The organism is Streptomyces sp. NPDC102467 (assembly GCF_044765445.1).
GTDB lineage: Bacteria > Actinomycetota > Actinomycetes > Streptomycetales > Streptomycetaceae > Streptomyces.
This window is the reverse complement of sequence record NZ_JBIWKA010000005.1, coordinates 164,692-278,294: the sequence shown is the minus strand read 5'-3', so window position 1 is coordinate 278,294 and position 113,603 is coordinate 164,692. Positions and strand designations below refer to the sequence as shown.

At 71.3% G+C, this 113,603-nt stretch carries 98 protein-coding genes (2 of these 98 only partly in view); 43 read left to right on the top strand and 55 right to left on the bottom strand.

Annotated features, from left to right (window positions below; all coding sequences use genetic code 11):
• Positions 1 to 134 carry the 5' portion of a uracil-DNA glycosylase gene (locus ACIREE_RS12315; protein WP_404150118.1) on the bottom strand. 544 nt of this gene lie to the left of the window's left edge, so only the first 134 of its 678 coding nucleotides appear in the window; it begins with the start codon at positions 132 to 134; its stop codon lies off the left edge, out of view.
• A gap of 140 nt (positions 135 to 274) precedes the next feature.
• Here ACIREE_RS12315 and ACIREE_RS12310 point away from each other — a divergent pair, with 140 nt between their 5' ends.
• Positions 275 to 1,279, top strand: a complete 1,005-nt coding sequence (locus ACIREE_RS12310; protein WP_404150115.1) for an N-acetylglucosamine kinase — start codon at positions 275 to 277, stop codon at positions 1,277 to 1,279.
• A gap of 128 nt (positions 1,280 to 1,407) precedes the next feature.
• Complete coding sequence (locus ACIREE_RS12305) at positions 1,408 to 2,343, top strand: sirohydrochlorin chelatase (protein WP_404150113.1); 936 nt, start codon at positions 1,408 to 1,410, stop codon at positions 2,341 to 2,343.
• A gap of 137 nt (positions 2,344 to 2,480) precedes the next feature.
• Here ACIREE_RS12305 and ACIREE_RS12300 read toward each other — a convergent pair whose 3' ends face one another.
• The 3 genes from ACIREE_RS12300 to ACIREE_RS12290 form a co-directional block, all read right to left on the bottom strand.
• Positions 2,481 to 3,533: a lactonase family protein gene (locus ACIREE_RS12300; protein WP_404150111.1), complete on the bottom strand. Its 1,053-nt coding sequence runs from the start codon at positions 3,531 to 3,533 to the stop codon at positions 2,481 to 2,483.
• 39 nt (positions 3,534 to 3,572) lie between these two features.
• A complete protein-coding gene (locus tag ACIREE_RS12295; protein WP_404150108.1) occupies positions 3,573 to 4,850 on the bottom strand; it encodes a nitric oxide synthase oxygenase in 1,278 nt (425 codons plus the stop codon).
• A gap of 253 nt (positions 4,851 to 5,103) precedes the next feature.
• Positions 5,104 to 6,603 carry an FUSC family protein gene (locus tag ACIREE_RS12290; RefSeq protein ID WP_404150105.1) on the bottom strand — a complete coding sequence of 500 codons (1,500 nt, stop codon included), beginning with the start codon at positions 6,601 to 6,603 and terminating at the stop codon, positions 5,104 to 5,106.
• Positions 6,604 to 6,913: 310 nt separating this feature from the next.
• Between ACIREE_RS12290 and ACIREE_RS12285 the strand changes: the two genes are divergently transcribed.
• The gene (locus tag ACIREE_RS12285; protein WP_404150102.1) at positions 6,914 to 7,711 is read left to right on the top strand and encodes a YhjD/YihY/BrkB family envelope integrity protein; all 798 of its coding nucleotides are present in this window, start codon (positions 6,914 to 6,916) and stop codon (positions 7,709 to 7,711) included.
• Here ACIREE_RS12285 and ACIREE_RS12280 read toward each other — a convergent pair.
• Positions 7,703 to 9,106, bottom strand: coding sequence for a DUF2252 domain-containing protein (locus ACIREE_RS12280; protein ID WP_404150099.1), 1,404 nt, complete (start codon positions 9,104 to 9,106; stop codon positions 7,703 to 7,705). The genes ACIREE_RS12285 and ACIREE_RS12280 overlap by 9 nt on opposite strands.
• Positions 9,107 to 9,299: 193 nt before the next feature.
• Between ACIREE_RS12280 and ACIREE_RS12275 the strand changes: the two genes are divergently transcribed.
• On the top strand, positions 9,300 to 10,604 hold the full coding sequence (locus ACIREE_RS12275) for a diacylglycerol/lipid kinase family protein (RefSeq protein WP_404150096.1): 1,305 nt from the start codon (positions 9,300 to 9,302) through the stop codon (positions 10,602 to 10,604).
• Between the two features lie 37 nt (positions 10,605 to 10,641).
• Here ACIREE_RS12275 and ACIREE_RS12270 read toward each other — a convergent pair whose 3' ends face one another.
• The gene (locus ACIREE_RS12270) at positions 10,642 to 11,103 is read right to left on the bottom strand and encodes a hypothetical protein (RefSeq protein ID WP_404150093.1); all 462 of its coding nucleotides are present in this window, start codon (positions 11,101 to 11,103) and stop codon (positions 10,642 to 10,644) included.
• A gap of 177 nt (positions 11,104 to 11,280) precedes the next feature.
• On the opposite strand from ACIREE_RS12270, the gene ACIREE_RS12265 reads away from it, so the two are divergent.
• A complete protein-coding gene (locus ACIREE_RS12265) occupies positions 11,281 to 11,550 on the top strand; it encodes a hypothetical protein (protein ID WP_404150091.1) in 270 nt (89 codons plus the stop codon).
• Between the two features lie 143 nt (positions 11,551 to 11,693).
• Entirely contained in the window at positions 11,694 to 12,170 is a 477-nt protein-coding gene (locus tag ACIREE_RS12260; RefSeq protein WP_404150088.1) for a response regulator transcription factor, read from the top strand.
• Between the two features lie 45 nt (positions 12,171 to 12,215).
• Here ACIREE_RS12260 and ACIREE_RS12255 read toward each other — a convergent pair whose 3' ends face one another.
• From ACIREE_RS12255 to ACIREE_RS12245, 3 genes are all read right to left on the bottom strand, one after another.
• A complete protein-coding gene (locus tag ACIREE_RS12255) occupies positions 12,216 to 14,495 on the bottom strand; it encodes a LuxR C-terminal-related transcriptional regulator (protein ID WP_404150086.1) in 2,280 nt (759 codons plus the stop codon).
• A 164-nt stretch (positions 14,496 to 14,659) separates the two neighbouring features.
• Positions 14,660 to 15,145 (bottom strand): DUF1269 domain-containing protein, encoded by a 486-nt coding sequence (locus tag ACIREE_RS12250; RefSeq protein ID WP_404150083.1) that lies wholly within the window; start codon positions 15,143 to 15,145, stop codon positions 14,660 to 14,662.
• Positions 15,145 to 15,699 (bottom strand): DUF1269 domain-containing protein, encoded by a 555-nt coding sequence (locus tag ACIREE_RS12245; RefSeq protein ID WP_404150081.1) that lies wholly within the window; start codon positions 15,697 to 15,699, stop codon positions 15,145 to 15,147. Before ACIREE_RS12245 ends, ACIREE_RS12250 begins: the two co-directional genes overlap by 1 nt.
• 134 nt (positions 15,700 to 15,833) lie before the next feature.
• Between ACIREE_RS12245 and ACIREE_RS12240 the strand changes: the two genes are divergently transcribed.
• From ACIREE_RS12240 to ACIREE_RS12230, 3 genes are read left to right on the top strand one after another with little or no spacing between them, the layout of a single operon-like run.
• The gene (locus ACIREE_RS12240) at positions 15,834 to 17,267 is read left to right on the top strand and encodes a hypothetical protein (protein WP_404150078.1); all 1,434 of its coding nucleotides are present in this window, start codon (positions 15,834 to 15,836) and stop codon (positions 17,265 to 17,267) included.
• A gap of 20 nt (positions 17,268 to 17,287) precedes the next feature.
• Entirely contained in the window at positions 17,288 to 19,987 is a 2,700-nt protein-coding gene (locus tag ACIREE_RS12235; protein ID WP_404150075.1) for an MGH1-like glycoside hydrolase domain-containing protein, read from the top strand.
• Positions 19,984 to 21,480, top strand: a complete 1,497-nt coding sequence (locus tag ACIREE_RS12230; RefSeq protein ID WP_404150072.1) for an alpha-amylase — start codon at positions 19,984 to 19,986, stop codon at positions 21,478 to 21,480. The genes ACIREE_RS12235 and ACIREE_RS12230 overlap by 4 nt, the downstream gene beginning before the upstream one ends.
• On the opposite strand, the gene ACIREE_RS12225 is transcribed toward ACIREE_RS12230, so the two are convergent.
• Positions 21,477 to 23,171, bottom strand: coding sequence for a SulP family inorganic anion transporter (locus ACIREE_RS12225; RefSeq protein WP_404150069.1), 1,695 nt, complete (start codon positions 23,169 to 23,171; stop codon positions 21,477 to 21,479). The genes ACIREE_RS12230 and ACIREE_RS12225 overlap by 4 nt on opposite strands.
• A gap of 12 nt (positions 23,172 to 23,183) precedes the next feature.
• Positions 23,184 to 23,603, bottom strand: a complete 420-nt coding sequence (locus ACIREE_RS12220) for a hypothetical protein (protein WP_404150067.1) — start codon at positions 23,601 to 23,603, stop codon at positions 23,184 to 23,186.
• 136 nt (positions 23,604 to 23,739) lie between these two features.
• On the opposite strand from ACIREE_RS12220, the gene ACIREE_RS12215 reads away from it, so the two are divergent.
• On the top strand, positions 23,740 to 25,185 hold the full coding sequence (locus ACIREE_RS12215; protein ID WP_404150064.1) for an MFS transporter: 1,446 nt from the start codon (positions 23,740 to 23,742) through the stop codon (positions 25,183 to 25,185).
• Positions 25,186 to 25,192: 7 nt separating this feature from the next.
• Here the strand turns inward: ACIREE_RS12215 and ACIREE_RS12210 are convergent, their stop codons facing one another.
• The 5 genes from ACIREE_RS12210 to ACIREE_RS12190 all read right to left on the bottom strand — a co-directional run bounded on the left by ACIREE_RS12210 (position 25,193) and on the right by ACIREE_RS12190 (position 30,890).
• On the bottom strand, positions 25,193 to 25,636 hold the full coding sequence (locus ACIREE_RS12210; protein ID WP_404150061.1) for an RDD family protein: 444 nt from the start codon (positions 25,634 to 25,636) through the stop codon (positions 25,193 to 25,195).
• Positions 25,633 to 26,118, bottom strand: coding sequence for a hypothetical protein (locus tag ACIREE_RS12205; RefSeq protein ID WP_404150058.1), 486 nt, complete (start codon positions 26,116 to 26,118; stop codon positions 25,633 to 25,635). The genes ACIREE_RS12210 and ACIREE_RS12205 overlap by 4 nt, the downstream gene beginning before the upstream one ends.
• 63 nt (positions 26,119 to 26,181) lie before the next feature.
• The gene (locus tag ACIREE_RS12200) at positions 26,182 to 26,964 is read right to left on the bottom strand and encodes a DUF3152 domain-containing protein (protein WP_404150055.1); all 783 of its coding nucleotides are present in this window, start codon (positions 26,962 to 26,964) and stop codon (positions 26,182 to 26,184) included.
• Positions 26,965 to 27,040: 76 nt separating this feature from the next.
• Positions 27,041 to 28,642: an amino acid ABC transporter substrate-binding protein gene (locus tag ACIREE_RS12195; protein ID WP_404150052.1), complete on the bottom strand. Its 1,602-nt coding sequence runs from the start codon at positions 28,640 to 28,642 to the stop codon at positions 27,041 to 27,043.
• 37 nt (positions 28,643 to 28,679) lie between these two features.
• Positions 28,680 to 30,890: a hypothetical protein gene (locus tag ACIREE_RS12190; RefSeq protein ID WP_404150049.1), complete on the bottom strand. Its 2,211-nt coding sequence runs from the start codon at positions 30,888 to 30,890 to the stop codon at positions 28,680 to 28,682.
• Positions 30,891 to 31,039: 149 nt separating this feature from the next.
• Here ACIREE_RS12190 and ACIREE_RS12185 point away from each other — a divergent pair, with 149 nt between their 5' ends.
• A complete protein-coding gene (locus ACIREE_RS12185; RefSeq protein WP_404150046.1) occupies positions 31,040 to 31,978 on the top strand; it encodes a DMT family transporter in 939 nt (312 codons plus the stop codon).
• A gap of 10 nt (positions 31,979 to 31,988) precedes the next feature.
• Here the strand turns inward: ACIREE_RS12185 and ACIREE_RS12180 are convergent, their stop codons facing one another.
• Positions 31,989 to 32,855, bottom strand: a complete 867-nt coding sequence (locus ACIREE_RS12180) for an NAD(P)H-binding protein (protein WP_404150043.1) — start codon at positions 32,853 to 32,855, stop codon at positions 31,989 to 31,991.
• Between the two features lie 111 nt (positions 32,856 to 32,966).
• Between ACIREE_RS12180 and ACIREE_RS12175 the strand changes: the two genes are divergently transcribed.
• Complete coding sequence (locus tag ACIREE_RS12175) at positions 32,967 to 33,662, top strand: TetR/AcrR family transcriptional regulator (RefSeq protein WP_404150040.1); 696 nt, start codon at positions 32,967 to 32,969, stop codon at positions 33,660 to 33,662.
• A 48-nt stretch (positions 33,663 to 33,710) separates the two neighbouring features.
• Here the strand turns inward: ACIREE_RS12175 and ACIREE_RS12170 are convergent, their stop codons facing one another.
• From ACIREE_RS12170 to pulA, 4 genes are all read right to left on the bottom strand, one after another.
• Entirely contained in the window at positions 33,711 to 34,292 is a 582-nt protein-coding gene (locus tag ACIREE_RS12170; protein ID WP_404150037.1) for a hydrolase, read from the bottom strand.
• Positions 34,293 to 34,338: 46 nt separating this feature from the next.
• Positions 34,339 to 35,649, bottom strand: a complete 1,311-nt coding sequence (locus ACIREE_RS12165; RefSeq protein ID WP_404150487.1) for an MFS transporter — start codon at positions 35,647 to 35,649, stop codon at positions 34,339 to 34,341.
• 74 nt (positions 35,650 to 35,723) lie between these two features.
• The gene (locus ACIREE_RS12160; RefSeq protein WP_404150034.1) at positions 35,724 to 36,200 is read right to left on the bottom strand and encodes a MarR family transcriptional regulator; all 477 of its coding nucleotides are present in this window, start codon (positions 36,198 to 36,200) and stop codon (positions 35,724 to 35,726) included.
• Between the two features lie 134 nt (positions 36,201 to 36,334).
• Positions 36,335 to 41,647: a pullulanase-type alpha-1,6-glucosidase gene (gene pulA, locus ACIREE_RS12155; RefSeq protein WP_404150031.1), complete on the bottom strand. Its 5,313-nt coding sequence runs from the start codon at positions 41,645 to 41,647 to the stop codon at positions 36,335 to 36,337.
• 256 nt (positions 41,648 to 41,903) lie between these two features.
• Between pulA and ACIREE_RS12150 the strand changes: the two genes are divergently transcribed.
• Positions 41,904 to 43,976, top strand: a complete 2,073-nt coding sequence (locus ACIREE_RS12150) for a carbohydrate-binding module family 20 domain-containing protein (protein WP_404150028.1) — start codon at positions 41,904 to 41,906, stop codon at positions 43,974 to 43,976.
• Positions 43,977 to 44,055: 79 nt separating this feature from the next.
• Here the strand turns inward: ACIREE_RS12150 and ACIREE_RS12145 are convergent, their stop codons facing one another.
• The 4 genes from ACIREE_RS12145 to ACIREE_RS12130 form a co-directional block, all read right to left on the bottom strand.
• Positions 44,056 to 45,717 carry a glycoside hydrolase family 13 protein gene (locus ACIREE_RS12145; RefSeq protein ID WP_404150026.1) on the bottom strand — a complete coding sequence of 554 codons (1,662 nt, stop codon included), beginning with the start codon at positions 45,715 to 45,717 and terminating at the stop codon, positions 44,056 to 44,058.
• A gap of 52 nt (positions 45,718 to 45,769) precedes the next feature.
• On the bottom strand, positions 45,770 to 46,690 hold the full coding sequence (locus tag ACIREE_RS12140) for a sugar ABC transporter permease (protein WP_404150024.1): 921 nt from the start codon (positions 46,688 to 46,690) through the stop codon (positions 45,770 to 45,772).
• 19 nt (positions 46,691 to 46,709) lie between these two features.
• Entirely contained in the window at positions 46,710 to 47,702 is a 993-nt protein-coding gene (locus ACIREE_RS12135; RefSeq protein ID WP_404150021.1) for a carbohydrate ABC transporter permease, read from the bottom strand.
• A gap of 98 nt (positions 47,703 to 47,800) precedes the next feature.
• Positions 47,801 to 49,075, bottom strand: a complete 1,275-nt coding sequence (locus ACIREE_RS12130) for an extracellular solute-binding protein (RefSeq protein WP_404150018.1) — start codon at positions 49,073 to 49,075, stop codon at positions 47,801 to 47,803.
• 389 nt (positions 49,076 to 49,464) lie between these two features.
• On the opposite strand from ACIREE_RS12130, the gene ACIREE_RS12125 reads away from it, so the two are divergent.
• The gene (locus ACIREE_RS12125; protein WP_404150485.1) at positions 49,465 to 50,508 is read left to right on the top strand and encodes a LacI family DNA-binding transcriptional regulator; all 1,044 of its coding nucleotides are present in this window, start codon (positions 49,465 to 49,467) and stop codon (positions 50,506 to 50,508) included.
• Here the strand turns inward: ACIREE_RS12125 and sph are convergent.
• Complete coding sequence (gene sph, locus ACIREE_RS12120) at positions 50,505 to 51,488, bottom strand: sphingomyelin phosphodiesterase (RefSeq protein ID WP_404150015.1); 984 nt, start codon at positions 51,486 to 51,488, stop codon at positions 50,505 to 50,507. The genes ACIREE_RS12125 and sph overlap by 4 nt on opposite strands.
• A gap of 254 nt (positions 51,489 to 51,742) precedes the next feature.
• Here sph and ACIREE_RS12115 point away from each other — a divergent pair, with 254 nt between their 5' ends.
• From ACIREE_RS12115 to ACIREE_RS12105, 3 genes are all read left to right on the top strand, one after another.
• On the top strand, positions 51,743 to 52,228 hold the full coding sequence (locus ACIREE_RS12115) for an Lrp/AsnC family transcriptional regulator (RefSeq protein WP_404150012.1): 486 nt from the start codon (positions 51,743 to 51,745) through the stop codon (positions 52,226 to 52,228).
• A 43-nt stretch (positions 52,229 to 52,271) separates the two neighbouring features.
• On the top strand, positions 52,272 to 52,991 hold the full coding sequence (locus ACIREE_RS12110) for an HAD family hydrolase (protein ID WP_404150009.1): 720 nt from the start codon (positions 52,272 to 52,274) through the stop codon (positions 52,989 to 52,991).
• Between the two features lie 119 nt (positions 52,992 to 53,110).
• The gene (locus ACIREE_RS12105; RefSeq protein WP_404150006.1) at positions 53,111 to 54,115 is read left to right on the top strand and encodes a Ppx/GppA family phosphatase; all 1,005 of its coding nucleotides are present in this window, start codon (positions 53,111 to 53,113) and stop codon (positions 54,113 to 54,115) included.
• Positions 54,116 to 54,125: 10 nt separating this feature from the next.
• On the opposite strand, the gene ACIREE_RS12100 is transcribed toward ACIREE_RS12105, so the two are convergent.
• The 3 genes from ACIREE_RS12100 to ACIREE_RS12090 form a co-directional block, all read right to left on the bottom strand.
• Positions 54,126 to 55,199: an LLM class flavin-dependent oxidoreductase gene (locus ACIREE_RS12100; RefSeq protein ID WP_404150003.1), complete on the bottom strand. Its 1,074-nt coding sequence runs from the start codon at positions 55,197 to 55,199 to the stop codon at positions 54,126 to 54,128.
• Entirely contained in the window at positions 55,199 to 55,717 is a 519-nt protein-coding gene (locus ACIREE_RS12095) for an SRPBCC family protein (RefSeq protein ID WP_404150484.1), read from the bottom strand. Before ACIREE_RS12095 ends, ACIREE_RS12100 begins: the two co-directional genes overlap by 1 nt.
• Positions 55,718 to 55,833: 116 nt before the next feature.
• Positions 55,834 to 56,334, bottom strand: a complete 501-nt coding sequence (locus tag ACIREE_RS12090) for a winged helix-turn-helix transcriptional regulator (protein ID WP_404150000.1) — start codon at positions 56,332 to 56,334, stop codon at positions 55,834 to 55,836.
• Between the two features lie 169 nt (positions 56,335 to 56,503).
• On the opposite strand from ACIREE_RS12090, the gene ACIREE_RS12085 reads away from it, so the two are divergent.
• Both ACIREE_RS12085 and ACIREE_RS12080 read left to right on the top strand, forming a co-directional pair.
• Positions 56,504 to 57,361, top strand: coding sequence for an AAA family ATPase (locus tag ACIREE_RS12085; RefSeq protein ID WP_404150482.1), 858 nt, complete (start codon positions 56,504 to 56,506; stop codon positions 57,359 to 57,361).
• A complete protein-coding gene (locus tag ACIREE_RS12080; protein WP_404149997.1) occupies positions 57,358 to 58,710 on the top strand; it encodes a VWA domain-containing protein in 1,353 nt (450 codons plus the stop codon). Before ACIREE_RS12085 ends, ACIREE_RS12080 begins: the two co-directional genes overlap by 4 nt.
• On the opposite strand, the gene ACIREE_RS12075 is transcribed toward ACIREE_RS12080, so the two are convergent.
• Entirely contained in the window at positions 58,707 to 59,972 is a 1,266-nt protein-coding gene (locus ACIREE_RS12075) for an amidohydrolase (protein ID WP_404149994.1), read from the bottom strand. The two genes, ACIREE_RS12080 and ACIREE_RS12075, sit on opposite strands and share 4 nt — an antisense overlap.
• A gap of 265 nt (positions 59,973 to 60,237) precedes the next feature.
• Between ACIREE_RS12075 and ACIREE_RS12070 the strand changes: the two genes are divergently transcribed.
• Entirely contained in the window at positions 60,238 to 60,726 is a 489-nt protein-coding gene (locus ACIREE_RS12070) for a two-component system response regulator (protein ID WP_404149991.1), read from the top strand.
• Positions 60,727 to 60,754: 28 nt separating this feature from the next.
• On the opposite strand, the gene ACIREE_RS12065 is transcribed toward ACIREE_RS12070, so the two are convergent.
• Positions 60,755 to 61,822 (bottom strand): chitinase, encoded by a 1,068-nt coding sequence (locus tag ACIREE_RS12065; RefSeq protein WP_404149988.1) that lies wholly within the window; start codon positions 61,820 to 61,822, stop codon positions 60,755 to 60,757.
• A gap of 274 nt (positions 61,823 to 62,096) precedes the next feature.
• Between ACIREE_RS12065 and ACIREE_RS12060 the strand changes: the two genes are divergently transcribed.
• From ACIREE_RS12060 to ACIREE_RS12045, 4 genes are all read left to right on the top strand, one after another.
• On the top strand, positions 62,097 to 63,428 hold the full coding sequence (locus tag ACIREE_RS12060) for a uracil-xanthine permease family protein (protein WP_404149985.1): 1,332 nt from the start codon (positions 62,097 to 62,099) through the stop codon (positions 63,426 to 63,428).
• Positions 63,425 to 64,750, top strand: coding sequence for an amidohydrolase family protein (locus ACIREE_RS12055; RefSeq protein ID WP_404149982.1), 1,326 nt, complete (start codon positions 63,425 to 63,427; stop codon positions 64,748 to 64,750). Before ACIREE_RS12060 ends, ACIREE_RS12055 begins: the two co-directional genes overlap by 4 nt.
• Before the next feature lie 229 nt (positions 64,751 to 64,979).
• Positions 64,980 to 65,966, top strand: coding sequence for an isopenicillin N synthase family dioxygenase (locus tag ACIREE_RS12050; RefSeq protein WP_404149980.1), 987 nt, complete (start codon positions 64,980 to 64,982; stop codon positions 65,964 to 65,966).
• Positions 65,967 to 65,992: 26 nt separating this feature from the next.
• A complete protein-coding gene (locus ACIREE_RS12045) occupies positions 65,993 to 67,318 on the top strand; it encodes a nucleobase:cation symporter-2 family protein (protein ID WP_404149977.1) in 1,326 nt (441 codons plus the stop codon).
• A 280-nt stretch (positions 67,319 to 67,598) separates the two neighbouring features.
• On the opposite strand, the gene ACIREE_RS12040 is transcribed toward ACIREE_RS12045, so the two are convergent.
• The 4 genes from ACIREE_RS12040 to ACIREE_RS12025 are packed head-to-tail and all read right to left on the bottom strand — an operon-like array spanning position 67,599 to position 72,403.
• Positions 67,599 to 68,726, bottom strand: coding sequence for an XdhC family protein (locus ACIREE_RS12040; protein WP_404149974.1), 1,128 nt, complete (start codon positions 68,724 to 68,726; stop codon positions 67,599 to 67,601).
• The gene (locus tag ACIREE_RS12035) at positions 68,719 to 70,863 is read right to left on the bottom strand and encodes a xanthine dehydrogenase family protein molybdopterin-binding subunit (RefSeq protein WP_404149971.1); all 2,145 of its coding nucleotides are present in this window, start codon (positions 70,861 to 70,863) and stop codon (positions 68,719 to 68,721) included. Before ACIREE_RS12035 ends, ACIREE_RS12040 begins: the two co-directional genes overlap by 8 nt.
• Entirely contained in the window at positions 70,860 to 71,852 is a 993-nt protein-coding gene (locus ACIREE_RS12030) for an FAD binding domain-containing protein (RefSeq protein ID WP_404149968.1), read from the bottom strand. The genes ACIREE_RS12035 and ACIREE_RS12030 overlap by 4 nt, the downstream gene beginning before the upstream one ends.
• A complete protein-coding gene (locus tag ACIREE_RS12025) occupies positions 71,849 to 72,403 on the bottom strand; it encodes a (2Fe-2S)-binding protein (protein WP_404149965.1) in 555 nt (184 codons plus the stop codon). The genes ACIREE_RS12030 and ACIREE_RS12025 overlap by 4 nt, the downstream gene beginning before the upstream one ends.
• Positions 72,404 to 72,609: 206 nt before the next feature.
• On the opposite strand from ACIREE_RS12025, the gene ACIREE_RS12020 reads away from it, so the two are divergent.
• Positions 72,610 to 73,203 carry a TetR/AcrR family transcriptional regulator gene (locus ACIREE_RS12020; protein WP_404149962.1) on the top strand — a complete coding sequence of 198 codons (594 nt, stop codon included), beginning with the start codon at positions 72,610 to 72,612 and terminating at the stop codon, positions 73,201 to 73,203.
• A gap of 11 nt (positions 73,204 to 73,214) precedes the next feature.
• Here the strand turns inward: ACIREE_RS12020 and ACIREE_RS12015 are convergent, their stop codons facing one another.
• The gene (locus ACIREE_RS12015) at positions 73,215 to 74,000 is read right to left on the bottom strand and encodes a LysR family substrate-binding domain-containing protein (protein WP_404149959.1); all 786 of its coding nucleotides are present in this window, start codon (positions 73,998 to 74,000) and stop codon (positions 73,215 to 73,217) included.
• 68 nt (positions 74,001 to 74,068) lie between these two features.
• Here ACIREE_RS12015 and ACIREE_RS12010 point away from each other — a divergent pair, with 68 nt between their 5' ends.
• On the top strand, positions 74,069 to 74,476 hold the full coding sequence (locus ACIREE_RS12010; RefSeq protein WP_404149956.1) for a DUF5997 family protein: 408 nt from the start codon (positions 74,069 to 74,071) through the stop codon (positions 74,474 to 74,476).
• Here the strand turns inward: ACIREE_RS12010 and ACIREE_RS12005 are convergent.
• Positions 74,473 to 75,708, bottom strand: coding sequence for an MFS transporter (locus ACIREE_RS12005; protein WP_404149953.1), 1,236 nt, complete (start codon positions 75,706 to 75,708; stop codon positions 74,473 to 74,475). The two genes, ACIREE_RS12010 and ACIREE_RS12005, sit on opposite strands and share 4 nt — an antisense overlap.
• Positions 75,705 to 76,274 (bottom strand): helix-turn-helix domain-containing protein, encoded by a 570-nt coding sequence (locus ACIREE_RS12000; RefSeq protein ID WP_404149950.1) that lies wholly within the window; start codon positions 76,272 to 76,274, stop codon positions 75,705 to 75,707. The genes ACIREE_RS12005 and ACIREE_RS12000 overlap by 4 nt, the downstream gene beginning before the upstream one ends.
• Between ACIREE_RS12000 and ACIREE_RS11995 the strand changes: the two genes are divergently transcribed.
• A complete protein-coding gene (locus tag ACIREE_RS11995) occupies positions 76,273 to 76,803 on the top strand; it encodes a GNAT family N-acetyltransferase (protein ID WP_404149947.1) in 531 nt (176 codons plus the stop codon). The genes ACIREE_RS12000 and ACIREE_RS11995 overlap by 2 nt on opposite strands.
• Positions 76,804 to 76,858: 55 nt before the next feature.
• Here ACIREE_RS11995 and ACIREE_RS11990 read toward each other — a convergent pair whose 3' ends face one another.
• The gene (locus ACIREE_RS11990; protein WP_404149944.1) at positions 76,859 to 77,146 is read right to left on the bottom strand and encodes an ANTAR domain-containing protein; all 288 of its coding nucleotides are present in this window, start codon (positions 77,144 to 77,146) and stop codon (positions 76,859 to 76,861) included.
• Positions 77,147 to 77,374: 228 nt separating this feature from the next.
• Between ACIREE_RS11990 and ACIREE_RS11985 the strand changes: the two genes are divergently transcribed.
• Both ACIREE_RS11985 and ACIREE_RS11980 read left to right on the top strand, forming a co-directional pair.
• Entirely contained in the window at positions 77,375 to 78,334 is a 960-nt protein-coding gene (locus tag ACIREE_RS11985) for a helix-turn-helix transcriptional regulator (RefSeq protein WP_404149941.1), read from the top strand.
• Between the two features lie 52 nt (positions 78,335 to 78,386).
• Positions 78,387 to 78,800, top strand: coding sequence for an ANTAR domain-containing protein (locus tag ACIREE_RS11980; RefSeq protein WP_404149938.1), 414 nt, complete (start codon positions 78,387 to 78,389; stop codon positions 78,798 to 78,800).
• Positions 78,801 to 78,812: 12 nt separating this feature from the next.
• Here ACIREE_RS11980 and ACIREE_RS11975 read toward each other — a convergent pair whose 3' ends face one another.
• The 6 genes from ACIREE_RS11975 to ACIREE_RS11950 form a co-directional block, all read right to left on the bottom strand.
• Positions 78,813 to 80,027 carry an MFS transporter gene (locus tag ACIREE_RS11975; RefSeq protein ID WP_404150480.1) on the bottom strand — a complete coding sequence of 405 codons (1,215 nt, stop codon included), beginning with the start codon at positions 80,025 to 80,027 and terminating at the stop codon, positions 78,813 to 78,815.
• Positions 80,028 to 80,118: 91 nt separating this feature from the next.
• Complete coding sequence (locus tag ACIREE_RS11970; protein WP_404149935.1) at positions 80,119 to 80,643, bottom strand: GNAT family N-acetyltransferase; 525 nt, start codon at positions 80,641 to 80,643, stop codon at positions 80,119 to 80,121.
• A complete protein-coding gene (locus ACIREE_RS11965; protein ID WP_404149932.1) occupies positions 80,640 to 81,812 on the bottom strand; it encodes a type III PLP-dependent enzyme in 1,173 nt (390 codons plus the stop codon). The genes ACIREE_RS11970 and ACIREE_RS11965 overlap by 4 nt, the downstream gene beginning before the upstream one ends.
• Positions 81,809 to 83,131, bottom strand: a complete 1,323-nt coding sequence (locus ACIREE_RS11960) for a DUF6271 family protein (RefSeq protein WP_404149929.1) — start codon at positions 83,129 to 83,131, stop codon at positions 81,809 to 81,811. The genes ACIREE_RS11965 and ACIREE_RS11960 overlap by 4 nt, the downstream gene beginning before the upstream one ends.
• Complete coding sequence (locus ACIREE_RS11955; RefSeq protein WP_404149926.1) at positions 83,113 to 84,195, bottom strand: phytanoyl-CoA dioxygenase family protein; 1,083 nt, start codon at positions 84,193 to 84,195, stop codon at positions 83,113 to 83,115. The genes ACIREE_RS11960 and ACIREE_RS11955 overlap by 19 nt, the downstream gene beginning before the upstream one ends.
• Positions 84,196 to 85,128: 933 nt before the next feature.
• Positions 85,129 to 85,551 carry a YjbQ family protein gene (locus tag ACIREE_RS11950; RefSeq protein ID WP_404149923.1) on the bottom strand — a complete coding sequence of 141 codons (423 nt, stop codon included), beginning with the start codon at positions 85,549 to 85,551 and terminating at the stop codon, positions 85,129 to 85,131.
• Positions 85,552 to 85,695: 144 nt separating this feature from the next.
• Here ACIREE_RS11950 and ACIREE_RS11945 point away from each other — a divergent pair, with 144 nt between their 5' ends.
• From ACIREE_RS11945 to ACIREE_RS11920, 6 genes are all read left to right on the top strand, one after another.
• A complete protein-coding gene (locus tag ACIREE_RS11945) occupies positions 85,696 to 85,779 on the top strand; it encodes a putative leader peptide (protein ID WP_404150478.1) in 84 nt (27 codons plus the stop codon).
• 114 nt (positions 85,780 to 85,893) lie between these two features.
• On the top strand, positions 85,894 to 86,772 hold the full coding sequence (locus ACIREE_RS11940) for an ABC transporter permease (protein ID WP_404149920.1): 879 nt from the start codon (positions 85,894 to 85,896) through the stop codon (positions 86,770 to 86,772).
• Positions 86,745 to 87,626 (top strand): ABC transporter ATP-binding protein, encoded by an 882-nt coding sequence (locus tag ACIREE_RS11935; protein ID WP_404149917.1) that lies wholly within the window; start codon positions 86,745 to 86,747, stop codon positions 87,624 to 87,626. Before ACIREE_RS11940 ends, ACIREE_RS11935 begins: the two co-directional genes overlap by 28 nt.
• 62 nt (positions 87,627 to 87,688) lie before the next feature.
• Positions 87,689 to 88,747 (top strand): ABC transporter substrate-binding protein, encoded by a 1,059-nt coding sequence (locus ACIREE_RS11930; RefSeq protein WP_404149914.1) that lies wholly within the window; start codon positions 87,689 to 87,691, stop codon positions 88,745 to 88,747.
• Positions 88,748 to 88,751: 4 nt separating this feature from the next.
• The gene (locus ACIREE_RS11925; protein ID WP_404149912.1) at positions 88,752 to 89,915 is read left to right on the top strand and encodes an LLM class flavin-dependent oxidoreductase; all 1,164 of its coding nucleotides are present in this window, start codon (positions 88,752 to 88,754) and stop codon (positions 89,913 to 89,915) included.
• Positions 89,916 to 89,967: 52 nt separating this feature from the next.
• Positions 89,968 to 91,098 (top strand): NAD(P)-binding domain-containing protein, encoded by a 1,131-nt coding sequence (locus ACIREE_RS11920; protein ID WP_404149910.1) that lies wholly within the window; start codon positions 89,968 to 89,970, stop codon positions 91,096 to 91,098.
• 63 nt (positions 91,099 to 91,161) lie between these two features.
• Here the strand turns inward: ACIREE_RS11920 and mltG are convergent, their stop codons facing one another.
• Together mltG and ACIREE_RS11910 are read right to left on the bottom strand one after the other, a co-directional pair.
• Positions 91,162 to 91,998, bottom strand: coding sequence for an endolytic transglycosylase MltG (mltG, locus tag ACIREE_RS11915; RefSeq protein ID WP_404149907.1), 837 nt, complete (start codon positions 91,996 to 91,998; stop codon positions 91,162 to 91,164).
• A 134-nt stretch (positions 91,999 to 92,132) separates the two neighbouring features.
• Entirely contained in the window at positions 92,133 to 93,944 is a 1,812-nt protein-coding gene (locus tag ACIREE_RS11910; protein ID WP_404149904.1) for an ABC transporter ATP-binding protein, read from the bottom strand.
• A gap of 114 nt (positions 93,945 to 94,058) precedes the next feature.
• On the opposite strand from ACIREE_RS11910, the gene ACIREE_RS11905 reads away from it, so the two are divergent.
• The 3 genes from ACIREE_RS11905 to ACIREE_RS11895 all read left to right on the top strand — a co-directional run bounded on the left by ACIREE_RS11905 (position 94,059) and on the right by ACIREE_RS11895 (position 98,787).
• Positions 94,059 to 94,526, top strand: a complete 468-nt coding sequence (locus ACIREE_RS11905) for a MarR family winged helix-turn-helix transcriptional regulator (protein WP_404149901.1) — start codon at positions 94,059 to 94,061, stop codon at positions 94,524 to 94,526.
• Between the two features lie 82 nt (positions 94,527 to 94,608).
• Positions 94,609 to 97,533, top strand: a complete 2,925-nt coding sequence (locus tag ACIREE_RS11900; RefSeq protein ID WP_404149898.1) for an FAD-binding and (Fe-S)-binding domain-containing protein — start codon at positions 94,609 to 94,611, stop codon at positions 97,531 to 97,533.
• 105 nt (positions 97,534 to 97,638) lie between these two features.
• A complete protein-coding gene (locus tag ACIREE_RS11895; protein ID WP_404149896.1) occupies positions 97,639 to 98,787 on the top strand; it encodes an ArnT family glycosyltransferase in 1,149 nt (382 codons plus the stop codon).
• Positions 98,788 to 98,800: 13 nt separating this feature from the next.
• Here ACIREE_RS11895 and ACIREE_RS11890 read toward each other — a convergent pair whose 3' ends face one another.
• Complete coding sequence (locus tag ACIREE_RS11890; protein WP_404149893.1) at positions 98,801 to 99,532, bottom strand: L,D-transpeptidase family protein; 732 nt, start codon at positions 99,530 to 99,532, stop codon at positions 98,801 to 98,803.
• A 351-nt stretch (positions 99,533 to 99,883) separates the two neighbouring features.
• Here ACIREE_RS11890 and ACIREE_RS11885 point away from each other — a divergent pair, with 351 nt between their 5' ends.
• Together ACIREE_RS11885 and ACIREE_RS11880 are read left to right on the top strand one after the other, a co-directional pair.
• Entirely contained in the window at positions 99,884 to 101,770 is a 1,887-nt protein-coding gene (locus ACIREE_RS11885) for an ABC transporter transmembrane domain-containing protein (protein WP_404149890.1), read from the top strand.
• Complete coding sequence (locus ACIREE_RS11880) at positions 101,767 to 103,566, top strand: ABC transporter ATP-binding protein (RefSeq protein WP_404149887.1); 1,800 nt, start codon at positions 101,767 to 101,769, stop codon at positions 103,564 to 103,566. Before ACIREE_RS11885 ends, ACIREE_RS11880 begins: the two co-directional genes overlap by 4 nt.
• A 29-nt stretch (positions 103,567 to 103,595) precedes the next feature.
• Here the strand turns inward: ACIREE_RS11880 and ACIREE_RS11875 are convergent, their stop codons facing one another.
• Positions 103,596 to 104,390 carry a metal-dependent hydrolase gene (locus ACIREE_RS11875; RefSeq protein WP_404149884.1) on the bottom strand — a complete coding sequence of 265 codons (795 nt, stop codon included), beginning with the start codon at positions 104,388 to 104,390 and terminating at the stop codon, positions 103,596 to 103,598.
• Between the two features lie 157 nt (positions 104,391 to 104,547).
• On the opposite strand from ACIREE_RS11875, the gene ACIREE_RS11870 reads away from it, so the two are divergent.
• Complete coding sequence (locus tag ACIREE_RS11870) at positions 104,548 to 107,061, top strand: DUF3516 domain-containing protein (RefSeq protein WP_404149881.1); 2,514 nt, start codon at positions 104,548 to 104,550, stop codon at positions 107,059 to 107,061.
• A gap of 85 nt (positions 107,062 to 107,146) precedes the next feature.
• On the top strand, positions 107,147 to 108,019 hold the full coding sequence (locus ACIREE_RS11865; protein WP_404149878.1) for an acyl-CoA thioesterase: 873 nt from the start codon (positions 107,147 to 107,149) through the stop codon (positions 108,017 to 108,019).
• A 61-nt stretch (positions 108,020 to 108,080) separates the two neighbouring features.
• Here the strand turns inward: ACIREE_RS11865 and ACIREE_RS11860 are convergent, their stop codons facing one another.
• The gene (locus tag ACIREE_RS11860) at positions 108,081 to 108,953 is read right to left on the bottom strand and encodes a DUF6397 family protein (RefSeq protein WP_404149875.1); all 873 of its coding nucleotides are present in this window, start codon (positions 108,951 to 108,953) and stop codon (positions 108,081 to 108,083) included.
• A gap of 155 nt (positions 108,954 to 109,108) precedes the next feature.
• Positions 109,109 to 109,522 carry a roadblock/LC7 domain-containing protein gene (locus ACIREE_RS11855; RefSeq protein ID WP_404149872.1) on the bottom strand — a complete coding sequence of 138 codons (414 nt, stop codon included), beginning with the start codon at positions 109,520 to 109,522 and terminating at the stop codon, positions 109,109 to 109,111.
• Positions 109,523 to 109,641: 119 nt separating this feature from the next.
• On the opposite strand from ACIREE_RS11855, the gene ACIREE_RS11850 reads away from it, so the two are divergent.
• Entirely contained in the window at positions 109,642 to 110,070 is a 429-nt protein-coding gene (locus ACIREE_RS11850) for a PPOX class F420-dependent oxidoreductase (protein ID WP_404149869.1), read from the top strand.
• 12 nt (positions 110,071 to 110,082) lie between these two features.
• Here the strand turns inward: ACIREE_RS11850 and ACIREE_RS11845 are convergent, their stop codons facing one another.
• The 4 genes in view from ACIREE_RS11845 to ACIREE_RS11830 are tightly spaced (at most 17 nt apart) and all read right to left on the bottom strand, a layout consistent with a single transcriptional unit that may run on beyond the window.
• Positions 110,083 to 110,691, bottom strand: a complete 609-nt coding sequence (locus ACIREE_RS11845; protein WP_404149866.1) for a GTP-binding protein — start codon at positions 110,689 to 110,691, stop codon at positions 110,083 to 110,085.
• Complete coding sequence (locus ACIREE_RS11840) at positions 110,672 to 111,148, bottom strand: DUF742 domain-containing protein (RefSeq protein ID WP_404149863.1); 477 nt, start codon at positions 111,146 to 111,148, stop codon at positions 110,672 to 110,674. Before ACIREE_RS11840 ends, ACIREE_RS11845 begins: the two co-directional genes overlap by 20 nt.
• 17 nt (positions 111,149 to 111,165) lie before the next feature.
• Positions 111,166 to 111,603, bottom strand: a complete 438-nt coding sequence (locus tag ACIREE_RS11835; protein WP_404149860.1) for a roadblock/LC7 domain-containing protein — start codon at positions 111,601 to 111,603, stop codon at positions 111,166 to 111,168.
• Positions 111,600 to 113,603: the 3' portion of a nitrate- and nitrite sensing domain-containing protein gene (locus tag ACIREE_RS11830; RefSeq protein WP_404149857.1), read on the bottom strand. It continues 510 nt past the right edge of the window; the window shows 2,004 of its 2,514 coding nt (coding positions 511-2,514); its start codon lies off the right edge, out of view; its stop codon occupies positions 111,600 to 111,602. The genes ACIREE_RS11835 and ACIREE_RS11830 overlap by 4 nt, the downstream gene beginning before the upstream one ends.

The following is a 113,603-nucleotide window of genomic DNA, read 5'->3' as shown; positions in this document are numbered from 1 at the left end:
GCGGGGAGGTAGGTACGGCCCGCGGCGATCTCGGACCGCAGGAAATCCCCCATGGTCGCGATGCGTTCGGCCACCGGCTCCAGGGCCTTCGCCCAGCCCGGTTCGACAAGTTCGTTCAAAGGTCGTGCTGCCACGACGCGTCACTCTACTGCCCCACGGCGACGCCGTTCCCGATGGGGAAGCCCCCTGTACGCGAGGGGGTGGGGCGGCGCTAGTGTTCCTCCCCACACGTCGGACAAGCGCGACGGGGAACAGACGCGAAGTGGGAGGCCGGGTGCGTCCAGCGAACGAGTCACCGGCTGCCACGACGGCACCGGACGCGGCGCGTTGGGTACTCGGCGTCGACTCGGGCGGCTCCGGCCTGCGGGTCGCGCTCGCCCCCGCCGATGCCCAGGACCGGGCCACGACCGCGTCGTCCCGCGAGCCGGTACGCACCTCGGCGACAGGCATCGACCCGGCCCATCTGCTGGCACAACTCCTGCCCATGGCACGGGAGTTGATGGCCGGCGTCGGTGATCCGGAACTGGCCGCGGTCACCGTCGGCGCCGCCGGAATGGCGACGCTCGGTGACGGACTGCGCGCCGAGCTGCCCGCCGCGCTCAAGCGTGAACTGGGCGTCGGGCGGCTCGCGTTGGCCGGGGACGCCGTGACCGCGTACGCGGGCGCGCTCGGCCAGCGGCCCGGCGCGGTCGTCGCCGCGGGCACCGGCCTGATCGCCCTCGGCACCGACCTCGACACCTGGCACCGGGCCGACGGCTGGGGGCATCTGCTCGGCGACAGCGGCGGCGGCGCCTGGATCGGCCGGGCCGGGCTCGACGCGGCGATGCGGGCGTTCGACGGGCGGCGCGGCGCCAGCCCGGCGCTGCTCGCGCTGGCCGAGAAGCGGTTCGGTCCTGCGGGCGAGCTGCCCGGCAGGATCTATCCGCGCACCGACCGGCCCGCCGTGCTGGCCTCGTTCGCACCCGACGTGGCCGGCTGCGCCGAGGAGGGCGACCCGGTCGCCGCCGGGATCCTGCGCGACAGCGCGCGGCACATCGCGGAGTCGGCGACGGCGGTCTGCCCGGCGGGCGGCGGCGAGGTCGCCCTCACCGGCGGCCTGTTCCACATGGGCGAACCCCTGCTCGGCCCGCTCCGCACGGAGCTCGCGGAGCACCTCCCGGACGCCACCGTGGTCGCCGCCGCCGGCGACCCCCTGCACGGGTCCCTGGTGATCGCCGGCGCCCTCGCGGCGGACGCGCTGCGGCTGCCGAGGGAGGGGCGCCTGCTGTACGTCCCGTAGTTCCTGCACACCCCCGCGGACCAGGACACTTGAAGCATCCGTAACTGAACGGACAATCACGGACGGATACCGCTCAGCTGCCCCCTGACCGAACAACGGGGCCGGGCGAGCCAGTAACATGCGGCGCCATGAGCTCCCCCACTGGGCCCGCTTCCGGCCTGCCTGTACGAATGCCGCGACCGCGACAGCCCGGACGTCACCGCCGCCCGGAACCCGTGGCCGCCCCCGAGGGCGCACCGGCCCTCGCGCTGGCCGTGCCCGGCACGCCCAGTGCCGCGACCCGCATGCTCGCCGACGAGGTCGTGAGCATCGCCAGGTCCGAGCTGCCCGGTCTGGACGCACGGGTCGGCTTCGTCGACGGGGAGACCACCGACTTCCCGGTGTCCGCCGAGTTCCCCTCCCTCGCGTCCGTGCTCGCGCACGCGGCGAAGGAGCGCACGGCCCGCTTCGAGCAGGCCGTCGCCGCCGGTGCCGAGGCCGCCGCGCCCGAGGGCCCGGTCGCCGTCGTCGTGCCGCTGCTCGCGGGCCCGGACAACGCACTGCTGCGCCAGATCCGCCAGGCCATCGCCGACAGCCGGGTCGCCGCCGAGCTGACCGACGTGCTCGGCCCGCACCCGCTGCTTGCGGAGGGCCTGCACGTACGGCTCTCGGAGGCCGGTCTGGCCCGCGCCGACCGGGCCCGTCTGTTCACCGTGGCGACGGCCGCGGACGGCATCATCCTCGCCTCGGTGGGCGGCGAGGAGGCGGTGCAGGCCGCCGGGATCACCGGGATGCTGCTCGCCGCACGGCTCGCCGTGCCGGTGATCGCCGCGGCGCTCGACGTGGAGGGCTCGATCGCCGCGACCGCGGAGCAGCTGCGCGGTTCCGGTTCCCAGCAGCTGGCGCTCGCGCCGTACCTCATCGGTCCTGAGCTGGACCCGAGCGTGCTGGAGGCTGCCGCCAAGGATGCGGGGTGTGCTGCCGCGGAGCCGCTGGGGGCGTATCCGGCGATGGGGAAGTTGGCGCTGGCCAAGTACACGGCTGCGTTGGGGATCACGCCTCAGCCGGTTGCCTCTGGCAGTTGAGCCGTGTTTCAGCGGGCCCGGGACTCTGTGTCCCGGGCCCGCTGTTGTTTGTCCTCAATCGCCGGACGGGCTTGAGAACGCCGGACGGGCTTGAGAACGCCGGACGGGCTTGAGCACGCCGGACGGGCTTGAAGGAGTCAGTCGAAGACGATGCAGGAAGGGGACTGGATTCGGACCGAGCCTGCTCGCGTCGGGGTGCCTGTCTCGGGGTCCAGGGTGAACCAGGTCACGTCGCCCGAGCGTTCGTTCGCCGCGTAGAGGTGGCGGGCCGAGGGGTGCAGGGCCAGGTCGCGGGGCCAGTGGCCGCCGCAGGGGGTCGTCGAGCGGAGCGTGGGGTGCTCGCCCGTGGCGTCCAGGGTGAGGACGGAGATGACGTCCTCGCCGCGGGTCGCCGTCCAGAGGAAGCGGCCGTCGGGGGAGACGACGATCTCTGAGGGGTAGGCGTCGCCGCGCGGGGCGTCGGCCAGGACCGAGACCTCCGTCAGCGGCTTGAGGATGCCCAGCGTGGCGTCCCACCGGCAGACCGTGAGGGTGGGCGTGAGTTCGTTGAGGATGTACGCGTGGTCGCCGGACGGGTGGAAGACCAGGTGGCGGGGGCCCGAGCCGGGGCGCAGGGCCGTCTCGTGGTGCACGGCGAACCGGCCGTCGGTGCGGGTGCAGACGCGGACCGAGTCCGTGCCGAGGTCGACGCTGACCGCCCAGTGACCGCTCGGGTCCGCCACGACCTGATGGGCGTGCGGGGTCTGCTGGCGTTGCGGGTGCGGGCCCGAGCCGGTGTGCCGCAGCACGTCGCGGCCGGCCGCGTCGGGCGTGCCGTCGGCGCGCAGCGGGAGCGCGGTGACGCTGCCGGAGCCGTAGTTGGCGGTGAGTACGTGCCGGCCCCAGACGGACAGATGTGTGGGGCCGTCGCCGCCGACCGGAACGGGCCGGCCGGCCGGGGTCACCGGTGTGCTGTCCGTGCGGAACGCGGCGACCGCCCCGTCCGCCGTCTCGCTGACCGCGAGCAGCAGGCCGCCCGCGACCGCCAGGTACGAGGGGTCGGGAGTTACGTCCGTGGCGGCGAGGAGGGTCAGCGAGCCGTCCGACGCGTCGACCGCGGCGGTGGCGATGCCGGGGCCGCCCGCCGCGGTGAACGATCCGATGTAGGCCCGCCCTGGCTGACTGCCGGTCACGGCTTCCCCTTTCGGCATGGCGGGCCCTGTGCCCGTGCGCCGACGGTAGCAGCGGGTCTAGACCAGGTCGTGCCGGTGGGTCGGGCGCCGCGCCGCGGTCCACTCCTCGCCGCGGGCCCGTGCGTGGGCCTCGGGATGGTGGACGTAGGACGGGGTGCTCTCGGTGGTGTCGTACAAGCGGTGGAAGACCGGGGTCGCCGAGCCGGAGATCGGCGGCACGATCCACGACCAGTCGGCGCCGACGGTGCGGCCTCTGGACTCCTCGCGGGCGATGTGGGCGAGGAAGCGCTGCGACTCGGTGTGGTGGTCGGTGACGGTGACGCCCGCCCGGTCGAAGGAGTGCAGGACCGAGCGGTTGAGCTCGACCAGGGCGCGGTCCTTCCACAGGCTGCGGTCGGTGCTCGTGTCGAGGCCCAGGCGGTGGGCGAGGTAGGGCAGGAGGTTGTAGCGGTCGGTGTCGGCGAGGTTGCGGGCGCCTATCTCGGTGCCCATGTACCAGCCGTTGAAGGGGGTCGCGCCGTAGCAGACGCCGCCTATCTCCAGGCACATGTTGGAGATCGCGGGCACGGCGTGCCAGCGCAGGCCGAGCTCGGTGAACCAGGTGAACTCCGGGTGGTGGAGCGGGACTTCGAGGATCGCGTCCGGCGGCAGGGCGAACCAGCGGGGCGGCTCGTGCGGGACCCGCTGCACGATCAGCGGCAATACATCAAAGGGGGTGCCGGCGCCGCCGCGCCAGCCCAGGCGGCGGGCGAGACCGGTCAGGCCCGCGTTGCGCGGATCGCCGACGATGTGGCCGTCGCGCTGGACGTGGCCGGCGTAGCGGATGAGCTGTTCGTTCCAGATCCGGGGGCCGGGGCTGCCGGGCGCGTCCGGGGCGAAGACGGTGATGAGGGGGCGGATACGGCCGTCGGGTGCGGCCTCGCGCAGGTGGTCGGCGCAGGCTTCGGCGATCTCCGCGGCCTCGGTGAGGTGGCGCAGGTCGCGGACGCGCAGGGAGCGCCAGTACAGGCGGCCTATGCAGCGGTTGGCGTTGCGCCAGGCGACGCGGGCGCCGAAGACGAGCTCTCGCGGAGTGTGCGTGTACGTGCCGGTGGCGGCGAGTTCCGCGTCGATCTCCGCGAGCCGGGGGGCCGGGTCGCCGAGCTCCTCCTCGGTGTGGTGGCGCCGGACGAAGTCGGCCGCCGCGCGCGCCATCTCGACGGTCGCCGCACGACCGTGCCGGGGGCGGGCGCCGTCGAGCGGTGCCTGCCTCCGGTCGTGGCGGGGGGCGCCGGGGGCGGCGGAGAGCCAGCCCTCCACGTCCCGTGGTCCGTTCCTGCGCAGGTCGCTTCGCATGACACATCCCAGCGGCTCGACAACGGCGCACGGCTCGCTCCCGCGCGGCCGTGTCTTCGGGTGTCCGGGTCTCCAATGGCGCGGAGTTACCCTCCGGGCGGACTGATCCACCCTGTACGTGCCCCGGGAAAATGCCTCACTCGGGGTCTGGTTGTCCACGCCGATGCGAGACAACCACACGTGGACCCCGGTGGACGGCCGGTCACGGACGTACGGGGAGCGTGGGGAACTGCGGGACAGCGCGCGGGGGTTCCTACGCGCCGAGGCTCGCGCGCTGGGCCCCGCGCAGCGGTACGGCGAGTTCGACGAGGGCCTGCTCCAAGGCGTGCAGGTGGGCCAGGACGGGTTCGGCCTCGACGGTCCCGGGTGCGGTGACGGTGGAGCGGGCGTACGGGGCGGGGGCGGTGAGGGCTTCGACGGCTGTCTCCACGCGCCAGCAGGCGGCGGCGAGCCGGGCGTCGTGCGAGGCCTCCGGGTCGGCGGCGACGGAGGCCAGCCCGCGGACCTCTCGTGCGCAGTCGTCGAGCAGGGCGAGCACGTGGCGGGCCCGGCCCTTGCGCGCCCGCAGCGGGCTGAACGGGTGCACGAGCGGCGCGAGCGAGAGCCGTACGCGGGCGAGCAGGGACTCCAGCTCGGCGACGCGCGGCGCGGGATCGGCGGTGGCGTCCCCGGCGAGCCGGGCGGCGGCCTCGGCGGTACACGCGTGGACGCAGCGCAGGGCGCGTTCGACCCAGGCGTCGGTGACGGAGTGCGTGGTCACCGGGAGGACGAGGAGCACGGCGAGCACGGCGCCCAGCGCTCCGACGGCCGTCTCCCCCACGCGCAGGGCCAGCAGCGCCGGGTCCAGGACGCCGAGAAGCCCGTACAACATGCTCGCCATGACGGTGACGGCGAGCATCATCCAGGTGTAGGAGACGGCGGCGGTGTAGAAGATCCCGAAGACGCTGACCGCGACGACCACGGCGGCCGCGACCGGCTCGTCGTGCAGCGGCACGGCGATCAGGAATCCGAGGACGATCCCGAGCACCGTCCCGAGGAACCGCCGGAAACCGCGCACGAGGGTCTCGCCGCGCGAGGTGGTGTTCACGAACACCCACCAGGTGGCGCCCACGGCCCAGTACCACCGCTGATCGGAGAGCAGCTGACCGACGGCGAGCGCGAAGCCGGCGCCCGCGGTCGCCTGGACGGCCTGGCGGGTCGTGATCCGCGCCAGGCCTCGGCCGACGGCCGGCGGGGGCAGGACCGCGAGCACCGGGATCCGGCGCTCGTAGCACCACGCGCCGAACCGCACCGTGGCCGCCACGGCGAGCGAGAGCAGCACCGCCGTGTAGAGCTCGGCCAGTCCGCCGGGAGTGACGTGCAGGAACTGCGCCGCGAAATACATCATGAAGGCGAACACGCCGAGCGAGTGCCCGCGCGGTCCCCACCGCCGCGCGTACACCCCCGCCCCGACGACGGCGAGGAACGCCAGGTCCCGGGCGAGGGGCAGCTCGTGCAGCGCGGCCGCGAGCGCAAGCACCGGCAGGCCCACGACGGGCAGCAGCGCCGTCGTCACCGCCTGCCCGCGCACCGTCGGGTCGGCCACCGTGAAGAGGGCGAGCAGCGCGGCGAGGCCACCTGTGATGGCCGCGGCCAGCGAGTGGCCGGCCGCCCCGCACACCGCCACGGCCAGGCCGATCCCGAGGACCGCACGGCTCGCGAACCGCAGCCGCGCCCGCCCCGGGTCCGGTGCCACCAATGCCCTCTTCAGCAAGTTGCCCCGCCCCTTTCCGCAACCGAGTCCTGACATGAGTAAGGCGCCGCGGAGATCCCGCAAGGGATCCGCAGCGCCATCGACCCGCATATCTCAGCACTTGAGCGACTGATGGTTCAACAGGCGGAGAAAGTCCTGTGCCATTGGACCAGCGCATGGCGGCGTGAGGCTGCCAGGAGCGGGCCAACGGACCACTCGCGGCCCCGGGCGGTGCACGCGCGCCGGTTCACCCCGGGCGGGCGACGCGCGCCGGGCCGCCGCAGCCGAGGGTGCCTGGCAGGAGCGAGCCCTGCCACGAGAGGACCGCGTCATGCCGATCGCGGGTGCCGCCCGTCCGCTGGCGGGCCGTGTCGTCCAGCAACTCGTCCGCGTCACGATCCTGGACATGGCGACGCGACTCGCGGCGCAGGCGTTCCTGGCCGTGCTGCCGATGCTCATCGCCGTCGCCTCATTCTGTCCGCGTCCCGTCCGCGACGACCTCCTGCACTCGGTGCGCCTCCTGCTCGGCACCCACGGGGCCGCGCTGGCGAGGGTGAGGGAGCTGACCGAGGGCGGCGACACCGCCGCCCACAGTTGGGGCGTGTCGGGTGTGCTGGTGGCGCTGCTCTCCGCCACCGCGTTCACCCGCGCCCTGCAGCGCCTGTGCGAGCGGTCCTGGGAGCTGCCGCGCTCCGGTGTCCTGTACGTGGTGTGGCGGTGGCCCGTCTGGCTGCTCGTGTGGGTCGTGTCCCTGGTCGCGCAGGGCACGCTGCACCGCGCGTTCGGGGCGGGGCCCGTCATCGGGTACCTGCTGCAGCTGACGGTCGCGGTGCTGATGTGGTGGTGGACCCAGCATCTCCTGCTCGCCGGGCGGGTGCCGTGGCTGTCGCTGCTGCCGGGGGCGGTGCTGACCGGCGGGGGCGTGGTCGCGTACTGCGCCGCGTCAGGGCTGTGGCTGCCGCGCACGCTACGGATGAGCACCGAGCGGTACGGAGCTCTCGGCTCGGTGTTCACCCTGTTGACCTGGCTGATCGTGTTCTTCACCATCGTCGTGTTCGGTGTCGCCGTCGGCCGCACGCTCGCCCAGGAAGAGGCACTGCGGCGCAGGCTCGACGACCTGTCACGCTGAGGCCGCGGTCACCCGGCCCGTGCGCACCGCGTCGGCCAGCGCCTTGTGGTCGCGTTCGTTCTGGTCGGCGTAGGCCTCCGCGAAGTACCCGATCGCCCGGTCGAAGGCGTCGGAGCGGCCCAGGTAGGCGGAGATGGCGATCCGGTCGCCGGAGCGGGCGTGGGCGCGGGCCAGCGTCCTGCCGCACAGCCGGGCGAACAGCCGCATCACGTCCGGAGTCATCAGCTCGGCCTGGGGTATCGCCTTCCAGTCCCGCAACTGCCGTACGTAGAAGTCGCGTTCACGACCGTCGAATCCCTGGACCCGCTCCCAGCCGAGGAACATGTCGCTGGTCGCCTGCATCAACCGCTGTCCCGCCACGACCCGTTCACCCTGATTGGCGTGGGTGCTGCGGCCCGCGAACTCGGCGAGGACCGAGGTCCCCGCCTCCTTCGCCTGCAGGATCAGGGGGTCGCGGTCGTCGCGGCCGAGCAGCAGGACGATCCAGCAGCGGGTCCCGACGCTGCCCACCCCGACCACCTTGCGGGCCATGTCGACGACCTTGTACTCCGCGAGCAGCGCCTGCCGGTCGGCGGGGAGCGTGCGGGCGTAGCGCGCGATGAGGTCCCGCAGCTGCTGTTCGAGGTCCTTGCGCTCGACGTCCGGCAGGAAGCTGTCGAGCGGCATGATCAGCGGCGGGTCCGCGACGATCCGCAGCTCGCCGTCGACCACGTGCGTCAGCTTGTCCAGCGCTTGCACCTGGTCGCGGGTACGGGCCTTGTCGAGCGTCCGGGACACGCGGCGCCGGGTGCGCTTGTCGAGCCGCGACGACATCGCGCCGTACAGCTCCTGGGCGTCGATCCGCGAATACCACACGTCGAGGGTCCGCATCTCGGCGAACTGACGCATCGTCTTGCGGTACCCGCGGACCGCCGCGTGCACCACCAGGGCGCGCTCCGCGCGGCGGAAGCCGTTGCCGCGGCCCGCGATGGCGAGGCTGGCCGCGAGGCGTTTGACGTCCCACTCCCATGGTCCGGGGAGCGTCTCGTCGAAGTCGTTGATGTCGAACATCAGGTGCCGCTCCGGGGAGGCGAGCAGCCGGAAGTTCAACAAGTGCGCGTCTCCGCACAGTTGGGTCCGCAGTCCCGAGTCCGGGGTGCCCGCCAGGTCGGCCGCCATCAGGCCGGCCGCGCCCCGGTAGAACCGGAACGGCGACTCGATCATGCGCCCGTAGCGGATCGGCACCAGCTCGGGGAGCCTGCTCATCGACTGCCGCTCGATCACGTCGACCGGGTCGGGGCGGTCCGCAGCGGGGGCGAACTCGGCGTGGTCGGACCGCGGGACACGGGAGCGGGCGGCCCTCCCCCGGTCCGCCCGCTCCCGCGCGGTGAGGTGTCGGTGCGTGGTCTCGGTCATGACGCACTCCCTTCAGGAGTGAGCACTGTGGGCCGCGGCAGTCGCGTCCGCGTCACCCGGCCGGTGTGAGGGCCCGTGCCCCCTCCCGGCCGGATCGGCGCATGTCGTCCGGTGCGGGTGATCGCACGGCGCCCGAAGAGCTCGCCTGCCAGGGGTGAGGCCGGGCGCCCGGCGGCGCCGCAGACTGCCGCTCATGGAACCGACGATGCGTGGACAGCGGTGGCTGGCTCGTGCGTCCCTGGTCGCCGCGGCGGCCGCGGTCGTGGTGCTGGGAGTGTTCGCGGGGCTGCGTACGTTCGCCCTGCTGGCGGTGGGGATCGGCGGTCTGGTGGTCACGGTGGCGGCGGTGTGGTGGGTCCTCAGCAGGCGGGGGGTGCTGAGGTTCCTCGCGCTGGCCCTCGCGGTGGCCGCACCGGTGTGGGTCCTGGTGGCGTACGTCCGGGCCGGTCTGCTGTGGGTGGCCCTCGTCTCCGCCGCGCTGTGCCTCGTCGCCGCCGGAGCCGGCCGGGCCGCTCTCGCGCCGGGATCGGCCGCGGCCGCGCTACCGGAGCGAGCGGCGCCGCGCTTCCGGCACCCCGCCCTGATCATGAATCCGCGGTCCGGCGGGGGCAAGGTCCGCCGCTTCGAACTGCGCGAGCAGGCACTCGAGTTGGGCGCCGAGGTGGTGCTCCTGGAGTGGCGGGAGGAGACCGACGTGGCGGCGCTGGCCCGCAAATGCGCAGCCGAGGGGGCCGACCTGCTCGGCGTCGCGGGAGGGGACGGCACGCAGGCCCTGGTCGCCGAGGTCGCCGCCGCGCTCGATCTGCCCTTCCTGGTGATTCCGGCGGGCACCCGCAACCACTTCGCCCTCGACCTGGGTCTGGACCGCGACGATCCGGCCAGGGCGCTGGACGCGCTGCGCGACGGCGTGGAGCTGCGGGTGGATCTGGGCAGGGCAGGCGGGCGGCCCTTCGTCAACAACGTCTCGTTCGGGGCGTACGCCGAGGTGGTGCAGAGCCCGGCCTACCGGGACGGCAAGACGCGTACCACGCTCAATCTGCTGCCCGATCTCCTTCTGCGGCAGGAGGGCGCGCGGCTGACCGCGCGGGCCGGGGAGCATGAATTCGCCGACCCGCAGGCGCTGTTGGTGAGCAACAACCCCTACAGCGCGAACGATCTCGCCGGGCTCGGCCGTCGTACCCGCCTCGACGGCGGGGTCCTCGGCTGTGTCGGGGTCCGGGTCACCAGCGCCGCCCACGCGGCGGGCCTGCTGCGGGGCGTCCGGTCGGCCGGGCTGACCAGGGCGACGGCGACCTCCGTGGTCGTCGACGCCGACCAGGAGTGGATCCCGGTGGGCGTCGACGGCGAGGCGATGCGGCTGAGCGTTCCCGTGCGCTGCGAGGTGCGGCCGGGGGCGCTGCGGGTGATCGTGCCCCGGCGGCGCCCGGGTGCGTACCGCGAACGCGCGCGGCTGGACTGGCGCCACATCGGACGGCTCGGCCTGACCTTCGGCCGCTGAGAGGCCGCGGCCCGGATGCCGGGCCGCGTCGTCCGCGTTACATCGGCGCCCCGTAGACCTTGTGGGCCTCGCGGTGCCCGTACATGACCAGCGACCAGATCACCAGGACGTCCAGGCCGATGATGATGGCCGACCAGAACGGGAAGTACGGCGTGAAGAAGAAGTTCTCCAGCGCGCTGAATCCCATGACCACGATCGCGACGGCGCGAGCCCACGTGCGGCCGCTGAACAGGTTGAAGGCCGCCGCGAGGATCACGATGCCGGTGATCATCTGGACCCAGCCGCGCACGTTGGGGTCGAAGTCGAACGGGTAGTCGTTCTGCGACTGGTAGAAGTTGTCGCTGAGGATGCCGGAAAGGCCCGCGATCGCGTGGAACGAGCCGCTGATCGCCATCACGCACACGGCGAAGACCACTCCGCCGACGGCAAGCACACTCACATGCGGCTGCGGTTCGGGCGCGCCGGAGCGCGGCGGGCCCGCCGAGGTCTGCTCACTCATGTCGAACCTCCTCATCAGGGGAGCCGAAGCGTCTCCCCCGGCCCGCTCGCCCGGTTCACCCGCAGCGGATGAGCCCGGGGCCGCGTCCTCACCGTCACCCGCACCAGGTGATGTGGCTGTACGGGCCGCCGCGAGAAGGTCGCGGGTGGACCGGGCTGTCGCACAGGAGGTGACGCCATGGGCGGGGCACAGGCGGGCGCGAGTTCCGGACCGGCCGGGGCAACACCCGGCTCCGACTTCGAGATCCGGGTCCGGGGCAGGATCGGCGAGGCCTTCAGGTCGGGGTTCAGCGAGCTGACGATCGTGCTGCATCCCGCGGAGACCGTGCTGCTGGGAGCGGGGCTCGATCAGGCGGCCCTGTACGGGATCCTCGACCGCATCCAGGCGGTCGGCCTGGAACTCCTGGAGGTACGGAGGCTGCCCGGCCCGCGCGACGCCAGAGGGTGAGACGTCGGGCGTGTACGAGACGGAACACCGCATGAACGAGAGATAAAGCCTTCCTCGAAACAGGGCCGACAAGCCTCTTCCGCTGCCTCCGCCTCCCCCAGCACCGTAGGGGGAGATGCCCTGCACATGGGGAGGTGAGGGGCATGCACACAAGGGTGCTGCGCGCGGAGTCCGACGGCTCCGCGCGGGGGCCCGGGCGGGTGTCCGTCCTGCATGGACGGCTGCGCTCGCTGAGCCATGAGCCCCTGGGGATGAACGAGGCGGTGACGACCTGTCTGGTGTGGGTCGCCGACGTCCTGGTGGAGATCGCGGAGGACGTGACCGATCCGCGCAGCGCGGTCGAGCTGATGCAGGAGGCCTCGGCCGTCCTCGCCTCGGTGCGCGGTCCGCTGCCGGGCACCCCGGACGCGCCACCGCCGCCGCCCACCGAGCCGTTGACGGCCCGTCAGCTCGCGGTGCTGCGGGAGTTGCGGCACGAGGTGTCGCTGCGGCAGATCGCGGAGGGGATGTACGTGTCGTACAACACGGTCAAGAGCCACACGCGTGCCGTCTACCGGAAACTGGGCGCGCGGTCACGGGCCGAGGCCGTGGGCCGGGCCCGGGAACTGGGTCTCATATAGCGGGTCGGGCTCGTGCGGGCAGTCAGGCATCCAGGCGGCGGGCGGTCACAGGAGCTGCAGTTCGCGGGCGCGCCTGACCGCGGCCGAGCGCCGGGACACGGCGAGCTTGCGGTAGACGCTCTTGAGGTGGGTCTTCACGGTGTTGACCGAGAGATACAGCTCCTTGGCGATCTCCTCGGTGGTCATCATCTGCGCGAGCCGGTCCAATACGTCGTGTTCCCGCGCGCTGAGCCGCTCGGCGGGGTTCTGCGGCACCTCCGCGTGCTGCTCCGGCTCGACGACTGCGAGGCCGGGCCGCACGGACGCGAGCAGCGCGGCGCACGCGGGCCCCACGAGGCGCAGCACAGGCCCGGGGAGCCGGGCGGCGGTCACGACGGCGCCGATCGGCTCGGTCGCCGGGCCGCCGCGCTCCACCACGGTCGTCAGCCGGGCCACCAGCGCGCCGACCTCGGCGAGGAACGCGTCGGGCAGGGCGCTCAACGCCGCCTCGGCGCGCGCGAGTTCGTGCCGGGCCCGGCCGGGGGCGCCGCGGGCCAGCTCGACCCAGGCGCGCACGAGGTGCAGGGTGGCGCGCGTCGGCTCGGTCGTGGTCCAGGCGGGCAGCGGCGGCTGGGCGGCCAGGGTGGTGAGTTCGTCGGCGGCCCGGAAGCGGCCGCGCAACGCCTCCAGGAGCGCGAGTTCGACCAGGCAGTCGCGGCGCAGGGTGCCGTTCCCTGCGGTGCCGGCCGCCTTGAGTCCGCCGGTGAGGGAGGTCTCGGCCGCCTTGAGGCTGCCGGCCCTGAGTTCGCCGCTGCCGCGGATGGTCAGGGTGAGGGCGGAGATCTCCGGGCACCGCAGCAGCGCGGCGCCCGGCAGAAGCGGCCGGACGGATTCGGCGTCGGCCGCGGCGGCCTCGGCCTCGCTCCGGCCGCGCGAACGCAGCCACTCCATGCGGATCACCGCGTGGGCAAGGCGGCACCGCGCGCCCCGGTCGTCGTCCTCCGGTGGCAGCGCGTCGAGCAGCAGGGCGGCCCGTTCCAGGTCCCGGGCGCAGGCCCGGTCGTCGTGGCGGGCCCGCGCGACGGCCGCCGCGAGCAGCACGGATTCGGGCACGTCCGCGCAGAGGCCTTCGGGGAGTTGCCGGGTCAGTTCGACGGGGAGCCGGGCCGTGGTCAGGCCGAGCACCTGGCCGATCGCCAGGTGGTGCACGATCAGCCGGGCGGCCCGGTCCCAGTCACCCGCGGCCAGCAGGTGCCGTACGGCGTCGGCGAGCAGCCCGTGTGCGCCGAGCCAGCCGGCCGCGCGCCGGTGCAGGGGCGCCACAAGTCCGGGCGTCTCGTGGCGCAGGCACATCCGCAGCACGTCGGCGAACATCTGGTGGCAGCGGTACCAGCCCTGGCCGACTGGCTGCAGGAACGAGTTCTCCCTGACGAGCGCCGCGAAGTGCCGACCCGCGTCGGCGCCGGAGAGCTCGGCGGCCAGTTCGGCGTTGACCCGCTCCAGCACGCTCGTCGCGAGCAGCAGGCGGCGCATGCCGGCCGGCTGCAGGTCGAGCACCTCCTCGACGAGGTAGCTGGCGATCGCCTCGTCGTCGCCCGCGAAGTGCGCCACGAACCGGTCGGGGTCGGTGCGCTTCTCCATGGACATCGCGGCGAGCCGCAGTCCCGCGGCCCAGCCGTCCGTGCGGCGGCGCAGCGCGCTCACGGTCTGTTTCGTCACGTCGATGCCGTGCTGGGCGAGCAGCTCCGCCGTCTCCCGGTCGTCGAACGCCAGGTCTGCGGTGCGCAGTTCGGTGACGTCGCTGGTGAGCCGGCCGCGGTGCAGGTGCAGCGGCGGGTCGCGGCGCGCGAGCACCACCAGGCGCAGCAGGCCCGAGGTGTGGCGCAGGAGGCTGGTGACGCCTTCCGCGATCGGCGAGTTGGGGGCCGGCTGGAAGCCGTCAAGGACCAGCACCACCGGTTCGCCGTGCGCGTTCAGCCGGGTGGCGAGGGCCGCCACCAGAAGGGGCCCCTCCCCCGCGGTGGCGGACTCGGGGAGGTCGACGCCGGCCAGGCGCAGCGCGCCGGTCACCCGGGGCCAGAAGACGCCGGGCTGTTCGGCCGGGCCGTCGCAGGAGACCCAGGCGAGCGGTCCTGGTGGGCGGGCGGTGTGGGCCCACTCCAGGGCGAGCGTCGTCTTGCCTGCGCCGACGGGCCCGACGACGACGGTCAGCGGGCCGAGGACGCCCCTGGCCAGCCGGTCGGTGAGGCGGGGCCGGGGCACGAGCCAGGCGGGCAGCGCCGCGACGGTACAGGCGGCCGTGGTCTCCGGCCCGATGTCCCGTGCGTGCTGTGACCACGCGTCCATGGGTGGCACCTCGCTCTCGGGGCGCAGTGGCGCGGCACAGGCCAGTGTGGGCCCCGGCGGGCGGGAGGGAGCGCCCGGCGTCCGTCATCTCATCCGGGTGAAGTTCCGGCGTACGAGGGCGCGTTGCGGGGCGCCCGGTGCCGGGGCGCCCCGCGGTCCTCAGGTCACGTGCGCTGCAGGGCGGCGATCAGCTCCTCCTCCCGGTCCTTGGTGAGGGACGTGCGCAGCACGGTGGGGTGGAAGGGGCGCACGGCCTCGCGGACGCGGTCCGGGGTGGAGCGCCGGACGAGGGCGAAGACGGCGGCGTGACCCGGTTCGAGGGTGGCGGCGATCTCCTTCACGAAGCCGTCGTGGATACCGATGTCGGAGAGCTTCCCGGCCAGGGCGCCGGTGGCGGCTCCCACCGCCGCACCGAAGACCGGCATCAGGAAGAGCAGCCCGAACAGGGAGCCCCACAGGGCGCCGCCGGTCGCGCCGGCCGCCGTGGTGTTGTACGACTGCCGGACATGGATCTTGCCGTCCATGGCACGCCAGGTGAGAGCGGCGTCCTCCAGGTCGAGCAGTTCCTGCCGGGACAGGTCCTTGGCGAGGCGAAGGACCGCCTCCGCCTTGTCCTTGTCCGCGAATCCGAGCACGACGAGATCGGCCATCAGGACCTCCTGCGGTGGTTGCGGGTCTTCGGGTCCGGCCGTGCTTCGGGCGCGACCGGTTCGCCCAGGCGTTCCGCCGCGGAGAGGATCTCGGCGGCGACGGGTTCGAGTGCCTCCAGGGTGAGGAAGCCCTCCGCGACGGGGACACCGCCGACGTCGCGGATGGCCGCGCGCAGGTACTTCGCCCACACGTGCTCCAGCAGGACGAACGCCGCGGCGCTCCCCGGGTCCATGGAGTCGGCCATCTCACGGATCTCGACCAGGGAGAGCCCGAAGGCATTTCCCTCGGCCAGGCTCGGATACTCCTCCTGGGCCGCCCGGAGCCGGTCGCCGGAGACGCCGAGCAGGGCGGCGACCGTCTCGCCCATCCCTTCCGCCTGGAAGTCGAGGGAGAACAGCTCCCCGCTGAACTCCTTACGGACGAAGAGCATGTCGAGAACGCGGATCTGCCCGTTCGCCTCGAGAATTCCCATCTCCTCGACGATCCGCCCCTCCAGCTTGGCGTCCGGGCCGAACTCGACCACGAGGAGTTGTACCGGTCCGATCCCTGCCATGGTTCCTCCTTCGACGGGCCTGCTCCCGCACGGGCCCCAGAGAAGCGGGTATACGGGCCACGCCGCGTCACCCGCCGGAGGTGAGCAAGGCGCCGGGCGGCGCGGGGACGCTGGCCGTCGGAGGTACGACGCCCATGAGCCAGGAACCGATAACGAAGCGGAACGACGCCGCACCGGCCACCGACCCGGCCGACGAGTCCGAACTGGTGCGCCTGCGCGCCGAGGTCGAGGAGCTGCGCGACCGGGCCGGTACGGAGCGGCGCCGCCGGGCCCGGCTCCTCGCGGTCCGCCGCGCCGTCGCGGCGGTGCTGATCGCGCTCGTCGCCGTGGTCTCGGTCTCGTCGGTCGTGGGGGTGTGGGGTGCGCGGACCACGCTCAATACCGATCGCTGGGTCGCCACGGTGGGCCCGCTGCCGGAGGACCCCGATGTGAACGCCGCCGTGTCCACGTATCTGACGACCCAGATCTTCGACCAACTGAACGTCAGGCAGCGGCTGTCCGAGTCACTGCCGCCGCGCGCGACCTTCCTGGCGGCGCCGGTCACCGGGGCCGTCCACGACTATCTGCAGAAGGCGGTCTCGAAGCTCATCGCGACGGACCGGTTCGAGGATCTGTGGCGCGCGACGAACCGGTTCGCGCACCGGCAGATCGTCGCGGTGCTGGACGACAGCAACGCGAGCGTGCGGGTCCGCGGCGACACGGTCACCCTGAACCTGCTGCCGATGGTCAACAACGTACTGAACTCCGTCGAGCGGGACCTGCCCACGCTGTTCGGCAAGAAGCTCGATCTGCCGACGCTGACGTCCGGCGAGGTGCCGCCCGATCTGCGTCAGCGGATCGAGAAGGCGCTCGGGGTGTCGCTGCCGGCGGACTTCGCGCAGATCCGGCTGTACAACCGGCACGACCTGGGTCAACTGCAGCGTGCCATGGTGGTGTTGAAGCACGCCGTGGTGGGCCTGGTGATCGCTGTGCCGGTGTTGCTGGGGCTCGCCCTGTGGGCCTCGCCGAACCGTCGGCGGACCCTGTTGCAGCTCGGACTGTGGCTGGTCGTGACGGTCACCGTGCTGTCGAGCGTGCTGCGGGCGGTGCGGGACCAGTTGGTCGGGCAGGTGCCGTCCGGCGTCTACCGCGACGGCGTGTCGGCCGCGCTGTACACGGTCTTCACGACCCTGCGCGACCGGGGCGGCCAGTTGCTGTGGCTCGGCGTCGCCCTCGCGGTGGTGGCGTATCTGGCCGGGCCCGGACGGCTCCCGGTGTGGCTGCGCCGGCGCACGGCGCAGGGTGCCGGAGCCACGGGCCGCTTCCTGTCGCGGGCCGGCGACCGGGCGGCACACAACACCTCGGTGCGGCCGTGGATCGCGCGGCACGCCGATGTGCTGCGGGTTTGCGGCGTCGTCGTCGCGGCGTTGATCGCCCTGGCTCTGTCGTCGTGGACCGGGCTGCTGGTGGTCGCTGTGGTGCTGGCCGCGTACGAGCTCGCGGTCACGCTGCTCGCACGGGCGGAAGGCTCACCCCCGGCAGGTGAGGACGTTCCGGGGACGCCCGCCAAGACTGGCGCATCCAGCTGACCGAGGGCAGGAGAGAGCGCATGAAGACCCAGACGGACGCCGGCCGGGTCGGTCCGGTCGGCGACGCCGGCGGACGGGCGCGCCTGTGGGGCCCGTACCTGAGCGAAAGGCAATGGGGCACGGTCCGCGAGGACTACAGCTCCGGGGGTGACGCGTGGTCGTACTTCCCGCACGATCACGCCCGTTCGCGCGCGTACCGCTGGGGCGAGGACGGGCTCGGCGGCCTCTGTGACGACCAGCAGCGCCTGTGCCTGGCCGTCACCCTGTGGAACGGGGCCGACCCGATCCTCAAGGAGCGTGCCTTCGGTCTGACCAACGGTGAGGGCAACCACGGCGAGGACGTCAAGGAGTACTACTTCTACCTCGACAGCACCCCGAGCCACTCCTACCTGCGGTACCTGTACAAGTATCCGCAGGCCGCGTACCCGTACAACGATCTGGTGGAGGTCAACCGGAACCGTACGCGGCAGGAGTTCGAGTACGAGCTGCTCGACACCGGGGTGTTCGACGAGAACCGGTACTTCGACGTGACGGTGGAGTACGCCAAGGCCGCGCACGACGAGATCCTGATGCGGATCACCGTCGACAACCGTGGCCCGGAAGAGGCGACGCTGCACGTGCTGCCGACGCTGTGGTTCCGCAACACCTGGTCCTGGGGCGACCATCCGGACCGGGACGCCCGGCCGCGGCTGCGGGCGGTCGACAGTCCGCGCTCGACCGTCACCGTCCGGGCCGACCACCCGGAACTCGGCAGCTACGATCTGCGCTGCGCGGGCGGGGTGCCGCTGCTGTTCACCGAGAACGAGACCCACCACGAGCGGCTGTTCCACACGCCCAGCGCGTCCCCGTACGTCAAGGACGGCATCGGCCGCTACGTCGTCGACGGCGAGGAGACCGCGGTCAATCCGGCGCAGGAGGGCACCAAGGCGGCCGCGCACCACACGCTCACCGTGCCCGCCGGCGGGTCCGAGACGGTGCGGCTGCGGCTGGGTCCGGCCGGCGCCCAGCTGTCCCTGTCCCGCGGGTTCGACTCGGTGTTCAAGGACCGGATCGCCGAAGCGGACACGTTCTACCGGGAGTTGACGCCCAAGGGGGCGAGCGAGGACGAGGCGCGCGTGATGCGGCAGGCCCTCGCCGGGATGCTGTGGTCCAAGCAGTACTACGCGTTCGACCTGGAGACGTGGCTGGCCGAGCACGAGATGACGCCGTGGAGCCCCCCGCGCGACGGGGTGCGCAACCACGAGTGGTTCCACATGATCAGCGGCGACATCGTGTCGATGCCCGACAAGTGGGAGTACCCCTGGTTCGCCGCCTGGGACCTGGCGTTCCACGCCGTGGCCCTCTCGGTCGTCGACATCGACTTCGCCAAGTCGCAGCTCGAACTCCTGCTGCGCGACCGCTTCCTGCACCCCAACGGGCAGATTCCCGCCTACGAGTGGAACTTCGGCGACGTGAATCCGCCGGTGCACGCCTGGGCCGCGTACTTCGTGTACACGGTGGAGCGGGCCACGACCGGCCGGTCCGACCACGCCTTCCTGGAGCGCACCTTCCAGAAGCTGCTCACGAACTTCACGTGGTGGGTCAACCGCAAGGATCCCGACGGCCGCAACGTCTTCGAGGGCGGCTTCCTCGGCCTCGACAACATCGGCGTCTTCGACCGCAGCGCCGCCCTGCCCACCGGCGGCACCCTGGAGCAGGCGGACGGCACCGCCTGGATGGCGCTGTACTGCCAGTCGATGCTGCAGATCGCGCTGGAACTCGTCGAGCACAACCCCTCGTACGAGGACCTGGTCGTGAAGTTCGTCGAGCACTACCTGTGGATCGCCGCCTCGATGGACCGGATCGGGAATCTCGGGGACGAACTCTGGGACGAGGAGGACGGGTTCTTCTACGACGTGCTGCGGCTGCCCGACGGGCGGGCGGACCGGCTGAAGGTCCGTTCCATGGTGGGGCTGCTGCCGCTGTGCGCGTCGACCGTCTTCCAGCCGGAGCAACTGGAGCGGCTGTCCGGTCTCGGGGAACGGTTGCAGCAGTTCGCCGAACGTCATCCCTCGCTGTCCGTGACGCTGTCCTCGGTGACGGCCGGCACGGCGGGCGGGCCGCGGCTGCTCTCCGTCATGGACGAGAAGAAGCTGGTGCGGGTACTCGCCCGTCTCCTGTCGGAGGAGGAGTTCCTGAGCCCGTACGGGGTCAGGGCGCTCTCCCGCCAGCACGCCGAGCACCCGTACACGTTCTGGGTGCACGGTGAGGAGTACAAGGTCTCCTATCTGCCCGCCGAGTCGGACACGGGCATGTTCGGCGGCAACTCCAACTGGCGCGGACCGGTGTGGCTGCCGATGAACACCCTCGTCGTGCGGGCGCTGCTCAATCTGTACGGCTTCTACGGCGACGACCTCACCGTCGAGTGCCCGACCGGCTCGGGGGTCCGCAAGAACCTGTACGAGGTCGCCGAGGACATCAGCGCCCGGCTCACCCGCATCTTCCTGCGCGGCCCGGACGGCGGGCGGCCCGTGTACGGCGGGCAGGCCCCGTTCCGCGACGATCCGCACTGGCGCGACCTCGTCTCCTTCTACGAGTACTTCCACGGCGACAACGGCGCCGGCATCGGCGCCTCGCACCAGACCGGGTGGACAGGGCTCGTCGCCGCCCTGATGAAGATCTTCGGCACGCTCGGTCCTGAGGACTTCCGCCCCGGGCACACGAGGAGGCAGAGCCGATGACCCAGTTGCCCGCACAGCCCGTCGTCCACGAGGTCAACACCCGTGTCTGGCTGCGGGAGACCACGCAGCGCACCGGCCGGATCACCGGGCTCGGGGATGTGCCGAAGGATGTCTGGGACGAGATCACCCCGGCCGGGACCGACGCCGTCTGGCTCATGGGCGTCTGGGAGCGCAGCCCGCGCGGGCGGTCCATCGCCCTGGGCAACCCGGCCCTGCGCACGGCCTTCGCCGAGGCCCTCCCGGATGTCCGCGAGGAGGACATCGCCGGGTCGCCGTACTGCATCCGCCGCTACGAGGTCGACGCGGCGCTCGGCGGCGCCGCGGGGCTGGCCGCCGCGCGGGCCGAACTCGACCGGCGGGGCGTCGGACTGCTGCTCGACTACGTGCCCAACCACGTGGCCCCGGACAGCCCCTGGGTGGGCGAGCACCCCGAGTACTTCGTGCAGGGCACCGCCGAGGACGCGGTGCGCGACCCCGCGGCGTTCCTCGACACGGGGCGGGCCGTCCTCGCGCGGGGCCGCGATCCGTTCTTCGCGCCCTGGCCGGACGTGGTGCAGCTGAACGCCTTCAGCCCCGCGCTGCGGCAGGCGACCGGTGAGGTGCTCGGCCACATCGGCCTGATCTGCGACGGCGTCCGCTGCGACATGGCGATGCTGCTCATGAACGCCGTGTTCGCGCGGACCTGGGGCGAGCGCGTGGGCGCCCCGCCCCGGGAGGACTTCTGGCCCGAGGTGCTGACCGCCGTCCGGCGCCGCCACCCCGGGATGATCTTCGCGGCGGAGGCGTACTGGGACCTCGAATGGGCCCTCCAGGAGCAGGGGTTCGACTTCTGTTACGACAAGCGCCTCTACGACCGGCTGCTGCACGAGAGCGCCGACTCCGTCCGAGGGCATCTGCGGGCCGGCGAGGACTATCAGCGGCGTCTCGTCCGGTTCCTGGAGAACCACGACGAGCCCCGGGCCGCGCGGACGCTCGCCCCGGACAAGGAGCGGGCCGCGGCCGTGCTGATCGCGACGCTGCCCGGCGCCACGCTGTGGCACGAGGGCCAGTTCACCGGGCGCCGGGTCCATCTGCCGGTCTTCCTCGACCGGCGTCCCGACGAGCCCGCGGACGCGGCGCTGCGCGCGTTCTATGAACGGCTGCTGTCGGGTGTGCACCGCAGCGGTATGCGCACGGGCCGCTGGCAGCTGCTCGACTGCGTCGGCTGGCCCGACAACGACTCGGGCCGGGACCTGATCGCCTCCTGCTGGACCGGGTCCGCGGGCCGGTTCCTGACCGTGGTGAACCTCTCCGGACACCGCGCCCAGGCCAGGATCCCGCTTCCGTGGAGTGAACTGGGCCAGGATTCCTGGGAGTTGACCGAGCTGCTCGACAACGACCGGTACGGCCGGTCCGGCGCGGAGCTCCTGGGGAGCGGTCTCTACGTCGACCTGCCGCCATGGGGTACGCATCTGCTGTCCGTCGTGGGCAACGGGACGGCCGCGGCCGGCTAACTCCCGTTCCATCGAGCGCCGTTGCGTGACCGGAAGGCCGCGACGGCGCTCTCCACTGTCGGGAAGAAGCGCTCGGGGTCGAAGGTGCGGTTCAGCCCGTAGCGCTCGATCTTGCGCCGCACCGGGTCCTTGAGTTCGGCGAAGACGAGGCGGATGCCCCTGCTCTGCAGGCTCTCGTCCAGTTCCTCCAGGATGTCGGCCGCGGTGGTGTCGACATCCGTCACCGGCTCGGCCGCGAGCAGCACCCACCGGGGCGGCGGGGTGGTGTGCGTGGTCCGCAGCACCTCGTCGCGGAACGTCTTGGCGTTGGCGAAGAACAGGGGCGCGTCGAAGCGCAGGATCACCAGGCCGGGCAGCCGCTCGGCGGCCGGGTGCGAGCGCACGTCGTGATAGCCCTCCAGGCCGGGTACGCGGCCGAGCACCGTGCTGTACGGCCACCACGCGCGCCGGAAGACGTTCAGGATGGACAGCCCCACCGCGACCGCGATACCGGGCAGCACACCGAGCAGCGCCACACCGAGGAACGCCGCGATGCACAGACAGAACTCGGTCTTGCGCTGCCGCCACAGCCGGGCCGTACCCCGCCCGTCGGCCAGCGAGAGCGACGCGGTGATGACCACGGCGGCCAGGGCGGGCTGCGGCAGGTCGCGGAAGAGGCCGGGCAGCAGGACGAGCATGAGGAGGATCAGCGCCGCGCCGACCAATCCCGTCAACTGGGTTCTGGCACCGGCCCGCTCGGCCACAGCGGTGCGCGATCCGCTGGTGCTCACCGGGAATCCCTGGAAGAGGCCGGCGGCGAGGTTCGCGGTGCCGATCGCGATCATCTCTTCGTCACCGCGGACCTCCTGGCCGGTGCGGGCCGCGAAGGCCGACGCGTTGGAGATGGTGTCGGCGAGCGAGACCAGGGCGATGCCGAGGGCCCCGACGCTCAGCGGGCCCAGGTCGCGCCACCCGATGTCAGGAACGGTGAAGGGCGGCAGCCCCTCGGGCAGGGTGCCGACCAGCCGTACGCCGTGCTCGCCGAGGCCGAGGGTGACGGACGCGCCGATGGCCAGGACCACCATGACGAGTACGGCCGGCACCTTCGGCAGCAGCCGCTGCAGGAGCAGGATCAGCGCGATGCAGCAGCACCCCACGGTGACGGCGGCCGGTACCGCCTTGCCGTCGGCCAGTCCCCGGACGAAGGCGGCCAGTTCGCGGATCAGCCCGTCGGCGTCGGTGGAGAAGCCGAACAGCTTCGGCAACTGGCTGACCAGGATGGTCAGGGCCAGGCCGTTCATATAGCCGATCATGGTCGGCTTGGAGATCAGGTCGGCGACGAAGCCGAGCCGCGCCACCCCCGCCAGGAGCGTGATCGCCCCGACCATCAGGGCCAGCGCCGACGCCAGGGCGACGGCGCGGGCGCTGTCCCCGCCGGCGGCGATCAGCGGCAGGATCGTCGCGGCGATCATCGGACCGAGCGAGGAGTCGGGGCCGAGCACCAGAATGCGCGAGGGGCCCGCGACGGCGTAGCCGAGCAGGCAGAGCACGGAGGTGTAGAGCCCGGTGATCGCGGGCAGCCCGGCGAGTTCGGCGTAGGCCATGCCCTGGGGCACCAGGAGCGTGGTCAGGACGACGCCCGCGACGACGTCCTTGACCAGCCACTCCCGGCGATAGGACCGCAGGGTCGTCAGACCGGGCGGCTGCTTCATGGGCCGCCTCGGTCAGTAGAGGGTGTCCCGCTGCACCGCGCACAGGCCCCAGATGACGAATCCGCTCAGGGCGATCAGGGTCAGGGACCACAGGGGGTAGTACGGGATCGACAGGAAGTTGGCGATGATCAACAGGCTGGCGATGACCACGCCGAGGACCCGGGCCCATTTCTGGGCGACGAAGAGGCCGAAGCTGACGACCACCGCGACCACACCGAAGATCAGGTGGACCCAGCCCCAGGTCGTCAGATCGAACTTGAACACGTAGTTGGGCGTGTTCAGGAAGACGTCGTCGTTCAGTACGGCCATCAGGCCGCGGCAGAAGGCCATGGATCCGGCGATGAACAGCATCACCGCGGCGAAGATCGTCAGCCCGCCGGCCGCTGCCTGCGCGGCGCCGGAGCGCTGGTGCGAAGTGGTCGAGGTGGCCATGACAGGACCCCTTGCTGGATGAGGGTGCCGAGTGCACCGCTGTGCAGCCGAGTGTCGGGCCCGGGAAGCAGCCGGTCGTCACCCACCGGGGGTGACGCCCGGGGGTGAGCACGCCGCAAAGCTGTCGCTCCCGCCCATGGCGGGACCCGGACCGGAAAGCGAGGCGATGACCGTGCCGCCCACCCCCGAGGGAACAGACGTCCGGCAGCGGCACGGCTCCGCGGCGCGCAGAGTTCTCGTACCGCTCGCCCTGGCCCAGTTCATCTGCAGCTTCGCCGGGTCGAACATGAACGTGATGATCAAGGACATCAGCGACGACCTCGACACCACCGTGCAGGGCGTGCAGATCGCGATCACCGTCTTCCTGCTGGTGATGGCGGCACTGATGATCCCGGGCGGCATCCTCGCCGACCGCTACGGGCGCAAACGCTGTCTCGTGCTCGGTCTCGCGGTGTACGGGGTGGGGGCCCTGCTCAGCGCTGCCGCGCCCGGTCTCGGGATCCTCATCCTGGGCAACTCGATCCTCGAGGGAGTCGGCACCGCCCTGCTCATCCCGCCCGTGTACATCCTGACCACGCTCCTGTTCACCGAAGTGACCACCCGGGCCCGGGCCTTCGGGGCGATCATGGCCATGGGCGGCATCGGTGCCGCGGCCGGACCGCTGATCGGCGGCCTCATCACCTCGGCCATCAGCTGGCGGGCGGCCTTTGTCTTCCAGGCCCTGGTCATCGCCGTGATCATTCTGCTGAGCCGGCACATCGACGATCCGCTCCCGCCGGACCCCGGCCACGACTTCGACACCGTCGGCGCGATCCTGTCGGCCACCGGTCTGATCCTCCTCGTCATGGGCATCCTCGCCGTCGACGACAACGGCTGGCTGGCGGGCGGCCTGCTGCTGGCCGGTGCCCTGCTCCAGTGGGGCTTCTTCCTCTGGGTGCACGCCAAAGAACGCCGCGGGGCCCGGCCCCTGCTGTCGACCGCGCTGTTCCACAACCGCACCGCCAACCTCGGCATGATCACCCAGAACCTGCAGTGGCTCATGCTCATGGGGGTGTCGTTCGTGGTCGCCGCCTACCTGCAGGTCGTACGCGGGTACAGCGCCATCGAGACCGGCCTGATCTTCACCGCGTCCACGGTGGGCCTGCTCATCAGCTCGCTCGCTGCCGCACGGCTCGCCAAGCGGCGCTCCCAACGCGCCCTCATCGTGACCGGTTTCGCCCTGACGGTCATCGGCATCGGTGTACTCCTCGCCCTGTCCGCCAACGGTTCGCCGAGCACCTGGCTCTCCACCCCCGGTCTGTTCCTCATCGGCCTGGGCTGCGGGGTGATGCTGACGCCGTCGGTCAACGTGGTCCAGTCGAGCTTCACCGAGGACATGCAGGGCGAGATCTCGGGCCTGTCGCGCAGTGTGTCCAACCTCGGTTCCTCGATGGGCACCGCGATCGCGGGCACGATCCTCGTCGCCGACCCGGCCGTGGGACCGTACGCCGCCGCACTGGTGGTGATGGGCGTCATCGGGCTCGGCGGTCTCGGCGCCGCCACGCTGCTGCCGCGGACGCCGCCGCCCGCCCGGCGCGGGTGAGAGGCCTTCACCGCCGGTCGTACGTCACGGCTCCGGCGACGACCAGGTCCTGGAGCGAGGCACGGCGCCTGCTGAGCGGGACCCAGCACAGGCCCAGCGGGAACGTCACGCACAGGGCCGCGCGCAGCAGGGCGCGGGGCAGTCGCAACAGGCGGCCCGCGCGGTCGGTGACACGCAGCCCCATGAGCCGGCCGGCGGGCGTGTAGCCGAGCGCGGTCCAGCAGCCGCCGAGGTAGAGGACGGCGCCGGCCCAGGTGACCGCGCCGGAGAGGGCGCCGGGGAAGTCGGGCATCCGGAACGGGGGGCCGGTGACGAGCAACACCGCGCAGCCGACGCCCAGATGGATCACGAGTCCGGCCAAGGCCAGGGTCAGCGCGTCGAGGACGGCCGCGACAGCGCGCGAGACGAGGCCGGCCGGCTCAGGCCCTTCGCTGTCGTCGGACTCCGTCACCGGGCGTGCCGGGTGGGTGGCTCGGTAGCGGTGTCCGGGGGCGGCCCGGTCCGGCCGAGCAGCCGGTCGGCGAGCCGGTTGACGCTCCGGTCCCCGCGCTGCCCGAGGAGCCGTATCGCGTCGACGGTCTCCACGGTCATGCCGCCGCCGGTGTCGCGGACGATCCGGCCGAGGTCGATCTCACGCAGCACGTCGCGGGTGAGTCCGACCAGGTCGATCCGGGCGATCACGGCGTCGACGTCGACCCGCTCGGCGATCCGGTTCACGTTCACGCGGTCCTGCGCGACGCGGGCGGCGATCCGCTCCACGTCGACGCGGTCGGCGATCCGGTTCACGTCGACGCGGGAGACGACAGCGTCCAGGTCGATGCGGTCGAGTACGGCCGCGACCACCGGGCGGAGCAGGGCGCCCGTCACGTCCGCCAGGGTGTCCAGCGCATGTCGCGCACACCGCGCGAAGAGACCCGTACTTGCGTCGGCCATGGCCCGAGCCAAGCAGACTCCCACGGCCCGGGGCATCCTCCGTGGCGGGTGAGCCGCACGCCGTCAGGCGACGTGCGGTCCGCCCAGATAGGTGCCGGCCCGGTCGTAGGGCCAGGCGTTCGCGGTGCAGCCGTGCAGGCCCTTGATCTGCTGCATCATCGCGGGGGCGGGCCGGCCGCGCCCCGGGCACGTCTCGTGTCCGTGGCCGATGCGGTGGCCCACCTCGTGGTTGATGATCAGGGCCCGGTACTCCGCTATCGGCCCGTCGAACTCGGGTGAACCGCCCACCCAGCGCCGCAGGTTGACGACCACCGTGCGGCCGATGCTGCAGTTCACCTCGCCGCCGGTGTCCAGGCCCGCGGAGCCGCAGAGGCAGTCCACGGTGTGCGGAGTGGCGATCTTGACGATGAAGTCACGTGGTCCCGAGCCGACCAGCTGGAAGGAGTCGACGCCGTCGCGGCTCCAGCCGCGCGGGTCGCCCAGGATGTCCGCTATCTCGCGCGCGGCGGTGTCCGCCTGCAGGCCGATGCCGTCCTCCACCTGGACCTTGTAGCGCCGCAGCCGCTGCCCCTTCCCGGCCTCGGAGCCGACGCCGTGCGCGGTGGTGAAGGTGCCGGGGCCCACCACGGGCAGCACGCCGGGCGCGGCGCCCAACGCGGTGCGGCCCGGCCCCTCCCCTGCCCGGACGCAGCGCGTGATGGCGACTTCCTTGGTGTGCTGCCAGTACGCGTACGCGGCGCTGCCCGCGACGAGTACGGCGGCGATCACCGCACTCGCCAGCAGCAGCTGTGTCAGGCGTCTTCGAGCTCTCCCGGCTCCGCGCGCGGCATGACGTCTTCGGTTCACCCTGGCCCCCCCTGGATCGTGAACCCCTAGATCCTGCCACTTGGTTCGGACCAGTCCCCTGCCGCCCCCGGGAAGATCACTTGTTGCCGCTGGGCACCACGCAATTGTCGGGCTGCGGGTGTCCCTTGGGCCAGCCGATGCCGACGACGTCGACCTTGCGGGTCTGCGGGTCGAGTTCGACGACGGCGACGGGTTTGTCGTAGGCGTTGCCCGCGTTGGTGAGGCAGATCCAGCCGCTGGTTCCGGCGACGCGGTGGCGGGACTCCAGACGGGGCCATTCGGCCGTGATCCGCCGCAGGGGCGGCACGACGCCATCGGTCTGCGAGTTGGCGAGGAAGACGGCCGCGGCGATGGTCATCACTCCGTCGTGGACCAACATGGTGCGGGAGTCGTCGAGTTGGACCGGGCCGATCCTGTCGCGGCTGCGGTCGGCCAGCCGGCTCAGGATCGCCAGCTCGTTCTGCGGCTCCGTGAGGTATCCGGGGCGGGACGCCGCACCGGGGTGTTTCTTGTCCCAGTCGCGCAACGCCAGGTTCCAGACCTCGGGGTGGCCGGGAGCGGTGTACTCGACCGTCACGGTGGGTTCCGTCGCTCCGCTGCCGCCGCGCAGGGTCTCCCAGTCGGCGTCCTTCATATAGCGGTTGAGGGTGGCGGAGCCGGAGCCGCTGATGATCGTGTACTTCTTGCCGTGGCAGGGTGTCGCGGCCAGTTTCAGGGCGAACAGGCGCAGGTGGACGGGGCGGCCGGCGAAGTACACGTAGCGCGCTTCCGAGTCGCATATGTTGAGGCTGATCGCGGCGAAGTCGTTGCCGCTGTCGCCGAGTTCGGTGATCCCGGGTGAGGTGAAGGGCTGGTCCTGCGGGCCGGGCGGGCCGCCTTCCTTGTGGCTGAACGCCCGGGCGAGGGACGCGTTGTAGATGTCACCCGGCCGGGTGTCCTTGACCAGGACGGTCTCCGCGTCCTTGAGGCCGTTGTGGAAGTTGGCCAGCGCCGCGACCTGGTCGCTGTTGGTGGAGATGATGCGGGCCAGGCCGGGGTAGGGCCGCTTGTCCTGGCCGGGTTCGGGGTTCGCCGGGTCGTCACCGCTGATGCGACTGGCGAGGACCGGGATGCCCAGGTCCTTCGTCAGGTGGGTGACGGCGGCCTTGGTCTCCTTGAGGCTCAGGTTGAAGCCGGTGACGGCCCGCAGGTTGTCCCGCTTGTCGTGTGCCATGACCTCCAACTGGTCGACCACCTTGGCCTGTTGCCCGTAATCGGCGCCGGGGTTGGCGAGCACCAGGCGGAGCAGGGGCGTCTGTTCGGAGCGGTTGGCACGGTACTGGGCCAGATAGGCGCCCTGGATCTCACTGCGCAACTGCTTGCGCTCGGCGTCGAGGCCGGGGTGCAGGGGCAGCACCATGGCGACGGTCACGTGCGGCTTGTCGCCGACGAACTTCTCGTTCTCCTCGGCTATCGCCCGGGCCACCTTGGTGATCTCGGGGGTGCCGAAGTCGTAGCCGGAGCCATTGACGCCGACGCATTCATCGCCGCTCTTCTCGACTCCCTGGGCGCAGCTCTCCGGCCCCTCGGGTTCGGGCCAGAACAGGACGGCGGCGGCGATCACCACGAGGGCCCCGCACACCGTCAGGATCCGTCTCAGCAGCGTCGCCCACATGGTGATGTACAGCCTGTCCCACACCTTCGCCCACCCCTCCTCGAAACGCCTTGCCGGTCGATCAGCCGAATCCGATGTGCCGGGTGCACGTACAGCGCTTGAGCGGCTGCTTGGCGTCCGCCCGGTCACCCCATTCGCGGGCGACCCGGGCGAGCTGTTCGGCGCCCTCGGCCGCCTTGTCCGCGTCGGCTCCCTCGGGGCCGCGCCCGGCGACGGCCTCGTCGGCTATGTAGGACAACTCCTCGCTGAGGGCGCTCAGTTCGTCTCTGAGTACGCCGGGCACCGTGTCGGCGAGTGGCCAGGTCCGCTCGCCGCTCAGCCATGCCGCGTGCAGCAGCCGGTCGATCCTGCGGCGCCGGGCGTCGCCACGCACATGGATCTCGCCGTGTGCGCGGGCGAGGCGGTCGTCGGCTCTGCCGAGCAGGGGCGCGTCGGCGATGGCGAGCAGTTCCTCGCACCAGGCGCGCGCGGACCGGGTCAGGAAGACCTCGGAGAGATAGCGCGTGACGTGGTCCACGCCGTCGGAGGCCAGCAGGTGGTGCATGCGGTGGGCGGCGGCGGTGCCGAACCGTCCGTCGGCGTGCTCGTCGCCGAGGTCCCGGTAGTGACCCTGCAGTACGGCGTGGGCGGTGTGCCAGGCGCCGCCGTCCGGCCGCATCCGGTGCAGCCGGAGCATGAGCAGCCGGCGCAGACCGAGGTCGCCGATGAAGTGCCGGGGGCAGGGCGGCCAGCCGCTGTCCTCGAGGAGTTCGGCGGCGCGGTACGCGGTCAGCGGGTTCCCGCGGCCCTCCTGCGCGGCCCGCAGTACGGCCTGGGCGCACTCGGCGTCATGGGCGACCGAGAGGTGGCTGAGCAGGTCGAGCCAGCGCTCCCGATGGGCCGGTGACAGTTCCTCGGGGTGCTGCTTCTCGACGAGTTCCGCCAGCAGCGCCTCGGCCACCGGGCTGTCCCCCGTGCTCTCAGTGCCGGGCAGGCGCGCGTCCAGGATCTCCCAGTCGGTGCACTTCTCCCACTGCTCCAGGGGCAGCGTCGCGGTCGCCCTGCCGAGCCGGGCGACGATCAGCGGCCGCCCGGCGCTGAGCCGGTGGATGCCGGTGCTGATCCGCAGCCGGGCTGCGTTGCCGAGGTCGTCGCGGCCGACGTGCCACCGCTCGCTCGCGGTGCGCTGCTGCTTCCGTGACAGCCGGGGCATCCGCACCAGCAGCACGCCGCGCCACAGCGGTTCGCCGTCGGGGGCCGTGACCGCGGGGCGGCTCCACTGCGGGAGCCCCCCGGTGGAGGGGTCCCACTCCGCAGGGGCCGCCGGATCGCCGCCCGCGTAGTAGAGGAAGCGTCCGCCGTCGTGGCGCCGGGCCGTCGCCATGATGACGAGGCGGTCGTAGCGCTGCCGTTCCCTGTCCTCCAGGACCGGCCTGAGCAACTGGCGGCCCAGTGCCGTGTCGGCGTGGTCGAGCAGCAGCACGGGCCTGCCCGCCCGGGACAGCCGCCCCCGCTTCGAGCTGTACGCGGCCTCGATGTCCTGGCGCAGGGCCTGGAAGAGGAAACCCTCCGCGATCCGGCGGGGCTCGTCGCCCCGCTGGAAGTCGGCGGCCAACTCACGGAGCCCTGAGCGGGGTTGACCACCCGCGCCCGGGTACTGGCCGTAGAACTCGGTGAGGGCCTTCTCACCATCGGTGGAGACGCGGGCCAGCAGTCCGTCGATCAGGGCGTTGACGAACGGTCCGAGTACGGGATTGATGGCCAGGCCGGCGAGGAAGCCGACATAGTTCTTGACCGTGCCGCGCAGCACCCCGCGCCAGAACGATGCCGGGGGCAGCAGTTCGTCGAGCCGGCGCACCGCGTCCACGAGGACGTTCACGGAGCCGCGCCCGTCACTCGCGGCCACGGCGGCGAGACCGGCGTACAGCCGCGGCATCGCGACCGGCCCGCCGTTGCCGTCCCAGTCGCGGTACTGCAGCGCGACCTTGCGCAGCACCTCGGTCAGCTCCGTGCGGGTGTGCGGCCGCTCGTCCGGAGGCACCCGCAACTCGGCCGCGGCGCAGTCGACGTACGCGACGGGGACCCAGGGCTTGAAGTGGCCCTGGACGGAGTGCAGCAGCCGCCCCTTGCCCATGCCGGGGCCGCCCACGAGCAGCACGACGGGCAGATCGGGACCGAACAGCAGGTCCTTGTTGCGTCCGGTCCGTGTCTTCCCGGCCAGCCGGGCGACCAGGCCGTCGTGATCGAGCAACGCGTCGAATCCGAGATCGTCCCCCACAGGCCCCTCAGCCATCTCCTGTCCGATCTTCCGGTGGGCCGTCAGGTTAGCCAAACGACCCTGTTCGCGGGTCCCGATCGCACAGCTTTTCGCAAAAACCTGCAAGCCCGCCACTGCGTCAACTATGGCCCCTCCTCCTCAAGTTCACGCCTACTGTTCACACTGTGCCCCTCTCCTCCCGTGCTCCGCGCCGCGCCCGCGCCGACGATGCCGGGGCCGTGCCGGAGCCCGGTTCCCACCGGATCGCGCTGCTCGCGGCGGTGCTCGTCGCGCTGCTCGCGGGGACGTGGCTGCTGTCCGGGGCCCTGGTCCGGGACACCGCACCGCTGCTGGTGGCGGCCGGGCGGACCGGTGTGTGCTGCGTGGTGCTCGCGGGGTTCGCGGCGGCGCGGGCTCAGGGGCGTGCCCGACTCCGGGCGCCACTGCGGCGACCGGGGATCCTCTCGCTGCTCGCGCTGCTCGGTTTCGCCGCGTACGCCGTCGGAACCCTGCTGGCCATTCCGCGGATCGGCACGTCCCTGACCAATCTCGTCGTCGCTCTGATGCCGTGCGCGTCGCTCGCCGTGGGCGCGCTGCTGTTCCGGCAGCGGGCCTCGCGACGGCAGGTGGCGGGCGCGGCCCTCGCCACGGTGGCGACCGGCGGGTACGCATTGGGGGCCGGCGGAGGCAAGGTCGATCCGGCCGGGCTGTTTCTCGCGCTCGCCGGGATGCTCGCGTTCGCGGCGTACGGCTTCCTCTACCGGCGCCGGTTGGGCGATCTCCCGCCGTCGGCCGCGCTGCCCGCGCTGCTCGGCGCGGCGACGCTGATGCTGCTGCCGTTCGCCGTGGCCACGGACGGGGCGACGGCCGCGCAGTGGGGTGGCATCGTGCTGCTCGGCGGTGTCGTCTACGCGCCCGCGTACCTCGTCCAGCACCGGCTGATCCTGCTGCGCGGGCCGGTGTTCACGGCGGCCGTGCAGCTGGCGGTGCCGTTCACGGTCCGGTTCGGATCATGGGCCCTGGGCACCGACGGGCCGCCGTCCGTGGCCGAACTCGCGCTGTTGCTCTGCGCGTTGGCGGGGATCGGCCTCGTCACGCTGCGGGCGCGTCCCGCCGCCGCGTAGAACCGCGCGGTCACCGAGCCGCGGTGATCGCCGCCTTCAGTACGTCGCGCAGGGGCGTCGGCGCGTGCCCGGTCAGGGACGCGAGCGCGGGGTCGACCGCCGCGAACTCCCCCTGGCGGCTGGCTTCGAACAGGCCGAGCAGCAGATCGGCCTGCTCCGCCGGCACCCCGTGCGCGAGGAGTCCCGCGCGGTACTCCTCATCGGGGACGACGACCCGTTCGACGGGGCGTCCGGCGATGTCCGAGGCGAGCGCCGCGACGTCGGCGAGGTCGAGGGAGTCGGCGCCGGTGAGCGCCGGACTCGGGCCGTCGAAGCGGCCCTCGTCGGCCAGCACCAGCGCGGCCGCCTCCGCCAGGTCGGCGTGGGCCGTCCAGGAGACCGGGCCGTCCTGCGGGGCGACGAGCCGCCCGGTGCGCACGGCGTCGCCGAGCAGCATGACGGCGGACGTCGCGTAGAAGCCGTTGCGCAGGGCCGTGTGGGCGACACCCGCGTCCCGCAGCGCCTGTTCGGTGGCGGCATGGTCGGGCATCGGCGGGAAGGGCGACTTCGGACTTGCGCCCATGTGGCTCGTGTAGAGGACGCGGCGGGCGCCCGCCGCCACGGCCGCGGAGATCGCCGCGCGGTGTCCGGCGACCGCGCTCTCGCCGGTGGAGTCGGCGGAGACGATCAGGACCTGCTCGGCCCCTTCGAAGGCGTGGGCGAGGCTCGCGGGCTCGGCGAAGTCGCCGCGGCGCACGCGTACGCCGCGCTCACTCAGCTGCCGCGCCTTGTCGGGAGTGCGGACGCTGACGCCGATGCGGTCGGCGGGGACCCGGCCGAGCAGCCGCTCGACGGTCTCCCGGCCGAGCTGACCGTTGGCTCCGGTAACGATGATCATGACGCCTCCAGGCGACGAGGGACGGAGAGTGACGCCGATAGCGTCGCTAACACCGCCAACGCTAGCACCGATAAATTATCGACGCTAACAGCACCCTGTTATCGTTGACATATGAGCACCGACGAAGGCGGCCCCCGCGCGCGGATCCTCGCGGCCACGACCAAGCTGCTGTCCGAGGGCGGCCAGGAGGCCGTGTCGACGCGGGCGGTCGGCGCGGCGGCCGGGGTGCAGGCCCCCACGATCTACCGGCTCTTCGGCGACAAACAGGGGCTGCTCGACGCGGCGGCAGCCGAGGGTTTCGCGGCGTATCTCAGCGACAAGACGGAGCTCGAACCGACCGACGACCCCGTCGCGGACCTGCGCGCGGGCTGGGATCTGCACCTCGAGTTCGGGCTCGCCAACCCGGCGCTGTATCTGCTCATGTTCGGCCGTGAGCGGCCCGGCACCACCCCGCCACCGGCCGCCGTGTCGGGTTTCGAGGTGCTCGCCACCCACATCCGCCGGATCGCCGAGGCAGGCCGGCTCCGGGTCACCGAAGAGCGCGCCGCGCAGCTCGTGCATGCCGCGGGCAGCGGGACGACCGTCGCTCTGATCAGCCAGGCAGAGGAGCGGCGCGACACGGAGTTGTCGGTCCTCGCGCGGGAGGCGGTCATCGCGGCGATCACCACCGACACTCCTGCGGCCGAGGCGCCGGGACCGGTCGGCGCGGCGGTCGCGCTGCGCGCGGCCCTGCCGGGGACCTCCGTGCTGAGCGAGGCGGAGCAGGTTCTGCTGCGCGAGTGGCTGGACCGGATCGCCCGGCAGTAGTGAGAGCGCGGACCCGGCCGGGTCCGCGCTCTCACTGTTCGGGGTGTCTCAGTGCCGCTCGGCGAGCACCTTCAGGACGTCGTCCGTCACGCCGGTCTCCCCCAGCCGCGGGAAGATCCGCTCGACGCTGCCGCGGTGGCCCTCGGCGTCCATGTCGGTCATGGCGTCCGTGGCGAGGGTGACGTGGTAGCCGTGCTCGTGGGCGGCGCGGGCGGTGGACTCGACACCGATGCTCGTGGCGACACCGGTCAGGACGACCTGGGTGACGCCGCGGCGGCGCAGCTGGAGGTCGAGGTCGGTGCCGTAGAACGCGGACCAGTTCCGCTTGGTGACGACGATGTCCTCGGGGTGGCCGGCGAGCGCGTCGACGACCTCGTCCCAGCCGGCGGGCCGGGTCGCGGCGCCGCTCGGCGTGTCCGTGCGGCCGGGCGTCGCGTCGGCGCCGTCGGCGGCAAAGGTGACGCGGACCAGGACGACGGGCAGGCCCTGGGCGCGGAAGGCGTCGGCGAGCCGCACCGTGCGCTCTAGGACATCGGCCGTGGAGTACGGCGCTCCGGGTATGCCCATGATGCCGTTCTGCAGGTCGACGACGACGAGCGCGGACGTGGGGTCGAGCGTGGTGACGGACATGAGGAAACACCTTTCCGACGTGCGGTGATAACGGAAGTCGTGAGGTCTACGCGTCCTGGCCGACGCGGCTCAGCGAGCGGTCGGCCAGACAGGCGACCAGGAAGAGCACGGCCACGGCTACCAGCAGCCAGGCCATGTCGTGCAGTCCGGCGCTGGTGGCCCCGGACCGGAAGAAGACGGCGTTCGCCGCTGAGGCGAGCAGCGCACCGAGGTAGGTGAAGGTGCGCAGGAGCCCGGAGGCGGAGCCCATACGGGCCGGGTCGGCCTGGGCGTACAGGGCGCTCTGGTTGGCGAGCCCGTTCAGGCCCTGGGGGATGCCGAAGAGCGCGCCGAGGACGATCAGGAGCCAGATCGGGCTGCCCGAGCCGAGGAGCAACAGGGCGGCGCAGCCCGCGACTTGAACGACGGCCCCGACGACGAGCTTGCCGCGCACCTGCGGGCGGCGTCCGGTGAGCGCGGTGACGACGATGGCCGCCAGGGACATCGGCAGCAGGAGCAGCCCGGCGTGCGGGGCGCTCAGGCCGCGCCCCTCCTGGAGCCACTGGGTGTAGCCGTACAGGAAGGCGTACGAGGTGATGTACGCGAGGAGCTGACGGCCGTAGGTGGCGAGCAGCGGGACGTTGCCGCCGAGGACACGCAGGTCGATGAAGGGTCCGTCGAGGGCCAGCTCCCGGCGCGCGAACCAGACGCCGCTCGCCGCTCCGATCACGGGCAGGTACCAGTGGCCGACGCCCGGGTCGGTCAGAAAGAGCATGAACGCGGTCAGCGACACCGCGAACAGGACCATGCCCGGCACGTCGGTACGGATATCGGAACGGGCGACCGCCGTCTTCGGCAGCCACAGCGCACCGAGGCCCAGACAGACCACCGACAGCGGCACATTGACCCCGAAGATCAGGTGCCAGCCGCCCGCACCGATCAGCAGGCCGCCGAGGGTCGGACCGATGACGGCGATGACCTGTGCGGAGATCGACAGCGCGGCCAGGATGCCGCTGGGACTCTTCAGCCCGGTGCGGTCGGACTCGGCGCGCAGCAACGACATGGACGCCGGGTAGGCGGCGGACGTGCCGAAGCCGAGCAGGACCCGCGACGCCACGAGCACCCACAGGTTCGGGGCCAGCATGCCCAGCAGGCCGCCGACTCCCACCAGCGCGGTTCCCGCGAGGTAGAGGCGGCGCGGGCCGAACGCGTCGACGAGCCGACCGATGACGGGCTGGCCGACGGCGGTGGCCAGATAGAGGCCCGTGACGAGCCAGGCGGTCTGCGCCGGCGGGGCTCCGAAAGCCCGCCCGATGGGGATGAGGGCGACCGCGAGCATCGAGGAGTTGATGGGGTTCAGGACCGAACCCAGCACCATGGGGACGACGAGACGGCGGTCGAATCCGGTCGGGTCGGCCGTGCGCGCGCCGCGGATGCGCTCGGCGAGCCGGATCACGCCTCGGTCACCTCGTCTATCAGCTTCATGGCCGTGATGACGGCCCGCAGTTGCTCCTCGGTGCCGTGCTCCTGCAAGGCCCGCGCGAGCCACTCCTGACGGGCCCGGCGCACGCCCTGGCCGCGCTCGCGCCCCGGCCGGGTGAGCGAGACGAGCTGGCGGCGCCCGTCGTCGGGGTCCTGACGGCGCTCGACGAAGCCGGCCTGCTCGAGCGAGATGACGACCTTGGCCATGGACTGCGGCCGTACGTTCTCGACGACGGCCAGCTCGCTGGCGGTCGCGGCCCCGATCTTGTCGAGCCGGGCGAGCACGGAGGCCTGGGCCGGGGAGAGGTCCGCCTCCCCCTCGTGGCCCGCGAGCCCTTCGATGTTCTCCAGTGACCGCAGCTTGCGGCGCAGACGGGGGAACATCACCCAGATCTCCCCGGCCGCCTGGGCGGCTACCGAAGAGAGCGGTTCTTCGTTCTCGGACATGTTTCCACTGTAGATCGACAGCCTGAGCTGTGCAATCTGGGCTGTGCAACCTGGACTGTCTTTATTGTCGCGCCACGCAGCGCGTGCCCAGGCGCCCCCGCCTCGCACACCGGCGGGGGCACCGTCGCACGGGGTCACTTGTGCTGGAACACCGCCACCGTACGGGCGGGCACCTCGAAGGATCCCGAACTCGCCTTGTAGGTAGCCGCCTTGACGACGTCGTCCGATCCGCCGGACTGCGTCGGGTGCAGCCTGTACGCGGACCCGGCGAGCGCCGTGACCGTCTGGCTCTGTCGCTGCGGGGTCGCGTTGAGCACGATCACGAGGTCACCGAGGCGCATGGTGATGACGCCCGGCGTCTCGTCCTTGCCGGAGAGCGGGAAGGAGAGCTCCTTCTGTACCTGGTCGGCGGTGGCCAGGTGGAAGGCCGGCTCGGCCGTGCGGATCTTCAGGAGGTCCTGGTACGCGGCGGACGTCCCGTTGATGGTGGCGCAGCCGGGTACCGGGACCGACGTCAACAGAGGTTTCGCATAGGGCCACTTGGCCTGGTTGTCGGCGGCGGGCGGCAGGCCCCGGCCGAAGCCGTTGCCCGCCCGGCAGTCCCAGTGGACGGCGTTGAACCAGTCACCGCTGTCGAACGAGTTGCGGTCCAAGGACTTGGACCGCAGCAGATCGGTGCCCGCCTGCGACAGGGCCGGGCCCTGCGAGAGCGCGGCCGTGGCCATCGCGAGGACCTGCATGCGCGAGCGGTCCGCCACGCTCGTCGTCACGGGCAGCTTGTACGTCAACGCGTCGTACAGGGACTCGTTGTCGTGGGCGTCCGCGTAGGCGAGGGCGTCGCCGGGGGCGTCCGCGTATCCGGCGGGCGCGCCGTTGTAGTCGACGCCGGAGCCCTTCACCTTCTTCCCGTCGCTGTCGGTGAACTCGTAGGCCGCGAGGTTGCCCGACAGGCCCACCTTGATGAGGTCCTGGTAGTGCAGCAGGCGCGCCTTCTGTTCGGCCGATGTGCCGTTCGCCGTCGAGGAGTTGGGGTCGGTGTAGAGGCCGGAGGCGAAGCCCTGCACGCCCGGGTCCTCGTCGAAGGGGCTGCCGCCGCGCACGGCGTCGCGCGCCCGGTCGGAGAAGGTGGCGATGCCGGTGCCCGCCATGTTCTTCTGCGTGGCCTGCACGAAGCGGGCGTCGTCGGCGATCTCACCGAAGTTCCACCCCTCCCCGTAGAGGATGATCTTCTCTCCGTCGACCCCGTCCTTCTTGACGGTGAGTGCGTCGAGGGCCTTCCTGACGGCGAGGATGTTGGCCTTGGGGTGGTGCCCCATCAAGTCGAAGCGGAAGCCGTCGACCTTGTACTCCTTGGCCCAGGTGACGATCGAGTCGACGACGAGCTTGCCCATCATGGTGTTCTCGGGCGCGGTGTTGGCGCAGCACGTGGAGTTCGCGACGGAGCCGTCCTCCATGAGCCGCTGGTAGTAGCCCGGCACGATCCGGTCGAGCACGGACGTCTTGTCCTGCCCGGCGGCCGCCGTGTGGTTGTACACGACGTCCATGACGACGCGCAGTCCGTCCTCGTTGAGGGACTTGACCATCTGCCGGAACTCGACAGTGCGCCGGGTGCCGTCCGGGTCGGTGGCGTACGAGCCCTCCGGCACGGTGTAGTGGTACGGGTCGTAGCCCCAGTTGAAGGCGTCCTTGGCGGCCGTCTTCGTCACACACTCCTGCTGTTGGTCGCTGTCGGCGGCGTACGACGTCAAATCGCAATCGGGCGTTGCCTGTTCGGACCTCTTCTCAGGGATGGTGGCGATGTCGAAGGCCGGCAGCAGATGCACGTACGAGGTGCCGGAGGCGGCCAGCTCGCGCAGGTGCTTCGAGCCGTCGCTGTTCTTGTCGGTGAAGGCGCGGTAAGTACCGCGGTCCTTCGCGGGTGTCGTGCTGTCGGCCACCGAGAAGTCACGGATGTGCAGTTCCTGGATCTGCGCGTCCTTCATGGCGGCGGCTTTGGGCTTGGCCAGAGCCGACCAGCCCTCCGGGGCGAGTGCCGCGTCGTCCAGGTCGACGACGAGGCTGCGCTCCGAGTTCGCGGTGAGGGCAACCGAGTACGGGTCGGTCACCTTGTTCGTGACGAGTTTCCGGACGCTCGGCGCCCAGACGGTCACGGCGTAGCGGTACTGCTCGCCGCGCCAGGCCGCCGCGGAACCGGTGACGGACCACACGCCGCTCGCGGCGTCCCGGCGCATCGCCCGTTCCCTGCCGCCCAGTTCGAGGCGTACGTCCCGCGCGGTCGGTGCCCACACGGACAGGGTGACCTTGCCGCCCTTGAACACCGGCCCCAGGGACGCCTGCGCCGCGGCGCCCGCGTACACGTCGTCCAGGGCACCGGGGAGCTGCACGCCGGTGGCCGCGAGCAGGGCCCCGTTCGCCGCGCGCTGCGTCGCGAGCAGCTGCCCGCGGAGCGCCGCACGCACCCGGTCGCGGTCGCGGGGGTCGACGGTGAACGCCGGATAGTCCTTCAAGTGCGGGTACTTGGCCTTCTGCGCGTCGGTCAGCGCACCCGGGTTCAGCCGCAGCCAGTGGCCCTCGCTGCTCAGCGCCCCGTCCTGGACGGTGATGCCGCCTTCGGGGGCGTAGACGAGCTGCTGGCTGGTGGCGGCGGTGGCCGTCACCTTCCAGACGACGGTGTCGGCGTCGATCCACTGCGCCTTCGCCGCGGACAGGTCCAGGTCCGCTCCCGAACCGACGGACGGAAGAAGGTAGTTGGCCTCCCCGGAGGTGAGCCAGACCTCCTTGCCGTACGTGGCGAAGTCGAGGGCACGGTCGGTGGCGATGTCCTTCTCATCGCCCTTGTGCAGGATGTAGTTCAGGGACGTCGCGCCATCGGCGAGCGGCACCTCGAAGATCAGGCCGTAGGCGTCCTTCCCTGTGGGCTGGACCGGCTTGGCCCAGTCGGTGGGGGTCGCGGCGCCCGTCCAGGTGTGCAGCCCCCAGCCGTCGTAGTCGCCGTCGGCGCGGTGGACGTGGACGACGGCCTTCTTCTCGTCCTGCGGCGGGTAGACGCCGTCGGGGCGCGTCGTCGCCTGACCGTCCTTGCCCTGTTCGACCCAGACCTCGCCGGTCTTCGCCAGGTCGACGGTGCGCTGCGGTCCGTCGGCGGCGTCGCCGTTCTCGATGGTGTACGTCAGTGAGCTCGCGCCGTCCGGGACCTTCACCCAGGCGAAGGCTCCATAGGCGTCGCGCCCGCTGAACTTGCCTGTCTGATCACCGGACTTGAGGGCGGAGCCGTCATAGTCGCCGTTCGTGCGCTTGTAATGGACCACGGCGTAGTCGCGGTCGACAGCGGTGGGCTTCTCGGGCGCGGGCGGCTGCCCGGCCGTCGAGTCGGCGAGCGTGCTCGTCGTGCGTCCGGCGCGGTCCACCACAACTGCCTTGTACCGCAGCGGCGTTCCCGCGGACACGGTGTCCGGCAGGTACTGGGTGATCCGGTACGGGGCGTGGTCGACGGAGCCGAGCGTGCGCCACGCCCCGTTCCCGACCTGCGCGGCGAAGACCACGCGGGCGGACGCGCTGTCCCCCGGGTCCGCGGACAGGGTGACCGTGCCGGTCGCCCCCGCGGCCGGGGCCTTCAGCGACAGCGTGGGCTCGGCGGCCGGCGCGGGAAGCTTCTTCTCGGCGCGCAGGACGAGCGACGACAGGGCCGGGACGGTGACCTCGATATGTCCGCCGGACGCCCTGACCGTGCCCGAACCCCCGTACAGGGCACGGTATTTCGTGGAGTCCGCGGCCAGCTGGACGGTCTTTGCCTCGTCGGCGTTGTTGACCGCCACGACGTAGTCGCGGTCGGCGCCGGTGCGCGAAAAGGCGTACACCGAGCCCTTGGCGTACAGCTCACGCTGCGCGCCGTCGGCGAGCGCCGGGTTGTCCTTGCGGAGCTTCGAGAGCGCGGCGATCGCTGTGAACAGCGGATGCGTGGTGTCGTACGCGTCGTCGGCGTGCGTGCGGTCGGTGCCGAGTTCGTCGTCGTCGAGGTAGTCGGCGACCTTCGAGGCGAACATCGTCTGCCGGGCGTCCTTGTCGCCGCCGGGGCCGGTGAAGCCCTGCTCGTCGCCGTAGTAGACGACAGGGTTGCCGCGCGACAGGAACATCACCTCGTTGGCGAGCTTGTCGCGTCGCAGCAGCTCGGCGTCGGAGGCCTTGGGGTTGTCGGCTTTCAGGAAGGAGCCGATGCGGCCCATGTCGTGGTTGCCGAGGAACGTGACCTGCTCGTAGGCGTTGGCCTGGTCGGTGGCGTACTTGTAGTCGTCCGCGAAGACCTTGGCGAGCTTGTCGGCCGACGCGCCCTGCGAGGCGTAGGCGCGGGCCGCGTCCTGGAACGGGAAGTCGAGTGTCGCGTCGAGGCGGCCTCGCGTGACGTACGGGGAGGTGACGTCGGTGTCGGCGGAGTACACCTCGCCGAACATGAAGAAGTCGTCCCGGCCGTGCCGGGCGGCGTACGTGTCGAGGGCTGTGGCCCACTGGGTCCAGAAGGCCAGGTCGACGTGTTTGGTGGTGTCGATGCGGAAGCCGTCGACGGCGAAGTCCCGCACCCACTTCTCGTAGATGTCCTCCATGCCCTTGACGACCTCGGGCCGCTCGGTCCACAGGTCGTCGAGCCCGGAGAAGTCGCCGTACGTGGTCGACTCGCCCTCCCAGGTCGAGTCGCCGCGGTTGTGGTACATGGTCGGGTCGTTGAGCCAGGCCGGAACCATCTCGCCCGTGTTCTCCGGCGTGTACGGGAAGGAGTCCGCGTCGACCTTCGCCATACCCTTGCTGTCATCGAAGGGACGGCCCTCGGTGTCGAGGTACGGATAGGCGCCTTTGAGGCGGTAGTTGTACGTCTTCTCGGTGTAGTCGACGGTGTCGGCGGTGTGGTTCGTGATGACGTCGAAGAAGACCTTCATGCCCTTGCCGTGGGCCTTGGAGATGAGGGTCTTCAGGTCGGCGTTGGTGCCGAAGTGCGGGTCGACCTGGGTGAAGTCGGTGATCCAGTACCCGTGGTAGCCGGCCGAGGCGCTCTCGCCGGTGCCCTGCACCGGCTTGTTCTTGAAGATCGGCGCCAGCCATATCGCGGTGGTGCCGAGATCCTTGATGTAGTCGAGCCGCTTGGCCAGCCCCTTGAGGTCGCCGCCTTGGTAGAAGCCCTTGTCGGTGGGGTCGTAGCCGGTCGCGAGGCGCGAACCGGTCAGACCGCCCTTGTCGTTGGACGCGTCACCGTTCGCGAAGCGGTCGGGAAGGACGAAGTAGTACTGCTCGCGGGTCAGGTCATGGCGCGCGGGCTCGGCGGCCAGCTTCGCGTCGGACGGCGGCGCGGGCGGTGCCGCGGCGCGGGCCGCGAGCGGCTGGGCCAGGGTCAGGAGCAGCGCGGCGGCCGCGGTGCACGCGGCGGCCCGTCTGCGCGGGATGGAACGGCTGCGGCTCAAGGCGGAACTCCTCGCGGAAACAGGGCTCTTGGAGTGCGTGGATCCGGGCGCGAGGTCGTGTCCGGCCTGGGCGGCACCGGTCCGCCGCGTGACGGTATCGCTTGCAGGAACTTTGCTGCAAGAGTTCTGCAATCATCAGCAAGAACTTTCAACCAAGTTATTGACGCGGCCTTCTCGGCTCCCCCACGCTCACGGTGCGCTGCCCGTCCCACAGCCATCGCGGACGGGATGGAATCCCCACATTCAGGAGCCGCACATGCGCCCGTTCCCCACCCGGTCACCCGGGAGAAGCCGCCGCACCGCCACCGCGCTCGCCGTCGGAGCCCTGACGCTCGGCGGCGTCGTCGCCTTGCCCGCACAGAGCGCGACCGCCGCCGACGCGGGCGTCAAGAACGGCGACGTGATCGCCAACCTGTGGTCATGGAACTGGAAGTCGGTCGCCAAGGAGTGCACCGACGTCCTCGACCCGGCCGGCTACGGCGCCGTCCAGGTCGCACCGCCCGAGGAGTCCCTCAAGCAGGCCAACTACTTCTGGTGGGACGTCTACCAGCCCTACTCGTACAGCCTGGACAGCCGGTTCGGCAGTGCGGGTGACTTCAAGTCCATGGTCGACACCTGTCACGCGGCGGGCGTCGAGGTCTACACGGACGCCGTCATCAACCACACGGCCGCGCAGACCGGCACCGGCTACGCGGGCACCACCATCAGCAACAAGTACGACACCCCCGACTACGATCCGGCCGACAGCGACGACTGCACGAAGACCATCTCCAACTGGTCGGACCAGCACGAGGTGCAGCACTGCGAGCTGCTCGGCCTGCCCGACCTGGACACCTCCGAGTCCGGCGTGCGCTCGAAGATCGTGGGCTTCCTGAACAAGCAGATCGACCTCGGCGTCGACGGCTTCCGCGTGGACGCCGCCAAGCACATCGAAACGGCCGACATGAACGCCATCGTGGGCGCGCTGCACACCACGACGGCGGGCGACGCCCCGTACATCACCCAGGAGATCTACCCGGGCAACCCGCCCGCCGTGAGCGACTACTACAACAGCGGCGACGTCCTCGACTTCACGTACGCGGCCGCCATGAAGTCCCAGTTCGGCGGCGGAGACATCGCCAACCTGTCTTCATTCGGCAGTAGTTGGGGCCTGGCGAACGAGGCGAACTCCAACACGTTCGTCACCAACCACGACACCGAGCGCAACGGCTACACGCTCAGCTACAAGGACGGCGCGACGGCGGTGCTCGCCAACGTGTTCCAGCTGGCGCGCGGGTACGGCCGCCCGTCGGTCTACGCGGCCTGGAACTTCGGCCAGAGCGACGAGGCGCCCCCGAACAACGCCGGTTTCGTCACCGACACGAACTGCTCCTCCGGCTGGTCCTGCCTGGACCGGGACACCGCCGTCTCCGGAATGATCGCCTGGCACAACGCGGTCGCGGGCGCCGGCGTCGTGAACTGGCAGTCGCCTGCCTCGAACGTGATCGGCTTCGGCCGGGGCAGCGGCGGCTTCGTCGCCCTGAACAACTCGTCGTCGGCGAACACCCACACGTACACGACGGGCCTCGCGGACGGCACGTACAAGAACGTGATCGACGGCGGCGCCACCTCGGTCACCGTCTCCGGCGGCAAGGCCGCGCTCACCGTCCCGGCGAAGGGTGCGGTCGCGTTCTACGACGGCTCGTACGTCTGCACCGTCAACTGCGGTGGCGACGACGGTGGTTCGGGCGGCGGCTCCACCGTCACCGCCTCCTTCAACGAGTACGCGTCGACGACCCCCGGCAGCGATGTCTACGTCGTCGGCTCGACCACGGCCCTCGGCTCGTGGAACACGGCCAACGCGGTGAAGCTGTCCGCCGGCGGCTACCCGATATGGAAGAAGGACATCGCCGTACCCGCCGCGTCCTCGATCGCGTACAAGTACCTGAAGAAGGACTCCTCCGGGAACGTCACCTGGGAGTCGAACGCCAACCGGACGCTGACGACGGGTACGGCGTCGGCCGAGGTGAACAACAGCTGGAACGTGGCGAACGCCGACGCCACCGACGTCAGGTTCACGGAGAACGCGACGACCGCCACCGGCACGAACGTCTACGTCGTCGGGTCGCTCCCCTCGCTCGGCTCCTGGAACCCGGCCGACGCGATCCCGCTGTCGTCGGCCTCGTACCCCTCCTGGGGGCGGTCGGTCATCGTCCCCAAGGGCACGGCGTTCACGTACAAGTACCTGAAGAAGGACGCGTCGGGGAACGTGACCTGGGAGTCCGGTGCCAACCGGTCCTACACGACGGGGTCGGGCAGCGGCTACACGGCGAGCGACACCTGGAAGTAGCGCCGCGGGCATCACGAAAGGTGTGAAGAAGGGGGCCGGCGCGAACCGGCCCCCTTCTTCATGTGTCACCCCGTATGTGTCACACCGTCTCCCACCACACAGTGGTGTCGGCGGGCAGCTCAATGGCACCGTCCTCGACCGACACCGGTCCGGAGGCCAGCAGCACCCTGCCGGGCGCGGTGAGGCGGACGGCGGCGCCGGTCGTGTTGACCGTGCACGCGAACCCGGGCCGCTCGAAGAAGAGCAGCCCCCCGGGGACGTCGTCGCGCCAGGTCACACTGGAACCGGCGCCGAGCCCCGGCAGCGCGCGGCGCAGCGCGAACGCGGAGCGGTACAGCTCCAGGGTGGAGTCCGCGTCGCCGGTCTGCGCCTCCACGCTGAGGGAGCCCCAGCTGTCGGGCTGCGGGAGCCAGCTGCCGCCGTCACCGAAGCCGTACGAGGAACCGCCCCTGGTCCACGGGATCGGCACCCGGCAGCCGTCGCGGAATCCGTCCTGGCCCTGTGCGCGGAAGAACGACGGGTCCTGGCGCACCTCGTCGGGCAGGTCGGTGACGTCGGGCAGGCCGAGCTCCTCGCCCTGGTAGACGTACGCGGAGCCGGGCAGCGCCAGCATGAGCAGGGTCGCGGCGCGGGCGCGGCGCAGGCCGAGCGCGCGGTCGCCGGGGGTGCGGATCTGGGTGCCGCCCGGCGGGTTGGCGTAGCGGGTGGCGTGCCGGGTCACGTCGTGGTTGGACAGCACCCAGGTGGCGGGCGCGCCGACGGGCCGCATCGCGTCGAGGGTGCTGTCGATGATGGCCCGGAGTTCGGCCGCCTCCCAAGGGGCGGACAGGTACTGGAAGTTGAAGGCCTGGTGCAGCTCGTCGGGGCGCACGTAGTTGGCGGTGCGCTCGACGGTCGGGGTCCACGCCTCGGCGACGAAGACCTTGTCGCCGTCGTACTCGTCGAGGATCGTGCGCCACGAGCGGTAGATCTCGTGGACGCCGTCCTGGTCGAAGAAGGGCATGACGTCGTTGCCGAGCAGCTTCAGCTGCTCGTGCGAGCCGAGATCCGGCAGGCCGTCGGCCTTGACCAGACCGTGAGCGACGTCGATACGGAAACCGTCGACGCCCATGTCGAGCCAGAAGCGCAGAATCGAGCGGAACTCGTCGGCGACGGCCGGGTGCTCCCAGTTGAAGTCGGGCTGCTCGGGCGCGAACAGGTGGAGGTACCACTCGCCGTCCGGCAGCCGCGTCCAGGCAGGGCCGCCGAAGATGGACTCCCAGTCGTTGGGCGGGAGTTCACCGCTCGCGCCCTTGCCGGGGCGGAAGTGGTAGCGGTCGCGCAGCGGCGATCCGGGGCCCTCCGCGACGGCACGCTTGAACCACTCGTGCTGGTCGGAGGAGTGGTTCGGTACGAGGTCGACGATGACGCGCAGGCCGAGCCCGTGCGCGTCGCGGATCACCCCGTCGGCGTCGAGGAGCGTGCCGTACATGGGGTCGACGGCCCGGTAGTCGGCGACGTCGTAGCCGCCGTCGGCCTGCGGGGAGGCGTAGAACGGCGAGAGCCACACCGCGTCGACACCGAGGTCGCGCAGGTAGGGCAGTCGGCGGCGGACGCCCGCGAGGTCGCCGGTGCCGTCGCCGTCGCTGTCGGCGAAGCTGCGCGGGTAGACCTGGTAGATGACCGCGTCGCGCCACCAGTCGGTGGTCTCACGCGTCGTGGTGGCGAACGCCGGGGACTCGTCGGTGGAGTGCTGAGTCATGGTGTCCTTGCTGCGTAAAGGAGCCGGCAACTGATCGATGTTCGAATGGGTTTCAGCCCTTGGTGCCGCCTGCCGTCAGGCCGGTGACCAGGTGCTTCTGGACAAGGTAGAAGAAGGCGGTGACAGGGATGGCGATCAACACCGCGGTGGCGGCCATGAGGTTCCACTGCGCGTCGTGCTCGCTGATGAAGCTCTGCAGGCCGACCGCGAACGTGTACTTCGAGTCGTCGAGCAGGAACGTGGAGGCGAACGCGACCTCGGCGAACGCGGTGATGAACGCGTAGAACGCGGCAACCGCGATGCCGGGTTTGGCCAGCGGCAGGATCAGCCGCCAGAAGGTACCGAACGGCGAGAGCCCGTCGATGCGGCCCGCCTCGTCGATGTCGACCGGCACGGTGTCGAAGTAGCCCTTCATCAGCCAGGTGCAATACGGCACGATCGTCGTGCAGTTGACCAGGATGAGGCCTACGTAGCTGTCGATGAGGCCGAGTTCGGAGAAGATCTCGTACATCGGCACGATCAGGACGGCGATGGGGAACGCCTGGGTGAGCAGCAGCACCCACATCAGCGGGCGGTAGCCGGGAAAGCGCATCCGCGAGACCGCGTAGCCGGTGGTCGCCGCGAACAGCACGCCGATCACGGTGGTGCCGAGCGCGACGACCAGCGTCGACTTCATCCAGTCGAAGAAGCCGGTGTGCTGCAGCACGTACGCGTAGTTGTCGAGCGTCGCCTTGCCCGCGATGCCGCCCGGGTGCAGGTAGTCGTCCTTGTCAGGGCCTGCCGACAGGTAGACCAGCCACACGATGGGGAACAGGGCGATCAGGCTCGCGACGGTGAGGACACCGTGCGACAGGGCGCTCGCCAGCGGCCCGCGCTCGCCGCGCCGACGCACCCGGCGCTCACCCTTCTTGGCGACCGGCGGTGTGGCGCGCTGGGCGGGGACCTTCGAGGCGGAGGCGGTCGTGGTGCTCATGGTGGTGGCTCCTGCGGCGTCAGACGGCGAGCTGCTCATTGCGCCTCAACCAGCGGTAGTAGAAGGACGTGAAGACGGTGAGGATCGACAGGAGCAGCACGCCGTACGCGGCGGACTGGGCGAAGTCGCGCGGCTGCTGCCCGAAGCCCAGGCGGTAGGCCCAGGTCACGAGGATCTGCGCGTCCGGCGCGGTGTTGCCGAACAGCAGGAAGATGATCGCGAACTGGTTGAACGTCCAGATCACGCCGAGCAGGACGACCGTCGAGCTGACCGAGCGCAGGCCGGGCAGGGTGATGTGGCGGAACTGCTGCCAGGCGCTCGCGCCGTCCATCTCCGCGGCCTCGTACAGGGAGCCGTCGATGGACTGCAGGCCGCCGAGCAGCGAGATCATCATGAACGGCACGCCGCACCAGGTGTTGACCAGGACCGCGGCGGCCTTCTGGAAGAACGGGTCCTCCAGCCAGGACGGCTGTGGCAGGTGCAGGGAGCCGAGGAAGGAGTTGATGATCCCGGAGTCGGCGAGCATGATCCGCCACGCGAAGACGGTGACGAACGTGGGCACCGCCCACGGCAGGATCAGCATCAGCCGGTAGAAGGTGCGGCCGCGCATCTTCTGGTTGAGCAGCAGGGCGAGGCCGAGCCCGATGCCGTAGTGCAGGGCGACGCAGAGCGCCGTCCAGACGATGGTCCAGATGAAGTGCGACCAGAAGCGGTCGTAGGAGGCCGGGCCCCACAGGATGTCGGCGTAGTTGTCGAGGCCGACGAACTTGTAGGTGGCGTCGATGTGGTTGACGCCGATGGTCCGGGCGGAGTTCAGGCTGTTCGCGTCGGTGAGCGTCAGGTAGAAGCCCCGCAGCAACGGGTAGCCGACGAGTACGCCGAGGACGACGACGACCGGGGCGATCATCACGTACGCGTACCAGTACTTGCGGTACGAGTCCTTCAGGCGCCGGATCGGTCCTGGGCGCGGCTCACGGCTTTTGGCAGCCGGTCGGTCGACGGCGATGGTCATGGCGGAGCACCTTCTGATCAGGTCGACGCCGGTCCGCGCCCTCCCCTCCGGGGCGCGAACCGGCCGAACTACAAGGCCGAACTATCCGGCCGATGGCGTCACTTGCTGAAGTCGGGCACAAGCTTGGCGAACGAGGTCTCCAGGCCGGTCAGGCCCGCGTCCAGGGACTCCTTGCCGGTGGCGATCTTCGGCAGTTCCTGATCCATCGGCGTCCACAGCGAGCTGTACTCGGGAAGCTCGGGACGCGGCTGGGCGGCGGTCAGCACCTTCTGGTAGCCGGCGATACCCGGGTCGGCGGTGACCTTCGCGGTGTACGCGTCCGCGCGCGTGGGCAGCGTCGAGTTCTTCAGGGCGATCTGTTCCTGCGTCTTCGCCGACGTCATCCACTGCACGAACTTCAGCGACGCGCTCTGGTGCGCCTTGTCGGAGCCCGCGTACACGGACAGGTTGTGGCCGCCCGTCGGGGCGCCCGCCTTGCCGGTGGAGCCGGCCGGAACCGTGGCGATACCGAGGTTCGTCCTGTCCTTGAACGCGGAGCCCTTGTAGAAGTTCGTGATCTCCCACGGGCCCTGGATGGTCGAGGCGGCCTTGCCGTTGACGAACGCGTCCTGGATGTGCGCGTACGCGTCGGCGGTGACATCGGCCTTGTGCAGGCCCTTGCCGTCGAAGAGGCCCTGCCAGGCGGTGAGGCCCTTCTTGGCCTCGGCGGAAGCGATGGTGATCTTCTTGCCGGCGGCGTCGACGGTGTCGGTGCCCTCGCCCATCAGGAACGGCTCGGCGTAGTAGCCGGCCGCGGAGCCCCAGTAGCCGTCGACGCCGGTCTTGTCCTTGACCTTGGCCGCGTCCGCCTTCAGCTCCGCCCAGGTGGTGGGCGCCTTGGTGATGCCCGCCTTCTTGAACAGCGCCTTGTTGTAGACGAAGGCGAGGGTGTCGGTGACCAGCGGGACACCGTAGGTCTTGCCCTCGAACTGGGCCTGCTTGATCAGGCTCGCCTGGAACTTGTCCTGGTCCGCGAGGGCCTCGGTGCCGTCCAGCGGCAGCAGGTAGCTCTTCTTCGCGAACGCGGGGGTCCAGCCGACCTCGGCGCGCAGCACGTCCGGGGCGCCGCTGGCGCCTGCCGCGGTGTCGAACTTGTTCTGCGCCTGGTCGAAGGGCACGTTGACGTACTTGACCTTGATGTCGGGGTTGGCCTTCTCGAAGTCCTTGACCAACGCCTTGTACGTGGGCGCCTCGTTGGTGGCGTTCGACGTGTCCCACCACGTGATGGCGACCGGGCCCGACGCCTTGCCGCCGTCGTCGTCGCTACCGCCACAGGCCGTCGCCGCGAGTGCGAGGGACGCCACCACCGCGGTGGCCGCTATGCCACGCCGCATGAGATCTCCTAGAGGGTGAATGCCCGTGAGTGGTCGAGGAGCGGTCCCGTCCGCTCCTCTGGCCTACTTGCCGACCGCGCCGTCGCCGCCGCCGGGCGACGTGAACGTAACAGCGCAGCAAGCTGGGCGAAAGACCTTGCAGCAAAAAATTGCAGCCATGGTGGCGAGTTATCGCTTCGTGACCCATAAAGGACGGCCGAATGTGGGGAGTTCTGTCCAACTATTAACCGCTTTGCAGGCTTGCAAGGGCCTGCAAGGTCTTGCCACGCAGGGGGGAGGCAGGGATCATCAAGACTCTTGCCATCAGGTGCCATCAGGATGTCCCCCCAAGGAGTGCGATGACGCAGCTGCCCGCACAGGCTGCCCGGCGACCGGCCCAGTCCCCACCCGTGACCGCCCGCCTCGCCGACATCGCGGCACAGGCGGGCGTCAGCGAGGCGACGGTCAGCCGGGTCCTCAACGGCAAGCCGGGCGTCGCGTCAGCCACCCGCCAGTCGGTGCTCGCCGCCCTGGACGTGCTCGGCTATGAACGGCCCGTGCGGCTGCGGCGGCGCAGCGAAGGGCTCGTCGGCCTGATCACCCCGGAGCTGGAGAACCCGATCTTCCCGGCGCTCGCCCAGACCATCGGGCAGGCGCTGACCCGCCAGGGCTACACACCGGTCCTGGCCACCCAGACCCCCGGCGGCTCCACCGAGGACGAGCTCACCGAGATGCTCGTCGACCGGGGCGTCAGCGCCATCATCTACGTCTCCGGGCTGCACGCCGACACCACCGCGGACACCCAGCGCTACGAGCAACTGCGCGCACAGGGCGTGCCGTTCGTGCTCGTCGACGGGTTCTCGCCGAAGGTGCAGGCGCCGTTCATCTCGCCGGACGACCGGGCCGCGATGCAGCTGGCCGTCACGCACCTCGCGTCACTGGGCCACGACCGGATCGGGCTCGCGCTCGGCCCGAAGCGGTTCGTGCCGGTACTGCGGAAGATCGAGGGCTTCGTGCGCTCGATGCAGGAGCGCTTCGGCCTCTCCCCCGACGAGATCGAGCGCGACCTCGTCCAGCACTCCCTCTACACCTTGGAGGGCGGCCAGGCCGCGGCGTCCGATCTGATGGACCGCGGGTGCACGGCGATCGTCTGCGCCAGCGACATGATGGCGCTCGGCGCGATCCGGGCGGCCCGGCAGCGCGGGCTCGAGGTCCCGGACGACGTCTCGGTGGTCGGCTTCGACGACTCCCCGCTGATCGCGTTCACCGATCCGCCGCTGACCACGGTGCGCAAGCCCGTGCAGGCCATGGGTCAGGCGGCGGTCCGCGCGGTCCTGGAGGAGATCGGCGGCACACCCGCGCCGCACACGGAGTTCGTGTTCATGCCCGAACTGGTGGTCCGCGGCTCCACGGCGTCGGGCCCCGGGGTCACCGGCAGGCGCACCGGGATCTAGCCGGCCGAGGCCACCACCGGGTAGTGGTCGGAGAGGTCGGTGTAGGTGTAGTCCGTGCCCCAACTCCGCACGGTCCAGGGCGCGCTGTGCTCCGGGACGACCTCGTTGGTCCACCGGGCGGGCCGTGCGTGGCCCTTCTTGTACAGGACGTGGTCGAGGTCCTCGCGCGGGTCATCGGGGTACCGGTAACGGGCGACGGAGTTCTCCTGCGTGTCGAAGGAGTAGGCGTGCCCCGTACGGGCGTCGGCGGGGGTGAGTCCGGCGTCGGCGAGCATCGAACCGTACTCGGCGCCGTGCGAGTCGACGTTCATGTCCCCGGCCACGAGCACCGGTTCCGCGGCGGGAATGTCCTGGTCGGCGAGGAAGGTGTCGATCGCCCGGAACTGCTTGCCGCGGTCGGCCTGCGCCTCGCCGTCGCCGCAGCCGGAGTCCGTCGACTGCGTGTGCGTGCCGACCACGTGCACCTTCGTACCGCCGACATCCAGGACGGCGTACAGGAAGCCCTTGTTGGACCAGCTGTCCGAGCCGCACGCGTCCGCGTAGATGTACTGCTCCTCGCGCAGAATCGGCCACTTGCTGAGGAGGGTGACACCGCCGTCCTCCGGCGTGACGGCGGAGTACGCGCCGTGGGTGGCGTCCCAGCCGCCCGTACCGCGTCCGACGACGGGCGTCTGGTACGGGTAGGCGGTGGCCGCCGCGCTCTTCAGCGCGTCGGAGGAGGAGTTGTCGAAGGCCTCCTGAAGGACGACGACGTCGTTGCCCTGGAAGAAGGCGGCCCGGGGAATCGCCTTGGCCCGCTGCTCCTGCCCCCAGTTGGGGTAGAGGTTCCGGCTCATCAGGAAGGTGTTGTACGAGAGGACCCGCAGCGCCGGTACCGGCTCGGCGGCGCTCGCGCCCGGCGCCCCGACGGCGACACCGACGAGGGCGAGGGCCGCGGTGAGGGCGGCGCGGGGCAGACGGGACAGCGGGGCAGGCGGCACGGGGACTCCGGACGGGACGTAGCGAGTGGGGTGACTCGGGTCGGGCTGCTCGGGATGGGCAACCCGAGTTGACCTACCCCGCCAGGCGTACTCGAGTCGGCGTACAGCAGAACATCGCGGAACACTCCGGCACCGTGCGGTCGGGCACAGGTCACTGGCCCTCACGGGCGACCGGTTCGCGCAGGGGCGCCGGAATTGGGCCATGGGTACAGTCGGCACGATCACCCGAACCGTCGAAGGAGGACGAACCGCCCATGGCCGTGGACCAGCTCGACACCAGGATCCTGCGTCTGCTCCTGGAACAGCCGCGGACCAGCGTGCGCGAGTACGCCCGGATCCTCGGCGTCGCCCGCGGCACCCTGCAAGCGCGGCTCGACCGGCTCGAACGGGACGGTGTGATCACCGGCGTGGCCCCTTCCCTCTCCCCCGCGGCCCTCGGCCACCCGGTGCTCGCCTTCGTGCACATCGAGGTGACGCAGGGCCACCTGGGCGAGGTCGGGGACGCCCTCGCCCAGGTTCCGGAGATCATCGAGGCGCACTCCACCACCGGCGGCGGCGATCTGCTGGCCCGCGTCGCCGCGCGCGACGCCGGTCATCTGGAGGACGTGGTCCAGCAGCTCAACCGGCTGCCCGGCGTGGTCCGCACCCGTACCGAGGTGGCCCTGCGCGAGCGGGTCCCGCACCGGCTGCTGCCGCTGGTCGAGGCGATCGGCAGGGCGGCGGCCGCGGATCGCGGGTGAGCGGGACCGTGCCGGCGGCAGCCGGTCCTGCATGCTGAGAGACATGAACGCCCCGCACAACGACTCCCCGTACCGCTTCGGCGACACGGCGGTCGTCTTCGACCTCGACGGCACCCTCGTCGACAGCGAACCGAACTACTTCAAGGCGTCCCTCGGCACCCTGGCCCGCTACGGCGTCACGGACTTCACGTGGGCCGACCACGAGACGTACGTCGGGATCTCGACCCTGGAGACCATCGGGATCTGGAAACGGAAGTACGGCATCGAGGCCCCGGCCCCCGACCTCCTCGACGACCTGAACTCCCGCTATCTCGACCTGGCCCGCGCCGACACCCATGTCTTCCCGCAGATGCGGCTGTTCGTGGAACGGCTGCACGCGGCGGGCGTACGGATGATCGTGGCGTCGGGTTCGTCACCGGAGGCCATCGAGTCGATCCTCACCGGCACCGGTCTCGGGGCACAGCTGACGCGGTACGTGTCGGCGGACGAGGTCGAGCGGGGCAAGCCCGCCCCGGACGTGTTCCTGGAGGCGGCGCGGCGCCTCGCCGTCGCCCCGGCGCACTGTGTGGTCCTGGAGGACGCGGCGCCGGGCGCTGCCGCGGCACACGCGGCGGGCATGCGCTGCATCGCGCTGCCGTACGTCGCGGCGCAGGCGGACGATCCCGCGTTCACCACGGTGGACCTGCTGTTCAAGGGCGGCCAGGAGGAATTCACGGCGCGGGCCGCGTGCGAGTGGCTCGAACGGTCGGCTCCGTCTCTCTGATGCTGTTCCCGACACCGGTTCCGATGCCGGGACGGGACGCGTCACGAAACTGGTTGCTTTGCGCAATGAACGCGCCAAGACGTCTTTGATCTGCGTTTTTTTCGGGTAGTCGAACGATCATGCGGATCAGTGTGGTGGATGTCGGATCGAACACGGTGCGTCTCGCGATCGCGGACGCGCGCAACGGCGCACCGCTGCCGGTGCACACGGCGAAGCGCCGATTGCGGCTGTCCGAGGAGGTCGACGGCGACCGAAGACTCGGGCCGCACGCCGTGGAGCGGATCGTCGAGGCGGTCGCGGACGCGTACGCGGAGGCCGAACGGTGGGGCAGCGACGAGCCGTTCGCCTTCGCCACGGCCATCGTGCGTGACGCGCCCAACCGCGACGAGGTGCTGCGCGCCGTGGAGGAGGGCACGGGGGCACGGCTGCGGGTGCTGCCCGGCGAGGTGGAGGCCGAGCTGACGTTTCTCGCGGCGCGCCGCTGGATGGGCTGGCGCGCCGGCCCCCTCGGCGTCCTCGACATCGGTGGCGGCACGCTCGAAGTCGCCTTCGGGCGTGGGCGGTTGCCGGACTTCGCGATCTCGCTGCCGCTCGGCGCCCGGCGGCTGACCCGCGACCACCTGCCCGGCGAGGAAGCGCCCACGGATGCGGAACTCAAGGAGCTGCGCCGTCATGTGCGGCACCAGCTGAGGGACGTCGCGGCGCGGGTCCGCTGGGAGGGGCCGGTCACGATGGCCGCCACATCCCGTACGTTCACGCAGCTGGCCCGGTTGTGCGGGGCACCGGCCGGCCGGCACGGCCCGTTCGTCGGCCGGGCGCTCACCCGCAAGGCGCTGCGCTCGGCCGTCGGGGAGCTGGCGGCTCTGCCCGCCGCACGCCGGGCCGAACTGCCCGGCATCTCGGCTCCGCGCGCGGCCCAGTCCCTGGCCGGCGCGCTCGTCGGTCACACGGCGATGAAGCTGATGAACCTCAGCGAACTCACCATCTGCCCCTGGGCGATCCGGGAAGGCATCCTGCTGCGCCGCATCGAGGGCGACACGGACTGGTGGGCCGGGGAGACCGCCACCCTCACCCCGCCGCAGCCCGCGACCGGGGCGAAGCTACGCCTCGCGACGCCCCGCTGAGGGCGCCCACTCACCCGGCAGCCCGGGCCGCGCCCTCCTTTTCCACGTCCCGTACGAGTTCGATGGCTCGTCCGAGCGTCGTCAGGCGGGCGGCCAACGTGTCGCCCGCCGGGTAGAGGCGGACCGTGTCGACGCCCGCGTCCCGCCACACCTCCAGGCGGGCCCGCACCATGGGCTCGGTGCCGATGAGGGTCGTCGCCAGGACCATGTCGTCGGTGACAAGGGCGGTGGCTCCGTCCCGGTCACCGGACTGCCAGCGCTCCCGCACGGCGGCGGCGACATCGGCCCAACCCTGCCTGCTGTAGGCCTGGTTGTAGAAGTTGGTCGAGGCGGATCCCATGCCGCCGAGGCTGAAGGCGAGCTCCTTCTTGCGGCTCGCGACGATGGTGCGCAGCGACTCCTCGTCCTCCGCGAAGTTCACTTCGGCGCCCTGACAGATGTCGAGGTCGGCGCGGGTACGGCCGGCCGCGGCGAGCCCTGCGTCGAGGTGGTCGAAGTAGGCCTCCTTGGCCCCCTCGGGCACGAAACTGGTGCCGAGCCAGCCGTCGGCCACCTCACCGGTCAGCCGGAGCATCTTCGGTGACAACGTGGCCAGGTGGATGGGCAGTTCGTGCTCCGCGCGCATCGACAGCCTCATGGGCTTCGCGTCGCCGCCGGGCAGCGGAAGCGTGAACTCCCGCCCCTCATAGGCGAGTTTTTCGCCCGCCACTGCCATCCGGACGATCTCCACCGTCTCCCGCATCCGTGCCAGCGGCCGGGCGAACGGCACCCCGTGCAGCCCTTCGATCACCTGCGGCCCGGACGGGCCGAGGCCCAGCAGGAAGCGGCCCTCGGAGAGGTTGGACAGGGTGATCGCGGCGCGGGCGATGGCGGCCGGCGTGCGGGTGGCGAGCTGGATGATGCCGGAGCCGAGCAGCATCCGTTCGGTGCGCGCAGCCAAGTAGCCGAGTGCGGAAGGCGCTTCGGAGCCCCAGGCCTCGGCCACCCAGCAGATGTCCATGCCGAGCTTCTCGGCCTCGGTCACGAAGTCGACCGTCTCGCGCCAGTTCCCGCCCGACGCCTCGATCGTCGTCGACGTACGCATCACAGTGCCGCCTCCTCGGCCAGGGCCTTCAGGGCGTCGAGGGTCGTGCCCATGTTCCGCTCGAACTCCCGCAGCCGTACGAAGACGATCTTCTGCTCCTTCTCCGGCATCCGGTCGATGGCCGCGGAGAGCCCGGAGCGGCCGGGGCCGAGCCGCATCCACTGGGTCAGGTCCGTGGCCCCGTCGTCCCGCGCGTCGAGAGTGAACCGCCATACGGCGCTGGGGTGTTGGAGGTCCGACACCGCCCAGGCGAACACCCGTGGGGCGGCGCACTCGACGACGTACGACGTGGTCTCCCACGAGCCGAAGGCCTCGTGCCGGTTGTGGCCGACGAACCGCGCGCCGACCGCCGGGCCCGTCGCCTCCCCCAGCCACTGGACCGACTGCAGCTCGTCGCTGAGGCGTGGCATCAGGCCGATGTCCGTCACCAGCTCCCACACCCGCCGCGGCGGCGCCTCGATCCTGCGCCGCACCTCGACGGTCGGGGTGTCCGCGTACCGCGCGCCCGTCCACTCCATCGTGGCCACCTCTCTTCTGTCCGGCTCTGACCTCGAGAGTTTCGTAGATGGACTCACTACGTCAAGAGGGTCACCCCCTTGTACTGGCCGGTACTGGGCGAGTGCGGGGCTGCGGCTCAGCGGGCGAAGCGCTCGCGGATGTCGGGCCGCTCCGCGAGCCGCTTCGGGAAACCGGGGCCCATCCGTGGGCGCGTGTCGTCGGCCGTCATCGGCTCACCGCACTCCGCGCACACGACCGCTGCCTCGGCGGCGTGATGTCCGCAGCGGTCGTGCTCGAAGACGACGGGCGCGCCCGCCTCGCCGGACAGCCAGCGGTTGCCCCAGGCGTTCATGGCGGCGAGCACCCCGAAGAAGTCACGGCCCATTTCGGTGAGGACGTAGTCGTGGCGCACCGGCTCGCTCTGGTAGGCGCGCTTCTCCATCAGCCCCGCGTCGACGAGCCGGCGCAACCGCTCGGCGAGCGTGGTGCGGGCGATGCCGAGCTCCTGTTGAAAGCCGTCGAAACGGGTGATCCCGTAGAACGCCTCGCGCAGCACGAGCGGTGTCCACCAGTCACCGAGGAGATCCATGGTGCGGGCGATGGAGCAGGGCCAGTCGGCAAAGGAAGTACGCCTCATGCCGTCAGGATACGGAGGGCGCGCCAGTGGGTCCGTGTACGAGACTCAGCAGACGGCCGCGGGTGGTCGGCGGGACGTGACGTTCGCCATGAACCGCGACGGGCGGTTGTGGCCACCGCGGGGAGCTGATCAGCTGGAGCATCCGCAACACATCGAGCCGGAGGCCCCGTTGTTCCGTTCCGTGGACGATGTCACCGCACGCCTGGCCGAGACCGGTTATCTGGCCTCGCCCGCGGTCGCGACCACCGTGTTCCTGGCGGCCAGGCTCGGCAAGCCGCTGCTCGTGGAGGGCCCGGCCGGTGTCGGCAAGACAGAGCTCGCGAAGGCCGTCGCCGCGATCAGCGACGCGCGCCTGATCCGCCTCCAGTGCTACGAGGGCGTCGACGAGTCACGCGCGCTGTACGAGTGGAACCACGCCAAGCAACTGCTGCGCATCACGGCGGGCCGCGACGAGTCGTGGGACCAGACGCGCACGGACATCTTCAGCGAGGAGTTCCTGCTGTCGCGCCCGCTCCTCGCCGCGATCCGCGGTGAGGACGCGAAGGTCCTGCTCATCGACGAGATGGACAAGGCGGACGTGGAGGTGGAGGGGCTGCTGCTCGAAGTACTCTCCGACTTCCAGGTCACGGTGCCGGAGCTGGGGACGATCACCGCCACGCGCCGCCCCTTCGTCGTCCTCACCTCGAACGCGAGCCGTGAACTGTCGGAGGCCCTGCGCCGCCGCTGCCTGTTCCTCCACATCGGCTTCCCCGAGGAGGAGTTGGAGAAGCGGATCGTCGCGCTGAAGGTGCCGGAGCTCGACGTGGTCCTCGCCGAGTCCCTGGTCCGGGTGGTGGGCGCGCTGCGCGCGATGGACCTGCGCAAGGTGCCGTCGGTGGCGGAGACGGTCGACTGGGCGCGCACGCTGCTCGCACTCGGCGCGGACCGCCTGGACGAGGAGGTCGTACGGCAGTCCCTCGGTGTCGTCCTCAAGCACCAGGAGGACGTGCTGACGGCCACCGCCAAGCTCGATCTGGACGCGGTGTGAGCACGCCGTCGGTCGCGGACCGGGTGACGTCGCTGGTCCGGGGCTTGCGCACGCACGGCATCCGGATCGGTACGGGCGAGAGCGTGGACGCGGCACGGGCCGTGGCGGCGCTCGGCCTCGACCACCGCGAGCACCTGCGCGAAGGGCTCGCCGCGGCGCTCCTGCACGACCAGGGCCAGCGCGCCGTCTTCGACCCGGTCTTCGACCTGTACTTCCCGCGCGGGGTCGGGGCGCCGTCCCGGCCGGACGGCGCGTTCGACCGGGACGGGCTGCGCGAGCGGCTCGCCGAGGCCCTGGCCGCGGGCGACCGTGCGGCGATGGCACGCCTGGCCGCCGAGGCCGTCGACGCGCTCGGCGGGTACGACGCGGACGGCTTCTCGTCGATGCAGACCCTCGACCGGCTGCGCCCGCAGACCCTGCTCGCCGGGATCATGGCCGGCGGCCAGGGCGGAGGCGGCGGGTCGGGCGCGTTCACCGACCGCATCGAGGCCGACGAGGTCCGGCGGCGTATCGAGGAGTTCCGTGAGCAGGTGCGCTCCGAGGCGCGCCGCCGGGTCGCCGAGCGGCGCGGCACGGACGAGATGGCGCGCCGTATCCCGGTGCAGACCCCGGACCGCACCGACTTCCTCTACGCCGGCAAGGACCAGCTCGCCGCATTGCGCAGGACCGTGCATCCGCTGGCCCGCAAGCTGGCGACGCGTCTCGCGGCCCGTCGGCGCAGGGCCGCGCGCGGCCATATCGACCTGCGCCGGACGCTGCGCGGCTCGCTGTCCACGGGCGGCGTCCCGATGCGCCCGGTGCTGCGCAAGCGCCGCCCGGCCCGGCCCGAACTCGTCCTGCTCTGCGATGTGTCGGGCTCGGTCGCGGGGTTCGCCGACTTCACGATGCTGCTGGTGCAGGCGCTGCACGACGAGTTCAGCAAGGTCCGGGTGTTCGCCTTCGTCAACAGGACCGACGAGGTCACCGACCTGATCGCCCGCGGCACCGCCGACCCGGAGGGACTCGGCGACCGCATCACCACCGGAGCGACGGTCACCGGCTGGCACGGCAGCAGCGACTACGGCAGCGCCCTCGGTGAGTTCGTCGAACGGTACGAGGCCGCCGTCGGACCCCGCACCTCGGTGTTCGTCCTGGGTGACGCCCGCACCAACCAGCTGGACCCGAACGTGGCGGCCCTGCGCCGCATCGCCCGCTCGGCCCGCCGCGTCCACTGGCTCAACCCCGAGCCCCGCTCCCTGTGGGACACGGGCGACTCGGCGGCCGGGGCGTACGCGGACGTCGTGGCGATGCACGAGTGCCGTACCGCTCGCCAACTGAGCGCGCTGGTGGGGCGGTTGCTGCCGGTCTAGGCCGCTGATGCGGAGGCGTCGAGCCAGGTGAGGGCCGCGACCACGAGGGCTTCGACGCCCGTGCTCAGCGTCGGTTCGACGAGCGGCGCGAAATGGGGCGAATGGTTGCTCGGCAGGTCGTCGAGGCGGCCTTCCTCCAGCGCCTTGACCACCGTCCGCGTGTCGAGTCCGCCCCAGAACCAGAAGACGGTGGGCACCCCGAGCGCCTCGCCGAACACGCCGACATCCTCGCTCGCGTTGACCTGCGGCATCTGCATCAGGCGGTCCTGCCCGAAGTGTGCGGCGAACGCGGCCACCGTGGCCCGGGTGCTCTCGGGGTCGCTCACGAGGGCGGGCGCGCTGGGGAGCCACTCCAGGGTCGGCTCGGCGACGGCCGCGCTCGCCTGCGACTCCGCGCGTACGACGCGCTCGACGGCCGCGCGCACCAGTGTGCGGATCTGCGGCGTGTACGTGCGGATGTTGATGCCGAGTTCGGCCGTGGCCGGAATGATGTTGTCCTTCATGCCGGCCTGCAGACGGCCGACGGTGACCACGGCCGTCTCGGCGGGAGGCACCTCACGGCTGACGATGCCCTGCAGTCGTGTGACGACGTTCGCGGCCATCAGCACCGGGTCCACGGACGCCTCCGGGCGCGAGCCGTGTGCGCCGCGGCCGTGCAGGGTGACGCTGAGCCGGTCCGCGGCCGCCATGACCGGGCCGCTGCCGAAGCCGACGACACCGGCAGGCAGCGGGCCGACGTGCTGGCCCAGCACGATCTCCGGCTTGGGGAAGCGCTCGAAGAGGCCGGCCTCGACCATGTCACGGGCGCCGCACGCGAGCTCCTCGGCGGGCTGGAACACGACGAGCAGCGTCCCCGACCACTGCTCGCGCGCCTGGGCGAGCAGGGCCGCGGCGCCGACCAGGCAGGCCGCGTGCATGTCGTGCCCGCAGGCGTGCATGACGGGAACGTCGCGGCCTTCGTCGTCGACGCCGCGGGCCCGGCTCGCGTACGGCAGGTCCGTCTGCTCCTCGACGGGCAGCGCGTCGATGTCCGCGCGGAGCATGACGACCGGTCCTTCACCGTTGCGCAGCACCCCGGCCACGCCGGTGCCGCCGATCTTCTCGGCCACCTCGTCGAAGCCCGCGGCGCGCAGCCGCCGGGCGAGCAGATCCGCCGTCCGGGTCTCCTGGAGCGACAGTTCCGGGTGCTGGTGCAGGTCCCGGTAGAGGGCGGCCAGGTCGTCCTTCATCGCGGCCAGCCCGGCCGTCACCGTCTGTTTCATGCTCCAGCCTCCTCGTGCGCCGATGGGGGCACGCTACTCCCGTGATGATCATGTCGCCAGCGTCGCCGGAGGGGCCTCGGGGGCCGCCGCTCACCGGGACGGGGCCATCCGGCCCCTGGTGCGGCACGGCCGGAACACTCCATCGTTGGGGGGAAGACTCTTGCCGCACCCCGTACCTGTCAACCACCTGCCAACCCACGCAGCACCAGCAAGGAGTCGGCCGCGGCATGCATCCGACGGTCTGCCCTGCACGCTGGCAGATCCCGTGACGCAGCCCACCAAGGACGGTGCCATGCCGACGGAACTCACGGTTCTTCTCGTGGACAACCACGAGGAATCGCTCTTCGCCCTGGAAGGCGCTCTGGCGCCTCTCGGCTGCCCCACCGCACGGGCGCAGAGCGGCGACGAGGCGCTCAAGGCGGTGCTGCGCGGCAGGATCGACCTGATCATCCTGGATGTCGTCATGCCGGAAATGACCGGGCTCGACGTGGCCCGGCACCTGCACCGCCTCGACCAGACCGCCGACATCCCCGTGCTCCTGCTGACAGGCCTGTTCCGGCACGCCCAATTCGCCGTGGAGGCCTACGAGTTGAACGTGACGGACATCATCACCAAGCCTCTCGACCCCTGGCTGCTGCGCGTCAAGGTCGCCTCCCATCTCCGCTACCTGCGCCGCATCCGGGCCCTGCAGGCCGAACTCGCACGGCAGTCGACGGCGGCCGGGAACGGCGGGCCGATGGTCGAGGGCCGGTGACCGCGGCGCGGCCGCGCCGTCGGTGCGGTCAGCGCTTCTGGAGGCCCTTCACGTTGTTCCCGAAGGTCCAGCTCTTCGACCCGTCCCAGTTGATCGACCAGGTCATCAGCCCTTTGAGGCCGCCGCTGTACGTGTTCCATGCCTGCGCGACCTGACTGGTCGTCATGTAGCCGCCACCCGCACCTGGTTGGGAGGGCAGGCCCGGGACCTGCTTGTCGTAGGGGACCTTGATGGTGGTGCCCTGGACGACGAGGCCCTTGTTCAGACAGGCGGTCTGAGCGGTGAAGCCCTGGACCGTACCGGCCTCGTAGGAATCGCCGGAGCAGCCGTACATGCTGCCGTTGTAGTACTGCATGTTGAGCCACCACAGGCGGCCGTTGTCCGCGTACTTCTTGATGACGGGCAGATACGCGCCCCAGATCGATCCGTACGTGACGCTGCCGCCGGTGACGTACGCGGTCTCCGGAGCCATCGTCAGGCCGAACCCAGTGGGCATCTGGGCGAGGATGCCGTCGATGATACGGATCAAGTTGGCTTGTGAAGCGGAGAGTTGGCCGATGTTGCCGCTGCCGGTGAGGCCCGTCTCGATGTCGATGTCGATGCCGTCGAAGTTGTACTTCTTCAGGATCGGGACGATCGTCGCGACGAAGCGGTCGGCGACAGCGGTGGAGTTGAGGTCGATACCGGCCGCCGCGCCGCCGATGGACATGAGGATCGTCTGGCCGGCGCTCTTGGCCTGACACATCTCGGCCGGGGTCGCGACCTTCACGTTCGCGTCCATGCCGTTCTCCCACAGCGCGGTGCCGTCGGAGCGGATCACGGGAAAGGCCGCGTTGATCACGTTGTACCCGTGCTGGGCGATTGCGGGGTCGGTGATCGGGGTCCAGCCGAAGGGCGGATGCACGCCGTTGGACGCTCCGTCCCAGTTCTCCCAGTACCCCTGGAGAACCTTTCCGGCCGGTTTCGACTTGGTCGCGCAGGTGTCGGCGTCGGGAGCGGCGGGCGCCGCCGGGGCCGCGACCAGCACGGTGGACAGGGCGGCGGCCGCCGCGAGGGCGGCACCGAGAAGACGGGAGGTACGACTGCGACGGGACATGGGGCCTCCGCAGGATCGCCAAGCGAGGTGGGTTGGCGTGAACACGACGCACGCTAGAGAGGTCCAGACCTTTCGTCAATAGGTCTGTACCAATAAGGGAGAGGCGCCGTCTCCACCGGGTTCCGCGGCGGAATCGTGGCGGCAACGCGCGCGAAACAGCTCGTCCCTACGGTCGCCCGTACACCGGTCATGGCTGCAACGGCCGGTGTGCGCGGCGGCGTTCACCGCTCCGGCGCTAACCAGCCGTCTTCCACCTAGCTTTCAGGGAGGAACGATGGCTGTGGTCACCCCTGCCGTCGCGCCCGCGCCGGGCCCGCACCCCGTCGACGCCCGGCCACCGCTGCGCCGCCTGGTGCCGCTGAGCCTGCAGCATCTGCTCGTCGCGTACGCGGGCCTGGCGACGATGCCGCTCCTCGTGGGCACCGCGCTGCATCTGCCCGAGGACCGCGTACGGCTGCTCATCAGCGCCAATCTGCTGGTGAGCGGGCTCGCCACGCTCCTTCAGTCGCTGGGTGCGAAGTGGCTGGGCGCGCGGCTGCCGATCGTGATGGGGTCGACGTTCACCGCCATCACGCCCGCCGTCCTGATCGGCGCGGAGCACGGGCTCGCCGCCGTGTTCGGGGCGACGATCGTGTCCGGCCTGGTCACCGTGGCCGTCGCGCCCTGGTTCGGCCGGTGGCTGCATCTGTTTCCGCCGCTGGTCACCGGGACCGTCATCGCCGTCATCGGGTTCTCGCTGGTGCCGTCCGCGGCCGGCCTCGTCACCGGCGGCTCCGGGGCCGGCGGCGGCCGGGGCCTCGCCCTGGCCGCGGTGACGGTGCTGCTCGTCGTGCTGGTGGAACGCCTCGCGCCGCCCGCGCTCGCCCGGTTCTCGGTGCTCGTCGCGATGGGCGTGGGAACCGTACTCGCCGTGCCGCTCGGTCTGTTCGACGGTTCGGGCGTCGCGGAGGCGCGCGCGGTGACGGCGCCGGACCCGACCGCCTTCGGAGCGCCCACGTTTGTCGTCCCGGCGATCGCGGCGATGCTCGTCGTGCAGCTCGTGAACATGGTCGAGTCGGTCGGCGACACCCTCGCCGTCGGGCAGATCGTGGGGCGCGGCGACGACGCGCCCACGGTCGTGCGGGCGCTGCGCGCGGACGGCATCGCGACCGTGGTGTCGGGGATGTTCGCCTCCTTCCCCGTCGTGACGTTCGGGCAGTCGGTGGGCCTGGTGAGCGTGACACGGGTGCGCAGCCGTCATGTCGTGGCGCTGTCCGGCCTGCTGATGGTGGTGCTCGCGTTCGTCCCGGTGCTCGGCGCGGCCGTCGCCGCCGTGCCGGGTCCGGTCCTCGGCGGGGTCTCGCTCGTCATGTTCGGCATGGTCGGCGCGGTCGGCCTACGCATCCTGGCCCGCGCCGACCTCACCGACTCCCGCTCCCTGCTGACCGCGGCCCTCGCCTTCGGGCTCGGGATGATCCCGGTCGGCGCCCCGGACTTCTACGCGCCGCTCCCCTCCTCCCTCCGCACGGTCCTGGACAGCGGCATCGCCGTCACGGGGATCGTCGCCTTCGCCCTGAACCTGCTGTTCCACCACGCGCCCCGCACCCGGAAGGACCCCGCCCGATGACGACGCCCGACATCGACACGATCACCGACGTCACCGTCTACAGCGAGGGCCGCTGGCACCCGGGCACGGACGTCCACCTGGCCGACGGCCGGATCAGCGCCGTCGTCCCGGCGGGTCACCTCCCGCACGGGCGGCGTGTGCTGGACGGATCGCGCGGCCACCTGACACCCGGCCTGGTGAATACGCACACCCATCTCTTCCAGGCGGGCCTGCGCGGCATCGGCGAGGGCCTGCCGCTGCTCGCATGGCTCAGCGCCGTCGGCGAGGAGGCGGCGCTGCTCACCCCCGAGCGGGCCTATGCGACCGCGGCCGCCGCCGCGTGCGAAGCACTGCGCAGCGGTACCACCACCCTCGTCGAGCACATGTGGCCGCACCCCTCCCCCGCGGTGCACGACGCGATCCTGCGCGCGCTGCGCGACAGCGGCATACGGGCCGTGCTGTGCCGGGGCGTCGCCGACCGCGCCGACCGCGGCCGTAAGTGGGGCTTCGACCCGCGCCTGATGCAACCGCTGAAGGAAGCCCTCGCGCACACCGACGAGCTGATCGCGGCGGCGCGCGGCAGCCGCGTCGAGGTCGGCGTCGCCGTGCCCAACCCGCGCTGTCTGACGCCCGAGGGGATGACGGCCGTACGCGCCTACGCCGACGAGCGCGGGCTGCCCGTCTCGCTACACCTCCTGGAGACGACGACGGACGACGCGATGTGCCGGGAACACACCGGAGCGGGCGCCGTCGCCTATCTGGAGCGGGCCGGTTTCCTCTGGGACCGGCTGCTCGCGGTGCACTGCGTGGAACTGGACGCGGCCGGCCGCGCGACCCTCGCCCGGCACGGCGTCGGCGTGTCCTACAACCCGCTCAGCAACATGCGGCTCGGCAGCGGGATCGCGCCGGTGCCGGACATGCTGGCCGACGGGCTGCGGGTGGGGCTCGGCGTCGACGGCGCGGCCAGCAACGACACCCAGGACATGCTGGAGGCGCTGCGCATCGGCGCGTATCTGCAACGGGCGGCGCACCGCACGGCGGACCTCCTCGGCTTCCCGGAGATGTTCGCCCTCGCCACGAACGGCGCGAACCGGGTCCTCGGCCTGGAGGAGCGCCCGGCCGGAGTGCGGCCCGGGATGCAGGCGGACCTCGTCCTGCACCGCTTCGAACGGGACTACGCCTGCCTTCCCGTCCACGATCCGGGGGCCACGCTGCTGACGTGTGCGAGCAGCCGGACCGTGGCGGCGGTCGTCGTCGGCGGCGAAGTGCTGGTGCGCTACGGGGAGCATGTCCGGCTCCCCTCGGCGGAGTTGGCGGCAGGGCTCGGCTTTACGGCCGCGTAACACCGTGATGCCCGGCCGAAACACCTTCCGGGCAGGCTGAACGCATCGCGTACGGACCCCGCGCACACCACACGCCTGGGTCCGTGCCAGACCACGGCGCCGGACCCTCGAAGGGCCCGTCGCGACCGTGCCCGCGGGACGCCGAGTGTTCGGTGTGTCCGCGGTGGGGATCGCAGGGGCGGTGACTGCATCCCGGTAACCCACGATCGCTTCGAGGAGCGTCACCGCGATGACCGACACCACGTACAGCATGGCCGAGCTGGCCAAGGAGACCCGGATGGGCGGAGCCGGGACGGAGACCTCCGCCCGCGAGATCCGCCGGATCGACCTCAGCGACTTCGACGCCCGCAGGGCCGAGATCACCGAGGAACTGTGGGCGGCCGCCACCGACATCGGCTTCTTCCAGCTCGTGCACCACGGCATCGAACAGGCCCTGGTGGACAGGGCGTTCGCCGACGCCGAGCGGTTCTTCGCTCTGCCGGAGGAGACGAAAGCGCGGCACGGCCTGAAGAAGGGGCTCAACTCGGGCTGGGAGTCGATGACCCAGGTCCGTCCTTCGATCGGAACCCCGGACCAGAAGGAGTCGTACCAGCTGACCCGGCCGCACATGGACGGGCTGTGGCCGGACGACGCGCTGCCCGGATTCCGGGAGCGGTCGCTCGCGTTCGAGGCGCGGTGTCGGGAGCTGGCGATGCGGGTGCTTTCGTGCTTCGCGGACAAGCTGGGCCGGCCCGACGGGTTCTTCGCGCGCGCCCACGATCCGGCGAGCCCGCAGTACCAGTCGACGCTGCGCATGCTGCACTACTTCGCCGTGCCCGAGGACGCCGTCGTCCCGGCGGACGTCTGGCGGGCGGGCGCGCACACGGACTTCGACTGCCTGACGCTGCTGTTCCAGCGGGACGGGCAGGGCGGGTTGCAGGTGTGCCCGGGCAAGGAGGCCGAGGCGCAGGAGTGGACGCCGGTCGAGCCCGCGGACTCCGTGATCACCTGCAACATCGGGGACATGCTGATGCGGTGGAGCGACGACCGGCTGCCGTCGAACTTCCACCGGGTCAGGTCGCCGGGTCCCGACGACGACCGGTCGGCCCGGCACAGCATCGCGTTCTTCGCGCAGGCCGACCGTGACGTGGTGATCGAGGGCCCCGCGGGCCGCTATCCCCCGATCACGGCGGCCGACTACATCCAGCAGCGCATCGCCGCCAACTTCGCGCGCTGACTCCGGACGCTGGAAGGGTGATCGACGTGACGACGTCCACGAAGGGCGCGGGGTTCGGACGGCTCGCGGTGCTCGGTCTGCAGCATGTGCTCGTGATGTACACGGGGTGTGTGACCGTGCCGCTGGTGTTCGGCGCGGCGGCGGGTCTCGACGCCGCGACGGTCGCCGTGCTCATCAACGCCGATCTGCTCGTCGCGGGCGTCGTCACGGTGATCCAGGGCGCCGGGGTCGGTCGCATCCTGGGGGTGCGGATGCCGGTGATGGCGGGCGCCGCGTTCACCGCGGTGACGCCGATGATCCTGATCGCCGGGGAGTACGGGCTGCAGGCCGTATACGGGTCGATGCTGGCGGCCGGTGTCTTCGGCCTGCTGGTGGCCTATCCGTTCGCGAAGGCGGTGCGCTTCTTCCCGCCGCTGGTGAGCGGCGTGGTGATCACGGTGGTGGGGCTCGCCCTGATCGGGGTCGGGGTCAACCTGGTGGTGGGCAACGATCCGAAGGCCGCCGACTACGCGGCGCCGTCGCGGCTCGCGCTCGCCGCGTTCGTCGTGATCGTGATTCTGCTGGTGGCGCGCTTCGGGCGGGGCTTCCTCGCGCAGACCGGCGTGCTGCTCGGACTGCTGGCGGGCACGGCGGTCGCGGTGCCGCTCGGCCTGGTCGACCTCTCGGCCGCGCGGGCGGCGGACTGGATCGGGGTCAGCGCGCCGTTCCACTTCGGGGCGCCGCGGTTTCCCGCGGTCGCGGTCCTCTCGATGTGCGTGGTGATGCTGGTGCTGTTCGCCGAGTCGACGGCGGACCTCCTCGCGGTCGCGGAGCTGACCGGAAAGAAGCTGACGACCGCGGACATGGCGCGGGGCCTGGCTGCGGACGGCCTGTCGGGCGTCCTCGGCGGCGTCATGAACGCCTTCCTGGACACGGTGTTCGCGCAGAACGTCGGCCTGGTGACGATGACGAAGGTACGCAGCCGGCACGTCGCGACGGTCGCCGGCTGCATGCTTCTGGTACTCGGCCTGATCCCCAAACTGGGCGCGCTGGTCGCCGGGCTGCCCCAGCCCGTGGTCGGGGCCGCGGGGCTGGTGATGTTCGCGACGGTCGCCGCCGTCGGCATCGGCACCCTGCGCAAGGTGGAGTTCGACGGCACGCACAACCTGCTGATCGTGGCGGTGTCGATCGGCGCGGGCATGGCCCCGGAGGTCGCCCCCGACCTGTACACACGCTTGCCGGAGGGCGTGGGGATCGTACTCGGATCGCCGGTGACGAGCGCGACGCTGGCGGCGTTCGGGCTGAACCTGGCGTTCAACGGGAGACCGCGGGAACATGTACGCCTGCCGGAGCCCGTGAAGGTATCGGCCTAATACCTCACACGCCGCCGGCTCACCCGGGTCGTACTGCCGTCGACCGCGTCGCCGCGGTCCGCGGGAGCGCCCGGCCAGGGCACGGAGAGTGTCGAGGCCCGCCAGGCCCACCGCGCGGTGGGCCGCCGACGTCATCCGATCGGGCAGCCCGGGGAACATGTCCCAGGACGACGGAGTGCACCCCCGCTCCCTGAGGTGCGCCCCGATGTCCGCCCCGCGAACCGGGCCAGGGCCGTACCCCGGTCCCTGTGCCGGTGCCCGGTATCAATGACGTACGACCCTAGGGCCGGTTGTGAGCGCCGCCGTGGATCGGCCCCCGCGCCCCCGCCAGCGGCGCACCGCTGCCACCCCGGCGCACGGCGACGATCTCCGCGCCGATCGAGATCGCCGTCTCCTCCGGTGTGCGGCCGCCCAGGTCGAGGCCGATCGGCGAGCGCAGCCGGGCCAGTTCGGGCTCCGTCACGCCGGCCTCCCGGAGCCTGTCGAGCCGGTCCTCGTGCGTGCGGCGCGAGCCCATCGCGCCGACGTACGCGGCGGGCAGCCGAAGGGCCACTTCCAGCAGGGGCACGTCGAACTTGGCGTCGTGCGTGAGGACACACAGCACCGTCCGCTCGTCCGTGGCCGTGGAACGGAGGTAGCGGTCGGGCCACTCCACGACCACCTCGTCCGCCTCGGGGAACCGGGTCCGCGTCGCGAACACGCCCCGCGCGTCGCACAGCGTGACGTGGAAGCCGAGCAGCTTGCCCACCCGGACCAGCGCGCCCGCGAAGTCGACCGCGCCGAACACGATCATCCGGGCGGGCGGCACGCTCGACTCGACGAACAGGGTGACGTCGCCGCCGCACCGCGCAGAGCTCTCCGGCACCTCACAGACGCCGGTGGTGCCGAGGTCGAGCAGGGCGCGGGTCTGCGCGGCGAGCCCGGGATCGTCCCCCGAACCCAGACCACTCTCGTACGAGCCGTCGGCCCTGACCAGCAACAGGCCGCCGCCGCCCGCGAGTTCACCGGGCCCGCCGAGGACCCGGGCGAGCGCCACCGCCTCGCCGCGCGCCGCGGCGGCGAGCGCCGCCTCGACCGTCGCGCGGGACGCGGATCCGGAGCGCACCGGGACGACATGCACCTCCACGGCGCCGCCGCAGGTCAGCCCCACGGCGAACGCGTCGTCGTCGCTGTAGCCGAACTGTTCGCGGCGTACTTCCCCGTCCCGCAGGGCGTCCACGCACAGCTCGTAGACCGCGCCTTCGACACAGCCGCCGGAGACGGAGCCGATGACCTCCCCCGCGGCGTCGACGGCGAGGGCCGCGCCGGGCGGCCGGGGCGCGCTGCCGCTCACCGAGACGACGGTGGCGACAGCGAACTCCCGGCCCTGCGCGGCCCATTGGCTCAGCTCGGCGGCGAGGTCAAGCATCCGGCCCGTCCCGGCGCGCCTCGGCGAGGAGGACCCGGTCGGGCCGGATCGGCAGATCGCGGTGGCGGACACCGGTCGCGTGCCACACCGCGTTGGCGATCGCGGCGGCCGTGCCGACGATGCCGATCTCGCCGATGCCCTTGATCCCGACGGGGTCGTCGGGGTCCGGGTCGTCGATCCACTCGGCCTGGAGCTCCGGCACGTCGGCGTTGGCGGCGACGTGGTAGCCCGCGAAGTCGGCGCCGACGTGCCCGCCGGACGCCTCGTCCCGCACCGCCTCCTCGTGCAGCGCCATGGAGATGCCCCACGTCATACCGCCGGTGAACTGGCTGCGGGCGGTGAGCGGGTTGATGATCCGGCCCGCCGCGAAGACACCCAGCATCCGCCGTACCCGCACCTCGCCGGTGGTCACGTCCACCGCGACCTCGGCGAACTGCGCGCCGAACGCGTACCGCTCCTTCTTCGCGAGAGCGGCGATCAGTTCGGCGGTGTCCGTCCGGGCGGTGATCCCGCCCTCCGGGATCTCACCGGGCGCCAACGGCAGGCGTTCCCGCAGGTCACGCGCGGCCGCCATGACGGCCCAGCCCCAGGACCTGGTGCCCATCGAGCCGCCCGCGACCCAGGCGGGCCCGAAGTCGCTGTCGGCGATCCGTACCCGTACCCGCTCGGGCGCCACGTCGAGGGCCTCCGCGGCGATGAGGGTGAGGGCCGTGCGGGCGCCGGTGCCGACGTCGGCCGCGGTGATCCGGACGGTGAAGCTGCCGTCCGGCTCGGCGGTCACGGAGGCGGTGGAGGGGGCGGCGGCCGCCTGGAACGTGGACGCGGCGGTGCCCGTGCCGAGCAGCCAGCGGCCTTCGCGGCGCACACGCGGGCGCGGGTCGCGGTCCGCCCAGCCGAACAGGCGCGCACCCTCCTCGAAGCAGCCGAGCAGATTGCGGCTGCTGAACGGCAGCCCGGACACCGGGCCGACCGTGGGCTCGTTGCGGGCGCGCAGCGCAATCGGGTCCATGCCGAGCTGCTCGGCGAGTTCGTCGAGGGCCGACTCCACGGCGAACGAGCCCGGCGCCTCGCCGGGCGCCCGCATCCACGTGGGCGTCGCGACGTCCACGGGCACCACCCGGTTGACGGTGTGGTGCGCGTCGGCGTCGTACATGCTGCGACCGAACCCGGCGCCGCCCTCGACGAATTCCCGCAGGTTCGACGTGAGGTTCTGGTGGTCGTGCCCGAAGGCGCGCAGCCGCCCGTCCGGGTCGGCGCCGAGCCGCACGCGCTGTGCGGTGGGGCTGCGGTAACCGGTGGTCGCGAACACCTGACGCCTCGTCAACACCACGCGCACCGGCCGCTGCAGTTCGGTCGCGGCCATCACCGCGGCGACGTGGTGCGCCCGCAGCCCCTTGGAGCCGAAGGCGCCACCGACGTGCTCGGAGCGCACGTGAACGGCGTCCTTGTCGAGGGAGAAGAGGTTGGCGAGGTCGTCGGCGATCCACTTGCTGCCCTGGTTCGAGTCGAAGACCTCCAGGCGCCCACCGTCCCAGCACACCGTCACCGCGTGCGGCTCCATAGCGCCGTGATGCTGCTCCGGCGTCGTGTAGGAAGCATCCAACACGGCTGCGGAAGCGGCGAGTTCGGCATCCAGGTCGCCGATGGCGACCTCCATGTCCGCCGGGGTGTAGACGCCGGGCCGGTCCGCGTAGAAGGCGACGTCGTGCGGCTCCTCGTCATACTCGACGACGAGCGCCTCCGCGGCCTCCCGGGCCTGCTCGGACGTCTCGGCGACGATCAGGGCGACCGGCCAGCCCGCGTGCGGCACCCGGTCGTGCTGGAAGACCTCGACGATCGGATCCGGCCGGCCGAGCGCGCCCATGACGTCGTCGTTCACCCGCGGCGCGTTCTTGTGGTGCAGGACGGCCAGGACGCCGGGCAGGGCGCGGACCGCCTCCTCGTCGATCGCGACGATGCGACCGCGCGCCACGGTCGACAACACCAGCCAGCCGTACGCGAGGTCGGCGAAAGGGATCTCGCCCGCGTAACGGGCGGCGCCGGTGACCTTCTCGACACCCTCGATCCGGGTGTGCGCGACACCGACCGAATCCGGCTTCGCCGTGGTGGACTGAGCCTGCACCGTCTGCGCCGTCATCGGGCTGCCTCCTGCGTGAGTTCGGTGAGCTGCGACACCACAAGGTTGCGCAGCAGCGGCACCTTGTACGCGTTGCGCGGCAGCGGCTCGGCAGCCGCCAGCTCGGCGTCGGCGGCGGCGGCGAACGACGCCTCGTCCGCGGGCGATCCGAGCAGCACGCGCTCCGCGGCGCGGGCCCTCCACGGGCGGGACGCGACCGCGCCGAAGGCCAGGCGCACGTCCTGTACGACACCGTCCTGGACATCGAGGGCGGCGGCCACGGAACCGATGGCGAAGGCGTACGAGGCGCGCTCGCGGACCTTGCGGTAGCGGGAGCGGGCCGCGACGGGCGCGGGCGGCAGGGTGATCCCCGTGATGAGCGCGCCGGGCGGCAACGCGGTCTCCAGGTGAGGAGTGTCGCCGACCGGCAGGTAGAAGTCGGCGAGCGCCAACTCGCCTTCTCCGGCGCCGGTTTCGTACTGCACGACGGCGTCGAAGGCGGCGAGCGCCACGCCCATGTCGGAGGGGTGCACGGCCACGCACGCCTCGCTCGCGCCGAGGATCGCGTGGTTGCGGTGCTCACCCGTGATCGCGGGGCAGCCGCTGCCGGGCACCCGCTTGTTGCACGCCTTGCTGACGTCGGTGAAGTAGCCGCAGCGGGTGCGCTGCAGCAGGTTGCCGCCGACCGTGGCCATGTTGCGCAGCTGACCGGACGCCCCGGCGAGCACGGCCTGGGTCAGTGCCGGATAGCGGCGCCGCACGTCGGGATGGGCGGCGAGGTCGCTGTTGGTGACGGTGGCCCCGATGCGCAGCCCGCCGTCCGACGTCGACTCGACGCGCCCCAGGGGCAGTTCGCGTACGTCGACCAGGCGTGCGGGGCGTTCCACTCCCGCCTTCATCAGGTCGACGAGGTTGGTGCCGCCGCCGAGGAAACGCGCCTCGGGGTCGGCGCCGAGCACCGCGACGGCACCCGGCACGTCCAACGCCCGCTCGTATCCGAACTCCTTCACGCCACCGTCTCCTTCGCGCTCTCGGCGGCCTGGGCGACAGCCTTGACGATCGACACGTACGCCCCGCAGCGGCACAGGTTCCCGCTCATCCGCTCCCTGATCTCCTCCGGTGTCAGGGGTGGCGGTCCGGCGTCCGGCCGCACGTCCTCGGTCGCGGCGCTCGGCCAGCCGGCCGCGTGCTCCTCGATGACACCGAGGGCCGAACAGATCTGGCCGGGAGTGCAGTAGCCGCACTGGAACCCGTCGAGCTCGACGAACGCCTGCTGCACCGGGTGCAGTTCGTCGCCGTCCGCGACGCCTTCGATGGTGGTGATCTCGCGCCCCTCCGCGGCGACCGCGAGTTGCAGGCACGACACGGCCCGGCGCCCGTCGACGAGTACGGTGCAGGCACCGCACTGCCCCTGGTCGCAGCCCTTCTTCGTGCCGGTCAGGTCGAGCCGCTCACGCAGCGCGTCGAGCAGGGTGGTGCGGTGGTCGACGGGCAGCGAGTACTTCTCTCCATTGACGTGCAAGGTGATCGAGCTGGACGTGGAGATGCCCGCTGGTGCCATGAGCAGCCTTCTTTCGCGTATCCGGTGCGAGGAGAATCAGCGCTGTACGGGGGAGGAGGGCGGCAGCGGCGACGTAAGTGACCGCGGTCGCCGCTATGGTGGGGTCGACGACGAAGCGGACATCTGTCCACTCTGTGGTCACGAACGTAGTGGACAGTTGTCCGTATCGCAAGGACCTTTCCGCGCCACGGCCCGAAGGAGGAGGCGTGCAGCATCCGAAGAAGCAGGCGGCACTGCGCTCGGACGCGCAGCGCAACCGCGAGCGCATCCTCGAGGTGGCCCTGGCCGAACTGACGCGCTCGGCCGACGCGCCGCTGAGCGTGATCGCGCGGAAGGCCTGCGTCGGACAGGGCACGTTCTACCGCAACTTCCCGAGCCGGGAGGCGCTCGTCCTCGAGGTGTACCGGTACGAGGTGCAGCAAGTCGCCGAGACAGCGGCCCAGCTGCTGTGCACCCGGCCGCCAGAAGTGGCGCTGCGCGAGTGGATGGACCGGCTCGCCCAGTACGCCATGGCCAAGGCGGGGCTCGCGGACGCGCTGCGCGAGGCGACGACGGCCCGCGGCACCATGAAGAGTCTGGCGCACGGCCCGCTGACCGAGGCGATCACTCTGCTGCTCGCGGCGAACACCCGGGCGGGCACGATCCGGCCCGGTGTCACCCCGGACGACTTCATGCTGGCGATCGCGGGCCTGTGGCTGGTCGACCCGCACAGCGACTGGCAGTCCCGCGCGGGGCGCCTGCTGGACCTGGTGATGGACGGATTGCGGGCCGGGGCACCCGGGCCCGCGGCGGACGAGTAGCGGGCCGGACGCTACGACCGCTTACGCGGCTTCCCGCGCTTGCCGCTCTGCGGCTTGCCGCCCTGCTTGGTGCCGGGCTTGGGGCGGCCCGCGCCGCGTGCGGGCGCCTTCTTGGCCCCCGACGCAGCGGGCTTCTTCTTCTCCTGCTTCTTCTCCTGCGGGGCCGGCGCCTGGGCACGGCCCCGTGAGCTGTTCACCGTCCGGCCGCGCACGATCCCGATGAGGTCCTCGACCTGGTCGGTGGTCCGCTCCTCGGGCCAGGCGAGCGCGACGTCCGAGCCGGGCGCGTCCGTGATCGTCCGGTAGGTGAGGTCACGGCGGTGGTGCAGCCGGGCCAGCGACTGCGGCACGACGAGCAGGCCCACGCCCGCGGCGACCAGTTCGACGGCGTCCGCGGTGGTGGCGGGGCGCTCGACGGCGGGCTGCCCCGGCGGCCGCTCCCAGTCCATGACGTCGTCGAGGGGGTGCTGCACGATCTCGTCGGCGAGATCGGCCAGGGTGATCTCCTCCACCGCGGCCACGACGTGGTCCTTGGGGACCAGCACGACCGTCGTCTCGGTGTAGAGGGGGATCGCGCTGAAGAACGTACGGTCCACAGGCAGCCGCACCAGGCCCGCGTCGGCGTCACCGCGCCGCAGGACGTCCGACGCCTCGTCGGCGGCGACCGGGACGAGGGCGAGCGGGGAGTCGGGCAGCCGCTCGTTCCAGATCCGCACCCATTTGGCGGGGGTCGCTCCGGGAACGTACGCGAGCCGGAACGAAGGGGTCGCCGTGGGGGTCTTTTCCGTGCCTGTCACGCCGTAAGGCTACCCGCCGTGGTCGGGCGTGGTCGGACGCGTCCTGCGCGCTCGATACCCTTGACCTCATGAGTTCGCATCAGAGCGCCCAGACCATGAAGCCCGCCACGGCGGCGAAGAAGCTGGGCGTGTACCTCGAGGCCACGCCCGCAGAGTTCCGTGAGGGCGTCGTCTCCCGCAGTGAGCTGAGCGCGCTGCAGGCCGACCCGCCGCAGTGGCTGCTCGACCTGCGCGCGAGCGGCCCGCACCCACGTCCGGTCGTCGCCGAGAAGCTGGGCATCTCCATCGCGGGCCTGGCCCGCGGCGGCGTCACCGAGCCGCTCACCACCGAGCAGATCGACGCCCTCAAGGACGAGGACCCCGGGTGGCTGCGCAGGGAGCGGTCCACGCAGTCGGACGTCCGCAAGGAGAACGTCCGCGTGAAGAAGCTGCACGCCGAGCAGGCGGAGAAGCGGGCGCAGCGGTCCGAGGACTAAGAGCCTGTACGAGAGGGGCGGCCGGGGCGTTCGCGTCCCGGCCGTTTCGCTGTGTCGCCGGTGTCGCGGCGCAGCGCCAGCAGCCCGGCGAGTATCAGGGCACCGAGCACCGCGCCGGACGCGGCGGACCAGCCGCCGGTTTCGATGAGGGGTGCGGCGAGCGCTGAGCCGATGACGCCCGCCAGGAAGTAGAGCAGCAGGTAGACGCCGCTGAGGCTGCCGGAGCGGCGGGGGTCGATGCCGAGGATGCGGGCCTGGTTGGCGGCCTGGGCGGTGAAGCAGCCCGCGTCGACGAGGGCGAGGCCCGCCGCGGTGACGGCCGGGACGTCCAGGCCGGTGCAGAGCAGTACGGCTCCGGCGGCGGCCGCGGCCATGCTCGCGCAGATCACCGCGCGCGACCCGAACCGGTCGCCGAGCCGACCGGCGACGGGCAGCACGGCGAAGCCGAGCGCGCCGGCCAGGCTGTAGAGGCCGATGGCGGCGGCGTCGAGCCCGTACGGGGGCTGCGCGAGGCGCACGGTGAGGGCGACCCAGACGAGGCTGAACGCGAAGTACCACAGGCTGCCGGTGAGCACGGCGCGGCGCAGCGTCCGGTGGCGCCGCAGGAGTCCCGGCAGCGCCGTCAGCGTCGCGAGGTAGCTTCCCGTCGGCGCGGGCCGCTCGGCCGGCAGCCACAGCCGGGCCCCGGCGGCGCAGAGCAGGACGAGCCCGGCGAAGGAGAGCAGCATGCCGCGCCAGCCGAGCGCCTCGGAGAGGACTCCGCCGACGAGGCGGCTGAGCAGGATCCCGGCGGACATCCCGGCGGCGACGAGCGAGACGGCGGCCCCGCGCCGCCCCGTGGGCACACCGCGCCCGGCGATCGTCGAGGCCGCCGCGCTGATGCTCGCGCCCGCACCGATGATCACGTACGCGACGAGCAGCAGGCCGAGTCCGCCCGCGAGTGCCGCGAGCAGCAGGCCGGTGGCGAGCAGGACGAGCTGGCCCGTGACGAGACGGCGGGGCGCCGCGCGGTCGGCGAGGGGCAGCAGGAAGGCGAAGCCCGCGATGCAGCCGGCGAGCGCGGCGGTCGTGACGAGGCCGACGGCGGCCGCGGAGGTGCCGGTGTCGTGGGCGACGTCGCCGAGCGCGGGCTGGACGGCGTAATTGTTGGCGAGGGCGATCCCGGCCGTGCAGGCGAGCAGCCCGACGCCGCCCCGGCGCAGGCCCCCCGCTCCCTCGCGTATGCCGCTCACGGTGCCTCGCCGCGGACCAGGACGACGGCGTAACGGCACTCCTGGTCCGTGGAGTTGACGAAGACGCACGGCGCGGGCCGCCCCAGTTCGACGGTGTCCCCCACGTCCAGTTCGTGCACCGTCTCCCCTTCGTGGAAGGTGAGCCGGCCGTCGATGACCCAGATGATCTGCCGGTGGAAGGCGAACGCGGCGGCCGGGTACGGGACGCGGGCCCCGGCGGGCAGCCGGATCTCGGCCAGGTCGGCCGGGAAGCCGGGGCCCGAGAGCTGTCGCCGCGCGTACCCGGTCCCGGGGTCGAGCCAGCGCGGTGCCGTGTCGCCGCGCCGCACCCGGTCCTCGCCCGCCTCCGGGTCGAGCAGCGTGGCGATGCTCAACTGGAACGCCGCCGACAGCTTGCCGAGGACCACCGCCGTCGGATTGCTCTCGCCCCGCTCGATCCGGTTGATCATCGCGCGCGAGACCCCGGACGCGGCGGCCAGCTCCGACAGCGTCCAGCGGCGCCGGTCCCGCTCGGCCCTGATGCGCGCACCGATCCGCTCGACCAGGGGGTCTACGATGTTGGACATGAATCCACCATACGAGACGGGGATGCGGGCGGTGACCGTCCGCCCGGCACTTTCCGAGGACCTCGACGCGGTCCTCGCCATCCGCAACCACGCCATCGAACACGGGACGGCGCTGTGGACGGACACACCGCAGTCGCGTGCCGAGGGCGCAGCCTGGCTCGGCGCGCACCTGGAGCGCGGCTCCGCCTACGTGGCCGAATGCGGCGGCGCGGGCGGTGCAGTCGTGGGGTTCGGGGTCTACGGCCCCTGGAAGGACTACTCGGGGTTCCGGCACACGGTCGAGAACTCGGTGTACGTGGCGGACGGCCACCACGGCAAGGGCATCGGTTCCACCTTGCTCGGCACGCTCGTCACGTCCGCCCGCGCGGCGGACCTGCACGTCATGATCGCCGGGATCGAGGCGGGCAACACGGCATCGGTCCGGCTCCACGAGCGCCACGGGTTCGAGCACGCGGGCACGGTGCGCGAGGTCGGCACGAAGTTCGGGCGCTGGCTCGATCTGACGCTGATGCGACTGCAACTGAACTGAGCCGGGCCGGGCTGAGCTGGGCCGGGCTGAGCTGGGCCGGGCTGAAGGCGGCCGACTAGCTTGCCCGCTCGAGCGCCGCGTCCAGCGCGCTCCGGGTGCTCGCGGGCAGCTCCTTGCCGCTCATCCACTCCACGACCTGCTCCGCGACCTCCCGGAGCTTGGTGTTGGTGTGCTGCGAGACCTCCTTGAGGACGTCCCAGCCCTGCTCCGGCGCGAGGCGGCCGAGCACGATGACGACCCCGATCGCCTGGTCGACGACGATGTGCGAGGCGATGGCCTGGTGCAATTGCCGTACCTCCGCCTGCAGCACGGAGATGTGGTCGGTCGTCTCCTCTGCCTCCACCCGCGACCCCCCACCTCTCCATATTTCCGACGTATCTGCCGACCATCCCGGTCCGGACGACGCGGCCGCGACACCATGAGCGAACATCCGGCCGGGATCTGTCCACAAAACGAACTCGTCCAGGTCGAACTCCCTGGCCGACGTGGCAGTGCGCCGTCCCGGAGCCGTACCCTCCTTGTCGGGGAGCGCGTCGGGGCGCGGACAGGAAACACACGGGGTGGAGGCGGCATGCAGACCTTGCACTTCGACAGCAGCGACATCGCGGAGACCGAGGACTTCCTCAGCCAGGCCTACGCGCGGATGCGCATCGGCAACGGCACGGCGGACTCCAGCCGGGCGCAGATCCGGCGCGACGCCATGACCGGGGTGAGCATCGACGAGCTCGACCTCGACTTCGACATGAGCTATGCGGTCACGCCCCTCGGCAAGATCTGCCTGTGCATCGTGCACGACGGCACGATCCGGGACCACGGGTACGCCGGGGTCGAGGACACGTTCGGCCCCGGCGACGTGGTGTCCTTCGCCCCGCCCGAACTGCCCTACCAGGGCCGCATCTGCGGCGCCCGCTACAACATCACGATGCTCGACCCGGCGCTGCTGAACCAGGTCGCCGCCATCGATCCCACGGCGAAGCCCGGCCCTGTCCGCCTCACCGGACACCGGCCCACCTCGGCGCCGGCCGCCCAGTACCTCAGGCGCGCGATCATCCACGTACGCGATCAGGTGCTGAATGATCCGGACGTGGCGGCCGAGCCGCTGGTCGCCGCCACCGCGGCCCAGCACCTGGCCGCCGCCGTCCTCGCCGCGTTCCCCCACACCGCGCTCACCGAGCCGACCGCGAGCGACCGCAACGACGCGCACCCGTCGTCCCTGCGCCGCGCGCTCACCTTCATGGAGGAGCACGCCCACGAGCCGCTCACCGTGGCCGAGATCGCGGCCGCGGCGCACATCACGGTCCGCGCCCTGCAGTACGCGTTCCGCCGTCGCCTGTCCACGACGCCGCTCGCGCATCTGCGCCGGATCCGGCTCTCGCTGGCGCACCAGGACCTGCTGGCCGCAGACCCGTCCCGCGGCGCCACGGTCACGGCGATCGCCGCCGGCTGGGGTTTCTACCACCCCGGCCGGTTCGCGTCCCTCTACCGAGCGTCCTACGGGTACTCGCCCCGCCGCGCCCTGGCCGGTCGCTGAACCGCGCCGCGCCCCGCCCGTACCCGCTCCCCAGTCCCCGGAGGGTTACTCCTTGACGTCGCATGACCCATTCCTGGACCACGGTGCGCCGGAGAACAACGCGCCTGTGGCCCGGGACAGGGCGGACCTCGAAGCGCAGGTCGCCCGGCTCCGCGAGGTGGTGCACCGGCGCGCCGTCGTGGACCAGGCCGTCGGCGTGCTCCTCGCGCTGGGACGGATCACCCCGGCCGAGGCGCGGGACGCCCTGCGGGAGATGTCCGCCCGCGCCGGTCTCACCCTGCCGCAGGTCGCGCGGCACCTCGTCGAGTACGCGCGCTCCGGCGAACTCCCGGACGCGGTCCGCACGGAACTCGCGCGACAGCTCGCCGTACCGCGGCAGCGGGCGGCAGGCGCTGCCGTCCGTACGGTCACTACGGTCACGCAGACCGGGCCGACGACATCCGGCCGCCGGCCGCCCGCGGAGTAGCGGCAGCCCGCGTCACCCGGTACCGCTGCCCGGCACGGCCTCGGCCTGCGGCACCACCGTGCTCTCCCGGGGAGCGTCCTGCCACCGGATCCGCGTACCGCACAGGCAGACGACCGCCGCTGCCCCCGCGACGACGCCGAGACCCCACACCAGGCTGCTCGCGTTCGCGACGAAGCCGATGAGGGGCGGTCCCGCGAGCAGGCCCGTCGTGCCCATGGCCGCCACCAGGGCCAGCGCGTCGGAGCCCTGCCGGGCCGCGGCGACGTAGACACACGGGGTGACGGCCGCGATACCGAGGCCCACGCAGGCGAAGCCGGTCAGGGCTGTCACGACGCCACCGCCGAGCAGGGCGAACGCCAGGCCCGCGGTGGCCAGCGCGCTGCCGATGACGACGACCCGGCCGTCCCCGAAGCGGCCGCGCCAGCCGTCGGCGAAGATCCGGGCGAGCACCATCATCGCGGAGATCACCGCGATGCCGAGCGGCGCCAACTGGTGGGAGGCGTCGGCGACTTCCTGCATGTAGAGCGTCGACCAGTCGTTCATGGCGCCTTCGGTGACCGTGCCGAACGCCATGGCGACGCACATCCACAGCACCACACCGGAGGGCATGGCCCACCGCTTCTTCTTCTCCTGCTTCTCCTGCTCCTCCTGCTTCTCTGTGGCGTTCTGCGCGGATTCCTGCGCGGATTCCTGTGCGGATTCGTCGTCGGTGAGCAGCCCGGTCCTGGCGTACACGCCGAGCAGCAGGAGGAAGACGGCGGCGACGGCGAAGTGCGCGGGGACCGACGACGTCATCGCGTTCATACGGGAGGCGAGCAGGGCCGCGAGCAGGGAGCCGCCGCTGAACGTGGCATGCAGGCGGGCCATGGTGGTGCGCTCGAACCTTGCCTCCAGGGCAGCGCCCTGCGCGTTCATGGCGACGTTCAGGCAGCCGACGAGGACGCCGTCGACGCCCAGGACGAGGAGCGCGACCGGGTAGTTCGGTGCCACGGCCAGCGCGAAGAGCAGCAGAGTCAGCCCGAGCGCCGACAGCAGGGCGAGCCGCCGCGAGCCGAGCCGCGTCATGAGCGGATTGACCAGCGGGAACGAGATGACCGCGCCGATCCCCGCGGCCATCAGCAGGACGCCCACCTCGGCCGCGGTGAGGCCGAGCTCATCCTTGAGTGCGGGGATGCGCGAGGCCCAGGTGGCGTACTGGAAGCCGAGGGAGCAGAACAGTGCGGCGATCGCCCACTGATGGCGGCGGAAGGCGCCCGCATCACCGGAAGCACCCGAGGCGCCGGCAGATACATCAGCGTCATCGGAGACATCAGGGTCGTCAGAGACAGGGGACACGCACACCACTCACTTCAAGGGGCAGGGACATGTAGACGGCGTTCGCGCCGTACTCGCCCGGGGTCAGCACCCCGGGATGCGGGCTGAAGCCGCGCGCCGACCAGAACGCCTCCGCGCCACCGACGGAGACCAGCGAGAGACGGTCGTACGCGCTTGCGCGCGCGGCCGCGCAGAGATGGTCCAGAAGGTGACGGGCGAGACCTCTGCGGCGCAGCTCCGGTGCGATCACGAGGTCGTGGAGGTGCAGATTGCGCGTCGGCGCTACGGCCCGCCGGACGCGCCGCAGGTCCGGATAGGCACCGTGCGGGTAGGGCAACGCCAGTACGTAGCCCGCGAGTTGACCCTCGACGTGCAGGGCGAAGCAGGTGTCGGGCGAGGTGTCACGGCGGGCGCGCAGCGCGGCCTGCCCCTCCGACAGGCCGAGCCGGGAGTACGCGCGGGACTCCAGGGCGGTGATGGCGGTCCAGTCGAGTTCGGCGATGGCGCGGACGCGCACGGCGTCGTTCATGGGCGGCCGCCGACGCAGGTGTGCGGGAGCGGGGCGAAGCCGTTGAATCCGCGCGTCATGTAACTGGCCGCGTAGGCACCGCTGGACAGCACCCAGACGGGGTCGCCCGACCTGAGGTCCTTCGGCACCCGGACCAGGCCGGGAAAGGCGTCGTCGCTGTCGCAGGTGGGGCCCGCGACACGCGCGAGGACGTGCTCGGTGCCGGGGTGGGCGGGGTGGTCAGGGAAGACCAGCGGGTACTGCAGGGCGTCCGTCTCGTACAGGCCGTTGAACCGTCCGACACTCAGATACAGCCAGTTCCGCTGTTCGCCGTCGGGGCCGCTGCGCCGGGTCAGGCGCACGACTTCGGCGCGGACGGCGCCGTGGTCGGCGACGAGGTGGCGGCCCGGTTCCACGACGAAGTCGAGGGGGCCTTCGTGGAGGTCCCTCAGGTGCTGCATGCCCTCGCGGAGCACGGCGAAGATCTTGTCGAGCGGTGGGTCGAGGAGCGTGCCGTGCCGGTCGGCGTAACCGCGTGCGGGCAGGCCGCCACCGAGGTTGACGTGGTCGAGGACCAGGCCGCGCCGGCTCAGGGCCGTCAGGGTTTCGGCGAGGTCCGCGAACGCGTCCTGCCAGGCGTCGGCCGTCATCTGCTGCGAGCCCACGTGCACGGACAGGCCGGCCGGGACGAGGCCCAGCTCGGCTGCTGCGACCATGACGTGCACCGCGTCGTCCGGGGTGCACCCGAACTTCTCGCTCAGGCCCCACAGCGCTCCGTCGCCCGTGGTCGCGAGCCGACAGAAGACGCGGGCCCCGGGCGCGTGCGCCGCGACGGCCCGGACGTCCTCGACGCTGTCGGTGGCGTAGTCCCGGATGCCGAGGCGGTGGGCGTGCTCGATGTTCCGGTCGGACTTCACGGTGCTGCCGTAGTGGATCCGCTCGATCGGGACACCGGCCCCGAGCGCCTGTGCGACCTCTTGGGGGCCGGCCGCGTCGACCCCGATCCCGCGGCCCGCGAGGTACCCGACGACCTCGTCCACCGGACAGGCCTTCAGGGCGAACCGGACGCGCACGCCGGGGAGTTCGCGCTGGAGCTCGTCGCAGCGGTCGCCGATCCCGTCGAGGTCGTACACGAGCCGGTCCTCCGCGGCGGCGGCGAGCGCGCCGTGGAGTGCGGTGGCCGCCGTCATCGGACCGGCTCCGTGATCCGTGCGAGCACGGGAGTGGCCCGGGCCGCGCGGATCAGCGTCTCCCAGGTCTCCGTCAGCAGGGCGAAGTCCTCCATGTCGCGGCGCGCCTCGTCGAGGAGCCGCTCACGTCGTACGACGAGGTGGTCGGCCACCTCCGCGTACTTGCCGCCCAGTTGACGGTACGCGGCGTCCAGGACGTCGAGCCGTCGCACGTTCTCCGCCCGGTCGAGTCCGGTGCTCTCGCGCACGAGCTCGGCGACGAGCTCGGCACGCACCTGCCCCTGACCGTCCAGGAGCGCTTCGCCCGCTTCGGCCATCCGCTCGTAGACGTGGTGCAGATACAGCATCGACAGCAGGAACTTGGCGAAGCGCATCTGGTACGCGAGGAAGCCCGCGTGCGTCCTGCGTTCACCGGTATAGAAATTGACGATGTCGCGGTTGTGCAGCACACCCGGCAGCGCGGCGTCGTGGACGAGGTGGATGAGGAAGTAGTCGCTGCCGATGGTGTCGGTGGCGGGCGGCAGCGGCACGTGTTCCTGCACGCCGTGGAAGGCGATGTTGCACATGTCGACACGCATCGGGTCGACGAGGGTGAGCAGCGACCGGTCGTGGGTGAAAGGCTCGGCCCCGGCGCCGCGGAACGACTCGGCGGCGAGTTCCTTTCGCTGCGTGTCCGACCAGTGCCCGGGGGCCCACAAGCCGACGATGTCGGCGTAGACATCGGCGTCGACATCCCTGATCTCGGCTATGTCGACGGAGAGTTCACCCACGAAGGACGCGCCGACCATCGCGACACGCCTGTCCCGGTGCGCGTCGGCCAGGGCCGTCTCGTCGACCGCGGCCTCGGCGTCGGCGGCCCGCCGGCCGAGGGTGCGCAGTTCGTGATGGACGGGGAAGACGGGACGAGCGCCGACGCTCTGGTAGCGGCTGTCCGAGTCCCTGCGGTGCACGGAGTCGCAGCCGAGTGCGGCGGCGATCAGGAAAGCCCGGTTGGTGCAGGCCCCGTAGGAGACGCGGTCCGGGAGCATCAGGTCGAGCAGGAGATCGGGCTTGGGGGTGTCGGCCAGGGCGATCGTCCGGCGCAGGAAGTCGCGCTGCTCCGCCTCGTCGAGGTGGTGGACGACGATCCGCGGGTCGTCGGGCAGGCTCCGCACGACGGCACGATGCTGCTCGCGCGCGGCCGCGTCGGCGGAGTCGAGGATCAGCAGCCGCACCTCGACGTCGAAGGTCTCGGCGGCGTACACCGCCTCCTCACCGAGGGCCGAAAGCGCCTCCGCGCAGGGCCTGTTGGTCGGCAGCGTCAGACAGATACGGCGCATGCCGCCTCCTCCGCGACCGCGCCGGCCTGCCGCTCGTTCCAGGACTCAAGACCGAGCAGCCTGGCGCCCAGGCCGGTGAGGTCGGCCGTGCCGTACCGGAGCGCTTCGGGCCGGTCCGCGTCACCGAGGAGGGTCGGGTTCCAGTCCGGGGTACTGAGGGTGCGCCAGGAGTCGACGCGGGAGCGACGCAGCGTCTCGTGCGATTCCAGGGCCGGCATCATCGACAGGTACTGGACGGCCCGGACGGCGGACTCGGAGGAGTTGGGCGCCACGCCGTGCGCCAGCATCCCGTTGAATATCAACAGGTCACCGGCCTCCAACTCGGGTCGCACGACCGGCATTTCATCGCGGTCGATGCGCGGACGGATCGGGTCCCGTCCGTCCGGCTGCAGGGCGGCCCATCGATCGAAGCGCCGGAACAGCTCGGGACAGCACTGGAAACCGCCGGTCTCGGGGCTGGTGTCGTTCAGCGCGATGATCCCCTGGACGCGCTGCGGCAGGACGCTGGACGTGGTGTCGACGTCCCAGTGGAGCTCGATGTCGAACCCCTCCTCCGTGGGCGCGATCAGCTCACGGGAGCGGTTCTTGACGTTGGGCGGGTTGAGGTTGAGCCGGTCGAGAGTGACCCACAGCTCCTCGCAGTCCCATACGTCGACGAACGCGTCGTACACGCGCTGGGCCTGGCGGCTGTCCCACAGCAGTTGATGGTGGTACGCCTCCACGAAGCCGTAGACGTACAGGTCCCGGTCGAGGTCCGTGCGGAACTTCCGTTCCTGGTACCAGGTTTCGGGGCGGTCGAGATCGATGCCCTGGAACTCGGCGGTGAAGTCGAGGAGTTCGCGAGCGGCGGAGCGCGGTATCGCCTGCTTCACCACGACGTAGCCGTACGTCTGCCAGAAGGCGAAGTCCTCCGGCGAGAGCACGCGGAGCGGCCGGCTCTTGTCCAGATGGCGCAGCTGCGTCTGAGCCAGATAGGTCTCGCCGTCCGCACTGAGGTACGGGACCTCGCCGGGGGCGCGGTGGAGGTAGGGGGCGGGGGCGGTGGGTGACACGGGGTGTTCCAAGGCTCGATCCTTCGGTGCAACCGCGCCGACCGCGAGGCCGACAGGTACTGGAGGTACTGAAGTGCGGTTCTGAGGCTGGTGAGGTCTGAGCGACGCGACGGGGTGCCGGGGTGGCGAACTGGCGGTGTCAGGTGGGGTGGCGTAGGCGGGGCGGTGCAGATGAGGTGGCACAGGTGGGGCGCTGTCGCGGGCAGGGCGACCGGTGGCCGTCGCCTCGGAGAGCTCGCGAAGGCGGCGGCGCAGGGCGATCGTGACGGAGTGTCGAACCCGTCCGTCGGTGATCGGCGCCCCCTCAATTTGGACTAGACCAACTGAGGCTGTCAACACCGGACTCACCCGTAACATCGACTCCGCCGACTCGACATGCGCACGTCACGAGCCCTTTGAGCGGAAGTCAACTCTGCTCTTGACAAGCGGAGTTAGTGGGGCGATGTTAGTGGTCTATACCAGGGGGGCGGGCGCTTCGTGCGTGATCCGGCGCCCGGGGTGTCTTCGTCGTGCCCGCATCAGAGGCGGGGCCGGGACAACGACGGATCTCCACGGTGAACTTCGACGACTACCGGACGTCCTTCTTCTCCATACTCGCCGGCCGGGGACCCACACGGCTGGAACCTCGACCTGACCGCGTTCGGCGAGGCCCTCAGCGCGGACTGCCAGGAGGCCCGCTTCCGGCCTGCCAGGAGGCCCGCTTCCGGAAGCGGGGCGAAGGCGCAGACCTGAGAGTGTCGTTCTGGGCGATCACGGACGATGGAACAGCGCCGTCCACAACGAGTCAACGGCGGCGTCCACCACGCCCCGACCATCCAGTCAGGCCGCATCACCGGGCTCACCCTGCACACCCACCGGCCCCCGTCCGGACCGGGCGGGCAACGGTCCTGACGACGAGCGCCGCACTGAAGCGGGCTCCGGACTTCGCTCGGCACCGTCACCCCCTCAGGCAAGGAACGACAGCCGAACCTTCCGCTGCGGGTTGTCACGATTCGTGTCGACCAGACACACCGACTGCCACGTCCCCAGCTCCAGCGCTCCCCCGACCACCGGCAGCGTCGCATGTGGCGGCACCAACGCCGGGAGTACGTGATCGCGGCCGTGGCCGGGGCTGCCGTGGCGGTGCTGCCAGCGGTCGTCCGCCGGGAGCAGCGTGTGCAGGGTCGAGAGGAGGTCGTCGTCGCTGCCTGCGCCCGTTTCGATCACGGCGATGCCGGCCGTGGCGTGCGGCACGAAGATGTTGAGCAGGCCGTCGCGGCCCCGGGCGGCCTCCCGCAGGAAGGACTCGCAATCGCGGGTGAGGTCGACCACTTGCTCGTCGGAGCCGGAGGTGATGTTCAGGACTCGGGTCGTGAATGCGTCGGACATGGGGCCATTGTCGCCCCGGGCCGACCACGGCCCGCTCGCGGCGCGACCAGGGCTGCCACGCCGAACGCCCGAAGGATGGAACCCCCGGTCCACACGGTGAGACGGTATTGACCGTGTGTCGACAAGCTGGCTACGTTTCGCCGCATGTTGCGTTCAGTTCTGCTCACCACGCGCGGTCACGTCGACCTGCTGCGGGTGGCCTCCGCCGCGTGTCGCCGCGGTCACTGACGCCCTCTCGAACCACCTTTTCCCTCCTTGCCGCCCCGGCTTGCCTCTACGCCGGCGTGCCGTTGACGCACGCCCGCTGACGCCGGGGCGCACCCTCCCCTGCCGTGGAGTGCCATGAGCATCAGCCATGCCCCGCCCGAGGCCCCTTCGCCGGACATATCCGTCACGTCGGACACTCCGACCCGTACGCCGGAGCTTGTGCCACTCGTCCCCTCTTCCACCCGCCGCACCCGCGTTCCGCGGTGGCTGCGGCGCACCTCCGGTCCGCTCCTGTTGCTGTTCGCCTGGCAACTCCTCAGCTCCACCGGTGCGTTGACGCCGGAGGTACTGGCCTCGCCGGGCACCATCGCCCGGGTCGGCCGCGATCTCGTCGCCGACGGCTCCCTGACCAGCGCGATGGGCGTCTCCCTGCAACGCGTCGCCGTGGGCCTGCTGTTCGGCGTCGTCGTCGGGGTCGGCCTCGCGCTCGCGTCCGGACTGTTCCGGGTCGGCGAGGACCTGGTCGACGCCAGCGTGCAGATGCTGCGCACCGTGCCGTTCGTCGGGCTCATCCCCCTGTTCATCATCTGGTTCGGGATCGGCGAGGCGCCGAAGGTCGCCGTCATCACCCTCGGTGTCTCCTTCCCGCTGTATCTGAACGTGTACGCGGGCATTCGCGGCGTCGACTCCCAACTCGTGGAAGCGGGCGAGTCGTTGGGGCTCAGCCGGTGGGGTCTCGTACGCCACGTCGTACTGCCGGGGGCGCTGCCCGGCGCGATGACCGGGCTGCGGTACTCGCTCGGGATCGCCTGGCTGGCGCTGGTCTTCGCCGAGCAGATCAACGCGGACGCCGGTATCGGTTTCCTGATGGTGCAGGCGCGGGACTTCCTGCGCACCGACGTCATCGTCGTGTGCCTGATCGTCTACGCGTTCCTCGGCCTGCTCGCCGACTTCGTCGTCCGTTCTCTCGAAAGGCTGCTGCTGCAATGGCGACCGACGTTCACCGGCCGGTGACCTCCACGGCTCCTACGGCCTCTACATCCTCTACGTCCTCATCAACCTCTCCGACCTCCACAACCTCCGCGGCCGACGGGCTCGCCGTGCACGTTGCGGGGCTGACCCGCTCGTTCGACGGGCGTGCCGTCATCGATGACCTCCAACTCGACGTGCGGCCGGGCGAATTCGTCGCACTGCTCGGGCGCAGCGGCTGCGGAAAGTCCACCCTTCTGCGCATCCTCGCCGGACTCGACCGCGACATCGAGGGCACCGTACTCGTACCGCGCCGCAAAGCGGTCGCGTTCCAGGCCCCGCGGCTCATGCCGTGGAAGCGGGTCTGGCGCAACGTGTTGCTCGGGCTGCCCGGGAGGCCTGAACGGGCCCTGGCAGAAAGGGCGTTGGACGAGGTCGGCCTGGAGCACCGGACGAACGCCTGGCCAAAGACGCTGTCCGGGGGCGAGGCCCAGCGCGCCTCCCTCGCTCGCGCCCTGGTGCGCGAGCCCGATCTGCTCCTGCTGGACGAGCCGTTCGGCGCTCTCGACGCGCTGACCCGGATCAAGGCCCAGCGTCTGGTCGACGCGTTGTGGCAGCGGCGCGGCTGCGCGGTCCTCCTTGTCACGCACGACGTCGAGGAAGCCGTGCTGCTGGCCGACCGGGTGCTCGTCATGGACGGCGGGGTCATCGCGTACGAGACCCGGGTCGGTCTGGAGCGTCCGCGCGACATCACCGACCCGCGCTTCGCCGAACTCCGTGCCGAGCTGCTACGGCGCCTCGGTGTCGACCAGGACGACCCGGCCGCAGCGGCCGGAGCGGCCGGCGCATCCGCCCCCGCGGATCCGCGCTCCCCCGTCGAGAAGCAGCCCGCTGTCTGAACACGTCCACCCCTCGCCCGGCCATGCGGTTCTCAACCGCCCCACCCCCGAACGGACTTACCATGCGACGCCCGCTCGCCCCCACCCTTCCCGCCCTCCCCGCCCTCTTGGCGCCCCTCGCCCTGCTCCTGACCGCCTGCTCCGGCGCCACTTCCGCCAGTACGTCTACGGCAGGATCCGGTGGCGGCACGGACGGGAAGGGTTCGCTGACCCTCAACGTCGGTGACCAGAAGGGTGGTTCGGAAGCAGTGCTGCGGGCCGCCGGCGAACTCGACGACCTGCACTACAAGATCCGCTGGTCCACCTTCACCTCGGGCCCGCCACTCCTCGAAGCCGTCAACGCCAAGGCCGTGGACATCGGCGGCGTCGGCAACACCCCGCCCGTCTTCGCGGCCGGCGCCCACTCGAAGATCAAGGTCGTGGCGGCCAGCCACGGCACCGCTAAGGGCGACACGATCCTCGTCCCCGACGACTCCTCACTGAAGAGCCCGGCCGACCTGAAGGGCAAGTCGGTCGCCGTGGCCCAGGGCTCGTCGGCGCACTACCAACTCGTCGCCTCACTGAGGAAAGTGGGGCTCGGTCTGAAGGACGTCAAGGTCAAGCTCCTCCAACCGGCCGACGCGCTGGCCGCGTTCACCAGCGGCAAAGTCGACGCGTGGGCCGTCTGGGACCCGTACACCTCTCAGGTTCTCCGCGGCAAGCAAGGGCGGGTACTGACCGACGGCGACGGGCTCACCAACGGACTCGCGTTCCAGGTCGCCTCGCCCACCGCCCTCGCCGACAAGAAGAAGTCCGCCGCGATCAAGGACTATCTCGACCGGCTGCGACGCGCCCAGGACTGGGTCTACAAGCACCCCGAGGAGTGGGCCAAAGTCTGGGCGAAGGACACCGGGCTCCCCTACGACGTCGCGCTCGACGCGGTGAAGCGCACGAACGGCACCCGCGTCACCGTCGCCGTCGACAAGGGCGTGATCGCCTCGGAACAGCAGATCGCCGACACCTTCACACGGTTGGCGCTCATCCCGGGCAAGGTCGAATTCGCGTCCTTCGTCGACCCGCGTTTCAACGGGAAACTGCCCGCCTCCACCGCTGCCCCCCGCACCTACGGCAAGGAGTCCTGACACCATGACCGTTCACCTGCACTGGTTCCTGCCGACCGGCGGCGACGGCCGCACCCTCGTGGACCGGCACGCCTTCAGCCAAGGCGCATTGGAGCGCAAGCCCGGACAGGCGATCGCCGGGGTGCGCGCGCCCGGCCTCGACTATCTCGTCCAAATAGCAAAGGCAGCAGAGCAGTTGGGGTTCGAGGCCGTTCTGACGCCGACCGGTACGTGGTGCGAGGACGCGTGGCTGACGACCGTCGCGCTCGCCCAGCACACCCAGCGGCTCAAATTCCTCGTGGCGTTCCGGCCCGGTGTGATCTCCCCGGTGCTTGCCGCTCAGATGGCGTCGACGTATCAACGCCTCACGCAGGGACGGCTGTTGCTCAACGTCGTCACCGGCGGGGACTCGGTCGAGCAGCGGCGCTACGGCGACCATCTCGACCACGACCGCCGCTACGCCCGTACCGACGAGTTCCTCTCCGTCGTCCGCGGGGTGTGGGGCGGGAAGCCGTACGACTTCGACGGCGCGCACTATCAGGTCGACGGCGGGTTCACGGCGCTGTCGCCCGACCCGCTGCCGCAGATCTTCTTCGGTGGTTCGTCGGCCGCCGCCGGGCCGGTCGCGGCGCGCCACACCGATGTGTATCTGACCTGGGGCGAGCCGCCCGAGCAGGTCAAGGAGAAGATCGACTGGATCCGCGCGCTCGCCGAGAAGGAGGGACGCACGGTGCGGTTCGGGATCCGGCTGCACTCGATTTCGCGCGACTCGGCGCGCGACGCGTGGGCGACGGCGGACCGGCTCCTCGACGACCTCTCCCCCGAGGCGGTCGCCGCGGCGCAGGCCGCGCTGGGCCGCAGCGAGTCGGTGGGGCAGCGGCGGATGCTGGCGCTGCACGGCGGTACGCGCGAAGGGCTGGAGATCTCACCGAACCTGTGGGCCGGTGTCGGCCTGGTGCGCGGCGGCGCCGGTACCGCCCTCGTGGGCAGCCACGCGGAGGTCGCCGACCGGATCGAGGAGTACCACGCGCTCGGCATCGAGCACTTCGTGCTCTCCGGCTATCCGCACCTGGAGGAGGCGTACTGGTTCGGGGAGGGCGTGATCCCCGAACTCGGGGCGCGGGGGCTGCTGCCCGCGGGTGCGCCGGTCCAGGGTGGTGCTCCGCTGCTGGTCGCGGGCGGGCGCTGAGCGCTCGGCGGCGGACGGGAAGATCTCGGGCCCCGGTCGAGTTGGTAGAAGCATGAACGAGATCGGGGCCGCCCGGACCGTCGGGGCAGCAGAGGACGCTCCCGCGGCGGACGCGCGGCGGGTCGACGTGGTGGTCATCGGCGCCGGGCAGGCAGGCCTGTCCGCCGCCCACCATCTGCGGCGGGTGGGGTTCGAGCCGGAGCGGGACTTCGTCGTCCTCGACCACGCGCCCCGGCCCGGCGGCGCCTGGCAGTTCCGCTGGCCCTCGCTCACGTACGGCAAGGTGCACGGCATGCACGCGCTGCCGGGCATGGAGCTGACCGGCGCCGACGCCGCGCGGCCCTCGTCCGAGGTCATCGGCGAGTACTTCGAGTCGTACGAGAAGACGTTCGACCTGCGCGTGCGGCGCCCGGTCGAGGTGCGGCGGGTCCGCGAGGGAGACGGGGGGCGACTGCTCGTCGAGACCTCGGACGGGGCCTGGGCGACGCGGGCGCTGATCAACGCGACGGGGACGTGGGACCGGCCGTTCTGGCCGCGGTATCCCGGCCAGGAGACGTTCCGGGGGCGGCAGTTGCACACCGCGCAGTACGCGGGTCCCGAGGAGTTCGCGGGGCAGCGGGTCGTCGTGGTGGGGGGCGGGGCGTCCGGGACGCAGCACCTCATGGAGATCGCCCCGTACGCCGCCGGAACGACCTGGGTCACCCGTCGCCCGCCGGTCTTCCGCGAAGGCCCCTTCGACGAGAAGCACGGGCGGACCGCGGTGGCGATGGTCGAGGAGCGGGTGCGGAAGGGGCTGACGCCGCTGAGCGTCGTCTCGGTGACGGGGCTGCCCGTGAACGACGCGATCCGGGCGGCCCGGGCGAACGGCGTCCTCGATCGCCTCCCCATGTTCGACCGGGTCACGCCCACGGGTGTGGCCTGGGACGACGGGCGCGAGGTCGAGGCCGACGTCATCCTGTGGGCCACCGGGTTCCGGGCGGCGATCGACCACCTGGCACCGCTGAAACTGCGGGAGCCCGGCGGCGGGATCCGGCTGGAGGGCACCCGCGCGGCCCTGGATCCGCGGGTGCATCTGGTGGGGTACGGGCCGTCGGCGAGCACGATCGGCGCGAACCGTGCGGGGCGGGCAGCAGTGCGGGACATCCGGCGACTGCTCGCCCAGGGCACGCCGGTCGCGGCCTGAGCCGGTCTTCGAACGCCGGTCGGGGCGCGGCGAACCGCGACCCCTCCGGGGCCCCAGGGGCCCTCAGCCGTCCTGCTTGGCCTTGCTCTGGTTCTTGTTGAACTCCGCGACGTTCTTCTGCTGCTCGTCGTAGTCGGCGGTGAAGCGGGTGTCGCCCGGCTTGACCGTCACGAAGTACAGCCAGTCGCCCTGCGTCGGGCTGATCGCGGCTTTCAATGCCTCGTCACCCGGGTTTCCGATCGGCGAGGGCGGCAGGCCCATGCGCGCGTAGGTGTTGTACGGGTTGTCGGCCTTGGTCTCCCTGGTGCTGGTGTCCAGGGTGGAGCGGCCGAGCGCGTAGTTGATGGTGGAGTCCATCTGCAGCGGCATGCCGTGGTCGAGCCGGTTGTAGATGACGCGGGCGACCCTGCCCATGTCGTGCTTGTTGTCGGCCTCGGCCTCGATGATGCTCGCGATGGTGATCGTCTGGTAGAGGTTCACCGCGTTCCGGTCGGCGCCCGCTGTCGGCCGACTGCCGTTGAACCTCTTGGTGGCCGTATTGACCATGTACGACAGCACGGACTGCGGGGTCGACTTGGCGTCGAGGGGGTACGTCGCCGGAAAGAGATACCCCTCCGGGTTGCCGCCCGCGTCCCCCGGAAGTTTGAGGCCCGCCCTGGGCACGGCCTTCTTGGTGGTGCCGGCCGGGAGCTCGAGCGCCTTGTCGACGGCGTCGTAGACCTGACCCGAACGCCAGCCCTCCGGGATGGTCAGGGCGGTCGGCCGCCCCTCGTCGCCACCGGACAGGGCCAGCGGAACCGCGACGGCAGTGGCCGCAGCGACAGCCCCGGTCGCGATCAGGGCGACGCGCCCTCTGCGCGTGAGTCGGATCGTGCTCCGTCGCGGAGTCTCGTTCAGCATACCGGCACGATAACCCGCGAATTAGGTCATTCCCGGCACATATTCATATCGGAGCGAGCCCCGGCCCCGGGTGGTCCAGCACACGGTTCGGCGGCGCGGCCACCCGGCTTATGACGCCCCACGCACGCCGCCCCTCACGCTGCCGGCTCCAGCTGGGCGTCGCGCCGGATCAGCGCCGCGTACCGTCCTTCGCTGTCGAGCAGCTCCTCGTGAGTGCCGCGCTCGGCGATGCGGCCACCGTCCAGCACCACGATCTGATCGGCGCCCCGGATCGTGGAGAGACGGTGCGCGATGGTGAGCGTGGTGCGGTCGGCCGACAGGGCGTCGATGGCTTCCTGCACCGCGCGCTCGGTACGGGTGTCCAGGGCGCTGGTCGCCTCGTCGAGGATAAGGATCGGCGGGTCGCGCAGGATGGTCCGGGCGATGGCCAGGCGCTGCTTCTCGCCTCCGGAGAAGCGGTGGCCGCGCTCGCCGACCACGGTGTCGTAGCCGTCGGGCAGTCCGGCTATGTGATCGTGGATCTGGGCGGCCTTGGCCGCCGCGTGCAGCTCCTCGTCGGTGGCACCGGGCTTGGCGAACCGGAGGTTGTCGGCGACCGAGGCGTGGAAGAGGTAGGTCTCCTGCGAGACGACCCCGACGGCGCGCGCGAGAGTGTCGAAGTCCAGGTCGCGCACGTCGACCCCGTCGACCGTGACCCGGCCACCCGTGACGTCGTACAGGCGCGGAACGAGATAGCTGAGCGTGGACTTGCCGGAGCCGGTGGGTCCGACGACGGCGAGGCTGCCACCGGCCGGGACCGTCACGTCGATGCCGTCGAGGATCGGGCCCTGCCGGTCGTCGGCGTCGTACCGGAACTCGACGTCCTCGAACCGGACCTCGCCCTTGACGGTGTCCAGGTGGACCGCGCCCTCGCGCTCGGTGATGTCGACGGGCAGGTCGAGATATTCGAAGATGCGCTGGAACAGGGCGAGCGAGGTCTGGATCTGGACGCCGGTCTGCAGCAGGCTCACCGTCGGCCGGAACAGCCCCTGCTGGAGCGAGACGAACGCGACGAGCGTGCCGATGGAGACGCTCTGACCACCGAGCTGGAACGCGATGCCGGCCGCCCAGTAGATGACCGCGGGCATGGCGGCCATGACGATGCTGATGACGGCCATGCGCCAGCGCCCCGCCATGTTCGACCGGACCTCGAGGTCGACCAGCTGATCCGACTCGTCGGAGAAGGACTTCGTGAGCGAGTCGGCGCGGCCCATGGTGCGGCCCAGCAGAATGCCGCTCACGGAGAGCGATTCGGTGACGGTCGCAGCCATCGCGGCCATCTGCTTCTGACGCTGAGTGGCGATCTTCTTGCGCTCGCGGCCGACCCTGCGGGCTATCCACACGAAGACCGGCAGCAGAAGCAGGGAGACGATCGTGAGGCGCCAGTCGAGGGCGATCATGGCGACGACCGTGGCGATGACACTCGTCAGGTTCGAGACGAGGGACGTCGCGGTGGAGGTCACGGTCGCCTGCATGCCGCCGATGTCGTTGGCGATGCGGGACTGGACCTCGCCGGTGCGGGTCTTGGTGAAGAAGGCGAGCGACATGCTCTGCAGGCGCCCGTACACGGCCGTGCGCAGGTCGTGCATGACGCGCTGACCGACGGTCGTCGAGATCAGGGTCTGCAGCACGCCGAAGACGCTGGTGACGACGGCACTGAGGATCATTCCGAGGGCGAGCAGGCTGAGCAGCCCGGTGCGGCCCTGCGGGATGGCGACGTCGAGGATCTCCTTGAGCAGGAACGGAGTGGCGACCGTGACCAGCGAGGCGGCACCGACGAGCAGGCCGACGAGGGCGAGCCGGGCTCGGTAGGGGTGGAAGAGGGACAGGATGCGGCGGATCTGCCGCGGCTGGTCCGATGCCCGGGCATCGGGCGGCGGCGTCCAGCTGATGTCGTCGCGGGGCATGGGCCTCCTAGGCGCAGGGAGAGCTCGGCACGCAGGTGCCGGGCTCGACTTTGAGGAGCATAGCTCATTGTTACCTATACTCACAATGCACAAAGTCCTGGTAATGTTCCCGGCATGAGTACCCCGGACGCCGACGGCTTCCTCGCCGAGCAGATGTTGCGGCTCACCCGCCGCATGCACCGTATCCAGAGGCGCCAGCTGGAGCCGGTCGGGATCACACCCGCACAGTCCCGGCTGCTGCGCACGCTGGTGCATTACGAGACGCCGCCGCGGATGGCGGATCTTGCCCAGCGCCTGGAGGTCGTGCCGCGTGCGGTGACCAGCGTCGTGGACGGACTGGAGTCCGGGGATCTGGTGCGCCGCGTGCCCGACCCCACCAACCGCCGGGTCATCCGGATCGAGCTGACCGAGAAGGGCCGGGCCGCCCTGCGGGAGCTGCGCAGCGCGCGCCGCGCGGCGGCAGAGGAGATCCTGGCCCCACTGGACACACAGCAGCGCGCCCAGCTGACGGTGTTGCTGAACGCGCTGTTCGAGGCGCCGCGTGACATAAGAGCCGAGTCCCCGCGCGACCACGAGCACTGATCGGGCCACCCACGGAACGATCACTTGTCGGAACGACCCGTCAGATCGAGCCGACCTGAAAGAACGAGGAGAGCGAGAGACCATGCCGCTGCTGGAGCCGAAGCCGGAAGCCCTGCGCCCGGGATCCCGTCCGTCGGGCCCGGCGCCCGACCGGGTCGCGGACGGACAGGCGGGCGGTACGCCCGAGCCGCTGCGCTCGGAGCTGACGCGGCTGCTCGGCGCGGACAAGGTCCTCACGAAGATCTCGGATCTGGTGCGGTACGCCTCGGACGCGAGCCCCTACCGATTCGTGCCCCAGGTCGTAGTGGTCGCCGAGGACATCGACGACGTCTCGGCCGTGCTGTCGTACGCGCACGGCAAGGGCCGAGAGGTCGTCTTCCGCGCGGCGGGCACGTCGCTGAACGGGCAGGCGCAAGGTGAGGACATCCTGGTGGATGTCCGCAGGTTCTGGTCGGGTGTCGAGGTCATCGGCGACGGCGAACGGGCCCGTATCGGCCCCGGCACGACCATCGTGCGGGCCAACGCGACGCTGGCCCGGCACGGTCGGGTGCTCGGCCCTGACCCGGCGAGCGCCATCGCCTGCACGATCGGCGGCGTGGTGGCGAACAACGCGTCGGGGATGACGGCCGGCACGACCCGGAACTCGTACAGGACGGTGGCTTCGCTCACCGTCGTCCTGCCGTCCGGGACGGTCGTGGACACCGCGGACCCGGCAGCCGACGAAGAGCTCACGCACGCCGAACCGGCGCTGTGCGAGGGCCTGTTGTCGATCAAGCGGGAGATCGAGGCGGACGCGGAGCTGACCCGCAGAATCCGCGCCAAGTACGAGATCAAGAACACGAACGGGTACCGCCTCGACGCCTTCCTCGACGGCGGCACACCCGTCGAGATCCTGCGCGGCCTGATGGTCGGATCGGAGGGAACCTTCGGGTTCATCTCCGAAGTCGTCTTCGACACGCTGCCGTTGGACCGGCATGTGTCGACCGCGCTGCTCTTCTTCCCCTCGCTGACCGCGGCCGCCGCGGCGGTGCCCGTCTTCAACGCGGCGGGGGCGCTGGCCGTGGAGCTGATGGACGGCAACACGCTGCGGGCGTCGGTCAGCGTGCAAGGAGTGCCGCAGGACTGGGCCGAGCTGCCGAAGGAGACCACCGCGCTCCTCGTGGAGTTCCGGGCGCCCGACGAGGAGCGGCGGGCCGCCTACGAGGAGGCGGCCGCGAAGGCGCTCGAAGGACTCGAACTCGTCGCGCCCGTAGCCTCGGTGACCAATGCCTTCACGCGCGACGCGAAGACGATCGGCGGCTACTGGAAGGCCCGCAAGGCGTTCGTCACGGCGGTCGGCGGCTCGCGCCCTTCGGGCACGACGCTCATCACCGAGGACTTCGCGGTACCGCCGTCGCGGCTCGCGGAGGCCTGCGAAGCGCTCCTCGATCTGCAGACGCGGCACGGATTCGATGCCGCCGTGGCCGGCCACGCCGCCCACGGCAACCTGCACTTCCTCCTGGCCTTCGACGCGGCCCTGCCCGCGGATGTGGACCGGTACGCGGCGTTCATGGACGAATTCTGTCGCCTGACGGTGGAGCGGTTCGACGGTTCCCTGAAGGCGGAGCACGCCACCGGCCGGAACATCGCGCCGTTTCTTGAGCTCGAATGGGGGCCCAGGGCCACGGAGTTGATGTGGCGCACGAAGCAGATCATCGACCCCGACGGCGTTCTCGCGCCCCGGGTCATCCTCGACCGCGATCCGAAGGCGCATCTGCGCGGGTTGAAGACGATCCCCAAGGTGGAGCTGATCGCCGACCCGTGCATCGAGTGCGGATTCTGCGAACCCACCTGCCCCAGCGAGGACTTGACCACGACGCCGCGGCAACGCATCGTGCTCCGCCGCGAGATGATGCGCCAGCCGTCCGGTTCGCCGGTCGAGGACGCGCTGATCGACGCGTACGGATACGACGCGGTGGACACCTGCGCCGGTGACTCCACCTGCAAACTGGCCTGTCCGGTCGGCATCGACACGGGTGCCTTCATGAAGGGCTTCCGGCATACGCGTCACTCGCCGCGCGAGGAGAAGGTGGCCGCGCTCACCGCGTCCCGCTTCAAAGTCGTCGAGGCGTCCGCGCGGCTCGCCGTGGCCGCCGCGGACAAGATCGGCGACCGGCTGCTCGCCTCCGTGACGCATACGGCCCGGAAGGCGATCCGGCCCGACCTGGTGCCGGAGTGGCTGCCGGAGATCCCGGCCGCGGCGGCGCGGAAGCTGCCCCGCACCGCGCGCGTGGGGGCCACCGCCGTGTACTACCCGGCGTGTGTGAACCGCATCTTCGGCACCCCCGGCGACGTGTCACTCCCCCAGGCCGTCGTCGCGGTCTCCGCGCGCGCGGGCAAGCCGGTATGGATCCCCGAGGACGTCGCGGGCACGTGCTGTGCCACGATCTGGCACTCCAAGGGCTACGACGAGGCCAACACGATCATGGCGAACCGGATCGTCGAAGCTGCCTGGGGCTGGACCGCGGGCGGCCGTCTCCCGCTCGTCGTCGACGCGTCGTCCTGCACCCTCGGCATCGCGCACGAGGTGGTGCCGTATCTCACCGACGACAACCGGGAGTTGCACGCGCAGCTGGCCATCGTCGACTCCCTCGTCTGGGCGTCCGAGGAGCTCCTGCCGCGTCTCACGATCGAGCGCACGATCGGCTCGGCGGTGCTGCACCCCACATGTTCCATGGAACACCTGGGTGACGTGGCCCAGTTGAAGGCGGTCGCCGAGGCCTGCGCCGACGAGGTGGTGATCCCGGACGACGCGGGGTGCTGTGCCTTCGCCGGCGACCGCGGCATGCTGCACAAGGAGTTGACCGAGTCCGCGACCCGCAAGGAGGCCGCGGAGGTCACCTCCCGCGCCTACGACGCGCATCTGTCGGCGAACCGGATGTGCGAGGTGGGCATGGACCACGCGACGGGCCGCTCCTACCACTCCGTCCTTGTGGAGCTGGAGCGCGCGACCAGGCCCGCTCCGTAAGGCGGGCGCCGCGGCTGATCCGCGCAGACCCCGGGCATCGCGCGGGGCCTCGACCCTTCCCGTGCCGCCGGTACGCTCCCGGCGCACCGGGGGAAGGCGGGGGGCATGGGCGAGGATGCCGCGCGAGCGGAGCAGGTCGGGGCGGGACTCGCACCGGTGGCGTGGCGGCCCCTGCTGGTCGTCGCCGCCGCGTACGCCGGAATACTGACCCTGCTCTCGCCCCGATACGGCTACCACCGCGACGAGTTGTACTTCGTCGCCGCGGGCCGCCGCCTCGACTGGGGCTACGTCGATCAGCCGCCGCTCACCCCTGTGCCGGCCCGCGCCTCCACTGCCTTCTTCAGGGACAGCCTGGTCGGGTTGCGCGTGTCCGCGACGCTCGCCGCGGCGGCGACTGTGGTCGTAGTGGTTCTGGTGGCACGGGAGTTGGGCGGCCGACGTGGCGCCCAACTCCTCGCGGCCGTGCTCGCGGGGCTCGGTGCGCAGGTCCTCGCGGTCGGGCACATGGTGTCCACGGCGACGTTCGATCTGCTGGTGTGGGTGACAGTGAGCTGGCTCGTGCTGCGAGTGCTGCGGACCGGGGACGGGCGCTGGTGGCTCGCGGTCGGCGCGGTCACGGGTGTCGGCGTACAGAACAAGTACCTGGTGGTGCTCCTCGTCATCGTGCTGCTCGTGGTACTGCTCGCCGCGGGATGCGAGCCCACGCTGCGCTGGGCGCGGGCCGGTTCGGGACGACGGGCGCTGTTCGTGGGCGCCGTGCTCGTGTCGGCCGCGCTCAACGCCATGATCACGCTGCCCGTGCTGCCGCCCTCCGCCCTGTCCGTGCCGATGGCTCTCAACAAGGAGCAGGGCGAGCAGCTCGGCCGGCCCGAACTGGCCGACGCGGCACGCCGAGGGTGGGCGCGGATCCCGACGGGTGACCGTGCGCGGTCGGTGATCCTCACCGGCAACTATGGCGAAGCGGGCGCCCTGGAGCGGTACGGTCCCGCCCGGGGGATCCCCGCCCCGGACTCGGGCCACATGAGCTACGCCGACTGGGGTCCGCCGCCCGACCCCGCGGACGGGCCCGTCCTCCTCGTCCGGCAGACCGACGCCTCCGGCATCGAGCGGTATTTCACCGGCTGCCGCACGGTCGCCCACGTCGACAACGGCCAGGACGTGAGCAACGAGGAACAAGGCGCGGCGATCGTCCTGTGCGCCGGTCCGGCGCACACGTGGTCACTCCTGTGGCCTTCGTTGCGCCACACCTATTGACGGGGGTCGGCGCTTACGCCTCGAGGTCGGCCTTGTCGCCCATCACGACGACCGGGTGCTGCTTGGGGTCGACCGTCTTGAGCAGGTACTCCATGTCCGCCTTGGACTGGCTCACACAGGCCGACGTCCCGCTGCCGTGGTCCATGTGCAGCCAGATACTGCCGCCCTTGGACTGTCCCTGCGGACGGGTCGGGTCGTTGGGCGGGGTGCCCTTGGCACGGTTGTAGTCGATGGCGATCACGTAGTCGAAGTCGTGCCAGTGCGACTTGGCCCAGTAATGCGGGGCCTGGATCGACGCGGTCTGCGTGTAGGGCAGCTTCGCGCCCGGGTCCGCGAGAACGCCACCGGCGTCGCTCAGCGTGAACACGCCCACAGGGCTGCGCTTGTCGTTCTCCTGGTGGTCCGTCGTCCAGCCCTTCTTGCCGTTGTGCCCGGACCAGCTGCGCTCCTTCTTCCAGGTGTCGCCGGTCTTGGTGTACAGGGCGATGGTCGAGTCCGCCGAGTCCTTGCCGTCGCCGTAGACCGCGACGACCTGCCGCGAGTTCGCCGGGATCTGCTTCTGGTAGCGGTCGCCGATGTCGGGGATGCGCTTGAGGTCGACGGCGCGGGCCTCGTCGCTGCGCCCGTCGTCCCCGGAGCCTTTTCCGCCCCCGGCGTCATCGGCTCCGCACGCCGCCAACGTCGTCAGAAGAACTCCACACGCCGCCATGGCGACACCCGCTCGAACCGCACCCGCACTACGCATGCGCTCCATGGTCGCACCACGAGTCGCGAACCCCCGTGCCGGGCCCGGGGCTGCCGTCGATCCGGGCCGATTCTTTGCCCGTAACCGGAAAACCGTTTGCCTCCGGTCACCGCGGGACGCGAACCTTTCACGGTTTGTTAGGCGCTCCCGCATCCTCCGATCCGCCCCGCCGTCCGGTTCCGCATTCCCCACCCTCACTCCCTCCTCCCTCTCCTCCAACTCCCCTCCCCTCTACTGCCGCCTCGCCCTCCACCTCCCACTCCACCTCTCGCTCCATCTCCACTTCCTTGCCCACCGTCTTCTTCTCCGGAGCAATCGTTCTCCGGATCTCCTTTCGAGCTCTGGGACGTCATGCAGATCTCCGACCTTCCGTATCCCGATCCGGGCGTGCCCGACGCGCGCTCCGGCCCCCGGTTCCTGCTCTGGCTCGGCCGGAACCAGCTCGACGGCCAGCTCAAGTCCCTCGCCTGGGGTCTGCTCCACTTCACCTCGGTCGCCGGTCTGCCGTACGGCGTCGGCTATGCCGTGCAGGCGGTCGTCGACGGCTCCGGTGGCCGCCTCGCCGCTGCGGGCGGGCTGATCGTGCTGCTCGGTATCGCCATCGCGTGCGGCGACACGATGTTGCACCGCACGGCGGTCACGAACTGGATCACCGCCGCAGCCCGCGTGCAGCAGTTGCTGGCCCGTAAGACCGCCGCGCTCGGCGCCGCCCTGACCCGGCGGGTCGCCGCGGGCGAGGTCGTAGCCGTGTCCACCGGCGACGTGGAGAAGATCGGCTGGTTCGTCGAGGCGCTCTCCCGCTTCGCCGCTGCCGCCGTCACCGTCGTCCTCGTCTGCATCAGCTTGCTGGTCTACCAGCCGGCGCTCGGTGTCGTCGTCGCGCTCGGCATGCCGGTGCTCGCCCTCGCGGTGCTGCCGCTGCTGCCCCGCGCCACCCGACGCGCGGACCACCAGCGCGAGAAGGCGGGCCGGGCCACCGAACTCGCCTCGGACACCGTCGCCGGACTGCGCGTGTTGCGCGGCATCGGCGGTGAGGAACTCTTCCTCGACCGCTACCGCCACGCCTCGCAGGAAGTCCGCAAGGCCGCCGTGCGCAGCGCCCGTATGTGGTCGCTGATCTCTTCGGTCCAGGTCCTCCTCCCAGGTCTGCTGCTGATCGTGATCGTCTGGTACGGCGTCCATCTCGCGCGCGAAGGACGGATCACCGTAGGAGAACTGGTGACCGTGTACAGCGCGGTGATGATGCTCAACTACCCCCTGCGGCACTTCGAGGAGATCGCCATGGCGTACTCCTTCTCCCGTCCCTCGGCACAGCGCGCGGCCAGGGTCCTGGCCCTGCAGCGCGTCGTCGAGCCGTCGGGTGGAGTGCGCGACGCGGCCGCTCCGTCCGGGGATCTGTACGACCCCGCGACCGGTCTGCTCGCCCCGGCCGGCCGACTCACCGCCGTGGTGTGCGGCGACCCGGATCTGGCGGGCCGTCTCGCCGACCGGCTCGGTGGCCACGCGACCTTCGACGACTCCGACGGCGAGGACACGAAGACGCCGTCCGTGCTGCTGGGCGGGGTACCGCTCGACGAACTGCCGCTGCACGTGGCGCGCACGGCGGTGCTCGTCCAGGACAAGGACCCGGTGCTGATGTCGGGCACGCTCGCCGAACTGCTCGACGTACCGTCCGCCGGAACCGTCCGCCCCGACGAGGCGCTGGCCGCGGCGCAGTGCTCCGACGTCCTCGCCGCCCTCACACAGGCGTCCCTGGACGACGACCCGCTGGACGCCCGCATCACCGAACGCGGCCGGTCCCTCTCCGGCGGCCAGCGCCAACGCCTTGCTCTGGCCCGCTCCCTGGTCACCGACCCCGAGGCGCTGGTCCTCGACGAGCCGACGTCCGCCGTCGACTCGCACACGGAGGCCCGCATCGCCCAGGGCGTCCGGGCTCTGCGGCGAGGCCGCACGACGGTGGTCCTCAGCTCGTCACCGCTGCTGCTCGACCGGGCCGACCGCGTCGTGTTCGTGTACGACGGCCAGGTGGCCGCGGTCGGCGAACACCGCGAACTGGTGCGCTCCGAGCCCCGGTACCGCGCCGTGGTCACGCGCGAGACCGACGCGGAAGCGGCCGCGGCCCGGTCGGGGGCCGAGCAGAACACCCCGCGCGGCCCGGAGCCGGACATCGCATCCGACACCGCATCCGGCATCGCGTCCGACGTGGACATCGAGATCGACATCGAGGAGACGGCATGATCGGCGTAGCGCCCCCGGCCTACGACCCGGCGGCGCCCACCACGGCAAGCACGCTTCCGGTCGGCGCCCCGGCGACGGTCCGCGCCTATGTGCGCGAGCTGTACCAGCGTCACCGGCGCGCCTTCCTCCTGCTGATCGGTGTGAACACGGCCGCCGTGGTCGCCTCGATGGCGGGCCCCTATCTCTTGGGCGGCGTGATCCAGGACGTGGCGGACGGGACCGGCGGTGCCGGTGCCCTGCAGAGCCTCCACTTGGAACGCACCATCGGCTTGTTCGCGCTCGCTCTCGTGATCCAGGCCGTCTTCGTCCGGCAGGTGCGGCTGCGCGGGGCGATGCTCGGCGAGCGGATGCTGGCGGATCTGCGCGAGGACTTCCTGGTGCGGTCGGTCGGGCTGCCGCCCGGCGTCCTGGAGCGGGCCGGCACGGGCGACCTGCTGTCCCGGATCACCACGGACATCGACCGGCTCGCGAACGCGATGCGGGAGGCCGTGCCCCAGCTGTCCATCGGCGTCGTGTGGGTGGCCCTGCTCATCGGCGGCCTCGCGGTGACCGCGCCACCACTGGCCCCGGCGATCCTCGTCGCGGTGCCCGTCCTGGTGATCGGCTGCCGCTGGTACTTCAAGCGGGCGCCCTCGGCGTACCGCTCGGAGGCCGCCGGCTACGCGGCTGTCGCTGCGGCGCTCGCGGAGACCGTGGACGCCGGGCGCACCGTCGAGGCGCACCGGCTCGGCGACCGACGCGTGGAGCTGTCCGAGCAGCGCGTCAAGGAGTGGACCGCCTGGGAGCGCTACACGCTCTATCTGCGGTCCGTCTTCTTCCCGGTGATCAACGCCGTTCACGTCCTGGTCCTGCTGTCCGTGCTGCTGATCGGCGGTGTCTTCGTCCTGCAGGGCTGGATCGGGGTGGGCCAGCTGACGACGGGCGCGCTCATCGCGCAGATGCTGGTGGACCCGCTGGGTCTGATCCTGCGCTGGTACGACGAGCTCCAGGTCGCCCAGGTGTCCCTGGCCCGCCTCGTCGGCGTGCGCGACATCGAACCGGACGCGGGCGACGCCTCCGTGCGGCCCGAGGGCCGGGACGTCCAGGCCGACGAGGTGCATTTCGGCTACCGCGAGGGCGTCGACGTACTGCGTCAGGTGACCCTCGACGTCGCTCCTGGCACCCGGCTCGCCCTGGTCGGGCCGTCCGGCGCGGGCAAGTCGACGCTCGGCCGACTGCTTGCCGGGATCTACGCGCCCCGGCTGGGGCAGGTCACACTCGGCGGCGCGGAACTCTCCCGGATGCAGGCGGAGCGGGTGCGGGCCCACGTCGCGCTGGTCAACCAGGAGCACCACGTCTTCGTGGGCTCGCTGCGCGACAACCTGCGGCTGGCCCGGACCGGCGCCGAGGATGCCGAGCTGTGGGCGGCCCTCGGGGCGGTCGACGCCGACGGGTGGGCTCGCTCCCTGGCCACCGGGCTCGATACGGAGGTCGGCTCGGGCGGCGTGGCGCTCACCCCGGCGCAGGCCCAGCAGATCGCGCTGGCCCGGCTGGTCCTGGCCGACCCGCACACCCTGGTCCTGGACGAGGCGACGTCGCTGCTCGACCCGCGCGCGGCCAGGAACCTGGAACGCTCGCTGGCCCGCGTCCTCGACGGCCGCACCGTCGTGGCCATCGCGCACCGGCTGCACACCGCCCACGACGCGGATGTCATCGCCGTGATCGAGGAGGGGAGGATCCGGGAGCTCGGCAGCCACGACGAACTGGTCGCTGCCGACGGTGCGTACGCGGCCCTGTGGCGGTCCTGGCACGGATAGGCGGACCGCGGGGCGGTGCGCGGCTGGGCTCAAATGAAGTTGAGCGCGGCCGCGCACCCCACCCCGCCGAGCAGCATGAACACCGGCATGAGCACCTTCAGCTCGATCCAGCTGCCGGCCCGGAAGCGCATCATCTTGGGCGGCCCGATCGGGTACCAGCGCTTGCGGCCGATCGGTATGGGCCACAGGATCGGGCAGCCCGAGACGGTGAGCGCGTCCCCGATGTCGTGCACCAGCGCGCCGAGCACGATGGGCAGGCCCAGCCACAGGTACTCCTGGCCGGGCGCGGTGAACAGCCAGTCCGATCCGTTGCCCGGTTTGTCCAGTATTCCGGCCAGGATCCAGGCGCTGGCCGCCGCGAGCAGCCACACCAGGATGTCGCTGCTGGAGCCCCTGGCGGCCCGCCACAGCAGACCTTCGATGGCGAGCACCATGTGCACGAACAGGATCGCGAGGACAGCCCAGCGCCCCCCGGTGATCGCCGCGAAGGACGCGCCCGCCCCGATCAGGACGGCCCACAGCCACGTATGGGTGAGAGTGCGGTGTCCGCCGGAACGGCGCGGGTCGCCCTGCTTGCGGGTGGCTTTGTAGACGGCGTAGGACAGTTTGTCGACTATCCCGCAGACCGCCCGGGAGATCGGCCCGAAGGCGCGCGAGATGGTCGCCGACTTGTGGTCGAGGTCGGGGGCGAGCGCGGCACCCGCGCAGATCAGCGCTCCCACGAGGACGACCGGCCAGGGCATCGGGTGTCCGGCGGCAGCCGCGGCCGCGCCCACCCCCAGCCAGGCCGCCGCTCCTGACAGCGAGTGTGCCGGTCCCATCATGGTGGTGTTCCGCCCCATTCCTTGTGCGCCGACGCCCCGTTGCCCCCGTCGGGCCGTGCGCGTCCTGACGCTCCGTCGGCGACTCAGCGTAGCGTTCGTGATCTTCGTACGGGCATCCGATTCCCGGATCGGGACGGAAGACAGGCAAGATGGTGACGTGACCCTTATCGATCAGCTCCCGAAGACCGCCGACCCGGACGCCCTCTATGACGCCTTCGAGTCGTGGACCCAGGAGCGTGGTCTCACCCTCTATCCGCACCAGGAGGAGGCGCTGATCGAGGCGGTGTCGGGGGCGAACGTGATCGTCTCGACGCCCACCGGGTCCGGTAAGAGCATGATCGCGGCGGGTGCGCACTTCGCCGCCCTCGCCCGCGACGAGGTCACGTTCTACACGGCTCCCATCAAGGCGCTGGTCTCCGAGAAGTTCTTCGAGCTGTGCAAGATGTTCGGCACGGAGAACGTCGGCATGCTGACCGGCGACGCGTCCGTGAACGCGGACGCGCCCGTCATCTGCTGCACCGCGGAGGTTCTCGCGTCGATCGCGCTGCGGGACGGCGCGCAGGCCGACATCGGCCAGGTCGTCATGGACGAGTTCCACTTCTACGCGGAGGCGGACCGCGGCTGGGCCTGGCAGATCCCGCTGCTCGAGCTGCCGCAGGCACAGTTCATCCTGATGTCGGCAACGCTCGGCGACGTCGCGATGTTCGAGAAGGACCTCGCGCGGCGCACCGGCCGTCCGACCTCGGTGGTCCGCTCGGCGACCCGCCCGGTCCCCCTCTCCTACGAGTACCGGCTCACGCCCCTCACGGAGACCCTGACCGAGCTGCTCGAGACGAAGCAGGCGCCGGTCTACATCGTGCACTTCACGCAGGCGCAGGCGGTCGAACGGGCCCAGGCGCTGATGAGCATCAACATGTGCACGCGCGAGGAGAAGGACAAGATCGCCGAGCTGATCGGCAACTTCCGCTTCACCACCAAGTTCGGCCGCAACCTGTCCCGTTACGTACGGCACGGTATCGGCGTCCACCACGCCGGCATGCTGCCCAAGTACCGTCGGCTCGTCGAAAAGCTCGCCCAGGCAGGCCTGTTGAAGGTCATCTGTGGTACCGACACCCTCGGCGTGGGCGTCAACGTCCCCATTCGCACGGTGCTGTTCACGGCCCTCACCAAGTACGACGGCACCCGCGTCCGTACGCTGCGCGCCCGCGAGTTCCACCAGATCGCGGGCCGCGCCGGACGCGCCGGCTTCGACACGGCCGGCTTCGTCGTGGCCCAGGCGCCCGAGCACGTCGTCGAGAACGAGAAGGCGCTCGCAAAGGCCGGCGACGACCCGAAGAAGCGCCGCAAGGTCGTCCGCAAGAAGGCCCCGGAGGGCTTCGTCAGCTGGACGGAGGGCACCTTCGACAAGCTGATCACATCCGACCCGGAGCCGCTGACCTCCCGCTTCCGTGTCACGCACACGATGCTCCTGTCGGTCATCGCCCGCCCGGGCAACGCCTTCGAGGCCATGCGCACGCTGCTCGAGGACAACCACGAGTCGCGCAGGGCCCAGCTCCGGCACATCCGCCGCGCCATCGCGATCTACCGCTCGCTGCTCGACGGCGGCATCGTCGAGAAGCTGGACCAGCCGGACCCGACAGGCCGCATCGTGCGCCTCACCGTCGACCTGCAGCAGGACTTCGCACTGAACCAGCCGCTGTCGACCTTCGCTCTCGCCTCGTTCGACCTGCTCGACCAGGAGTCGCCGTCGTACGCGCTCGACATGGTGTCGGTTGTGGAGTCCACGCTCGACGACCCGCGGCAGATCCTGCACGCCCAGCAGAACAAGGCGCGCGGTGAGGCCGTCGCCCTGATGAAGGCGGACGGTGTGGAGTACGAGGAGCGCATGGAGCGTCTCCAGGACATCTCGTACCCCAAGCCCCTGGAGGAGCTGCTCTTCCACGCGTACAACACGTACCGCACGAGCCACCCGTGGGTCGGCGACCACCCGCTGTCGCCGAAGTCCGTCATCCGTGACATGTACGAACGGGCGATGACCTTCACGGAGTTCGTCTCCTACTACGAGCTCGCGCGCACCGAGGGCATCGTCCTTCGCTACCTGGCGAGCGCGTACAAGACGCTCGACCACACCGTGCCCGACGACCTGAAGTCGGAGGATCTGGAGGACCTGATCGCCTGGCTCGGCGAGATGGTGCGCCAGGTCGACTCCAGCCTGCTGGATGAGTGGGAGCAGCTCGCCAACCCCGAGGTGATGACGGCCGAAGAGGCGCAGGAGAGGGCCGACCAGGTCAAGCCGGTCACGGCGAACTCCCGCGCGTTCCGTGTCCTGGTCCGCAACGCCATGTTCCGCCGCGTCGAACTGGCCGCGCTCGACCACGTCGAAGAGCTCGGCGAGATGGATGCCGAGTCGGGCTGGGACGCGGATGCATGGGGTGACGCCATGGACAAATACTGGGACGAGTACGAGGACCTCGGGACGGGACCCGACGCCCGTGGCCCCAAGCTGCTCATGATCGAGGAAGACCCGGAGCACGGTCTGTGGAAGGTCCGACAGACCTTCGCCGACCCGAACGGCGACCACGACTGGGGCGTCAGCGCCGAAGTCGATCTCGCCGCCTCCGATGCCGAAGGCCGTGCCGTCGTCCGGGTCACGGACGTCGGCCAGTTGTAGATCCCGGACCGGGCGGCGGACAGCCAGGTCCGCCCGCGTCCACGCGCCGGAACAGTCCGGCCGCGCACACGAGAGAGAACCACGCATGACGAATCCTGCGGAACGGCTTGTCGACCTGCTCGACCTGGAGCAGATCGAGGTCAACATCTTCCGCGGACGCAGCCCGCAGGAGTCCCTGCAGCGGGTCTTCGGCGGACAGGTCGCGGGCCAGGCCCTGGTCGCGGCGGGCCGCACCACGGACGGCGACCGCCCCGTGCACTCGCTGCACGCGTACTTCCTGCGCCCGGGCCGCCCCGGTGTGCCCATCGTGTACCAGGTCGAACGGGTCCGTGACGGCCGCTCGTTCACCACCCGCCGGGTCACCGGCGTGCAGCAGGGTCGCACGATCTTCAATCTCACCGCCTCCTTTCACAAGCCCGAGGAAGGGGCCTTCGAGCACCAGTTGCCGCCGGCCCGTGAGGTGCCGGATCCGGAGTCGCTGCCGACGATCGCCGACGAGATCAGGGGCCATCTCGGCGCCCTGCCCGAGGCGTTGGAACGCATGGCGCGCCGCCAGCCCTTCGACATCCGGTATGTCGACCGGCTGCGCTGGACCCCCGAGGAAATCAGCTCCGCCGAGCCGCGCAGCGCCGTGTGGATGCGCGCCGTGGGCCCGCTGGGCGACGACCCGCTCGTGCACACCTGCGCGCTCACCTACGCGAGTGACATGACGCTGCTCGACGCGGTGCGACTGCCGATCGAACCGCTGTGGGGGCCGCGCGGCTTCGACATGGCCTCGCTCGACCACGCCATGTGGTTCCACCGTCCTTTCCGTGCCGATGAGTGGTTCCTCTACGACCAGGAGTCGCCCATCGCGACGGGCGGCCGGGGGCTGGCCCGCGGTCGCATCTACGACGTCGAGGGGCGCCTGCTGGTCTCCGTCGTCCAGGAGGGACTGTTCCGAAAGCTCGAAGGCTGACGGGCCCCCAGCGATCGAGCGGTGCGCCGAGGGCCTCGACGCCGTAGAGGGCACCGCTTGGTCAGCCTCGTCTGCCGAGCAGCCTGCCCCACAGCCCCCGCACCGGTTCCACGGCCGCGGGCCGCGGTTCCGGAACGCTCGGGGCCACGGGCTCGAACTCCGGCGCAGGTGCCGATTCGCGCGTCGTGGGCCGCGGTGCGGGGCGCAGCCGCCGCGCCTCCGACAGACTCAGCAACAGGTTCGCCCGCAGCCAGCTGATCTCGTTCGGATCGTCGGCGATCAGGATCCGCTCGACGACCCGCGCCGTCGGCGACTCCGGCGCCCCGTACCAGGACTCCTCAGGTCGAAGGCGATGCAAGTAGGCGCGCTCGTAGGGGTTCTCGACGAGGTCGGGGAGCTGAGTCGGGTCCAGGAGCGTCGCCATCGCGGCGGCCCGGTCCCATGGGTCACCGCACTGCCCCAGCAGATACCCGGCGTGCCGGGCCCGCCACCTCCGCGGCCTCAGGTCCTCCCCCGCCGAGAGCCGGGCGCGCATCTTGTCCGGTGCGCGGCCGGTCAGGAGCGGTGCGTGGAGCTCGGACTCCGCGAACTCCCGTAGCTCCTCGGCGAGGTACAGCCACACCACGGTCCGATAGCGATTGAGGTAGAACTTGGCCGGGATGAGCAGACCGGCGCGGGCGAGCCGGGTGAATCGGGTCGGCGGGATCTCCATGAGGTGCGCGCCCTCCGCGGTCCCCACCACCCTCACCTGCTCGCGCAACGCTTCCGGGAAGCCCTCGGTGTCGCGGATCCGCTCGATCTCCTCGCGGGACACGCGGCGCCTTCCGCCGTCCCGCGCCGCGACCGTCCGGATACGGCCGAGACGTACGGCGAGGTCGAACTCGCCTCGTTTCAGCCCCAGTTCGCGGGCTGCGCTGCCCTGAGGCCTGGTCATGATGTCGCCTTGCACGATGGTTCTCCCCCGTCGGTCGATGACCTGCGGTCACCCTCCGTGACCGCTCGGGAAAACCGTAGCCCGGACCGGGAATCTCCGTCCGGGCCTGTGGACAACCCTGCCGCGCCCACCCCGACCGGCCGCTTTACCGCAGGTCAGGGCTCCCTGACCGGCGTCCGACCGGGGTGTCGGGCGTCGACGGCCAGATGCTCACCGACCCGGTTGACGAGCAGGGTCATCTCGTACGCGACCTGACCGATGTCGGCCTCGGCGGAGCTGAGCACGCACAGGCAGCTGCCGTCACCCGCGGCGGTGACGAAGAGCACCGCATCATCGAACTCGATCATCGTCTGGCGTACGCCTCCGGCGCCGAAGTGCCGGCCCGATCCCTTGGCGAGGCTGTGCAGTCCGGACGAGACCGCCGCGAGGTGCTCGGCGTCCTCGCGGCGCAGCTCCGAACTCGCTCCGGTCACGAGGCCGTCGTTGGACAGGACCAAGGCGTGCCGCACATGTTCGACGCGCTGCGTCAGGTCGTCCAGCAGCCAACCCAGTCCTATGTTCTGCCCCATGATCCTGTCTCCCCGCTTCCTGTGGCTCCCCATGCCCCCGGGAGGACCGCTCCCCTGCCCGGAGGATCTCTCGCGCAAGCCTTCCCCACGGTCGGCGTCCGGGCAAGCAGGATGGCCCCATGGCACACAAGATGACCGATGAGGAATGGCGGGCCTTCGTCTCCGAAGGCACCCGCACCGCCAAGCTGTCCACCGTGCGGGCCGACGGCAGCCCGCACATCGCACCCGTCTGGTTCGTCCTGGACGGACGCGACATCCTGTTCAACACCGGCAAGGAGACGGTCAAAGGCCGCAATCTGGCGCGCGACGGGCGTATGGCCCTGTGCGTCGACGACGAGCGGCCGCCGTTCTCGTTCGTGACGATCCAGGGCCGGGCCGAACTCAGCGAGGACCCGGCGGAATTGCTGGATTCGGCCACCCGGATCGGCGGCCGGTACATGGGTGGGGACCGCGCAGAGGAGTTCGGCCGGCGCAACGCCGTGCCGGGCGAACTCGTCGTACGCGTACGGGTCGAGAAGGTCGTGGCCATGGGCGACGTCGCCGACTGAAGCGGCCGCGGCTCAGCCGACGGAATCGAGCAGCCGGGCGGTGTGCACTCGCCCGGCGTACTCGACCAGCCTGATCAGCACCTCCTTCCCGGAGTCCCGGTCGCGCGCGTCGCACAGCACCACTGGCGTCCCGCGGTCGAGGTCGAGGGCGCGTGCCACTTCGTGCGCCCCGAACCCCCTTGCCGCCGCGAAACAGTTGACCGCCACGACGAACGGGATGCGTCGGTGCTCGAAATAGTCCACGGCGGGGAAACACTCCTCGAGCCGTCGGGTGTCCGCGAGGACGACGGCGCCGAGCGCGCCCTGGGACAGTTCGTCCCACAGGAACCAGAACCGGTCCTGGCCCGGCGTGCCGAACAGGTAGAGCGACAGACCGGACCTGATCGTGATGCGGCCGAAGTCCATGGCGACGGTCGTGGTGGTCTTGCGCTCCACCACCGTCGTGTCGTCCACGGACTGGCCCGCCTCGCTGAGTTGTTCCTCGGTGCGCAGGGGGCGGATCTCGCTGACCGCGCCGACCAGGGTGGTCTTGCCCACCCCGAATCCGCCCGCCACCAGAATCTTCAGAGCCAGGTCGGCGGATGCGTCGGGGGCCGTGCCGTCAGAGTGCTCGGAGCCCATCGATGACCTCTCTCAGAATCTTCTCGTCCGGTAGCTGGGCGGGCGGCACCGGCCTGCTGACCTTGACGCAGGCCAGTTCCAGCAGGTCGCCGAGGAGCACCCGGACCACCCCCACGGGCAGTTCGGTGCCGGCGGCGAGTTCGGCGACCGACTGTGTCTCGGCCCGGCACAGCTCGATGATCGAGCGGTGCTCGGGCCCGAGGGCGGTGTCGTCGTGCGCGGCGGGCGCGGCGGAGTCGAGCGACACGAGGGCGATCAGGTCGAAGTGCGCGGCCCGGGGGCCGGCCGTGGTCCGTCCGCCGGTCATCGCATAGGGGCGGACCAGCGGGCCGGCCTCGTTGTCGAACCACTGGCTGCCCGGGTCGTGAGGGCTGCCGCGCTTCTCGTGGCCCTGATGGGGGCCACCGTCGTACGCCCCCGCGTCCCGGTACGTTTCTTCGAACATGTCCTCGTCCATGGCGCCCGCCGTATCCGTCAGCCCGCGGTCGGTGGGTGCCCGGCGAGCCTGGGTGCCGTGTAGAGGTGTTCGCCGACCCTTTTGACCAGGCGCGCCATCTCGTAGGCGACGAGTCCGATGTCGGCGGTGACGGTGCTCAGGACGGCCAGGCAGGAACCGTCGCCCGCGGCGGCCACGAAGAGAAAGCCGTCGTCCATCTCGACCATCGTCTGCCGCACCCCTCCCGTACCGAAATGCCGTCCTGTCCCCTTGGCGAGACTGTTGAACCCGGAGGCGACGGCGGCCAGATGCTCGGCGTCCTCACGGCCGAGGCCGGTGGACGCGCCGACTGCCAGGCCGTCGTTGGACAGGACGACGGCATGCCGCAGTTCGGGCACGCGGAGCACCAGGTCGTCAAGGAGCCAGTCGAGTTCGCCGGAGCCGTGCCCCGTGCCGGTGGTGCTTTCCTTGATCATGTGAGGTCTCCTTCAGTGCTGTCACTGCCCGACGGGCGTCCGCCGCCTCTGGCCCAGCCGTCCCGGTAGGACGCCATACGGGCCCGGACCTGTTCGGGGGTGCGTTCGTCGGGCTCCGGCGCACGCGCGGATGCGGATGCGGCCTGTGCGTCGGGGCGTTCGCGCAGTTGAGGTGCGAGGTTCGCCTGCCGTACGCGGCGCGGGAGCCCGTCCTCGGGCGGGGTGTCGTCCTGCTCCTCGACCGGTGGCTTTCGCAGCCGTAGAGCGGTGACGCCCGGTGGGTGCTGCGTCTCCTTCGGGTCGGGGCCCGGCGAGGGGGCGAGGGCGGGACGCGGGGCGGGTGCGGGGACGGAATTGCCATTCATGGGCGCCGCTTCGGGCTCGGGCACGCGCGCGTAGCGGCGCTCCTCTTCGGACGGTGCGGGGTTGCGGCTGTCCTTCGGCTCGCTGTCCTTGTGCAACAAGGAGGTGGGCAGCAGGACGACCGCGTTGGTGCCTCCGTAGGGCGACGTACGTAAGTGCACCTTGATGTCGTGACGATCGGCGAGCCTGCTGACCACGAAGAGGCCGAGCCGGTCGCTGTCGAACAGGTCGAGCGCTTCGGCGTGCTCGATACGGTTGTTCGCCTCGGCGAGGGTCTCCTTGCCCATGCCGAGACCGCGGTCCTCGATCTCGATCGCGTATCCGTTGCCGACGGATTCGCCGCTGATGCGCACCTTTGTGTGCGGGGGCGAGAACTGGGCCGCGTTCTCGACGAGTTCGGCCACCAAGTGGGTGAGGTCGGCGACCGCGGCACCCGTCACGTTGGCGGCGGCCAGATGGCGTACCTCCACGCGCGCGTAGTCCTCGATCTCGGAGACCGCGGCCCGTACGACATTGGTCAGCGGAACCGGTCTCCGCCAGGCCCGGCCGGGCGCGGCTCCGGAGAGGATGATCAGGCTCTCCGCGTGGCGTCGCATACGGGTCGTGAGGTGGTCGAGGCGGAAGAGATCGCCGAGCTCGTTCGGATCCTCCGCACGGCGTTCCATGGTGTCCAGAAGGCCGAGCTGGCGGTGGACGAGGGTCTGGCTGCGGCGGGCGAGGTTGACGAAGACACCGGAGATGCCGCTGGCGAGTTCGGCGCGCTCGACGGCGGCGAGCAGGGCCGCGCGGTGCACGGTGGTGAGCGCTTCGTGGACCTGGCCGATCTCGTCCTCGGCCGGCTGCCCTCGGGGCGCCTCCGCCTCGACATCGACGTCTTCACCGGCACGCAACTTGACCATGGCGCGCGGGAGTTGACGACCGGCGATCTCCAATGCGGTGTTGCGCAGACCGACCAGCTCGACGACGAGGCCGCGGCCGATGCGTACGGAGATGACCAGCGAGGCGGCGACGGCGATGAGGCCGAACAGGACCGCTGCCCCCGCGGGTGTGAGCAGCCCCCTGGCGAACGGGTCGGCCCGGTCGGCAGCGCCGCGCGCGGCATCGGACGCAAGGGCGTGCATGCCGTCCTGCACGGCCGCATGTGCCCTGTCCCACGTCTGTGCGGATGTCGCGTCGAGTGCCTTGGCCCCCGGTCGCGCGATGAGCGTCCGGTCCTCGACAGCGCGCACGTCGCCGTACGCGCTTCCCTTCGCGAGGTGGTCCCACGCGGCTTGTTCGGGCCCGCGCAGATCGGCGGCGGCCGCGTCGGCAAGCGCCCGGCGGGTGTCGACGGCGCCGGTGAACAGGCGCAGACGCTCGCCGTCCAGCGTCCCGGCGAGGCGGGCGCTCGTCACGACGGCGTCCTCACGGGAGAGCATTTCGGCGGAGCGGGCGAGCTCGAGCAGTACGCGCGCGTCGGAGCCGAGTTCGCTGTCCTGTATGCCGGTCAGTCCTCCGCTCACCATGTAGGCGCCGCCGATGGTCTTCGTGTACTGCCCGTATGCGGTGTCCCAGCCCGTACGTCGCTCCAGTACGGCAGTACGCAGATTCCGCAGTCGCTCGCTGTCGCCGACGAAGGCGCCGAGTCGCCCGGCCAC

Coding starts and splice junctions, on each gene's coding strand:
- ACIREE_RS12250 (WP_404150083.1), bottom strand. CDS start 15,145: ATGGCCGATCTCGTCGTGCTCGGATTCGCGGACAAGGACAAGGCGGAG.
- ACIREE_RS11945 (WP_404150478.1), top strand. CDS start 85,696: ATGTTGCGTTCAGTTCTGCTCACCACGCGCGGTCACGTCGACCTGCTG.
- ACIREE_RS11960 (WP_404149929.1), bottom strand. CDS start 83,131: ATGCGCCGTATCTGTCTGACGCTGCCGACCAACAGGCCCTGCGCGGAG.
- ACIREE_RS11890 (WP_404149893.1), bottom strand. CDS start 99,532: ATGCGTAGTGCGGGTGCGGTTCGAGCGGGTGTCGCCATGGCGGCGTGT.
- ACIREE_RS12115 (WP_404150012.1), top strand. CDS start 51,743: ATGGCCGTGGACCAGCTCGACACCAGGATCCTGCGTCTGCTCCTGGAA.
- ACIREE_RS12110 (WP_404150009.1), top strand. CDS start 52,272: ATGAACGCCCCGCACAACGACTCCCCGTACCGCTTCGGCGACACGGCG.
- ACIREE_RS11835 (WP_404149860.1), bottom strand. CDS start 111,603: ATGATCAAGGAAAGCACCACCGGCACGGGGCACGGCTCCGGCGAACTC.
- ACIREE_RS12240 (WP_404150078.1), top strand. CDS start 15,834: ATGAGCCAGGAACCGATAACGAAGCGGAACGACGCCGCACCGGCCACC.
- ACIREE_RS12065 (WP_404149988.1), bottom strand. CDS start 61,822: ATGTCCCGTCGCAGTCGTACCTCCCGTCTTCTCGGTGCCGCCCTCGCG.
- ACIREE_RS12140 (WP_404150024.1), bottom strand. CDS start 46,690: ATGAGCACCACGACCGCCTCCGCCTCGAAGGTCCCCGCCCAGCGCGCC.
- mltG (WP_404149907.1), bottom strand. CDS start 91,998: ATGCTGAACGAGACTCCGCGACGGAGCACGATCCGACTCACGCGCAGA.
- ACIREE_RS12025 (WP_404149965.1), bottom strand. CDS start 72,403: ATGGCACCAGCGGGCATCTCCACGTCCAGCTCGATCACCTTGCACGTC.
- ACIREE_RS12150 (WP_404150028.1), top strand. CDS start 41,904: ATGCGCCCGTTCCCCACCCGGTCACCCGGGAGAAGCCGCCGCACCGCC.
- ACIREE_RS11995 (WP_404149947.1), top strand. CDS start 76,273: ATGAATCCACCATACGAGACGGGGATGCGGGCGGTGACCGTCCGCCCG.
- ACIREE_RS11920 (WP_404149910.1), top strand. CDS start 89,968: ATGAACGAGATCGGGGCCGCCCGGACCGTCGGGGCAGCAGAGGACGCT.
- ACIREE_RS11845 (WP_404149866.1), bottom strand. CDS start 110,691: ATGGGCTCCGAGCACTCTGACGGCACGGCCCCCGACGCATCCGCCGAC.
- ACIREE_RS12090 (WP_404150000.1), bottom strand. CDS start 56,334: ATGAGGCGTACTTCCTTTGCCGACTGGCCCTGCTCCATCGCCCGCACC.
- ACIREE_RS12260 (WP_404150088.1), top strand. CDS start 11,694: ATGCACACAAGGGTGCTGCGCGCGGAGTCCGACGGCTCCGCGCGGGGG.
- ACIREE_RS12285 (WP_404150102.1), top strand. CDS start 6,914: ATGCCGATCGCGGGTGCCGCCCGTCCGCTGGCGGGCCGTGTCGTCCAG.
- ACIREE_RS11925 (WP_404149912.1), top strand. CDS start 88,752: ATGACCGTTCACCTGCACTGGTTCCTGCCGACCGGCGGCGACGGCCGC.
- ACIREE_RS12130 (WP_404150018.1), bottom strand. CDS start 49,075: ATGCGGCGTGGCATAGCGGCCACCGCGGTGGTGGCGTCCCTCGCACTC.
- ACIREE_RS12235 (WP_404150075.1), top strand. CDS start 17,288: ATGAAGACCCAGACGGACGCCGGCCGGGTCGGTCCGGTCGGCGACGCC.
- ACIREE_RS12225 (WP_404150069.1), bottom strand. CDS start 23,171: ATGAAGCAGCCGCCCGGTCTGACGACCCTGCGGTCCTATCGCCGGGAG.
- ACIREE_RS12095 (WP_404150484.1), bottom strand. CDS start 55,717: ATGGAGTGGACGGGCGCGCGGTACGCGGACACCCCGACCGTCGAGGTG.
- ACIREE_RS12145 (WP_404150026.1), bottom strand. CDS start 45,717: ATGACTCAGCACTCCACCGACGAGTCCCCGGCGTTCGCCACCACGACG.
- ACIREE_RS12075 (WP_404149994.1), bottom strand. CDS start 59,972: ATGAAACAGACGGTGACGGCCGGGCTGGCCGCGATGAAGGACGACCTG.
- ACIREE_RS12055 (WP_404149982.1), top strand. CDS start 63,425: ATGACGACGCCCGACATCGACACGATCACCGACGTCACCGTCTACAGC.
- ACIREE_RS11885 (WP_404149890.1), top strand. CDS start 99,884: ATGCAGATCTCCGACCTTCCGTATCCCGATCCGGGCGTGCCCGACGCG.
- ACIREE_RS11895 (WP_404149896.1), top strand. CDS start 97,639: ATGGGCGAGGATGCCGCGCGAGCGGAGCAGGTCGGGGCGGGACTCGCA.
- ACIREE_RS12275 (WP_404150096.1), top strand. CDS start 9,300: ATGGAACCGACGATGCGTGGACAGCGGTGGCTGGCTCGTGCGTCCCTG.
- ACIREE_RS11935 (WP_404149917.1), top strand. CDS start 86,745: ATGGCGACCGACGTTCACCGGCCGGTGACCTCCACGGCTCCTACGGCC.
- ACIREE_RS12010 (WP_404149956.1), top strand. CDS start 74,069: ATGAGTTCGCATCAGAGCGCCCAGACCATGAAGCCCGCCACGGCGGCG.
- ACIREE_RS12160 (WP_404150034.1), bottom strand. CDS start 36,200: ATGTCCGAGAACGAAGAACCGCTCTCTTCGGTAGCCGCCCAGGCGGCC.
- ACIREE_RS12040 (WP_404149974.1), bottom strand. CDS start 68,726: ATGCTTGACCTCGCCGCCGAGCTGAGCCAATGGGCCGCGCAGGGCCGG.
- ACIREE_RS11850 (WP_404149869.1), top strand. CDS start 109,642: ATGGCACACAAGATGACCGATGAGGAATGGCGGGCCTTCGTCTCCGAA.
- ACIREE_RS11910 (WP_404149904.1), bottom strand. CDS start 93,944: ATGCCCCGCGACGACATCAGCTGGACGCCGCCGCCCGATGCCCGGGCA.
- ACIREE_RS11855 (WP_404149872.1), bottom strand. CDS start 109,522: ATGGGGCAGAACATAGGACTGGGTTGGCTGCTGGACGACCTGACGCAG.
- ACIREE_RS11940 (WP_404149920.1), top strand. CDS start 85,894: ATGAGCATCAGCCATGCCCCGCCCGAGGCCCCTTCGCCGGACATATCC.
- ACIREE_RS11985 (WP_404149941.1), top strand. CDS start 77,375: ATGCAGACCTTGCACTTCGACAGCAGCGACATCGCGGAGACCGAGGAC.
- ACIREE_RS12135 (WP_404150021.1), bottom strand. CDS start 47,702: ATGACCATCGCCGTCGACCGACCGGCTGCCAAAAGCCGTGAGCCGCGC.
- ACIREE_RS12305 (WP_404150113.1), top strand. CDS start 1,408: ATGAGCTCCCCCACTGGGCCCGCTTCCGGCCTGCCTGTACGAATGCCG.
- ACIREE_RS12270 (WP_404150093.1), bottom strand. CDS start 11,103: ATGAGTGAGCAGACCTCGGCGGGCCCGCCGCGCTCCGGCGCGCCCGAA.
- ACIREE_RS11860 (WP_404149875.1), bottom strand. CDS start 108,953: ATGACCAGGCCTCAGGGCAGCGCAGCCCGCGAACTGGGGCTGAAACGA.
- ACIREE_RS12230 (WP_404150072.1), top strand. CDS start 19,984: ATGACCCAGTTGCCCGCACAGCCCGTCGTCCACGAGGTCAACACCCGT.
- ACIREE_RS11880 (WP_404149887.1), top strand. CDS start 101,767: ATGATCGGCGTAGCGCCCCCGGCCTACGACCCGGCGGCGCCCACCACG.
- ACIREE_RS11965 (WP_404149932.1), bottom strand. CDS start 81,812: ATGACGGCGGCCACCGCACTCCACGGCGCGCTCGCCGCCGCCGCGGAG.
- ACIREE_RS12175 (WP_404150040.1), top strand. CDS start 32,967: ATGAGCACCGACGAAGGCGGCCCCCGCGCGCGGATCCTCGCGGCCACG.
- ACIREE_RS12035 (WP_404149971.1), bottom strand. CDS start 70,863: ATGACGGCGCAGACGGTGCAGGCTCAGTCCACCACGGCGAAGCCGGAT.
- ACIREE_RS12255 (WP_404150086.1), bottom strand. CDS start 14,495: ATGGACGCGTGGTCACAGCACGCACGGGACATCGGGCCGGAGACCACG.
- ACIREE_RS11905 (WP_404149901.1), top strand. CDS start 94,059: ATGAGTACCCCGGACGCCGACGGCTTCCTCGCCGAGCAGATGTTGCGG.
- ACIREE_RS12190 (WP_404150049.1), bottom strand. CDS start 30,890: ATGGCTGAGGGGCCTGTGGGGGACGATCTCGGATTCGACGCGTTGCTC.
- ACIREE_RS12050 (WP_404149980.1), top strand. CDS start 64,980: ATGACCGACACCACGTACAGCATGGCCGAGCTGGCCAAGGAGACCCGG.
- ACIREE_RS11930 (WP_404149914.1), top strand. CDS start 87,689: ATGCGACGCCCGCTCGCCCCCACCCTTCCCGCCCTCCCCGCCCTCTTG.
- ACIREE_RS12220 (WP_404150067.1), bottom strand. CDS start 23,603: ATGGCCACCTCGACCACTTCGCACCAGCGCTCCGGCGCCGCGCAGGCA.
- ACIREE_RS12215 (WP_404150064.1), top strand. CDS start 23,740: ATGGCGGGACCCGGACCGGAAAGCGAGGCGATGACCGTGCCGCCCACC.
- ACIREE_RS12100 (WP_404150003.1), bottom strand. CDS start 55,199: ATGCGTACGTCGACGACGATCGAGGCGTCGGGCGGGAACTGGCGCGAG.
- ACIREE_RS12295 (WP_404150108.1), bottom strand. CDS start 4,850: ATGCGAAGCGACCTGCGCAGGAACGGACCACGGGACGTGGAGGGCTGG.
- ACIREE_RS12170 (WP_404150037.1), bottom strand. CDS start 34,292: ATGTCCGTCACCACGCTCGACCCCACGTCCGCGCTCGTCGTCGTCGAC.
- ACIREE_RS12105 (WP_404150006.1), top strand. CDS start 53,111: ATGCGGATCAGTGTGGTGGATGTCGGATCGAACACGGTGCGTCTCGCG.
- ACIREE_RS12280 (WP_404150099.1), bottom strand. CDS start 9,106: ATGACCGAGACCACGCACCGACACCTCACCGCGCGGGAGCGGGCGGAC.
- ACIREE_RS11865 (WP_404149878.1), top strand. CDS start 107,147: ATGACGAATCCTGCGGAACGGCTTGTCGACCTGCTCGACCTGGAGCAG.
- ACIREE_RS12060 (WP_404149985.1), top strand. CDS start 62,097: ATGGCTGTGGTCACCCCTGCCGTCGCGCCCGCGCCGGGCCCGCACCCC.
- ACIREE_RS11875 (WP_404149884.1), bottom strand. CDS start 104,390: ATGATGGGACCGGCACACTCGCTGTCAGGAGCGGCGGCCTGGCTGGGG.
- ACIREE_RS11970 (WP_404149935.1), bottom strand. CDS start 80,643: ATGAACGACGCCGTGCGCGTCCGCGCCATCGCCGAACTCGACTGGACC.
- ACIREE_RS12300 (WP_404150111.1), bottom strand. CDS start 3,533: ATGCCGAAAGGGGAAGCCGTGACCGGCAGTCAGCCAGGGCGGGCCTAC.
- ACIREE_RS12000 (WP_404149950.1), bottom strand. CDS start 76,274: ATGTCCAACATCGTAGACCCCCTGGTCGAGCGGATCGGTGCGCGCATC.
- ACIREE_RS12245 (WP_404150081.1), bottom strand. CDS start 15,699: ATGGCAGGGATCGGACCGGTACAACTCCTCGTGGTCGAGTTCGGCCCG.
- ACIREE_RS11950 (WP_404149923.1), bottom strand. CDS start 85,551: ATGTCCGACGCATTCACGACCCGAGTCCTGAACATCACCTCCGGCTCC.
- ACIREE_RS12165 (WP_404150487.1), bottom strand. CDS start 35,649: ATGGTGCTGGGTTCGGTCCTGAACCCCATCAACTCCTCGATGCTCGCG.
- ACIREE_RS12180 (WP_404150043.1), bottom strand. CDS start 32,855: ATGATCATCGTTACCGGAGCCAACGGTCAGCTCGGCCGGGAGACCGTC.
- ACIREE_RS11840 (WP_404149863.1), bottom strand. CDS start 111,148: ATGGACGAGGACATGTTCGAAGAAACGTACCGGGACGCGGGGGCGTAC.
- ACIREE_RS12265 (WP_404150091.1), top strand. CDS start 11,281: ATGGGCGGGGCACAGGCGGGCGCGAGTTCCGGACCGGCCGGGGCAACA.
- ACIREE_RS11900 (WP_404149898.1), top strand. CDS start 94,609: ATGCCGCTGCTGGAGCCGAAGCCGGAAGCCCTGCGCCCGGGATCCCGT.
- ACIREE_RS12205 (WP_404150058.1), bottom strand. CDS start 26,118: ATGGCCGACGCAAGTACGGGTCTCTTCGCGCGGTGTGCGCGACATGCG.